Annotated in this window: 101 protein-coding genes; 49 read left to right on the top strand and 52 right to left on the bottom strand. The window is 74.8% G+C overall.

The window, feature by feature from the left end; translation table 11 throughout:
* Positions 1-72 precede the first annotated feature (72 nt).
* The 4 genes from ACFVS0_RS12780 to ACFVS0_RS12765 form a co-directional block, all read right to left on the bottom strand.
* A complete protein-coding gene (locus ACFVS0_RS12780) occupies positions 73-837 on the bottom strand; it encodes an ABC transporter permease (protein ID WP_430550949.1) in 765 nt (254 codons plus the stop codon).
* Positions 837-1,631: an ABC transporter ATP-binding protein gene (locus ACFVS0_RS12775; protein WP_430550948.1), complete on the bottom strand. Its 795-nt coding sequence runs from the start codon at positions 1,629-1,631 to the stop codon at positions 837-839. The genes ACFVS0_RS12780 and ACFVS0_RS12775 overlap by 1 nt, the downstream gene beginning before the upstream one ends.
* Positions 1,632-1,663: 32 nt before the next feature.
* Positions 1,664-2,503, bottom strand: coding sequence for a DUF4097 domain-containing protein (locus ACFVS0_RS12770; protein WP_430588179.1), 840 nt, complete (start codon positions 2,501-2,503; stop codon positions 1,664-1,666).
* A gap of 76 nt (positions 2,504-2,579) precedes the next feature.
* The gene (locus tag ACFVS0_RS12765; RefSeq protein WP_430585644.1) at positions 2,580-3,098 is read right to left on the bottom strand and encodes a histidine kinase; all 519 of its coding nucleotides are present in this window, start codon (positions 3,096-3,098) and stop codon (positions 2,580-2,582) included.
* Positions 3,099-3,248: 150 nt separating this feature from the next.
* On the opposite strand from ACFVS0_RS12765, the gene ACFVS0_RS12760 reads away from it, so the two are divergent.
* Positions 3,249-4,052 carry a class I SAM-dependent methyltransferase gene (locus tag ACFVS0_RS12760; RefSeq protein ID WP_430550945.1) on the top strand — a complete coding sequence of 268 codons (804 nt, stop codon included), beginning with the start codon at positions 3,249-3,251 and terminating at the stop codon, positions 4,050-4,052.
* A gap of 24 nt (positions 4,053-4,076) precedes the next feature.
* Here ACFVS0_RS12760 and ACFVS0_RS12755 read toward each other — a convergent pair whose 3' ends face one another.
* Both ACFVS0_RS12755 and ACFVS0_RS12750 read right to left on the bottom strand, forming a co-directional pair.
* Complete coding sequence (locus tag ACFVS0_RS12755; protein WP_430588178.1) at positions 4,077-4,952, bottom strand: VOC family protein; 876 nt, start codon at positions 4,950-4,952, stop codon at positions 4,077-4,079.
* A gap of 101 nt (positions 4,953-5,053) precedes the next feature.
* Positions 5,054-5,977 carry a ribokinase gene (locus tag ACFVS0_RS12750; protein ID WP_430564407.1) on the bottom strand — a complete coding sequence of 308 codons (924 nt, stop codon included), beginning with the start codon at positions 5,975-5,977 and terminating at the stop codon, positions 5,054-5,056.
* 134 nt (positions 5,978-6,111) lie between these two features.
* On the opposite strand from ACFVS0_RS12750, the gene ACFVS0_RS12745 reads away from it, so the two are divergent.
* Both ACFVS0_RS12745 and ACFVS0_RS12740 read left to right on the top strand, forming a co-directional pair.
* A complete protein-coding gene (locus ACFVS0_RS12745) occupies positions 6,112-7,395 on the top strand; it encodes an endonuclease/exonuclease/phosphatase family protein (protein ID WP_430564408.1) in 1,284 nt (427 codons plus the stop codon).
* Positions 7,396-7,522: 127 nt separating this feature from the next.
* Positions 7,523-8,677, top strand: coding sequence for a ScyD/ScyE family protein (locus tag ACFVS0_RS12740; protein WP_430550941.1), 1,155 nt, complete (start codon positions 7,523-7,525; stop codon positions 8,675-8,677).
* Between the two features lie 67 nt (positions 8,678-8,744).
* On the opposite strand, the gene ACFVS0_RS12735 is transcribed toward ACFVS0_RS12740, so the two are convergent.
* On the bottom strand, positions 8,745-9,833 hold the full coding sequence (locus ACFVS0_RS12735) for a Gfo/Idh/MocA family protein (RefSeq protein WP_430550940.1): 1,089 nt from the start codon (positions 9,831-9,833) through the stop codon (positions 8,745-8,747).
* Positions 9,830-10,987 (bottom strand): Gfo/Idh/MocA family protein, encoded by a 1,158-nt coding sequence (locus ACFVS0_RS12730; protein WP_430550939.1) that lies wholly within the window; start codon positions 10,985-10,987, stop codon positions 9,830-9,832. Before ACFVS0_RS12730 ends, ACFVS0_RS12735 begins: the two co-directional genes overlap by 4 nt.
* A 123-nt stretch (positions 10,988-11,110) precedes the next feature.
* Here ACFVS0_RS12730 and ACFVS0_RS12725 point away from each other — a divergent pair, with 123 nt between their 5' ends.
* Both ACFVS0_RS12725 and ACFVS0_RS12720 read left to right on the top strand, forming a co-directional pair.
* On the top strand, positions 11,111-12,163 hold the full coding sequence (locus tag ACFVS0_RS12725) for a LacI family DNA-binding transcriptional regulator (RefSeq protein ID WP_430550938.1): 1,053 nt from the start codon (positions 11,111-11,113) through the stop codon (positions 12,161-12,163).
* Positions 12,160-13,290, top strand: a complete 1,131-nt coding sequence (locus tag ACFVS0_RS12720; RefSeq protein ID WP_430564411.1) for a threonine aldolase family protein — start codon at positions 12,160-12,162, stop codon at positions 13,288-13,290. Before ACFVS0_RS12725 ends, ACFVS0_RS12720 begins: the two co-directional genes overlap by 4 nt.
* On the opposite strand, the gene ACFVS0_RS12715 is transcribed toward ACFVS0_RS12720, so the two are convergent.
* A complete protein-coding gene (locus ACFVS0_RS12715; RefSeq protein WP_430588177.1) occupies positions 13,291-14,541 on the bottom strand; it encodes an MFS transporter in 1,251 nt (416 codons plus the stop codon).
* Positions 14,542-14,673: 132 nt separating this feature from the next.
* Between ACFVS0_RS12715 and ACFVS0_RS12710 the strand changes: the two genes are divergently transcribed.
* The 5 genes from ACFVS0_RS12710 (at position 14,674) to ACFVS0_RS12690 (ending at position 19,254) form a co-directional block, all read left to right on the top strand.
* The gene (locus ACFVS0_RS12710; RefSeq protein WP_430588176.1) at positions 14,674-15,591 is read left to right on the top strand and encodes a winged helix-turn-helix transcriptional regulator; all 918 of its coding nucleotides are present in this window, start codon (positions 14,674-14,676) and stop codon (positions 15,589-15,591) included.
* Between the two features lie 39 nt (positions 15,592-15,630).
* Positions 15,631-16,095 carry an SRPBCC family protein gene (locus ACFVS0_RS12705; protein WP_430550934.1) on the top strand — a complete coding sequence of 155 codons (465 nt, stop codon included), beginning with the start codon at positions 15,631-15,633 and terminating at the stop codon, positions 16,093-16,095.
* Entirely contained in the window at positions 16,092-17,363 is a 1,272-nt protein-coding gene (locus ACFVS0_RS12700) for a glycoside hydrolase family 3 N-terminal domain-containing protein (RefSeq protein WP_430588175.1), read from the top strand. Before ACFVS0_RS12705 ends, ACFVS0_RS12700 begins: the two co-directional genes overlap by 4 nt.
* Positions 17,364-17,446: 83 nt before the next feature.
* Positions 17,447-18,262 carry a class I SAM-dependent methyltransferase gene (locus ACFVS0_RS12695; protein WP_430588174.1) on the top strand — a complete coding sequence of 272 codons (816 nt, stop codon included), beginning with the start codon at positions 17,447-17,449 and terminating at the stop codon, positions 18,260-18,262.
* A 41-nt stretch (positions 18,263-18,303) separates the two neighbouring features.
* Entirely contained in the window at positions 18,304-19,254 is a 951-nt protein-coding gene (locus ACFVS0_RS12690; protein WP_430588173.1) for a CHAD domain-containing protein, read from the top strand.
* 225 nt (positions 19,255-19,479) lie between these two features.
* On the opposite strand, the gene ACFVS0_RS12685 is transcribed toward ACFVS0_RS12690, so the two are convergent.
* Complete coding sequence (locus ACFVS0_RS12685; RefSeq protein WP_430588172.1) at positions 19,480-19,602, bottom strand: hypothetical protein; 123 nt, start codon at positions 19,600-19,602, stop codon at positions 19,480-19,482.
* A 55-nt stretch (positions 19,603-19,657) separates the two neighbouring features.
* Between ACFVS0_RS12685 and ACFVS0_RS12680 the strand changes: the two genes are divergently transcribed.
* Positions 19,658-19,996, top strand: a complete 339-nt coding sequence (locus ACFVS0_RS12680) for a DUF6221 family protein (RefSeq protein WP_430588171.1) — start codon at positions 19,658-19,660, stop codon at positions 19,994-19,996.
* 41 nt (positions 19,997-20,037) lie between these two features.
* On the opposite strand, the gene ACFVS0_RS12675 is transcribed toward ACFVS0_RS12680, so the two are convergent.
* The 6 genes from ACFVS0_RS12675 to ACFVS0_RS12650 all read right to left on the bottom strand — a co-directional run bounded on the left by ACFVS0_RS12675 (position 20,038) and on the right by ACFVS0_RS12650 (position 29,006).
* The gene (locus ACFVS0_RS12675; protein WP_430564417.1) at positions 20,038-20,349 is read right to left on the bottom strand and encodes a hypothetical protein; all 312 of its coding nucleotides are present in this window, start codon (positions 20,347-20,349) and stop codon (positions 20,038-20,040) included.
* Positions 20,346-21,617, bottom strand: coding sequence for an anion permease (locus ACFVS0_RS12670; RefSeq protein WP_430564418.1), 1,272 nt, complete (start codon positions 21,615-21,617; stop codon positions 20,346-20,348). The genes ACFVS0_RS12675 and ACFVS0_RS12670 overlap by 4 nt, the downstream gene beginning before the upstream one ends.
* Positions 21,618-21,756: 139 nt before the next feature.
* The gene (locus ACFVS0_RS12665; RefSeq protein WP_430550928.1) at positions 21,757-22,797 is read right to left on the bottom strand and encodes an NAD-dependent epimerase/dehydratase family protein; all 1,041 of its coding nucleotides are present in this window, start codon (positions 22,795-22,797) and stop codon (positions 21,757-21,759) included.
* Complete coding sequence (locus ACFVS0_RS12660) at positions 22,794-25,571, bottom strand: alpha/beta fold hydrolase (protein WP_430588170.1); 2,778 nt, start codon at positions 25,569-25,571, stop codon at positions 22,794-22,796. The genes ACFVS0_RS12665 and ACFVS0_RS12660 overlap by 4 nt, the downstream gene beginning before the upstream one ends.
* 2 nt (positions 25,572-25,573) lie before the next feature.
* Positions 25,574-26,596: a 3-oxoacyl-ACP synthase III gene (locus ACFVS0_RS12655; protein WP_430550926.1), complete on the bottom strand. Its 1,023-nt coding sequence runs from the start codon at positions 26,594-26,596 to the stop codon at positions 25,574-25,576.
* Positions 26,597-26,780: 184 nt separating this feature from the next.
* Complete coding sequence (locus tag ACFVS0_RS12650) at positions 26,781-29,006, bottom strand: S9 family peptidase (RefSeq protein ID WP_430588237.1); 2,226 nt, start codon at positions 29,004-29,006, stop codon at positions 26,781-26,783.
* Positions 29,007-29,246: 240 nt separating this feature from the next.
* On the opposite strand from ACFVS0_RS12650, the gene ACFVS0_RS12645 reads away from it, so the two are divergent.
* The 4 genes from ACFVS0_RS12645 to ACFVS0_RS12630 are packed head-to-tail and all read left to right on the top strand — an operon-like array spanning position 29,247 to position 33,552.
* Positions 29,247-30,773 carry a branched-chain amino acid ABC transporter permease gene (locus tag ACFVS0_RS12645; protein WP_430550925.1) on the top strand — a complete coding sequence of 509 codons (1,527 nt, stop codon included), beginning with the start codon at positions 29,247-29,249 and terminating at the stop codon, positions 30,771-30,773.
* A 13-nt stretch (positions 30,774-30,786) separates the two neighbouring features.
* Positions 30,787-31,788 (top strand): branched-chain amino acid ABC transporter permease, encoded by a 1,002-nt coding sequence (locus tag ACFVS0_RS12640; RefSeq protein WP_430550924.1) that lies wholly within the window; start codon positions 30,787-30,789, stop codon positions 31,786-31,788.
* 1 nt (position 31,789) lies between these two features.
* Positions 31,790-32,770: an ABC transporter ATP-binding protein gene (locus ACFVS0_RS12635; protein ID WP_430550923.1), complete on the top strand. Its 981-nt coding sequence runs from the start codon at positions 31,790-31,792 to the stop codon at positions 32,768-32,770.
* Positions 32,767-33,552, top strand: coding sequence for an ABC transporter ATP-binding protein (locus ACFVS0_RS12630; protein ID WP_430550922.1), 786 nt, complete (start codon positions 32,767-32,769; stop codon positions 33,550-33,552). The genes ACFVS0_RS12635 and ACFVS0_RS12630 overlap by 4 nt, the downstream gene beginning before the upstream one ends.
* 172 nt (positions 33,553-33,724) lie before the next feature.
* Here the strand turns inward: ACFVS0_RS12630 and ACFVS0_RS12625 are convergent, their stop codons facing one another.
* The 3 genes from ACFVS0_RS12625 to ACFVS0_RS12615 all read right to left on the bottom strand — a co-directional run bounded on the left by ACFVS0_RS12625 (position 33,725) and on the right by ACFVS0_RS12615 (position 37,244).
* Positions 33,725-34,618, bottom strand: coding sequence for a hypothetical protein (locus ACFVS0_RS12625; RefSeq protein ID WP_430588169.1), 894 nt, complete (start codon positions 34,616-34,618; stop codon positions 33,725-33,727).
* A 320-nt stretch (positions 34,619-34,938) separates the two neighbouring features.
* Positions 34,939-36,228 (bottom strand): ABC transporter substrate-binding protein, encoded by a 1,290-nt coding sequence (locus ACFVS0_RS12620; protein WP_430550920.1) that lies wholly within the window; start codon positions 36,226-36,228, stop codon positions 34,939-34,941.
* A gap of 161 nt (positions 36,229-36,389) precedes the next feature.
* On the bottom strand, positions 36,390-37,244 hold the full coding sequence (locus ACFVS0_RS12615) for an aldo/keto reductase (protein WP_430588168.1): 855 nt from the start codon (positions 37,242-37,244) through the stop codon (positions 36,390-36,392).
* A 280-nt stretch (positions 37,245-37,524) separates the two neighbouring features.
* Here ACFVS0_RS12615 and ACFVS0_RS12610 point away from each other — a divergent pair, with 280 nt between their 5' ends.
* Together ACFVS0_RS12610 and ACFVS0_RS12605 are read left to right on the top strand one after the other, a co-directional pair.
* Positions 37,525-37,728, top strand: coding sequence for a transcription antiterminator/RNA stability regulator CspE (locus ACFVS0_RS12610; RefSeq protein ID WP_079576569.1), 204 nt, complete (start codon positions 37,525-37,527; stop codon positions 37,726-37,728).
* 119 nt (positions 37,729-37,847) lie between these two features.
* On the top strand, positions 37,848-38,618 hold the full coding sequence (locus ACFVS0_RS12605) for a hypothetical protein (protein ID WP_430588167.1): 771 nt from the start codon (positions 37,848-37,850) through the stop codon (positions 38,616-38,618).
* On the opposite strand, the gene ACFVS0_RS12600 is transcribed toward ACFVS0_RS12605, so the two are convergent.
* Positions 38,615-42,337 carry a TM0106 family RecB-like putative nuclease gene (locus ACFVS0_RS12600; protein WP_430588166.1) on the bottom strand — a complete coding sequence of 1,241 codons (3,723 nt, stop codon included), beginning with the start codon at positions 42,335-42,337 and terminating at the stop codon, positions 38,615-38,617. The two genes, ACFVS0_RS12605 and ACFVS0_RS12600, sit on opposite strands and share 4 nt — an antisense overlap.
* A gap of 44 nt (positions 42,338-42,381) precedes the next feature.
* Positions 42,382-43,608 (bottom strand): hypothetical protein, encoded by a 1,227-nt coding sequence (locus ACFVS0_RS12595; RefSeq protein WP_430588165.1) that lies wholly within the window; start codon positions 43,606-43,608, stop codon positions 42,382-42,384.
* 87 nt (positions 43,609-43,695) lie between these two features.
* Between ACFVS0_RS12595 and ACFVS0_RS12590 the strand changes: the two genes are divergently transcribed.
* From ACFVS0_RS12590 to ACFVS0_RS12580, 3 genes are all read left to right on the top strand, one after another.
* Entirely contained in the window at positions 43,696-44,352 is a 657-nt protein-coding gene (locus ACFVS0_RS12590; protein ID WP_430562536.1) for a GntR family transcriptional regulator, read from the top strand.
* On the top strand, positions 44,349-45,539 hold the full coding sequence (locus ACFVS0_RS12585; protein WP_430588164.1) for an MFS transporter: 1,191 nt from the start codon (positions 44,349-44,351) through the stop codon (positions 45,537-45,539). The genes ACFVS0_RS12590 and ACFVS0_RS12585 overlap by 4 nt, the downstream gene beginning before the upstream one ends.
* A gap of 105 nt (positions 45,540-45,644) precedes the next feature.
* Entirely contained in the window at positions 45,645-46,664 is a 1,020-nt protein-coding gene (locus tag ACFVS0_RS12580) for an excalibur calcium-binding domain-containing protein (RefSeq protein WP_430588163.1), read from the top strand.
* A 30-nt stretch (positions 46,665-46,694) separates the two neighbouring features.
* Here ACFVS0_RS12580 and ACFVS0_RS12575 read toward each other — a convergent pair whose 3' ends face one another.
* Both ACFVS0_RS12575 and ACFVS0_RS12570 read right to left on the bottom strand, forming a co-directional pair.
* The gene (locus tag ACFVS0_RS12575) at positions 46,695-47,474 is read right to left on the bottom strand and encodes a hypothetical protein (protein ID WP_430588162.1); all 780 of its coding nucleotides are present in this window, start codon (positions 47,472-47,474) and stop codon (positions 46,695-46,697) included.
* Positions 47,471-48,004, bottom strand: a complete 534-nt coding sequence (locus tag ACFVS0_RS12570) for an RNA polymerase sigma factor (protein ID WP_430562540.1) — start codon at positions 48,002-48,004, stop codon at positions 47,471-47,473. Before ACFVS0_RS12570 ends, ACFVS0_RS12575 begins: the two co-directional genes overlap by 4 nt.
* A 121-nt stretch (positions 48,005-48,125) precedes the next feature.
* Here ACFVS0_RS12570 and ACFVS0_RS12565 point away from each other — a divergent pair, with 121 nt between their 5' ends.
* Both ACFVS0_RS12565 and ACFVS0_RS12560 read left to right on the top strand, forming a co-directional pair.
* Positions 48,126-48,866 (top strand): hypothetical protein, encoded by a 741-nt coding sequence (locus ACFVS0_RS12565; RefSeq protein WP_430588161.1) that lies wholly within the window; start codon positions 48,126-48,128, stop codon positions 48,864-48,866.
* Positions 48,867-48,894: 28 nt separating this feature from the next.
* On the top strand, positions 48,895-49,323 hold the full coding sequence (locus ACFVS0_RS12560; RefSeq protein ID WP_430588160.1) for a hypothetical protein: 429 nt from the start codon (positions 48,895-48,897) through the stop codon (positions 49,321-49,323).
* A 50-nt stretch (positions 49,324-49,373) separates the two neighbouring features.
* Here ACFVS0_RS12560 and ACFVS0_RS12555 read toward each other — a convergent pair whose 3' ends face one another.
* Genes ACFVS0_RS12555 through ACFVS0_RS12545 form a run of 3 tightly spaced genes read right to left on the bottom strand, consistent with a single transcriptional unit; the run spans position 49,374 to position 52,095 of the window.
* Positions 49,374-50,183, bottom strand: coding sequence for an amino acid ABC transporter ATP-binding protein (locus ACFVS0_RS12555; protein ID WP_430562541.1), 810 nt, complete (start codon positions 50,181-50,183; stop codon positions 49,374-49,376).
* On the bottom strand, positions 50,180-51,160 hold the full coding sequence (locus ACFVS0_RS12550) for an amino acid ABC transporter permease (protein WP_430550908.1): 981 nt from the start codon (positions 51,158-51,160) through the stop codon (positions 50,180-50,182). Before ACFVS0_RS12550 ends, ACFVS0_RS12555 begins: the two co-directional genes overlap by 4 nt.
* Before the next feature lie 5 nt (positions 51,161-51,165).
* On the bottom strand, positions 51,166-52,095 hold the full coding sequence (locus tag ACFVS0_RS12545; RefSeq protein WP_430588159.1) for an ABC transporter substrate-binding protein: 930 nt from the start codon (positions 52,093-52,095) through the stop codon (positions 51,166-51,168).
* Between the two features lie 261 nt (positions 52,096-52,356).
* Between ACFVS0_RS12545 and ACFVS0_RS12540 the strand changes: the two genes are divergently transcribed.
* Genes ACFVS0_RS12540 through ACFVS0_RS12525 form a run of 4 tightly spaced genes read left to right on the top strand, consistent with a single transcriptional unit; the run spans position 52,357 to position 57,441 of the window.
* Positions 52,357-54,000 carry an ABC transporter substrate-binding protein gene (locus ACFVS0_RS12540; protein ID WP_430588158.1) on the top strand — a complete coding sequence of 548 codons (1,644 nt, stop codon included), beginning with the start codon at positions 52,357-52,359 and terminating at the stop codon, positions 53,998-54,000.
* 16 nt (positions 54,001-54,016) lie between these two features.
* Positions 54,017-55,015 carry an ABC transporter permease gene (locus ACFVS0_RS12535; RefSeq protein ID WP_430588157.1) on the top strand — a complete coding sequence of 333 codons (999 nt, stop codon included), beginning with the start codon at positions 54,017-54,019 and terminating at the stop codon, positions 55,013-55,015.
* A complete protein-coding gene (locus ACFVS0_RS12530; protein WP_430588156.1) occupies positions 55,008-56,789 on the top strand; it encodes a dipeptide/oligopeptide/nickel ABC transporter permease/ATP-binding protein in 1,782 nt (593 codons plus the stop codon). Before ACFVS0_RS12535 ends, ACFVS0_RS12530 begins: the two co-directional genes overlap by 8 nt.
* Complete coding sequence (locus ACFVS0_RS12525) at positions 56,773-57,441, top strand: ATP-binding cassette domain-containing protein (RefSeq protein ID WP_430588155.1); 669 nt, start codon at positions 56,773-56,775, stop codon at positions 57,439-57,441. The genes ACFVS0_RS12530 and ACFVS0_RS12525 overlap by 17 nt, the downstream gene beginning before the upstream one ends.
* 44 nt (positions 57,442-57,485) lie before the next feature.
* Here ACFVS0_RS12525 and ACFVS0_RS12520 read toward each other — a convergent pair whose 3' ends face one another.
* Positions 57,486-58,088 (bottom strand): TetR/AcrR family transcriptional regulator, encoded by a 603-nt coding sequence (locus ACFVS0_RS12520; RefSeq protein ID WP_430588154.1) that lies wholly within the window; start codon positions 58,086-58,088, stop codon positions 57,486-57,488.
* 61 nt (positions 58,089-58,149) lie between these two features.
* Between ACFVS0_RS12520 and ACFVS0_RS12515 the strand changes: the two genes are divergently transcribed.
* Positions 58,150-58,932, top strand: coding sequence for an alpha/beta fold hydrolase (locus ACFVS0_RS12515; protein WP_430588153.1), 783 nt, complete (start codon positions 58,150-58,152; stop codon positions 58,930-58,932).
* A gap of 29 nt (positions 58,933-58,961) precedes the next feature.
* Positions 58,962-59,831 (top strand): EamA family transporter, encoded by an 870-nt coding sequence (locus tag ACFVS0_RS12510; RefSeq protein ID WP_430588152.1) that lies wholly within the window; start codon positions 58,962-58,964, stop codon positions 59,829-59,831.
* A gap of 21 nt (positions 59,832-59,852) precedes the next feature.
* Here ACFVS0_RS12510 and ACFVS0_RS12505 read toward each other — a convergent pair whose 3' ends face one another.
* Genes ACFVS0_RS12505 through ACFVS0_RS12480 form a run of 6 tightly spaced genes read right to left on the bottom strand, consistent with a single transcriptional unit; the run spans position 59,853 to position 64,581 of the window.
* Positions 59,853-60,635 (bottom strand): urease accessory protein UreD, encoded by a 783-nt coding sequence (locus ACFVS0_RS12505; RefSeq protein WP_430588151.1) that lies wholly within the window; start codon positions 60,633-60,635, stop codon positions 59,853-59,855.
* Positions 60,632-61,357, bottom strand: coding sequence for an urease accessory protein UreG (gene ureG / locus ACFVS0_RS12500; RefSeq protein WP_430550898.1), 726 nt, complete (start codon positions 61,355-61,357; stop codon positions 60,632-60,634). Before ureG ends, ACFVS0_RS12505 begins: the two co-directional genes overlap by 4 nt.
* Positions 61,350-62,045: an urease accessory protein UreF gene (locus ACFVS0_RS12495; protein WP_430562549.1), complete on the bottom strand. Its 696-nt coding sequence runs from the start codon at positions 62,043-62,045 to the stop codon at positions 61,350-61,352. The genes ureG and ACFVS0_RS12495 overlap by 8 nt, the downstream gene beginning before the upstream one ends.
* Positions 62,046-63,755: an urease subunit alpha gene (locus ACFVS0_RS12490; protein WP_430562550.1), complete on the bottom strand. Its 1,710-nt coding sequence runs from the start codon at positions 63,753-63,755 to the stop codon at positions 62,046-62,048.
* Positions 63,752-64,282, bottom strand: coding sequence for an urease subunit beta (gene ureB, locus ACFVS0_RS12485; RefSeq protein WP_430550895.1), 531 nt, complete (start codon positions 64,280-64,282; stop codon positions 63,752-63,754). Before ureB ends, ACFVS0_RS12490 begins: the two co-directional genes overlap by 4 nt.
* Positions 64,279-64,581, bottom strand: a complete 303-nt coding sequence (locus tag ACFVS0_RS12480; RefSeq protein ID WP_430550894.1) for an urease subunit gamma — start codon at positions 64,579-64,581, stop codon at positions 64,279-64,281. Before ACFVS0_RS12480 ends, ureB begins: the two co-directional genes overlap by 4 nt.
* Before the next feature lie 100 nt (positions 64,582-64,681).
* On the opposite strand from ACFVS0_RS12480, the gene ACFVS0_RS12475 reads away from it, so the two are divergent.
* Positions 64,682-65,107, top strand: coding sequence for a hypothetical protein (locus ACFVS0_RS12475; RefSeq protein ID WP_430550893.1), 426 nt, complete (start codon positions 64,682-64,684; stop codon positions 65,105-65,107).
* A gap of 13 nt (positions 65,108-65,120) precedes the next feature.
* On the opposite strand, the gene ACFVS0_RS12470 is transcribed toward ACFVS0_RS12475, so the two are convergent.
* From ACFVS0_RS12470 to ACFVS0_RS12450, 5 genes are all read right to left on the bottom strand, one after another.
* Entirely contained in the window at positions 65,121-66,398 is a 1,278-nt protein-coding gene (locus ACFVS0_RS12470; RefSeq protein ID WP_430588150.1) for an FAD-binding protein, read from the bottom strand.
* Positions 66,399-66,446: 48 nt separating this feature from the next.
* Positions 66,447-67,643: a winged helix DNA-binding domain-containing protein gene (locus tag ACFVS0_RS12465; protein WP_430588149.1), complete on the bottom strand. Its 1,197-nt coding sequence runs from the start codon at positions 67,641-67,643 to the stop codon at positions 66,447-66,449.
* A gap of 4 nt (positions 67,644-67,647) precedes the next feature.
* Positions 67,648-68,016, bottom strand: a complete 369-nt coding sequence (locus tag ACFVS0_RS12460) for an STAS domain-containing protein (RefSeq protein WP_430588148.1) — start codon at positions 68,014-68,016, stop codon at positions 67,648-67,650.
* Between the two features lie 121 nt (positions 68,017-68,137).
* On the bottom strand, positions 68,138-68,707 hold the full coding sequence (locus ACFVS0_RS12455; RefSeq protein WP_430562553.1) for an aminoacyl-tRNA deacylase: 570 nt from the start codon (positions 68,705-68,707) through the stop codon (positions 68,138-68,140).
* Positions 68,704-70,902, bottom strand: coding sequence for a PASTA domain-containing protein (locus tag ACFVS0_RS12450; protein WP_430588147.1), 2,199 nt, complete (start codon positions 70,900-70,902; stop codon positions 68,704-68,706). The genes ACFVS0_RS12455 and ACFVS0_RS12450 overlap by 4 nt, the downstream gene beginning before the upstream one ends.
* A gap of 263 nt (positions 70,903-71,165) precedes the next feature.
* Between ACFVS0_RS12450 and ACFVS0_RS12445 the strand changes: the two genes are divergently transcribed.
* Entirely contained in the window at positions 71,166-71,942 is a 777-nt protein-coding gene (locus ACFVS0_RS12445; protein ID WP_430588146.1) for a LamB/YcsF family protein, read from the top strand.
* Positions 71,943-73,655, top strand: coding sequence for a carboxyltransferase domain-containing protein (locus ACFVS0_RS12440; protein WP_430588145.1), 1,713 nt, complete (start codon positions 71,943-71,945; stop codon positions 73,653-73,655). It begins immediately after the preceding gene.
* Between the two features lie 19 nt (positions 73,656-73,674).
* Here ACFVS0_RS12440 and ACFVS0_RS12435 read toward each other — a convergent pair whose 3' ends face one another.
* Complete coding sequence (locus tag ACFVS0_RS12435; RefSeq protein ID WP_430562557.1) at positions 73,675-74,409, bottom strand: hypothetical protein; 735 nt, start codon at positions 74,407-74,409, stop codon at positions 73,675-73,677.
* 171 nt (positions 74,410-74,580) lie between these two features.
* Between ACFVS0_RS12435 and ACFVS0_RS12430 the strand changes: the two genes are divergently transcribed.
* Positions 74,581-75,117 carry a DUF4822 domain-containing protein gene (locus tag ACFVS0_RS12430; RefSeq protein WP_430550884.1) on the top strand — a complete coding sequence of 179 codons (537 nt, stop codon included), beginning with the start codon at positions 74,581-74,583 and terminating at the stop codon, positions 75,115-75,117.
* 53 nt (positions 75,118-75,170) lie between these two features.
* Here ACFVS0_RS12430 and ACFVS0_RS12425 read toward each other — a convergent pair whose 3' ends face one another.
* Positions 75,171-75,914: a class I SAM-dependent methyltransferase gene (locus ACFVS0_RS12425; protein WP_430585683.1), complete on the bottom strand. Its 744-nt coding sequence runs from the start codon at positions 75,912-75,914 to the stop codon at positions 75,171-75,173.
* 305 nt (positions 75,915-76,219) lie between these two features.
* Between ACFVS0_RS12425 and ACFVS0_RS12420 the strand changes: the two genes are divergently transcribed.
* From ACFVS0_RS12420 to ACFVS0_RS12390, 7 genes are all read left to right on the top strand, one after another.
* The gene (locus tag ACFVS0_RS12420; RefSeq protein ID WP_430550882.1) at positions 76,220-76,309 is read left to right on the top strand and encodes a potassium-transporting ATPase subunit F; all 90 of its coding nucleotides are present in this window, start codon (positions 76,220-76,222) and stop codon (positions 76,307-76,309) included.
* Complete coding sequence (gene kdpA, locus ACFVS0_RS12415; protein WP_430588144.1) at positions 76,309-77,982, top strand: potassium-transporting ATPase subunit KdpA; 1,674 nt, start codon at positions 76,309-76,311, stop codon at positions 77,980-77,982. The genes ACFVS0_RS12420 and kdpA overlap by 1 nt, the downstream gene beginning before the upstream one ends.
* A 2-nt stretch (positions 77,983-77,984) precedes the next feature.
* Positions 77,985-80,183, top strand: a complete 2,199-nt coding sequence (kdpB, locus tag ACFVS0_RS12410; protein ID WP_430588143.1) for a potassium-transporting ATPase subunit KdpB — start codon at positions 77,985-77,987, stop codon at positions 80,181-80,183.
* 32 nt (positions 80,184-80,215) lie between these two features.
* Positions 80,216-80,842 (top strand): K(+)-transporting ATPase subunit C, encoded by a 627-nt coding sequence (kdpC, locus tag ACFVS0_RS12405; RefSeq protein WP_430585685.1) that lies wholly within the window; start codon positions 80,216-80,218, stop codon positions 80,840-80,842.
* 2 nt (positions 80,843-80,844) lie between these two features.
* Positions 80,845-83,385: an ATP-binding protein gene (locus tag ACFVS0_RS12400; RefSeq protein ID WP_430588142.1), complete on the top strand. Its 2,541-nt coding sequence runs from the start codon at positions 80,845-80,847 to the stop codon at positions 83,383-83,385.
* On the top strand, positions 83,382-84,080 hold the full coding sequence (locus ACFVS0_RS12395) for a response regulator (RefSeq protein WP_430550877.1): 699 nt from the start codon (positions 83,382-83,384) through the stop codon (positions 84,078-84,080). The genes ACFVS0_RS12400 and ACFVS0_RS12395 overlap by 4 nt, the downstream gene beginning before the upstream one ends.
* Positions 84,081-84,153: 73 nt before the next feature.
* Positions 84,154-84,645: a hypothetical protein gene (locus ACFVS0_RS12390; protein ID WP_430588141.1), complete on the top strand. Its 492-nt coding sequence runs from the start codon at positions 84,154-84,156 to the stop codon at positions 84,643-84,645.
* 69 nt (positions 84,646-84,714) lie between these two features.
* On the opposite strand, the gene ACFVS0_RS12385 is transcribed toward ACFVS0_RS12390, so the two are convergent.
* Positions 84,715-86,178 (bottom strand): dicarboxylate/amino acid:cation symporter, encoded by a 1,464-nt coding sequence (locus tag ACFVS0_RS12385; protein ID WP_430588140.1) that lies wholly within the window; start codon positions 86,176-86,178, stop codon positions 84,715-84,717.
* A gap of 451 nt (positions 86,179-86,629) precedes the next feature.
* Between ACFVS0_RS12385 and ACFVS0_RS12380 the strand changes: the two genes are divergently transcribed.
* The gene (locus ACFVS0_RS12380; RefSeq protein ID WP_430588139.1) at positions 86,630-87,565 is read left to right on the top strand and encodes an arginase family protein; all 936 of its coding nucleotides are present in this window, start codon (positions 86,630-86,632) and stop codon (positions 87,563-87,565) included.
* 185 nt (positions 87,566-87,750) lie between these two features.
* Here ACFVS0_RS12380 and hutI read toward each other — a convergent pair whose 3' ends face one another.
* Genes hutI through hutH form a run of 3 tightly spaced genes read right to left on the bottom strand, consistent with a single transcriptional unit; the run spans position 87,751 to position 92,329 of the window.
* A complete protein-coding gene (hutI, locus tag ACFVS0_RS12375) occupies positions 87,751-89,028 on the bottom strand; it encodes an imidazolonepropionase (protein ID WP_430588138.1) in 1,278 nt (425 codons plus the stop codon).
* Positions 89,029-89,030: 2 nt separating this feature from the next.
* Positions 89,031-90,710 carry a urocanate hydratase gene (gene hutU / locus ACFVS0_RS12370; protein WP_430588137.1) on the bottom strand — a complete coding sequence of 560 codons (1,680 nt, stop codon included), beginning with the start codon at positions 90,708-90,710 and terminating at the stop codon, positions 89,031-89,033.
* A 32-nt stretch (positions 90,711-90,742) separates the two neighbouring features.
* Positions 90,743-92,329: a histidine ammonia-lyase gene (gene hutH / locus ACFVS0_RS12365; protein WP_430588136.1), complete on the bottom strand. Its 1,587-nt coding sequence runs from the start codon at positions 92,327-92,329 to the stop codon at positions 90,743-90,745.
* Positions 92,330-92,456: 127 nt separating this feature from the next.
* Between hutH and ACFVS0_RS12360 the strand changes: the two genes are divergently transcribed.
* On the top strand, positions 92,457-93,215 hold the full coding sequence (locus ACFVS0_RS12360; protein ID WP_430550870.1) for an IclR family transcriptional regulator: 759 nt from the start codon (positions 92,457-92,459) through the stop codon (positions 93,213-93,215).
* Positions 93,216-93,239: 24 nt separating this feature from the next.
* Here the strand turns inward: ACFVS0_RS12360 and ACFVS0_RS12355 are convergent, their stop codons facing one another.
* Positions 93,240-94,505, bottom strand: a complete 1,266-nt coding sequence (locus ACFVS0_RS12355) for an amidohydrolase (RefSeq protein WP_430588135.1) — start codon at positions 94,503-94,505, stop codon at positions 93,240-93,242.
* A gap of 118 nt (positions 94,506-94,623) precedes the next feature.
* On the opposite strand from ACFVS0_RS12355, the gene ACFVS0_RS12350 reads away from it, so the two are divergent.
* Positions 94,624-95,100 (top strand): hypothetical protein, encoded by a 477-nt coding sequence (locus ACFVS0_RS12350; protein ID WP_430550868.1) that lies wholly within the window; start codon positions 94,624-94,626, stop codon positions 95,098-95,100.
* A 12-nt stretch (positions 95,101-95,112) separates the two neighbouring features.
* On the opposite strand, the gene ACFVS0_RS12345 is transcribed toward ACFVS0_RS12350, so the two are convergent.
* Together ACFVS0_RS12345 and ACFVS0_RS12340 are read right to left on the bottom strand one after the other, a co-directional pair.
* Positions 95,113-95,961, bottom strand: a complete 849-nt coding sequence (locus ACFVS0_RS12345; protein ID WP_430588134.1) for a siderophore-interacting protein — start codon at positions 95,959-95,961, stop codon at positions 95,113-95,115.
* Positions 95,962-96,065: 104 nt separating this feature from the next.
* On the bottom strand, positions 96,066-97,190 hold the full coding sequence (locus ACFVS0_RS12340) for an epoxide hydrolase family protein (protein WP_430562572.1): 1,125 nt from the start codon (positions 97,188-97,190) through the stop codon (positions 96,066-96,068).
* A 146-nt stretch (positions 97,191-97,336) separates the two neighbouring features.
* Between ACFVS0_RS12340 and ACFVS0_RS12335 the strand changes: the two genes are divergently transcribed.
* On the top strand, positions 97,337-98,287 hold the full coding sequence (locus ACFVS0_RS12335) for a helix-turn-helix transcriptional regulator (protein WP_430588133.1): 951 nt from the start codon (positions 97,337-97,339) through the stop codon (positions 98,285-98,287).
* Between the two features lie 43 nt (positions 98,288-98,330).
* Positions 98,331-98,804, top strand: coding sequence for a hypothetical protein (locus ACFVS0_RS12330; protein WP_430550864.1), 474 nt, complete (start codon positions 98,331-98,333; stop codon positions 98,802-98,804).
* Positions 98,805-98,807: 3 nt separating this feature from the next.
* Here the strand turns inward: ACFVS0_RS12330 and ACFVS0_RS12325 are convergent, their stop codons facing one another.
* On the bottom strand, positions 98,808-99,749 hold the full coding sequence (locus ACFVS0_RS12325) for a D-2-hydroxyacid dehydrogenase family protein (RefSeq protein ID WP_430588132.1): 942 nt from the start codon (positions 99,747-99,749) through the stop codon (positions 98,808-98,810).
* A gap of 94 nt (positions 99,750-99,843) precedes the next feature.
* Here ACFVS0_RS12325 and ACFVS0_RS12320 point away from each other — a divergent pair, with 94 nt between their 5' ends.
* Complete coding sequence (locus tag ACFVS0_RS12320) at positions 99,844-100,632, top strand: class I SAM-dependent methyltransferase (protein ID WP_430588131.1); 789 nt, start codon at positions 99,844-99,846, stop codon at positions 100,630-100,632.
* 18 nt (positions 100,633-100,650) lie between these two features.
* Here the strand turns inward: ACFVS0_RS12320 and ACFVS0_RS12315 are convergent, their stop codons facing one another.
* Entirely contained in the window at positions 100,651-101,547 is an 897-nt protein-coding gene (locus tag ACFVS0_RS12315) for a LysR family transcriptional regulator (protein WP_430562575.1), read from the bottom strand.
* 97 nt (positions 101,548-101,644) lie between these two features.
* Between ACFVS0_RS12315 and ACFVS0_RS12310 the strand changes: the two genes are divergently transcribed.
* On the top strand, positions 101,645-102,505 hold the full coding sequence (locus ACFVS0_RS12310; protein ID WP_430588130.1) for an aldo/keto reductase: 861 nt from the start codon (positions 101,645-101,647) through the stop codon (positions 102,503-102,505).
* A gap of 47 nt (positions 102,506-102,552) precedes the next feature.
* The gene (locus ACFVS0_RS12305) at positions 102,553-103,488 is read left to right on the top strand and encodes an aldo/keto reductase family oxidoreductase (RefSeq protein WP_430562577.1); all 936 of its coding nucleotides are present in this window, start codon (positions 102,553-102,555) and stop codon (positions 103,486-103,488) included.
* A 28-nt stretch (positions 103,489-103,516) separates the two neighbouring features.
* On the opposite strand, the gene ACFVS0_RS12300 is transcribed toward ACFVS0_RS12305, so the two are convergent.
* Positions 103,517-105,235: an acyltransferase gene (locus ACFVS0_RS12300; protein WP_430588129.1), complete on the bottom strand. Its 1,719-nt coding sequence runs from the start codon at positions 105,233-105,235 to the stop codon at positions 103,517-103,519.
* Positions 105,236-105,368: 133 nt separating this feature from the next.
* Here ACFVS0_RS12300 and ACFVS0_RS12295 point away from each other — a divergent pair, with 133 nt between their 5' ends.
* Entirely contained in the window at positions 105,369-106,478 is a 1,110-nt protein-coding gene (locus ACFVS0_RS12295; protein WP_430588128.1) for a substrate-binding domain-containing protein, read from the top strand.
* 58 nt (positions 106,479-106,536) lie between these two features.
* Positions 106,537-107,094, top strand: a complete 558-nt coding sequence (locus tag ACFVS0_RS12290) for a VanZ family protein (RefSeq protein ID WP_430588127.1) — start codon at positions 106,537-106,539, stop codon at positions 107,092-107,094.
* A gap of 7 nt (positions 107,095-107,101) precedes the next feature.
* On the opposite strand, the gene ACFVS0_RS12285 is transcribed toward ACFVS0_RS12290, so the two are convergent.
* Entirely contained in the window at positions 107,102-108,064 is a 963-nt protein-coding gene (locus tag ACFVS0_RS12285) for a DUF4436 family protein (RefSeq protein ID WP_430588126.1), read from the bottom strand.
* A partial coding sequence (locus ACFVS0_RS12280) for an Ig-like domain-containing protein (RefSeq protein WP_430588125.1) occupies positions 108,061-109,847 on the bottom strand: 1,787 nt, incomplete at its 5' end. The genes ACFVS0_RS12285 and ACFVS0_RS12280, both read right to left, overlap by 4 nt.

Below are 109,847 nucleotides of genomic sequence, written 5' to 3'. Positions count from 1 at the left end.
GGAGAGGCAAAAGGGGCAAAGGAGGACGATCCGCTCGCCCGGGCTCGCTCCGCCCCCTCGCTCCTTGTCGGGTCAGCCGATCCGGCGGCGGTAGATCGCGACCGCGAGGCCGTACGAGACGGCGAGGATGCCGACGAGCCAGGCGAGGGCGACCCAGATGTCGCTGCCGACGGGCTGCTCCGCGAACAGGGCCCGGACGGTGTCGACGACGGACGTCACGGGCTGGTTCTCCGCGAACCAGGCCACCGGGCCGGGCATCGTGTCGGTGGGCACGAACGCCGAGCTGATGAACGGCAGGAAGATCAGCGGGTAGCTGAAGGCGCTCGCGCCGTCCACCGTCTTCGCCGAGAGCCCCGCGATCACGGCCAGCCAGGTCAGGGCGAGGGTGAACAGGGCGAGGATGCCCGCCACCGCGAACCAGGCACCCACGGAGGCCCCCGTGCGGAAGCCCATGAGGAACGCGACCGCGATGACGATGGCGACCGAGACCATGTTCGCCACGACCGACGTGAGCACGTGCGCCCACAGGACGCTCGACCGGCCGATCGGCATGGACTGGAAGCGGTCGACGATGCCGCCCTGCAGGTCGAGGAACAGCCGGTACGACGTGTACGCGATGCCCGACGCGATGGTGATCAGCAGGATGCCGGGCAGCATGTAGTTGATGTACGACTCGTCGGACCCGGTGTTGATCGCGCCGCCGAAGACGTAGACGAAGAGCAGCATGATCGCGATCGGGGTCACCGCGGTGGTGATGATCGTGTCGGGGCTGCGCAGGATGTGCCGCAGGGAGCGCCCGGTGAGGGTGCGGGTGTCGGCGAGGGCGTGGGTGGTCATCAGGATTCCTTCTCGGTACCGGTCGCACCGACGAGCGAGAGGAAGACGTCCTCGAGGGACGGCTGCTTCTCGACGTACTCGACCTTGGCGGGCGGGAGGAGCTGCTTGAGCTCGGCGAGGGTGCCGTTCTGGATGATCGTTCCCTGGTGCAGGATCGCGATCCGGTCGGCGAGCTGTTCGGCCTCGTCGAGGTACTGCGTGGTGAGCAGCACGGTGGTGCCGTTGCTGGCGAGCTGCTTGACGGTCTGCCAGACGTCGATCCGCGCCTGCGGGTCGAGGCCCGTGGTGGGCTCGTCGAGGAACACGATCGGCGGGTTGCCGATGAGGCTCATCGCGATGTCGAGACGACGCCGCATGCCGCCGGAGTAGGTCCCCGCGCGGCGGCCGCCGGCCTCGGTGAGCGAGAACCGGGCGAGCAGGTCGTCGGCGATCTCCCCGGGGTGGGGCAGGTGCCGCAGCCGGGCCACGAGCACCAGGTTCTCGCGTCCGGTGAGGACCTCGTCGACGGCAGCGAACTGGCCGGTGAGGCTGATCGACTCGCGCACGTCGCCGGGCTTCGCCGCGACGTCGTGCCCGTGCACGGTGGCGGTGCCCGCGTCGGCCTTGAGCAGCGTCGACAGGATGCGCACCAGCGTGGTCTTGCCGGCGCCGTTGGACCCGAGCAGGGCGAAGATGCTCCCGGCGGCGACGTCGAAGTCGACCCCGCGCAGCACGTGCAGCTCGCCGAACGACTTCTCGATGCCTTGGACGTGGATCGCGGCGCGGGCCGCGCCGTCGGACTGGGCGGTGGTCATGTCCGGTTCTCCGATTCTGCGAGGTGAGTGGTTCACGGCCGGCGGACGACGACGTCGCCGAAGCCGGTGCTGGCGTGGATCTCTGCGGTGGCCTCGTCCTCGACCGGCCCGTCCGTGGGGGTCAGGAGGTTGCGGACGGAGCCGTTCTCGGACGAGACGTCGAGGTAGGCGGCGGTGCCCTCGGGCACCCCGACCTCGATCGACCCGAACGAGGACGTGAGGGTGACGTCGCCGGACTCCAGGTTGTTGACCCGGATGCTGGCGTGCGCAGACTTCGCGGTGAGGGTGCCGCGCACGCGGCTCACGGCGATGTCGCCGTGCGCCCCGAGCACCTCGAGGGTGCCGGTGACGGAGCCGACGGTCGTGGTGCCGTTGCTGGCGCGGATCGTGCCGTCCCCGAGGACCTCGTCCACGAAGACGGACCCGGCGCTCACCTTGACGTCGAGGGAGCCGGTGACGCGGCCCGCGGTCGCGGAGCCGGCGGAGAGCTTGAGGTCCAGCCGCTCGACGTCGTCCACGCGGGCGTTGCCGGCGGACAGCGTCATGTCGACGGCGGCGAGCGTGCCCTCGGCGTAGAGCGAGCCGACCTTGCCGCTCAGCGACGAGCCCTCGGGGAGCTCGACGGTGATGTCGGCGGTGCCGGACGCGAAGGGCAGCACGTACTGCTTCCACGAGCCGGGGTAGGTGATCGAGACGGCGTCGCCGTCCCGGTCCACGCGGACCGACTCGGCGGCGCGGGTGCTGCCGGACTTGGCGTTGGTGGGCAGCACGGTGACGACGACGTCGTCACGCTCCCCGGCGACGACGTGCACGTTGGCGAACGGCACGTCCACGAGGACGGGGACGGGCTGGGTGGCGGGGAAAGTGGGCATGACGGGGCTCCAACAGTGGTGTCGGTGTGGTGTCAGGGGGGACGGGGGCGGTGCGGTGCGGTGCCGTGCGAGGGGATCAGCGCACCCAGCCGGTGACGCGGCCGGAGCCGCGCTGCTGCGGACGGGCCTGCGCGGCCGGACGTCCGGTGGACTGCTCGAGCGCGGCGGCGACCGCGCGCACGAGCCACGTGTTGACGGAGACGCCGTCGCGGGCGGCGGCGGTCTCGGCCTGCGTCTTCAGGTGGTCCGGCAGGCGCAGGGTGGTGCGGGTGGTGGCGCCGCCCTCGGCCTCCGCGGCCGGCGCCGCCGGGGCGTGGTCCGCCTCGGGGGCGGCGGCGACGGCGGAGGGCCGGGCGGGTACCGCGACGACGAACTCGGGCGAGCCGCCGCGGAGCCGGATGTCGACCGAGCCGGGGGCCAGCTCGGCGGAGATCTCCCCCGCCGCGTCCGACAGCGCCTCGAGCAGCACGAGCCGGGCGGCCGCGTCGAGGGGGGCGGTCAGGCGGGAGGCCAGCTCCCGCGCCTCGTCCCCGCCGGCGGCGGCTGCGGTGCCGAGCTGCTGCTGCAGCTCGTCGACATATCTCGTGAGGTCCATGGCTCCACTATGACACCACCGTGGTGTCATGGCAAGACCTTTGACGTCATTTCTGATGTCACGCTGATGTCGACTGGTGTCAGAGGGGCGGGGTACCCGCGTCATCGCAGGTCAGGAGCACGTCACCGGTCGCGGGACTAGCGTGGCGTCGTGACCAGATCCCCGGAGGGCCCCGACACCACGGTGCGCGGCGTGCGCCTCTTCGACGACGTCCGCCCGGACGAGACGGACCGCGCCTACCTGCCCGGCATGAGCAGCGCCTGGAAGATGCCCTGGTACGACGTGCAGAGCTGGTGGCGGCGCGCCGGGCGGCTGCACCGCCGCACCGTCGAGCTCGCCGGGATCGCCGCCGGGCAGCGGGTCCTCGACGTCGGCTGCGGCACCGGCAACCTCTCCCTCGCCGTGCTGCGCGCGGTACCGGACGCCGCGGTGACCGGCCTCGACCCGGACGGCGCCGCCCTGCGCCGCGCGGCGCGCAAGGCCCGCCGCCGGCGGGTGGGACGTCGCGGCTCGCTCACGCTCGTGCGGGGCTTCGCCGACCGGCTGCCCGCGGCCGACGGCACCGTCGACCACGTGCTCTCCTCCCTCGCCCTGCACCACGTGCCGATGGACGAGAAGCGCCGGTTCGCCGCCGAGCTCGCTCGCGTGCTGCGCCCCGGCGGCACCGTCACCGTCGCGGACCTCGACGCGCCCGGGCACGGCGGCGGGCACGGGCACGACGGCGGGCACGGGCACGGCGGCGGCCACGGGCACGGCGAACCAGCGGACGGCGAGCACGGGCGCGGCGGCCACCGGCACCACCGCGGGATCGGTGCGAACCAGCACCGGGAGGACAACGCCGACGGCGGCATCCAGCGCCTGCTGACGGACGCCGGGCTCGCGGACGCGCGCGAGGTCGGCCGCGCGACGTTCATGGACACGCCCGTGATGTGGGTGCAGGCGCGCCGGCCCTGACGCGCCCCGGCGGTCCCTGTCGGCTCAGGACCTCCCGGCGTCGGCCTCGGCGGCGACGAACTCCGGCGGCGGGGCGAACTGGGAGAGCACGAGGTCGGCGCCGAACGGGTCGCGGATCGTCGCCTCCCGGGTCCACTCGGTGTCCTGGGTCGCGTGCACGACGGCGCCCGCCCGCTCGGCGGCCTCGGCGGCGGCGTCGCGGTCGGCCACCGCGAAGACGACCGACCAGCGGGCCGGACCGTCCGCGGGCAGCACCCCCGCGACGACGTCCGAGAACCCTGGCGGGACGAACTCCTGCCGCTCGTGGATCCCGGGGTCCACGGTGCGGGCCAGGTGGTCGCCGTACCCCCGCACGCGCGCCATCCCGGCGCCCAGGTCGTCGCTGCGCTCCCAGCCGAGCAGCGGCCCGTAGAACCGCAGCGCGGCGTCGACGTCGGGGGTGAGCAGGTTGCTGAAGTTCCAGGTGCCGGGCTCGTTGACGCGCTGGGCCCCGGCGCGGGTGCCGGCCCGCCAGAGCCGGCTGGGCGCGCCCTCCGGGTCGACGATGCGCGCCATCCATCCCGCGGCCTGCCCGGGCGGGCCCACCTGCTGCGGGGGCGAGCTCACCACCCCGCCCAGCTCGGCGACGCGGGCCGTCGCGGCCTCGATGTCGTCGACGGCGAGGTACGTGTGCCACGCCGGCTCCCCGTCGTACCCCGGGTCGGGCGTGGCGACGGCGGCGATCGCCGTCTCGTCGGTGCCGTCCCACGACGCCACGGCGTAGCGCCCGGGCGCCCCCGGCGGCAGCTTCTCGGTGAACCGCCAGCCGAACAGCGCGCCGTAGAACGCGAGCGCCGCGTCGACGTCGGCGACCTCCAGGTCGATCCAGCTCGGGACCCCGTGCGGGTAGGTGTGCACCATGGACCCACCCTGCACAGGCCCTCCGACATCTCGCCCGACGACGGCGACGGTCTCGTCGCCACCACGTCGCCACGACGTCGCCACGATGTCGCCACCGCACGTCACACCGCGGGCAGCTCGTCGTCCGCCGACGGGTAGGAGGCCTGCGCGCCGGGCGACCGCACGGCGTACGCGCCGACGCGGGCCGCCGTCCGGGCGGCGTCGACGAGCCCGTCGCCCCGCGCCAGCCCGTGGGCGAGCGCGCCGACGAACGCGTCGCCCGCCCCCGTGGTGTCGACGGCGCGCACCCGCGGTGCCGGGACCGCCGTCACGTCGCCGCCCTGCCCGACCAGCGCGCCGCGGGGCCCGAGCGTCAGCACGACCGACCGCACCCCGCGCGCGAGCAGCCCCCGCACCAGCTCCTCCTCGCCGTCACCCGGCGGGACGTCCAGCGCGGCGGCGACCAGCCGTGCCTCGTGCTCGTTGAGGACCAGCGGGTCGGCGCGCAGCAGCACGTCCGGGTCGACGTCGAGCACCGGGGCGAGGTTGACGACGAGCCGTCCGCGCGCGGTGCGGGCCGCCGCCTCGATGGCGGCCCGCGGGATCTCGCCCTGCAGCACGAGGGTCCCGGCGGCCGCGACCAGCCCGGCGTGCGCACCCACCACGGCCTCGTCGACGGCCGCGTTGGCGCCGGGGACGACGACGATGGAGTTCTCGCCGTCGTCGCTCACGGTGACGATCGCGATGCCGGTCCGGTGCCCGGGCACGACCGCCAGCGCCGCGAGGTCCACCCCGGCGGACCGGAGCCCCGCGAGCGCCGCGTCGGCGAACTCGTCGTCGCCCACCGCGCCCACGAACGCGACGTCCGCGCCGAGCCGGGCGGCCGCGACGGCCTGGTTGGCCCCCTTCCCGCCGGACATGACCCGCATGCCGTGCCCGAGGACCGTCTCGCCGGGTGCCGGGTGCGCCGCGACGCCGACCAGCAGGTCCGCGTTGGTGGACCCGACGACCACCACGCGAGCGGTCGATGGCGTCACCGAACGCATTCTCGTCACCTCGCCGTCGTGCGTGACCCTCACGCCCCGGACACGATGACACACGGGGCGCCCGCGCTCGCTCCGCGACCGACGTTCACGCACCGTTGAGGCGCGCGTCACCGGCCGGCGCTAGCGTCGACCGCGTGATCACGCCCACCAGGCCCACCCTGCGACGACGCACCCTCACCGCCGCCACGGCGCTGGCCGTGGCCCTCCCCACCGCCCTCCTCCCCCTCGCCGCGAGCGCCCACGGGGGCGGCGGCGGGCACGACGGCGGGCACGGCAGCGGGCACGGTCCCGACCGCTCGCTGCGCGTGGCGACGTACAACCTGTCGCTGAACCGCGCGACGGAGGGCGAGCTGCGGGCCGACCTGGCCACGGGCGACGACCCGCAGGCGCGCACGGTCGCGGAGGTGATCCAGCGCGCGGACCCGGACGTCGTCCTGCTCAACGAGTTCGACTTCGACGCCGACCACGCGAGCGTGGACGGGTTCCGCGAGCACTACCTCGAGGTGTCGCAGGGCGGCGCCGACCCGGTGCGCTACCGCTACGCGTACACCGCGCCGTCGAACACGGGGGTCCCCAGCGGCCTCGACCTGGACAACAGCGGCACGGTGGGCGGCGGCAACGACGCCTTCGGCTTCGGGGAGTTCGAGGGCCAGTACGGGATGGTCGTGCTGTCCAAGTACCCGATCGACACGTCGGGCGTGCGGACGTTCCAGCACTTCCTGTGGAAGGACATGCCGGGCGCGCTGCTGCCCGACGACCCTGCCACGCCCGAGCCCGCGGACTGGTACTCCCCCGAGGAGCTCGACGTCGTGCGGCTGTCCAGCAAGTCGCACTGGGACGTGCCGGTCCGCGTGGGCCGCCAGACCGTGCACGTGCTGGCCTCGCACCCGACGCCGCCCACGTTCGACGGGCCGGAGGACCGCAACGGCCGGCGCAACCACGACGAGATCCGCTTCTGGGCCGACTACGTGACGCCCGGCAGGGCGTCGCGCTACGTCTACGACGACGACGGCCGGCGCGGCGGGCTGCAGCCCGGCGCGCGGTTCGTGATCCTGGGCGACCAGAACGCCGACCCGTTCGACGGCGACTCCGTGGACGCGGCCGTCGACCAGCTCCTGGACCACCCTCGGATCACCGACCCGCGGCCGACGTCGGACGGCGCCGTCGAGGCGGCCGCCCTCCAGGGCGGCGCCAACGCGACCCACCGGGGCGACCCCGCCCTGGACACGGCCGACTTCGCCGACACCGCCCCGGGCAACCTGCGGGCCGACTACGTGCTGCCGTCGAAGGGCCTGAAGGTGCGCGACGCGGGCGTGTTCTGGCCGACCCGGGCCGACCCGCTGTCGCGGCTCACCGGCACCTACCCGTTCCCGTCCAGCGACCACCGGCTGGTGTGGGTGGACCTGCGCGCCGGCTGAGCCGTGGCCCGCCCGGAAGGTGCCCGGGGAATCACCCGGGCAGCGCCCCGGGGTCGCTGGCGAGCGCCCCGGGGCGGTCGCACGCTCGAAGGTGCTGTGTCCCTCACCGTCGAGCCCGGGAGATCCCATGAGACGCGCCCTCACCGCGGCCGCCGCAGCAGCGACGGCGCTGCTGCTCGCCGCCGGCCCCGCCGCCGCCCACGGCGGCAAGCCCGCACCGAAGCCCCCGACCGTCACCGACGTGGCCACCGGCCTCGTCAGTCCCCTCAGCGCCGCTGCCGGCGCCAAGGGCACGAACTACGTCACGCAGAACTTCGCCGGCCTGCTCACCGAGGTCGACCGGCGGGGCCGCACCTCGGTCCTCCACGCGTCCGCGAACGGCGAGGAGGTCGGTGGTGTCTCGTACCGCGACCGGCGCCTCGCCTTCACCGAGACGCTCATCGACGACCAGCAGGGCCCGGTGGCCTCGAGCATCAAGACCCTGCGCCTCGACCGGCACGGCAACCCGGTCGGACAGGCACGCACCCTCGCCGACATCCGCGCGTACGAGAACGCGAACAACCCGGACGGCGACGTCACCTACGGCTTCCGGGACGTCGACCAGTCCTGCCTGGACCAGGCGCCGCCGGACGGCATCCCCGTCTTGTACCAGGGCATCCAGGACTCGCACCCGTACGCGACGACGCAGGCCCGCGGTACGACCTTCGTCGCCGACGCGGGCATGAACGCGATCCTGTCCGTCAGCGACCGCGGCCGCGTGCGGACCGTCGCGGTGCTGCCCGCCCAGCCGGCCGTCGTCACCGCGGAGGCCGCGGCGATGTTCGGCCTGCCGGACTGCGTCGTCGGCGAGACGTACTGGTTCGAGCCGGTCCCCACGGACGTCGAGATCGGCCCGTGGGGCCGGCTCTACGTCTCGACGCTGCCCGGCGGGCCCGAGGACGAGAGCCTCGGCGCGCGGGGCTCGGTCTACCGGGTGAACCCGTGGACCGGGTCGGTGCGGAAGGTCGCGGGCGGCTTCCTCAGCGCCACGAACCTCGCCGTCTCGCCGAAGGGCGACGTGTACGTCGCCGAGATGTTCGGCAACCGGATCAGCACGGTGAAGCACGGCGGGCCGCGGTCCGTCGTCGCGATCGACGTGCCCGGTGCCGTCGAGTGGTCCGGCAAGGGCCTGCTCGCGACGGCGAACGCGTTCGACCCGACCGCGGGGCCGACCGACCCGCCGCAGGGCCGTCTCGTCAGCATCGACCTGCACGCGAAGCACCACCACCACGGGCATCGCTGACGCCGTGGCGACACGGGTCGGGCCGGTCGGGACCGAGGTCCCGACCGGCCCGATCAGCGCGGTCGGGTCAGGGCGTGAGCACCCGGGCCTGCTGCTGGGCGAGGACGCTCAGCTCGGCGGCCTTGAAGGCGTGCTCCTGCGTCATCGCGTTCTCGGTGCGCTCCAGGCAGTCGAGGATGAGCTGCCCGAAGTAGGGGAAACCGACCTGACCGTCCGCGACCAGGTGGTGCTCGCCCTCGCCGTCGACGAGGAACACGTGCCCGCCGCCCTCGCCGGTGCCGACGTTGACGTACTTGCGCAGCTCGATGTACCCCTCGGTGCCGAGGATGATCGTGCGGCCGTCGCCCCACGTGCTCAGGCCGTCCGGCGTGAACCAGTCGACGCGCACGTACCCGGTGGCGCCGTTGTCCATGACGATGCCGGCCTCGCCGAAGTCGTCGAGCTCCGGGTGGTCCGGGTGGTGGTAGTTCGCGACGGCGGCGTGGCTGATCTCCGCGTCCTTCGCGCCCGCGTAGTGCAGCATCTGGTCGAAGTTGTGGCTCCCGATGTCGCACAGGATGCCGCCGTACTTCTCCTTCTCGAAGAACCAGTCCGGGCGGCCGGTGCCGAGGCGGTGCGGGCCCAGGCCCATCACCTGCAGCACGCGGCCGATCGCCCCGCGGTCGACGAGCTGCTCGGCCAGCACGGCGGCCTCGACGTGGATGCGCTCGGAGTAGTAGACGGCGTACTTCTGGCCGGTGCGGGCCGTGGCCTCGCGGGCGGCGGCGAGCTGGTCGAGCGTCGTCAGCGGCGCCTTGTCCGTGAAGTAGTCCTTGCCCGCCTCGATGACCCGCAGCCCGAGCGGCGCGCGCTCGGAGGTCACCGCGGCGCCCGCGACGAGGCGCACCTCGGCGTCGTCGAGGATCTCGGCCTCGCTGCGCGCGACCCGCACGTCGGGGAACTTGCTGCGCATCACCTCGACCTTGGCCGGGTCGGGGTCGTACACCCACTTCAGCGTGCCGCCGGCGCCCGCGAGCCCCTCGCACATGCCGAAGACGTGGCCGTGGTCGAGGCTGGTCGCCGCGAAGACGAACTCGCCCGGCTCGACGACGGGCGCGGGCACGGGGTTCGGCGCGTAGGCGGCGCCGCTGGCGGTGCCCGTCGGGTTCGCGCTCATGCCTTCGCCCCCACGGTGATCGCGCCCGGCAGCTCGCCCACCGAGGCCGTCTTCTCGAAGAACCGCGGCGCCCGCTCCACGAGGGTGCCGGTGCGGTAGAACGGGTCGTCCGGCGACAGCGGCAGGTCCACGGTGCGGCGCTCGATGCCCGCCTCGTAGATCGCCGTGACCAGCTCGATGGCGCGGCGGCCGTCCTCGCCGTCGACGGCGGGACGACGGCGCTCGCGCACGGCGTCGAGCATGTCGGCGATCTGCCCGGCGTGGCCGGTGTGCTCCAGCGGCCGGTGCGCCGCCGCGACGGCCTCGATCTGCGCGACGCGTTCCACGTCGTCCTCGTCGGCGGGGAAGCCGTTCGGGTTGGCCAGGTTCGCCTCGACCTTCCACGGCTGCGAGACGCGGGCGTCGCGGCCCTGCACGACGATGGCCTGCTCCTCGCCGTGGCTCACCACGGAGGCGGTGACCTCGGCGAGCGCGCGGTCGTACTGCAGCACGCTCACGGACAGGTCCTCGACCTCGGCGTTCTCGTGCGCCGCGTTGGTGAGCACGGACGTCACGGCCTTCGGGGAACCGAGCATCCACAGGGTCATGTCGAGGTGGTGGATGGCGTGGTTGAGCGTGCAGCCGCCGCCCTCGCGCTCCCAGGTGCCGCGCCACCACAGGTCGTAGTACTCGGTGCCGCGCCACCAGGCGGAGCTGACCTGGGCGTGCGTGACCGGGCCGGCGAGGCCGGAGTCGAGCACCTCCTTGAGCGTCGCGATGTCGTCGCGGAAGCGGTTCTGCGCGACGACGGACAGCAGGCGCCCGTTGTCCTTCGCGGCCGCGATCATCGCGTCGCACTCCTCGAGCGACGGCGCCATCGGCTTCTCGACGAGCACGTCGACGCCCGCCTCCAGGGCCTGGATCGACAGGGCGGCGTGGGTGGACGGCGGCGTCGCGACGCTGACGAGGTCGAGGCGCTGCTCGGCGGCGAGCATCTCGGCGGCGTCGGTGTAGACGCGGGCGCCGTCGAGCCCGAGCTCCGCGCGCAGGGCTTCGGCGCGCCCCGGGGCGGGGTCGCACAGCGCGACGATCTCGCACTCCTCCCCGAAGCGCTGGTAGCCGTCGATGTGCGCCCGGGCGATCCCGCCCGTGCCGACGATCCCGATGGTGAGCATGGTTCCTCCGATGGAACAGCGAGCTGGCGGTCCGGCATGATACGTATCATGCGACGGTGATCAGGGTGGCCGGAGGGCCGTCGACCTGTCAAGGCGAGAGGTGAGGGAGGTCATACTGTGGCGATGTCCCACCCGCCCACCAGCCGCGACGTCGCGCGCCTCGCCGGGGTGTCGCAGGCGACCGTGTCCTACGCGCTCACCGGGCGCGGCACCATCTCGGCGGCCACCCGCGAGCGGGTGCTCCAGGTGGCCGAGTCGGTCGGCTACCGGCCCAACCTCGCCGCGCGGTCCATGCGCACGCGGCGGTCCGGCCGGCTCGCCGTGGTGACCGGAGCGACCCTGGACCACCAGCTCCGGGTGCTCACCGGCGCCGGCGAGGTGGCCGAGGCCGAGGGCTACGTCATGGAGACGCACACGATCGACGGCACGGTGGAGCAGCGCACCACGCGCGTGCACGAGCTCGCCGCGAGCCGCCAGTACGAGGGCGTCCTGGCCCTGGTGCCCGTGCTGCCGGAGGTGCTCTCCGACCCGTCCGCGCCGGCGGACGACGCCACCCCCGTCGTCGCCGAGGCGGCGTTCGACGAGCAGATGCGCAGCCTGGGCGAGCTCGCCGACGCCGGCACGGTCGAGGTCTTCGTCGCAGCCCTCGTCGCCGCGGGGTTCCGGCGCTTCGTGCACGTCGGCGGCCCCGACCACTACGCCTCCGCCCGGGCACGGCGCGACGTCTACCTCGCCTCGGTCGCGCGCGCGGCCGCCGACCCCGCCACGAGCGACGTCGTGTCCCTCGGCGTCCTCGGCGGCTCCTGGTCGGGCGACGACGCACGCCGCGCGGTCGCCGGGCTCCCCGCCGACGCGCCGCCCCTGGCCGTGATCGCCGCGAACGACCATCTCGCCGCCGGCGTGGTCCGCGGCGCCGCCGAGCGCGGCTGGTCGGTACCCGGGGACCTCGTCGTCACCGGCTGGGACGACGTCGAGATGGGGTCGCTGATGATGCCGTCCCTCACCACCGTCGCCGTCGACTTCCCCGAGGCCGGCCGCACCGCGATGCGCCGGCTGGTCGCGACCGTGCGGGGCGAGCCCCGCCCGGGGCCCGGCGCGCCGATCCACCGCATCGTGTGGCGCGAGTCCACCGGCGGCGTCGCCGGCCCGGCCGACCCGCCTACCCTGGGCGCGTGACCGAGCCCCGCACCCTCCCGCCGTTCGCCTCCGACAACTACGCGCCCGCGCACCCGGACGTCCTGGCCGCGGTCGCCGCGGCGAACGACGGGTACGCCGTCGCGTACGGGGACGACCCGTGGACGGCCCGGCTCGACGTCCGCATCCGTGAGGTCTTCGGCACCGGGGCGCTCGCGTTCCCGGTGCTCAACGGCACGGGCGCCAACGTCGTGTCGCTCACCGCGCTCTCGCCGCGCTGGGGCGGCGTCGTCGTGTCCGACGTCGCGCACGTGAACACCGACGAGAACGGCGCACCCGAGCGGGTCGGCGGCCTCAAGCTGCTCGCCTGCCCGTCGACGGACGGCCGGATCACGCCCGACGACGTCGCGCGCTGGGCCGGGCAGCGCGACGACGTGCACCGCGCGCACCCCGCCGTCCTGTCGCTGACGCAGTCCACCGAGCTCGGCACGGTGTACCCGCTCGACGACCTGCGCGCGCTCACCCGCGTCGCGCACGACCTGGGGATGGCCGTGCACGTGGACGGCTCCCGGCTCGCGAACGCCGCCGCGTCGCTCGGCTGCTCGCTGCGGGCGCTCACCACCGATGCCGGCGTCGACGTCGTGTCGCTGGGGGCCGCGAAGAACGGCGGCATGCTCGGCGAGGCCGTGCTCGTGCTCGGGCCCGACGACGCCCCGGACGCCGCGTCCGCCCGCGCGCGGCAGGCGGCGTCGGCCGCCGTGCCGTTCCTGCGCAAGGCGACGATGCAGCTGGCGTCCAAGACGCGGTTCGTCTCCGCGCAGCTCCTCGCCCTGCTCGGCGAGCCCGGCGACCCGGCCGACGACGAGCCGCTGTGGCACCGCAACGCCGCGCAGTCGAACGCGATGGCGGCCCGGCTGCGCGCCGGGCTCGAGGCCCTCCCCGGCTCGGACGAGGACGGCGTGCGCGTCACCCGCCCCACGGAGGCGAACGCCGTCTTCGCCACGCTCCCCCGCGCCGCCGCCGACCGGCTGCGCGCCGTCGCGCGCTTCTACGACTGGGCCGACGGCGAGACGCCCGGCCGCGTCGAGGTGCGGCTCATGTGTGCCTGGGACACGGCGCCGGGGACGGTCGACGCGTTCGTCGCGGCGGCCGCCGACGCCCTCGCCTGATCACCGCGACAGCTCGAGGGTGGCGGCGTCGTAGTCCTCGAGGTTCCGCAGCCGCCGCACGGGGCTGAGGCCCACGATGACGGGCCCGAGCAGCAGCACGAACGCGGACCCGAGCAGCACGGCCCGGTTCCCCACGTGCGCGGCGAGCACGCCGGCCGCGAGCGACCCGAGGGGGATCATGCTCCAGGAGACGAACCGCACGGTCGCCATCACCCGTGACAGGAGCTCGGGCGGGCTGGCCACCTGCCGGTAGGTGCGCGTCACGACGCTCCCCGGCACCACGGACGCCCCGAACACCATCGTGCCGACGGCGAAGCAGAGCCACCCGGCGGCACCGGCGCCGAGCGGGATCAGCAGCGCACCGGCGAACCCGAACAGCCCGTCGAACAGCAGCACCCTCGCGGACCCGAAACGCCGCACGAGCCACGGCGTGGCGGCGGCCGCGAGCAGGGAGCCCACGCCGTCGGCGGCGAGCAGCACGCCGACCATCGCGGGCGGCGCGTGGAGGTCGCGCACCAGGTAGAGCGCGAACAGCCCGGCCTGCACGCCGCACACGAGGTTCACGACGCAGGCCCACCACGTCGCCGGCGCGATCACCGGGTGCCGCACCACGAACCGCCAGCCCTCCGCGATCATCTGCCGCATCCCGGGCCGCGTCTCCCCGTCGCCGAGGGCGGGCTCGCGCCGCTCGGGCAGCCGTCGCAGCAGCAGGGCCGACACGACGTACGTCACGGCGTCCACCAGCAGCGCGGGCACGGCGCCGACCGCCTGCACCAGCAGGCCCGCGACCGACGGCCCGCCGAGCTGCGTGGCGGCCTGCGTGCCCGAGACGAGGCTGTTGCGGCTGGTCAGCTCGTGCTTCGGCACCACCGTCGGCAGGAAGGTCGTGTTGGCGGTGAAGAAGAACACCTCGGCCACGTTCACCGCGAGCGCCGCCAGCACCAGGTGGGCCAACGACAGCTCCCCGAGCCACCACACGAGCGGGACGGCGAGGATCGCGGCGGCACGCACCAGGTCGGCCACCACCTGCGTGGCGCGCAGCGGCAGCCGGTGCACGATCGCGCCGGCGGGCAGGCCGAGCACCACCCAGGCGAGGTACGACGACGCGGCCAGCAGGCCCGTCTCGACCGGGCCGGCGTCGAGCACGGTCACCGCGGCGAGCGGCAGCGCGACGGTCGTGACGGCGGTGCCGACGCCGCTGGTGGTGCTCGCGGCCCAGTAGGTCCAGAACGGCCGTGCACTCGTGGCCATCGGCCACCTCCTCGCTGTGGACGGCCGCCCCGGGAACAGGTGGGGCGTGACCGTCGTTGTAAGTTCCAGATTGGAACGTACCCTACGGCGCGGGATGGACGCGCACCCCGGCCCGGCGAGAGGATGACCCCCATGCGCCGCGAGGACCTTGCCGACAGCTCGTGCGGCATCGCCCAGTCCCTCGGCGTCGTCGGCGACTGGCAGAGCCTGCTGATCGTGCGCGAGGCCGCCGCCGGCGTCACCCGGTTCGAGGGCTTCGACCGCGAGCTGGGGCTGTCGCGCCGAGCCCTCACCGAGCGGCTCGGCGGCCTCGTCGAGCACGGCGTCCTGGAGAAGGTGCCGTACTCCGAGCGCCCGCCGCGCCACGACTACCGGCTCACCGCCCGCGGCGAGGGCCTGCTGCCCGTGCTGCTCGCCCTGCAGGAGTGGGGCACGCGGTTCGTCCTGGGCGACGGCGAGGTCAGCGGAGCGCTGGGCGACGGCGACCTCGCGCGGGCCCGCGCGCTCGAGGGCACGCGGGTGCCCGACGTCCCCCTCACGGCGCACGACGGCTCCACCGTGCGGCTCGTGGACCCCGACCGGTGGACCGCCCTGTTCTTCTTCCCCGGCGCGTACGCTCCCGGCACCCACGGCTACCCGCCGCGCTGGGGCGACGTGCCCGGCACGGCCGGCTGCACGCTCGAGTGCGTCACCTACGGGCGTCGGCACGCCGACCTCGAGGCGGCGGGGGCGCGGGTGCTCGGCGTGAGCACGCAGCACCCCGAGCAGCAGGCCGCGTTCGCCACCCACGCCGCGCTCCCCTACCTGCTCGCGTCGGACCAGGACGGGCTCGCGGCGTCCGCGCTGCGCCTGCCCGTGTTCCGCGCCGGCGGGTCCGACCGGCTCAAGCGCGTCACGCTCCTGGTGGACCCGTCCGGCGTCGTGCGGCACGTGCAGGCGCCGGTCACCGACCCCGCCCAGTCGGTCGACGACGTGCTCGACCTCGTGCGCCGGCTGGCGGCCACCCCGTCGGCGGGGACGGGGACGGCGGCGGCGAGGGCCCGGCGTTAGGGTCGGAACGAACCGGAGCCGGCGGAAGGAACCCCCACCATGACCAGCCCCTACATCCCGTCCGACCACCGCTACCCGCACGTCGCCGAGGCGTCGGTGCACGTGACCCAGCCGCCGGAGCGGGTGTGGGCCGAGCTCATGCATCCCGGCGCTCGTTGGATGCTGGGCGCGAACATCGAGACGGACTTCCGGCCGGGCAGCCCGATCACGTTCGAGGGCCACTTCTTCGGCCGCCAGTTCGCCGACAAGGGCGTGGTGATCGCCGTCGACCGCCCCCGCCTGCTGCACTTCACCCACTTCTCGCCGCTGGCGGAGCTCGCGGACGTCGAGGACAACTACCACGAGATTCGCATTACTCTCGAACCGGACGAGACGGGTACGGTCGTGTCCGTGAGGCAGGAGAACATCGACACGGCCCAGCACGCGACGAACTCGCAGGCGCACTGGCAGGACGCGCTCGCGACCCTCGCCCACCGCGACGGTGCGCCTGCCCGGCACGCGTGACCCCCCGCCGGCCGGCGCCGGCCGTCACCCTCGCGCTCCTCACCGCCGTCCTGCTCGCCGCGTGCTCCGGCGCGGGCACCGAGCCGTCGCCCGGACCGGCGTCGTCCGCCCCCCAGGGATCGCCGTCGCCGGGCCCCTCGACCGTGTCGCCGAGCGCCTCACCGAGCGCCTCACCGAGCGCCTCACCGAGCTCGACCCCGACCCCCACCCCGGAGCCCACCGGCAGCCAGCACCCCGATGACGTGCTGGCGGGCTGGAGCCTGGAGCAGAAGGTCGGCCAGCTGCTCATGGTCGGGGTGTCCGTGAGCGACCCGGCCGCCGTCAGCGCCGAGTCGGTCCGCGACAAGCACGTGGGCAACGTGTTCCTGCACGGCCGCAGCACGGCGGGCGTGGACGCGACCCGCGAGCTGGTCGACGAGTACACCTCTCTCGTGTCCCGCCGCTCGACGCACGGCACGCCGCTGCTCGTCGCGACCGACCAGGAGGGCGGCCTGGTCCAGGTGCTGCGGGGCCAGGGGTTCTCCGAGATCCCGAAGGCCACCGAGCAGGCCACGTGGAAGCCGGCCACGCTGGAGAAGCGCGCACGGGGCTGGGGCGACGAGCTCGCCGCCGCCGGCGTGAACCTCAACCTGGCGCCCGTGATGGACCTCGTCGACGAGGACGCCGCCGCGGACAACCCGCCCATCGGCTACTTCGGCCGGAACTACGGCTACACGCCGCGGTCCGTGGTGCGCTCCGCGAACGCGTTCGGCGCCGGGCAGCGGGCCGCCGGCGTCGAGCCCGTGATCAAGCACTTCCCGGGACTCGGCCGCGTCACGCAGAACACCGACACCGACGCCCAGGTGACCGACGACGTCACCACCCGCGACGACGAGTCCGTGCGCGTCTTCGCCCGCGGGATCGAGGCGGGCGCGCGCTACGTGATGATGTCGAGCGCGGTGTACGACCGCATCGACCCCGACGCTCCCGCCGTGTTCTCCCCCGTCGTCGTGGGGGACGTCCTGCGCGGCGACCTGGGGTTCGACGGCGTCGTCATGACGGACGACGTGTCGGCCGCCGCCCAGGTGCAGGACCGGTCCCCCGGCGAGCGTGCCGTGGACGCCGTCGACGCCGGGGTGGACCTGGTGCTCGCGTCCGCGGACCCGTCCGTCGCGCCCGCGATGGCGGACGCCCTGGTCGCGAAGGCCCGCACCGACCCGGCGTTCGCGAAGAAGGTCGACGCCTCCGCGCGCCGGGTGCTGGCCGCCAAGGACGCGTCGGCCGGCTGACGCCCACCCCCGCATCGAGGCCCGTGGTCCGCCCTCGGCGAACCTCGTTGACCCGGGCAGCGGCGCGGGTCTTGGCTGACCGCATGAGCGCCACTCCCTCGCTGGACCCGGAAGAGCTCCGCCAGGTCGCGTCGTCGTTCGGCGTCGACGCCGCCGCCTACGACCGGGCCCGTCCGCGCTACCCCGACGCGCTGATCGCGGCGGTCGCGGACGCCGCGCGCGACGCCGCCGCGAGCCCGGTGCCGCGCGTGCTCGACGTCGGCGTGGGCACCGGGATCGTGGCGCGGCAGCTGCGCGCGGCCGGCTGCGACGTGCTCGGGGTGGACGTCGACGAGCGCATGGCGGAGGTCGCGCGGCGCGACGGTTTCGAGGTCGAGGTGGCACGGTTCGAGGAGTGGGCGCCGGCGGGCCGGTCGTTCGACGCCGTGACCGCCGGCCAGACCTGGCACTGGGTGGACCCCGTCGCCGGGGCGGCCCGAGCCGCGGACGTCCTGCGTCCCGGCGGCGCGCTCACGGTGTTCTGGAACGCGGGCGACCCGCCGCACGACCTGGCCGTCGCGTTCGCCGAGGTGTACCGGGAGGTGCTCCCGGGCTCCCCGCTCGCGGCCACCGGGACGGCGTCGGCGGAGACCGCCTACCGGCAGATGGTGGAGGCCGCGGCCGACGGTCTGCGCCGCACCGGCCGGTTCTCCGCGCCGAGCGAGCGGCGCGACACCTGGGAGCGGACCTACACGCGCGACGAGTGGCTGGCCCTGGTGCCCACGACCGGCGTCGCCACCCGGCTCCCGGCCGCGCGGCTCGAGTCCCTGCTCGCGGGGCTCGGCGCCGCGATCGACGCCGCCGGCGGCAGCTTCGTGCAGCAGGGGTTCACGCTCTCGGTCGGCGCCGTGCGCGTCTGACCTCGCGCGGCGGGAGCCCGGGCGGCGGGCGAGGATCGAGCATGGCCCGCACCGCCGGCGACGTCCTCGCCGCCGCGATCCGCACCCACGCGGAGGCGGTCCTGCGCGGGCACGACGACGTCCGGGCGGCCGCGGTGCGGGCGTCGGGTGCGCCGGAGGCCGCGCCCGACGCGGTGCACGACGCCCGCGTGGCGGTGCGGCGCCTGCGTGCCACGCTGCGCGTCTTCCGGGGTTGCACGGCGCCCGAGCCGGGCACGGTCGAGGCCCTCACCTGGTGGGTGCGCACCCTCGGCGCGGCGCGCGACGCCGAGGTGCGGCGCGCCGGCCTGGCGGCGCTCGCCGCGGACCTCGAGCGACCGTCGCCGGACGTGCTCGCGGGGCTGGCGACGCTCGACGGCGGGCTGGTCGCGGCCGACGCCGCCGCCCGGGCGGAGGTCGCGACGGCGCTCGCCTCGGCCCGGTGCCGGGACCTCACGGCGCGGCTCGACGTGCTCGCCGCCGCGCCCCCGCTGGCCGACCGGCCCGGGACGCCGGCCGCGACGGCCCTGCGACCCGGCGTCGAGCGCGAGCTCGCCCGGGTCGGGCGCCGCGCGGGGCCGGTGGCCGCGTGGCGTGACCCCGGATCGGGCGACCGGCCGGCGCCCGGCGTCGTGCACCGGCTCCGCAAGGCGGCCCGGCGGGCGCGCTATGCCGCCGAGGTGCTCGCCGGCTCCGGGGACCGCGCCACGGACCGGTGGGCGGACGACGTCGTCGCGCACCATCGCGAGCTGCAGGACCTGCTGGGCACCGTGCACGACGCGGACGTGCTGCGCGCGACCCTGACGGGGCTGCGCGAGCCGCGCACCGCCGCCGCGGTCGACGCGTGCGTGCGGCTGGGCGACGAACGCGCACGGCGGGCGCTGGCCGATGCGGCTCACCGTGCCTCGTCGCAGGGCCACGAGCGCCGCACGCACCTCGACAGCCTGCTGCGCACCGGGAACCCGTGGAGGTAGACGTCAGTCCGCACGAGCCGCAGGTCGACGTGACGGCGGACCGCCACTCGGGGGCTCCGGTGCGCTGCGAGCGAGCTCCTTCCGCACCCGGGGCGTCCCCGACCGCCACCGGGACTCGACGATCTGTCTCGTCGGCTGCGGAGCCGGAACAGGCCCAGCTCTTCTCGCCTGTCGCCGCCATGCCCACGTCGTCCCCGCATCTCGCCCCTCCGGCCCTGGTGGCTCCTACCGCCCGAGCTGCGCCGCCAGGGGGCACTCGAACGGGTCGCGCGCTCGATGCTCGACGTCGTTGAGGTAGCCGACGACGATCCGGGAGGAGGTGAAGAACCCGACCTCGAGGTAGGTCACGCCGACCCAGCTCTGCCCAGGCCGCAGTAGCGATCCGCAGCCGTATGCTCGCCCTGTGACCCTGACCGAGTTCCTGATCGCCCGACTGGACGAGGATGAGGCGAGGGCGGCGGCCGCGGAGCTCCGCAACCGCCACGACCCCGGCGACGCGCCACAGACGAACGGGCTCGGGCAGGTGTCCTCGCCGGCCCGCCTGCTGGCCGAGGTCGAGTCGAAGCATCTGCTCATCCGCCTTGCCTACGAGGCGACGGGCCTCGACATGGACAAGGACCTCGACCGGGCGATCGACGCACGGCAGGACAGCGGCATCGAGTTCGTGGGCGAACGCATGCTCCGAGCACTCGCGCTCCCGTACGCCGAGCACGTCGACTACCGCGAGGAGTGGCGTCGCTAGGGCGCCGTCCGGAAGCTCTCGACGGTCCGCGGACGAACGGGTCAGTGCCCGCCGGAGACCAGGAAGACCAGACCGAAGGCGATGGCGCCGACCACGACGCCCATGCAGGCGATGGCGCCGGCGAGGCGGGCCGCCGACGGGCGCGGGATGGCGACCACGCGCGACGTCGGAGCGTCGTTCGCGTCGCCACCGCGCGGAGCGGACGACGGCGCGGCCTGCGCCGCCACCGGGTCGGCCGACGTCGTGCCGGCCAGCAGCCGCAGCCCGAGCGCGAAGAGCGCGGGGATACCGGCGCCGACGATCAGCCCGGCCACGAGGACCTGGCCGAGGGCGCCCCACTCGATGAAGTTCATGCTCCCACCTTCGGGTTGGACGGGGCGCTGACGGTGCCCACGGCGCCGACGGCCGGCGCGACGGACGAGGCGGTGGCCACGGCGGGCACGGGCCCGACGCGCTCGCCGCCGGCCTCGCCGGTGGTGGCGGCGACGGGCTCGACGGACGCGCCCTTCTCCTCGTCCCACGCCTCGTTGACGTTGGTGTGGTCGACGGGCTTGCGGCGCGACGCGACCCAGATGGCCGCCGAGGTGACGACCAGCAGCAGGAAGACGGCGATCGTGCCGGCGGCGCCGCCGATGGACGACTCGAGCCAGTGGCACAGCGCGCCGACCAGGCCGGCGGCGGGGAGGGTGACCATCCAGGCCACGAACATGCGGCCCGCGACGCTCCACCGGACCTTCGCGCCCGGCATGCCGACGCCGGACCCGAGCACGGAACCGGTGGCGACGTGCGTCGTCGAGAGCGAGAAGCCGAAGTGGCTGGACAGCAGGATGACGGCGGCGGACGACGTCTCGGCGGCCATGCCCTGGCGGGTGTCGATCTCGACGAGCCCCTTGCCGAGCGTGCGGATGACGCGCCAGCCGCCCAGGTAGGTGCCGACCGCCATCGCGACGGCGCAGGACACGATGACCCAGAACGGCACGCCGGAGTCGGCCGGCACGGCGCCGCCCGCGATGAGCGCGAGCAGGATGATGCCCATCGACTTCTGCGCGTCGTTGGTGCCGTGCGCCAGGGAGACGAGCGACGCGGAGCCGATCTGGCCCCAGCGGAAGCCGCGGTTCGTCACGTCCTGCGGCACGCCGCGCGTCAGGCGGGCCACGAGCCAGGTGCCCACGCCGGCCACCGCGATGGCGACCACGGGGGCGATGAGGGCGGGCACGAGCACCTTGGCGATCACGCCCTCCCACAGCACGCCCGACGTGCCGACGGCGGCGAGCACGGCGCCCACCATGCCGCCCACGAGGGCGTGCGAGGAGCTGGAGGGGATGCCGAACAGCCAGGTGATGAGGTTCCACACGATGCCGCCGACCAGGCCGGCGAGCACGACGGGCAGGGTGATCACCCCGGCGTCGACGATGCCCTTGGCGATCGTGGCGGCGACGGCGAGGGAGAGGAAGGCGCCGACGAGGTTGAGGACGGCGGACAGCGCGACGGCGGTCCGGGGCTTGAGGGCTCGGGTGGCGATGGAGGTGGCCATCGCGTTGCCCGTGTCGTGGAACCCGTTCGTGAAGTCGAAGGCGAGTGCGGTCACGACGACGAGCGCGAGCAGAAGCGTCTCGGTCACGGCACCCATCGTGGGGGGTGAACCCGAGCGTTTTCGACCGCCGGTGGGCCGTTCGGTGAACTGTTCCGGGACTGTTCACCTGTTGTTCATCTGGCAGCGGCGTGTCGTGCTCGCGCGTGGCGGACGGCGTCCGCGAGAGCTACCGCGGGGGTGGCGCGGAGCCTCCGTAGTGCGCCGCCAGACGGCGCAGCCCCTCGTCGACGCTCACCCCGGGAACCCAGCGCAGGTCGCGGTGCGTGGCGCGCTGGTCGAACCAGTGCGCGGTGGACAGCTGCTCGGCCAGGAAGCGCGTCATGGGCGGCTCGTCGGCACCGGGGCGCACCCGCCAGACGGCCTCGACGAGGCCGCCGGCCGACCGCGCCAGGCCCGCGGGCACGCGCCACGCGGGGGGCCGCACGCCCGCGGCACGGCAGATGCCGGACAGCAGGTCGGCCACGGTGCGTGGCTCGCCGTTCGTCAGCACGTACGCCCGGCCGCCGACGACGTCGGGCGTGTCGGCGAGGCGGTCGAGGGCCGCGAGCATCCCGTCGGCGGCGTTGTCCACGTAGAGCGTGTCGATGAGCGCCGCGCCGCGCCCCAGCAGCGGCAGGCGGCCGCGGGCCGCGCGGTCGACGACGCGCTCCACGAGCTGGGTGTCCCCCGGACCCCAGACGATGTGCGGCCGGACGGCGACCACGCGCAACCCTCCGCGACCGGGTCCGGCGCCGGCGGCGTCCCGACCCAGGGCGAGCACCTCCGCGCCGGCCTTGGTGCGCGCGTACTCGCCGCGCGCCCCCTCCGGGTCGGCCGGGGTGGCCGGCGCCCCGACCAGGGAGGTCCCCAGGTGCGCGACCGACGGCGAGGACACCTGCACGAACCGGCGCACGCCCGCGCGCTCGGCGGCGTCCAGCAGGGACCGCGTGCCGCCGACGTTCACCTCGTGGAACTCCGCCGGCGAGCCCGCCAGCGACACCTTGGCCGCCAGGTGCACGACCGCGTCGGCCCCGTCGACGGCCCGCGCGACGACGTCCGCGTCGGTGACGGAGCCGAGCACGTCGGCCGCGCCGTCGACGCCGGACGGTCGCCGCTGGAGCGTGCGCACGGCGTCGCCCCTGGCCACCAGGGCGCGGGCCACCGCGCCGCCCAGCAGCCCGGACGCGCCGGTCACCAGGACGGTCCCACGGGGCGCGGGGGCGGTCACGGGTGACCCACCCGCCCGCCGGTGAGCACCCGGTCGGCCCAGGACGCGAGCCGGGTGCGGTCGATCTTGGAGTTGTGCCGCACGTCGGTGGGCATGCGCGGCACGACCAGCACCGCCGCGAGCGGCACCGGCGACGCGGCGCGGACGTCGGCCGCGAGCTCGTCGGGCGCCAGGCCGGGACGGCGCGCCCGCCCTGTACCGTCGTCGACCGTCTCGACCACGGCCACCGCCTGGTGCACCCCCGCGGGCCCGACGCCGACGACGGCGGCGCGCCGGACCTCGGGCACCCGCTCCACGTGCTGCTCGGTGCCCACCGGCGCCAGGGGCCCGTCGGCCGTGCGCAGCACGTGCGCGAGGCGCCCCTCGATCCACAGGCGGCCCCGGTCGTCCAGGTGCCCGACGTCGCCCGTGCGGTGCCACCGGCCCGGCGGGGTGTCGCGCTCGGCCTCGACGTCGGTGAGCCACAGGCGGTCGTAGCGCTCCTTGAGGTGCCCGGCACGCACCAGGACCTCGCCCAGCACGCCCGGGGCCCCGGACGGCGCGCCCGTCGCCGCGCCGTCGTCGTCGAGCGCGCTGACCAGCACCTCGCCGCCGCCGACGGGCCGGCCCACGCAGACGCCGGCGTCGGGCGCCCCGGCGGCCTCCCGGATCCCGTCGAGCGTGATGTCGGTGACGAGGAGGCACTCCGTCATCCCGTACGGCGTGTGCGGGGTCGCGGACGGCATGAGCTCGGCCGCCGAGCCCAGCAGCTCGGCCGAGATCGGGGCGCCCGTCGAGAGGAACGTCTGCACCCGCGCGAGGGCCTCGCGGTCCCCGGCGTCCAGGACGTCGGCGGTCGCGACGACGTTGAGGATCGCCGCCGGGGACAGGAAGACGATGCGCGCGTCCGAGGCCCGCACCGCGTCGGCGACGGCCCGCGCGGTGAGCGTGGCCGGCGACGACACGTCCATCACGGGCGTGACGGACCGCGTGCCGAGGGCGGGCCCCAGCAACGCGAACGGGGCGAAGCCGGTGACCAGGCCCGTCTCCGGGCGGACGTCGAAGTGCGCGGCGAGCGCGTCCCGCAGCGCGGACAGCTCGGCGTGCCGGTAGACGACGCCCTTCGCCGGCCCGGTCGAGCCCGACGTGAACAGCACGGCGGCCTCGTCCTGGGGTCCGGGCTCCGGCGGCAGCGGGCGTCCCTCGCCGGCCCGGGCGACGTCGACCAGCTCGTGCGTCACCCCGAGCGCGCGGCGCACGGAGGGCGCCAGCGGCTCGGCCGAGATCCGCACCCCGGGCCAGCCCAGCGCCCGTGCCGCGGCCAGGCCCTTGCGCTGCGCGACGACGAACCGCGGCCACGCGCCCCGCTGCGCGCGCGTCAGCCCGCGCACGCCCAGCCCGGCGTCGGCCACCACGACGACCGCGCCGATCCGCAGGCACGCGTACACCAGCGCCGTCAGCGTCGGCCCCGGCTCCACCAGCAGCGACACCCGGTCGCCCCGGCGCACCCCGATCTCGTGCAGCCCGGCGGCAATACGCCGCACCTGCCGGGCAAGCGCCCGCCAGCTCGCGGTGAACGGCCGCCCGTCCGCACCGTCCGCCGTCGTGGAGGTCGTCATGTCCAGCACCGCCGGCGCGTCGTCGTCGGCCCGAGCGTCCAGCGCCGCCCACAGCGGCACGAACGGTGTCGCGGAGTCGTCCGGCGAAGCGGACGGCGAGGTGATGCTCGAGGCGGAGGGGTCGGGAACCTCGGGCACGGATGGACGAATTCCCGAAGTGGAGGGCCCCCTGGGGCCCGTGAACGCATCCGTGCCCGGGGTTGCCGACCCCTCCGCCGACAGCACCTCAGGCAGGAACCGGAAGAGAGCAGGAGTCCAGTCCACGTCCTCGGCGATCAGGTGCCCGGCGTCCGCGAACCGGTGCACGTGCGCGTGCGGCAGGCGGCGGACGAGGTCGTCGAGGTACCGGTCGGAGAAGATCGGGTCGTGCGGCCCCCACAGCAGGACGGCGGGCACGGTGAGCCGGGCGACGCCGGCGGCGATGCGGTCCAGCTCGGGCGCGCTGGGGTGGGCGCCGTCCACAGGGATGTCGGCGACGAAGCCCTCGATGCCGTCACGCTCGTCGGCGGAGAGGTAGGGCAGGCGGTACGCGGCGGCGACGTCGGCGGCCAGCCGGGGGCGGGCCAGCGACAGCGTCGTCTCCAGGAAGGCGCGGGTGGTGCGCGTGCCGAGGCGGTGCACGGGCCCGGCGAGGGCGAGGCGCAGGGGCGCCGGGACGGGCGCGTCGTCGGGCTGGTGCACGGCCGTGTTGAGCAGCGCGACGCCGGCGAGCAGGTCGGGGTGGTCGACCGCCCAGCCGAGCGAGACGACGCCGCCCCAGTCGTGGCCGAGCGTCACGACCGGCCCCGCCAGGCCGAGCGCGTCGGTGAACGCGCCGAGGTCTGCGACCCGGCGCGCGAGCGGCCGGTGCTCCCCGGTGCGCTGCGACAGGCCCATCTCGAGCTGGTCGACGGCGACGACGCGCCACGCGGGCGCGCCGGCTCCGGCGGCGTCCAGCGCGTCGGCGACCAGCCGCCGCCACAGGTACGACCAGGTGGGGTTGCCGTGCACGGCGAGCACGGTGCCGACGGGCTCGTGACCGCCCGCCGCGAGCTCGGGCCCGTTGTCGAGGTAGTGCCACGACGCGCCGCGCGCGTCGGTGAGCACGTGGCTGTGGCGCGCGTCGAGGCCGGGCAGGCCCGGCGGCACGGTGTCGGCGGGGCGGGGGGTCGTGGAGGGCACGGTGCGGGTCGCCACCGTCACCACGCGAGCTCCAGCATCGCCGTGTTGATACCGGAGCCGACGCCCATGAGCAGCACGCGGTCCCCGGCGCTCAGCGAGTCCTGCTGCTCCACCAGCGTGATAGGCACGGACGCCGGGCCGACGTTCCCGAGGCGCTCGTACGTGGTGGGCACCTTGGCGCGGTCGAGACCGACGGCCTCGACGATGGCGTCGGTGTGCACGCGCGAGACCTGGTGGGTGACGTAGCGGTCCATCGTCGCCCAGTCCCAGTCCGCGACGGCGTCCTTCCAGGCGTCGACGACGAGCTCGAGGCCGCCGTCGAGCAGCGCCTTCGCGTCCGTGAACATGCCCTCGGTGCTGCCCACGCACAGGTCGTGGAACCTCGTGGCGGCGCGCGTGACGCCGCCGAGGACGCGGTGGCCCTCGGGGTGCTCGTCCGTGCGGCCCAGGACGGCCGCGGCGGAGCCCGAGCCGAGGGTGAGGGACGCGAACTCCTGCATGAAGTCGTCGCGGCTGCGGTCCTCGCGCAGCAGCCGCTCGATGGTGCGGTCGTGGATGATGTCGGCGTCCTCGCCGTCGACGACGACGGCGTACCGGACCTGCCCCGACTCGATCATCCCGGCGGCGAGGCTCATGCCGTTGATGAAGCCGAGGCAGGCGTTGGCGACGTCGAAGTTCACGGCCGACGACGGCAGGCCGAGCCCGTGGTGCAGCCGCACCGCGACGGACGGCTCGAGGTGCCGGCGCGTCACGGAGGTGTTGATCAGCAGGCCGACGTCGGCGGCCTCGACACCGGCGACGGCGAGCGCCTCGCGCCCGGCGGCGACGGTCGCGTCGTCCACGTCCTCGTCGGCGGCCCAGGCGCGCCGTTCCCGCACGCCGGCGACGCGCTCGAGCAGCGAGGTGGGGAGCCGCAGGCGCCGCAGCGCGGGGGCGAGCCGCTGCTGCACGGCGGCCGAGGTCCGCACCCCGGCCGGGATCCTGCTGGTCACGGCCAGCAGGGAGACACCTGCGAACCTGGTGGTGGCGTTTCCTGACACACGAGCTCCAGACGACCGGTCGTGCGTGCCGCACGGAGCCGGCTCAGCGACGAGTTGGCGGGGCCGCACGACCCCGGCCCCGCGACGTTACGACGTCCGAGGCCCGCCCGCCGTTCCAACCCCGCGATGTGGGATCGGCCACGCAGGGTTCACCCGGGACGCACACCGGACGCCCGGACGTCCCTCACGCCGCGCCGAGGATGTCGAGCGTCCACGCGTGCTCGAACGCGATCTCCTCCCAGCGCGCGTAGCGCCCGGAGACGCCGCCGTGCCCGGCGGACATCTCGATCTTCAGCAGCGCCGGGGCGCCGGCGGCCCGCAGCCGCGCGACCCACTTGGCGGGCTCGACGTACAGCACGCGCGTGTCGTGCAGGGACGTCGTGGCCAGGACCCGCGGGTAGGCCGACGCGTCGTCGGGCACGTTCTCGTACGGCGCGTACCCCTTCATGCGGGCGTACACCTCCGGGTCGTGCAGGGGGTCGCCCCACTCGTCCCACTCGACGACGGTGAGCGGCAGCGTCGGGTCGAGCATCGAGGTGAGCGCGTCGACGAACGGCACGCCGGCGAGCACGCCCGCGAACAGGTCGGGCGCCAGGTTGAGCGCCGCGCCCACGGTGAGCCCGCCCGCGCTGGCGCCGTCGGCCACCATCCGCTCCGGCGACGTCCACCCCGTCTCCACGAGGTGCCGCCCGCACGCGACGAGGTCGCTGAAGGTGTGCTCCTTGGCCGCGAGCTTGCCCTCGTCGTACCAGTGCCGGCCCAGCTCGCCGCCGCCGCGCACGTGCGCGACGGCGAGGACGACGCCACGGTCGAGCAGGCTGAGGCGCGGGACGGAGAAGTACGGGTCGATGCTCGTCTCGTACGCGCCGTACGAGTACAGCAGCAGCGGCGCGGGCTCGGCGCGCGTCCCGGACCCGTCGAGCGTCACCGCGTCGCGCCGCCACACCAGGCTGATCGGCACGCGCGTGCCGTCCTCGGCCGTCGCCCACTCGCGGTGCTGGGCGTAGTCGGCCGGGTCGTAGCCGCCGAGCACGGGCTGCCGCTTGCGCACGTGCCGCTCACCGGTGGCGAGGTCGACGTCCACCACGGTGGCGGGCGTGACGAACGACGTGTGCTGCACCCGCAGCAGCGGCTGCTCCCACGCGGGGTTCGCGTCGAGGGCCACGGAGAACAGCGGCTCGTCGACGTCGATCTCCCGCGCCGTCCACGGCTGGTCCGCGGTGGTGCGCGCGGTGTCGGCAAGGTCCACGACGGCGACGCGCGGCAGCGCCTCGCGCCGCAGGCTCAGCACCACGTGGTGGGCGAAGGCGTCCACGCCCTCGAGCCGCACGTCCGGGTCGTGGGGCACGACGACGCGCGCCTGCGCCGGGTCCAGCGGGGTCGCCGTCGCGCCGTCGCCCGTCGCGGGGACGTCCGTCACGACCAGCTCGAAGTTCTCCGCCCCGTCGTTGTGCAGCACGAGGAGCGCGTCGCGCCCCTCGCCGTCCCCCATCACGGCGTGCTCCACCGTGTACTCGACGTCGTCCCGCCGCTCCCACACGACGCGGAACTCGCCCGTCGGGTCGTCGGCCTCCAGGACGCGCGCCTCGCTGGTCGTCTTGGACCCGGCCTCGATCACCAGGTAGCGGTGCGAGCGCGTGAGCCCGACGCCGATCCAGAACCGCTCGTCGGGCTCCTCCAGCACCAGCACGTCGTCGGACGACGGCGTGCCGACCTCGTGCCGCCAGATCCGGTACGGCCGCCACGCGTCGTCGACCGTGGGGTAGAAGACGTACCGGCCGTCGGGCGTGAGGACGGCGCCCGGGAACGTGTCCTCCACGACGTCGGGCAGGTCCGTGCCCGTGGTCAGGTCGCGCACGCGCAGCGTGAACCGCTCGTCGCCCTGGGTGTCGACGGCGTAGGCCAGCCGCGCCCCGTCCTCGGACACGTCGAACGAGCCGAGGGAGAAGAAGTCGTGGCCCGCGGCCGCGGCGTTCTGGTCGAGCAGCACCTGCTCGCCCGCCGGCACCGTGCCCGCCTCGATGCGCGGGGGCGCCCACTCCCCCGCGGCGGGCACGCGCGCGTGGATCGGGTACTGCCGGCCCTCCTCGGTGCGCGTGTAGTACCAGGCCCCGCCCATCCGCACGGGCACCGACAGGTCGGACTCGAGCGTGCGCGCCTTGATCTCGTCGAAGACCGCCTGCCGCAGCGGCGCCAGGTGCGCCAGCTGCGCCTGCGTCCACGCGTTCTCCGCCTCCAGGTGCGCCAGCACCTCGGGCGAGGACTTGTCGCGCAGCCACTCGTAGTCGTCGACGACCTCGTCGCCGTGGTGACGGCGGACCGTGGGGCGGCGCTCCGCGACGGGAGCGCGGTCGGGGACGGCTCCAGGGGAGGCGTCGTCGGAGGCTTCGAGGTCTGTGGGAGCGGTCAGGTCGTCAGGCACCCGGCCAGCCTAGGTCCGCGGCGGCGAGGCGCGGATTCCGCCCGCGTGATGCCGGACTGTGACCTGGATCTGTCATTTGGGTCACATTTTCGTGGCTACACTCGCGGCACGCTCGCGAAACGCCGGGGATACATGGGGCCTTTAGTGTCCCTGCATCGACGGGGTGAGCGGGCGGAACCCCGGGCTCGCCCCCGGGGGAACGACATCGACACACGGAGGACCCGGCCGATGACGACGGACCGACCGACCAGGGCGATCGCACTGCGCCGCACGGTGGCAGCACTCGCGATCGCCCTCGCACCCGCTGTGCTCGCCTCGCCACCAGCGCAGGCGACGCCGGGGGCAGACGTGGCGCACACCAGCAGCGCCGTCACCAGCACCAGCACAGGAAGTACCACCGGCACGAGGGTCGCGACCACCGTCGCGACCGACTGCAGACCCGACGACTCGACCGCCTGCGTCGCCGTCGTCGTCATGAACGACGCGGGCGACCGAATCGCCGACGCCGAGGTGACCATCACCGGGCCCGGCGGCTTCGACGAGACCGTCACCACCACGGCCGACGCTCCCGTGTCGGTGGCGGTGCCCGAGGTCGGCCGCTACATCCTCACCCTCGACCCCGCGTCCCTGCCTGCGGGCGAGCAGCTGCCGGAAGGCGCGTCGACCGAGCTCCAGGTCACCGCCCAGACCGGCGGCACCGGACGGGCCGCCTTCCGGGTCGGCGGCGAGGCGGTGGCCTCCGAGAGCCCCAGCGCCGAGGCCACCACGGCGGCACCGGGCGGCGACGACGGCACCGACGCGGGCACCGACACCACCACCGAGGGTGACGGCGTCGCGACGGCGCCGGAGGGCGACGCCTCCGAGCGGGCGTTCTCCTGGGGCCAGGTGTGGCAGCAGTTCGGCTCCGGCATCCGCTTCGGCCTGCTGCTCGCGCTCGCGTCCATCGGGCTCAACCTCGTCTTCGGCACCACCGGGATGTCGAACTTCGCCCACGGCGAGCAGTTCGCCCTCGGCGCCGCGCTCGGCTTCATCGCCATCAACCAGATGGGGATGTCGATCTGGGTCGGTGGCCTGCTGACCATCGCCGTCTGCGCCCTCACCGGCGTCGCGCAGGATGCGGCCATCTGGCGCCCGCTACGCCGCAGAGGCACTCCCGTGATGCAGCTGATGATCGTCTCGATCGGGTTGTCGATCACGCTGCAGTACGTGATCCAGCTGCTCATCGGCGGCGGGTCGGAGCGCATCCTGTCGGCCAACCCGCGGCCCCTGACGCTGCTCGGGATCACCCTCAGCACGACGTCGTGGATCTCGATGGCGGTCGCGCTGGTGTGCCTGATCGGCTTCGCGCTCTTCCTCACCCGCACCCGGCTGGGCCGGGCCACCCGCGCCGTGTCCGACAACCCGGCCCTGGCCTCGGCCACCGGCATCGACCCCGACAAGGTGGTCCGCGTCGTGTGGATCCTCGCCACCGCGTTCGCCGCGCTGGCCGGGCTCATGTGGGGCATCTCGTTCGGGTCGTTCAACTGGCAGCTCGGCGTGCAGCTGCTGCTGCTCATGTTCGCGGCCGTGACCCTCGGCGGGCTCGGCACCGCCTTCGGCGCCCTCGTCGGGTCGATCCTCATCGGCCTGGTCGTCGAGCTGTCCAACCTCGTGATCCAGAGCGACCTGCGGTACGCGTCGGCGCTCGTGATCCTCATCCTCGTGCTCCTGATCAGGCCGCAGGGCATCCTGGGCCGCCGCGAGCGGATCGGCTGAAGGGAGACCGACCATGGACGAGTTCCTCAGAATCCTCACCCAGTCGCTCGCCGAGCTCATCGCCCCGACGACGGCGGCCTACGCCGTCGCGGCGATCGGCCTCAACCTGCACTTCGGGTACACGGGCCTGCTCAACATGGGCCAGGCGGGCTTCATGCTGCTCGGCGCGTACGGCTTCGGCATCGCGACGATCGCCGGTGCCCCGTTCTTCGTCGCGCTGCTCGTCGCCCTGGTCGCGGGGCTGTTGTTCGCTCTGGTCCTCGGCATCCCGACGCTGCAGCTGCGCGGCGACTACCTGGCGATCGTCACCATCTCCGCCGCGGAGATCATCCGGTGGATCGGGCGGTCCACCTGGCTGCAGGAGTGGACCGGCGGGGCCTCCGGGCTCCAGGGCCGCAACTACAAGGGCACCTTCCAGGACCTGTCGCCCCTGCCCGACGGTCGCACGGTGATCGGGCCGCTCGAGTACATCAACACCGGCTCCGACTCCTGGTGGACGCGCCTCTTCGCGTGGGGCGTCGTCGCCCTGGCCCTGCTGTTCGTCTGGCTCATCACCCGCAGCCCGTGGGGCCGCGTCCTCAAGGGCATCCGCGAGGACGAGGACGCCGTGCGGGCGCTCGGCAAGAACGTGTACTCGTACAAGCTGCAGTCGCTGGTGCTGGGCGGCATGCTCGGCGCGCTCGGTGGCGTCCTCTACGTGCTGCCGATCACCATCGCCCCGGACGCGATGGGCCGCACCATGACGTTCTTCGTGTGGACGGTGCTGCTGCTCGGCGGGGCCGCGACCGTCTTCGGCCCGGTGCTCGGCGCGATGATCTTCTTCGGCGCCTACATGTTCATGCGCACCGGGATGCGCGCCCTGTCCGAGAACACCGGGGTGGGAGAGATCATCAGCACCACCAACGTGGAGCAGATCGGCGGCATGCTGGTGGGTATCACCCTCATGCTCCTCGTGATCTTCAGGCCGCAGGGCATCCTCGGTAACAAGAAGGAGCTGGCCTTCAATGTCCGCTGACATGTCCGAAGAGACCACAGCCGGCGACCAGCCCGAGTCCGTCGTCGACGCGGCGGCCGCGGCCGCCGTCGCCCCCACCTCCGCCGTCGCCACCGAGGCGCGCGACGACCTCGCGCAGGTCGAGCCCGTCGTCGGGGCGCCCAAGCCGGACGCCATCCTCGTGGCCGACGACGTCGTGCGCCGCTTCGGCGGCATGACGGCGGTCGACGTCGCACACCTCGAGGTGCAGCGTGGCGCCATCACGGCGCTCATCGGCCCCAACGGCGCCGGCAAGACGACGTTCTTCAACCTGCTCACCGGCTTCGACACCCCCGAGAGCGGGCGCTGGAGCTTCGAGGGGAAGTCGCTCGCCGGCAAGAGCGGGGCTCGCGTCGCCCAGCAGGGGATGGTGCGCACGTTCCAGCTCACCAAGGCGCTGTCGCGGCTCACGGTGCTGCAGAACATGCTGCTCGCGTCCCCGAAGAACCCCGGCGAGCGCTTCTGGCTCTCCTGGCTGCCGTTCACCTGGCAGGGGCACGAGAAGGCCGCCACCGAGAAGGCGATGGAGATCCTCGCCCGGTTCAAGCTCGACGCGAAGGCCGACGACTTCGCCGGGTCGCTGTCCGGCGGGCAGCGCAAGCTGCTCGAGATGGCGCGCGCCCTCATGACCGACCCGACGATGATCATGCTCGACGAGCCGATGGCGGGCGTGAACCCCGCCCTCGTGCAGTCCCTCCTGGGGCACGTGCAGGCGCTGCGGGACGAGGGCATGACGGTCCTGTTCGTCGAGCACGACATGCATGCCGTGCGGCACATCTCCGACTGGGTGGTGGTGATGGCGGAGGGCCGGATCGTGGCCGAGGGCCCGCCGGCGACCGTCATGCAGGACCAGGCCGTGGTCGACGCGTACCTCGGCGCCCACCACGACACCGACCTGGGCGACGACTCCCTGCTCGACCCCGAGATCCTGGCCCGCCTCGAGGCCGAGGAGGAGAAGCGATGAGCGACACCTCGACACTCACGACCCCCGCGCACCCCGGCGGCGTCCCCGAGGGGAAGGAGCTCCTGCTGCGGGCCGACAACCTCGTCGCGGGCTACCTGCCCGGGGTGCACATCCTCGACGGCTGTTCGATCGAGGTGGGCAAGGGCGAGCTGGTCGGCATCATCGGCCCCAACGGTGCCGGCAAGTCCACGCTGCTCAAGGCGTTGTTCGGGCTGGTCAAAATCCACTCCGGCACCGTGACCCTCGGCGGTGAGGACATCACCGGGATGAAGGCGAACACCCTCGTGGCGCGCGGCGTCGGGTTCGTGCCGCAGACCAACAACGTCTTCCCGTCGTTGTCGGTCGAGGAGAACATGCGGATGGGGGTGTACCTGCGCCCGAGGGTCTTCGACGAGCGCTGGTCGTTCATCCGCGACCTGTTCCCCGTGCTGCACGAGCGCCGCACCCAGCGGGCGGGCGCCATGTCCGGAGGCGAGCGGCAGATGGTGGCCATGGCCCGGGCGCTCATGATGAACCCGTCGGTGCTGCTGCTCGACGAGCCCTCGGCAGGCCTGTCCCCGGTGCGTCAGGACGAGACGTTCCTGCGCACCCGGATGATCAACAAGGCCGGCGTGTCGATCATCATGGTGGAGCAGAACGCCCGCCGCTGCCTGCAGATCTGCGACCGCGGCTACGTGCTCGACCAGGGCAAGGACGCGTACACCGGCACGGGGCGCGAGCTCCAGTCCGACCCGAAGGTCATCTCCCTGTACCTCGGCTCCCTCGCCGAGGACACGAAGTAGCCCCACCCCCGCCGAGGTAGTTCGCATCGCGCCGAGGTAGTTCGCATCGCGCCGAGGTAGTTCGATTCGGGCCGAGGTAGTTCGGGCCCGGCCAGGGAGGCACCTCGCGAGTACGGCGGCGGCCGCTCAACAGAGCAGCCGCCGCCGTTGCCGCGGGAGGATAGGTCGTCGTTCAGGCGGTCAGCCCGAGCAAGGCACGACGCCGAGCGACGAGGTACGCGCGGCGCAGGCGCTGCTCCAGCGCCGCCAGGTCGTCCAGCTCCTCCCACCGGACCCGGACGACCATCCACCCGGCGGCCTCGAGCGCACTCTGCCGAGCCTCTTCGTCGCGGAGCACGCGCTCGACGTCGACGTCGTCGTACTTGACCAGTCCGTCGAACTCCACGACGAGGCGAACGTCCGCCCAGCCCAGATCGACGTAGAACGTCCCCCGCGCGGTCGGCACCTCGAGCTGGCACTCGGGTCGCGGTAGCCCGACGTCCGAGGCAGCGAGCCTCGTCACCGTCTCTCCTGGCGACCCCGAGCGCGGGTCGCACAGGTCGAGGACCTCTCGTGCCTGGACGACGCCCCGCTTGCCCCGGGACGCGGACACGATGCGGGAGACCTCCGCCGGGTCGGCACCGCGGCGGAACAGCGAGTCGCACGCGACCAGCGCGCCGTCGCGCGGGAGGGCACGGATGCAGTCGACCAGCGTGCGCGCGAGCGACGTCACCGGGATGCCGCGGACGTCGGCCCGGTCCTGCTGCGGCATCGGCGTGTGGTGACGACGCACCGACGGTTCGCCCTCCCCGTCCACGTGGGGGTTCCCTTCGCGCGTGAGGTGCACGAGCTGCGGCGTGCGATACGTCCACGCCCCGTGAAGCATCGCCGCGGTCTCGTGGCTGAACCACAGCGGCGCCGCGGTGCCGTCTGCCACCTCGCGCACCAGGGCGAGGATCGCCTCCTCGTGAGAGGGCGGCACGACGACGTCGTCGGCCGGGACGAGCTCCAGCGCGTCCGGCACGAGGGGCGGGTGCGTGGCGTCTGCCGAGAGCATCGTGGGCAACGGCGAGCCGGGAGCGTTCATGCTCTCGAGGATCCCGGTGATGCGCCTGATCGCAGGAAGGTGTTCGGCCTCTCTCATGGATGAACCGTCGCGCGACGACCCTGCCGAATCCGGCGTTCCTCCCTCGCGGATCGGCTGTTCGTGGACAAGCCCTGCCTGTGGGCAGCGTCTGAGGCGCAGAGATCTGGCACAACGTCCTCGGACTACCTCGCGGAGGTTTGAACTACCTCGGCACGACACGTGCTACCTCGGCACGATCTGGACTACCTCGGCACGACGACGGCCCGGCCGCTCTGTGCGAGCGTCCGGGCCGTCGTCGTGCCGAGGTCAGCGAGCGAGGATCACTCCTCGATCTTGCCCTCGATCTGCCGCTGGTAGGTGTAGGTGTTGTCGGCGCCGTACTTGTAGATGCCGATGAACGCGGACGTCGGGTCGTTCGAGTCGTTGAGCGGCCCGATGCCGGACTTGCCGACGTAGTTGATGTCGTCGCCGGCCTCGAGCGCCTTGACGCCCTCCTCGAACGACGTGACCTCGGTGCCGCCGTCGGCACCCGACACCGCACGGATGTTCTTCGAGATCGTGGCGCCGTCGGTGCCGTCGCCCTTGACCGCCGCGAGCGCGGCGAGGACGACAGCGTCGTACGACTCGGCGGAGTAGGAGAAGTCGTTGAGCTCGCCGCTCTCGTTCTCCGAATACCACGTCTGCAGCTGCTCGCGGAAGGCGTCGTCGGCCTGCGCGCCGGGCAGCGTGCCCTGGACGCCCTCGAGGGTGCCCGGGTCGAAGTCGTCGCCGTAGTTGGAGAGGTTGCCGTCGACGAAGTACGTGGTGCCGTCGAAGTCCCAGCCCTGCGCCACGAGCTCGTTGACGATGGCGGTGGTCTCCTCGAACGCGACGATCGAGATGGCGTCGGGCTTCTGCGCGAGCAGGTCGGTCACCTGGGCGCCGAAGTTCGTCTCGCCCGGCGCGAACTCGTGGCCCTCGCCGTTGCCGCCGTAGACCGCCTCGCACCCACCGGCCTCGAGCGCCTCCTGGATGTAGTCGCGCAGGCCGTTGCCGTAGGCCTCGTTCTGCACGAGGAAGCCGACCTTGCAGTGGCCGTCACCCATGATGAGGTCGGCGTGCGCCGGCCCCTGGACGGTGTCCGGCGGGGCGGTGCGTGCGAAGAACTCGCCGTACCCCGACAGGTCCGCCGCCGTGTTCGCGGGCGAGATCTGCATGACGCTGGCCTCGGCGAACTGGTCGACCACGCCGAGGGACACCGCGGAGGACGCCGCGCCGATGGCGACGGAGACGCCCTTGCCGATGAGGTCGGTCGCCGTGCTGGTCGCCACCGAGAGGTCGGTGCTGTCGCCGGAGTCGCCCCACTCGACGCTGACGTCGTTGCCGAGGACGCCGCCGGCGGCGTTGATGTCGTCGATCGCCAGACCGACGCCGGCGATCTCCGGCGGCCCGAGGAAGGCGAGGGTGCCCGTGACCGGCAGGATCGTGCCGATCTTCAACGGCTCGGCCGAGCCGCCGCCGCCCTCGCTGCTGTCGCCGCTCCCGCCGTCGGACGAGGCGCAGGCTGCGAGGCCGAGGCTGAGGACTGCCGCGAGGGCCAAGCCCTTGGCGGCCGTGGTGCGTCGGATCATGCTGTTCCCCTTTTGGAGGTAGGACATTCGCGGCTCAACACCGCATTCAGTGCCGCTGAACGTAGCGAGACTGTATGTCGCCGACGTGTCGCGCGGGTCACTCCCTGCAGATCGTGACGAACCTGTTATCTAGGTCACACTCGGCCTCCCGCGGCCCCGCATCAGGCGCGGAACTGCGTGAACGACGCGGTGGCCGGGTCCGCCCCCGTGCGCCCCTCGACACCGGACTCCAGGGCGTCGATCGACGCCACCTGCGCGGCCGACAGCTCGAACGAGAAGACGTCCAGGTTCGTGGCCTGCCGCTCGGCGGACAGCGACTTGGGGATGACGATCCGCCCCTGCTGCACCGCCCACCGCAGCACGACCTGCGCGGGCGTGACGCCGAGCTCCGTCGCGGCGGCGACGACGGCCGGCGCGTCGAGGTCGGCCCCGCGACCGAGCGGCGAGTACGCCTCGACGGCGACGCCGAGCTCGCGGCAGCGCTGCTGCACCGCGGCCTGCTGGAAGGTGGGGTGCACCTCGACCTGGTTCACCGCGGGCACGACGTCGGTCTCCGCGACGAGACGGTCGAGGTGCTCGACCAGGAAGTTGGACACCCCGATCGCGCGCACGGCGCCCTCGGCGAGCAGCTTCTCGAACGCGCGCCACGTCTCGACGTACAGGTCCTTGCTCGGCACCGGCCAGTGGATCAGGTACAGGTCGACCTGGTCGACGCCGAGCGCGCGGCGGGAGTCCTCGAACGCGCGCAGCGCCTGCTCGTACCCCTGGTCCCCGTTGCGGAGCTTGGTGGTGACGAAGACGTCCTCGCGGGGGAGGCCCGACGCGCGCAGCGCCGCGCCGACGCCCGCCTCGTTGTAGTAGCCGGCGGCGGTGTCGACGTGCCGGTAGCCGAGCTCGAGCGCCTGCTCGACGTTGGCCTGGGTACCGTCGTCGGGCACCTGGAAGACACCGAGACCGACCTGGGGGATCTCGACGTCGCCGGACAGGGGCAGGGAGGGCACGGGGGAAGTGGTCATGACACCTTTGTATCGGCCGCCCCCGACCTCGCGTCCACCGGGGTGACCACCCTGTGGACAGCCCGTGCGGCAACACTGGTGCCCGTGCTCGCGCTCGCGTACCGTTGTCCCCGTTGCAGTGCCTCGCTCGATCCGGACGGTTCCCGTCCGCGCCACGGCGATCGCATCGGAAGGACTGGTGCGGTCACCCGGCGGACCTTGGTCTCAAGAGTTGACGACGATTCACCGTGATGCGCGATCTCGACGGTCGAGGTCGTCGACACCTCTTGAAGGAGTAAGCATGGCCACCGGAACCGTGAAGTGGTTCAACAGCGAGAAGGGCTACGGCTTCATCGCCCCCGAGGACGGCTCGGCCGACGTGTTCGTCCACTTCTCCGCCATCCAGTCCCAGGGCTACCGGTCCCTGGACGAGGAGCAGCGCGTGGAGTTCGACGTCACGCAGGGCCCGAAGGGCCCGCAGGCGGAGAACGTCCGCCCGCTCTGATCTCGCTCCCGGCCGGCTGACGCCGGCCGCGTGAGTCGCACGGCCCGCACCTCGCTCGTCGGGGTGCGGGCCGTCGTCGTTGGCGGGAACGCCCGCCCCGACGCGATCGTTGGACCGTCATGGGATTCCTCGACCGACTCCTCGGCAGAACTCACGACGAGCGCACGTACCACGGCGTGCCAGGCCGGCCCGACGACGCCCGGCCGCACACGGGTGAGGCGCCGGGGAAGCACGGCTACGCGCCGTACCCCGGCCAGCAGCCCGCCGGCCGGCCCGGCGCCGGCGGCCCCGCCGCACACCGCGACCCCGACGAGGTGGCCGTCGAGCGCTACCGCTACCTGCTGCGCACCGCGCCGCCGGACGCCGTCGAGCAGGCGCACGCCGAGGCGTTCGCCCGCCTGACGCCGGAGCAGCGGCGCCGCGTGCTCGAGGACGTCGGCTCCGGCCTCCCCGCGAACGAGCGGGCCACCTCCGACGACCCGCAGTCCCTCGCCCGCATGGCCACCCGGGCCGAGATGCGCCGGCCCGGCACGCTGGAGCAGTCGTTCCGCGGCCAGGGCGGCTCCGGCGCGCGTGGTCCGGGCTTCGGCTCGATGGTCGGCTCCAGCCTGCTCGGCACCGTCGCGGGCGTGGTCATCGGCTCGGCCGTGGCGAACGCCCTCTTCGGCCCGGCCTTCGGCGACCCGTCGCAGGACTTCGCCGGCGACGCCGGCTCCGAGGCGGGAGCCGAGGGCGGCGAGGCCGGGGGCGACGCAGGGGCGGACGCCGGCGGCGACGCCGGGTACTCGGAGGCCTCGGGCGCGGACCCCGGGTACGACGGCGGCGGCGACGCGGGCGGCTTCGGCGACTTCGGCGGGGACTTCGGCGGAGGCGACTTCGGCGGGTTCTAGACCGTCCGCTCGCACAGCCCGAGGAAGGCGCCGAGGCGGCCGAGCCCCTCGGGGGTGTGCGGCAGGTAGTCCGTGAGCTCGGGCGACCGCACGACGATCGCGCACCACTGCCCGCGGGAGACGGCCACGTTGACCCGGTGCCGGGACAGCAGGAACCCGGTGCCGCGCGGGACGTCGTGCGGGGAGGACGCCGCGAGCGTGACGATCGCGACGGGCGCCTCGGTGCCCTGGAACCGGTCGACCGTGCCCACCCGCACGCCGTCGAGCCCGGCGTCGTCGAGCGCGCGCCGCACGGCCCACACCTGGGCGTTGTAGGCGGCGAGCACGACGACGTCACGCGGCTCCAGCGGGCGTGCGGGCTGCCCGGCACCCGGGGTCCAGGCACGCCCGACGACGCCTGCCGCCTGCCGCACCACCTCCTGCGCCTCCTCGGGCGACGCGACGCCGCGGCCCACGTGCCGGACGGGCACGTGGTGCACTCCGGGGGCCACGCCGTCGAGCCGGCGCCGGGCCACGGTCTCGTGGGCCCCCAGCCGCCCCTCGTACGCGAGCTGGGACACCGCCTCGCAGAGGGCGGGGTGCATCCGCCACGACCGCGCCAGGAAGTAGCCGAGCCCGGGCGGCAGCACGTCGCGGCCGTCCGCGAGCCAGCCGAGCGCCGACCGGTCGACGGGCTCGGGGTGACGCCCGCGGCTGACCTGCGGCAGCTGCTGCGGGTCCCCCAGGAGCAGCAGGCGACGTGCGGACCGGGATACCGCGATCGTGGACGCGAGGGAGAACTGGCCGGCCTCGTCCACGACCAGCAGGTCGAGGTCGTCGTCCGGCCAGCGGCCGGGGTGCGCGAAGTCCCAGGCCGTGCCGCCGACGACGCCCGGGCCGCGGCGGGAGAACTCGGCCAGGTCGTCGCCCGGCAGCTCCGCGCACACCGCGGCGTCCGACGGGGCGTGCGGGGCCCCGTCGGACGGCCGCTTCCTGGCCACCCGCTCGGCGGGGACGCCGGCCTTCTCGACGACGGCGCGCAGCATGTTCTCCACCGCCGCGTGCGACTGCGCGACGACGCCCACCCGCCAGCCCTCGGCGACCAGCGCTGCGACGACGTGCGAGCCGACGTGCGTCTTGCCGGTGCCGGGCGGTCCCTGCACCGCGAGGTAGGAGCGGTCGAGGTCGCGCGTCGCGCCGAGCACCGCGGCGGTGAAGTCTCCGTCGACGACGTCGGGCAGCGCCCCTCCCCCGGTCAGGCGCGGGGGCCGGCGGCGCAGCAGGTCCGCGGCCGGGCCGTCGGGCATCGCGCGATCGGCGTCCCACGCCGTGAGCGCGCGCCTCGCCACGTCCTCGAGCGCCTGCTCCTGCGGGTCGGCGCGCGGCCCGCTCGACGGCGTGAGCGCCATCGGCAGCGCGTCGAACGTCTCCGCGCCGACGCGGACCTGCTCGCGCAGCAGCAGGACGTCCCGCTCCCCCGCCTCGGTCTGCCGCCGGACGGCGTCGACGATCGTCGCGCCGCCGTGGAACCCGCGCACGGCGTTCGCCGGCACGGTCACCGCGTCGGGCGCGGGGTCGTCGTAGAGGACGAACGGCACCGCGCCGGCGCCCAGCTCGGAGCCCTCCGACAGCCGACCGACCAGCTCCAGCACCCGCGCCGGCGCGCGCCGGCCGTCCTCGACGAGCCAGTCCTGGACGACGGTCGCGCGTTCCACGTGAAACGTGTTCCGGCGGCCCTGCCACTCGTCCGGCGGCAGCTCGAGCCGCGAGTAGTGCTCGTGCCAGAACGGCTTGCTCTCCCGGCGCCAGTAGCCCAGCGACGCGCCGATCATCGCGAGCGCCTGCGCCTCGTCGTCGCGGGCGCCGCGGTCCTCGCCGACCCGCTCGCGCACCTCGGCCTCCAGGCCCAGCCGTCGCTCGCGCGACTCGCGCGTCGCCGCCTGCCGCGGCGTCTCCGGGGCGGGCTCGACCGGCTCGGTGGGCTCGACCGGCGACGGGACCGCAGCCTCGGCCGAGGGGGTGCCCTCGGCGGCCCGGGCGTCGACCACGTCGGCCGCCCCGCGCAGCCAGTCGAACAGCCGCAGGGTGGAGACGCAGTCGTACCGGTTGTAGTCGGCGATGTCGCGCAGCAGGGCGTCGGCCTCGCCGCCGCGGCCGGCGTCGCGCAGGGCCGTGTACTCGGCGTAGGCGACGATGGACGCCGCCGCGGTGGTGACGTCGCCCGACCGCAGCTCGTCGCCCATGTACAGCGGCTCGAGCTTCTTGATCGACTTGGAGCGGTCGGAGATCCGCAGCGACGACCGCACGACGGCGTAGAGGTCCACCAGCACGCCGTCGCGCAGCAGCTGGTCCACCTCCTCCTCGTAGACGCCGTGCCGGGCGGCGATGGACAGCAGGTGGACCCGCTCGTACGACGCGTAGTGGTAGACGTGCAGGTCCGGGTACCGTCGCCGCCGCTCGGCGAGGTAGTCCACGAAGTCGACCAGGGCCTGCCGTTCCTGTCCCAGGTCGTGGGCCCAGAACGCGCGGAACGGCGGGGCCTCCCCCGCGGCGTCGGGCCGCTCGACCAGGCCGAACAGGTAGTCGAGCCCGGTCTGCTGCCCCCACTGCTCGCCCTGCGGGTCGGACCACAGGGGGTCGCCCTCGAAGTCGAAGAAGACGTCGCCAGGGCTGGGCGGCGGCAGCCGGCGCACCGCGGACGTGTCGGGCAGCTGCCAGCGGATCGTGGCGGGCTCGCCGTGGTCGTCGTAGGCCACCTCGCCGTCCCACTCCCCCGTGCCGAGCTGCAGCCGTGCCTGGTCGCGCACGCGCTCGAAGCCGCGGGCCGGCATCCCGGCGGGCGGGTCCTCGGCCTTCGCGAGCTCGTCGATGGTGGTGATGCCGCCCGCGAGGAGGCGTGCACGCTGCTGCTCGTAGACACCCCCGACGAGCAGGACGTCGCGGTGCGCGGCAGCCTCCTCGGCACAGGCGGGGCACCGGCCGCAGGCGGTGAACCGCTCGTCGCCCCAGGCCAGGGGGCCGTCGTCGGCACGGTGCGCGGCGACGACCTCCCGCAGCCGGGCCCGCCGCTGCTGGAGCACGGGCAACAGCTCGGCGAGCCGGTGGGAGCTGGTGACGCGGGTGCCGAGCACCAGGTGGACGGTGTCCGTCGGGTCGACGTGCGCGGCGGCGAGCTGGTCGGCGTACGCCGCGAGCTGCAGCAGCGCGGTCACCTTGGCCCGCCGCGCCAGCTTGGTCTCGAGGACGGCGTAGCGCGGCAGCGCGGCGGCGGCATGCTCCCCCGGACGCCCCGGACCGACGTCGAGGTCGCCCAGCGGGTCGCGGACCAGGAAGTCGGCCCGGCCGTGGAACTCGCCGTCGAAGAACGTCGCCTGCGCGACGACGTCCGCACCCGCCTCGATCGCCGCGAGGGTCGCGCCGTGCGCCGCCTCCAGCCCGTCCCGCGTGAGCCGGGCCGGCGGCCCGACCTCGACGACGCCGCCCGGCCCGCCGTCCGAGCGCCCGAACCGGGCCACGTACTCGTCCAGCACCCGGCGCTCGTGCGCGTCGCCCAGGGCCGCGGTCCGCTCGAGCATCACGTCGGCCTCGCGCTCGCGCCGCGGCACCCGGCCGAGCAGCTCGTCGAGGCGGCGCAGCAGCCGGAACTCGCACTCGGCGGCCACGACCAGGTCGCTCGCGGAGTGCACGACGGCGGGTTCGCCGCCGCCGTCGGTGGTGCGGTCCGCGTCCAGGAGGAACATGCCCCCGGTCTACCAGCGGCGACCGACACGGCGGCCAGGGTCGGCTACGGCGCTCCCTGACGACCGCGGCGGTAGCGCCCGACCACGACCACGGCCAACCCGACATAGAGGGCGAGCAGCACGACGCTGATCCCAGCGAAGGCCCAGTCGCTCGCGGAGACACCGTCCTGGTCCACGAAGGCGCCGCCGGTGGCCAGCACGCCCACCGAGAGGACTGTCAGGGCCAGCATGATGAGCATGACCGCGAGGACGGCGGCGACCGCGGTGCGGGGCCACCGGGACATGAACGGGAGGGCAAGGTCCCAGGAATCCGACGCTCTGCCGGCCTCGACCGCGGCCTGCCGCCACGACGCCGGCTCCATCCGTTCGAGCGCGGGCGCCTCGGGTCGTTCGTCGAGGACGGCCAATGCCTCGCCCGGCAGTCCCAGGACGCCGACCAGCCTGGCGAGCGGTTCATGGTCGTGATCGGCGGCGACCAGTGCGCGGAGCCCTTCGGGGTCGACGCCGACGCCGACCTCCGCGGCAAGGCCCCGGACACCCTCCTCGCGCTCCTCGACGTCGCGGTCACCGGGAGACCACCAGCCGGTGCCCCAGGTCGCCTCGGTCCGCGCGTACTTGCTCACAGTCCATGCCCCGCGCGCGTCACCCGCCCCGCGCCACAGCACGAGCGTCGCCGACCGGCGCGACGCCCCCTCGGCCACCGCTACCGCCAGGTGGTCGGCGTCGAGCGGGTCCTCCGTGACCAGCACCGTCCAGGCGTCGCCCAGGTCGGCGGCGCAGACGGGTCCCGTGGCTCGCGCGACGATCCGTGCCGCGAGTCGCGCACCCGCGGGGTCACCGCGGTGCAGGACGACGGCCCGACGCGGCTCCGACTCGTCGAGGTCGGGGAGCTCGAACTCGTCGGCGAGGACATCGACCAGCTCCTCGTCGGCGATGGCAGCCGCCAGCCGATGCTCCAGGCCGTCGGATTCCCTGGGCGGGCCGAGAGCGCGACACAGCGCCTGCGTGGCGGCGAGCACCTGGGCGTCGGTTGCCGGGTTCTCCGACCAGTCCCACGCGGCCGAAGCGCCATCGACGTCGACGTGCAGCGACAGTCGACCCAAGCCCTCGTCCACCGCGACGACGGTGCTCAGGGGTTCCAGCGGGGCGAGCGTCTCGCACCACACCGCGGTCCACCCCGACGTCGACGTCGGGCCCACCGACTCCAGCCGGAACCGGTCAGGGAGGCGGACGATGTCGGCCTGGGGTGCACGCACGATCGCCAGCAGCATGCGGGAAGCGTAGGCGGCTTCCGGCTACGGTCGACATCACCTCCGTCATCTTGCATGCAAGTTGGATGCAAGCGTAGGTTGCCTCGGGTGACAGAACCCTCCGCGACCCCCGCGCCGCCGCTCAGCGCCGCCGAGCGCGCGTACCAGCACACCAAGGCGAAGATCCTCTCGGGGGAGGCGGCCGGCGGCGTGCTGCTGTCCGAGGGCGACGTCGCGGCGGAGCTCGGCATCAGCCGCACCCCCGTGCACGAGGCGTTCCTGCGGCTCGACGCCGAGCGGCTGCTCGCCGTCGCGCCGCGGCGGGGGGCCGCCGTCGTGCCGATGGCTCCCGACGAGGCGCGCGACGTGCTCGAGATGCGCGAGGCCGTCGAGCGTTCGACCGCCCGCCGCGCGCTGGCTCACGGGCGCCCTGCGGCCGCCGTCGTCGGCGAGCTGCGCACGCACCTCGACACGCAGCGACGCGCGGCCGCCGCGGACGACGTCCAGGCGTTCGTCGTGGCCGACTCGGCGTTCCACGGCGTGCTCGTCCGGGCGTCGCGCAACCAGACGGCGATCCAGTTCATGGGGCTGCTGCGCGACCGGCAGCTGCGGCTCATGTTCCAGCACCTGCACGTCGGGGCGGACGAGGTCGCGGCCGCGCTCGCCGAGCACGAGGCGATGCTCGCCGCCGTCGAGCAGGGCGACGCCGACACGTACTGCGACCTGCTGCACGACCACGTCCGCCGGCACCGGGGCATCCTGTGAGGCGCCCGTGGCTCGGCGCGTTCGCCGCGCTGTTCGTCTCCTCGTGGGCCGGCAACCAGTTCACGCCCGTGCTGCTCATGTACGAGGAGGTGCAGGGGTACGGCGACGCCACCGTCAACGCGTTCCTCGGCGTGTACGTGCTCGGCCTCGCGCCCGCGCTGCTCGTCGCCGGGACGCTCTCCGACCGGTTCGGCCGCCGCCCCGTGATGCTCGTGGGGACCGTCTGCGGCATGGTCGCGAGCGCCGTGCTCGCGCTCGGCGTCCTCGGCCCCGTCCCGATCTACGTGGGGCGGCTGCTCGCCGGCATCACGGTCGGGACGGCGACATCGGTCGGCACGAGCTGGATCAAGGAGCTCTCGCAGGTGCCCTACGACCGGGGGGCGGACGCCGGCTCGGGCGCGCGCCGCGCGTCCCTCGCGTTCACGCTCGGGTCCGCCCTGGGCGCGCTCGTCGCGGGCGCGCTGGCGCAGTGGGGCCCGTGGCCCGAGGTGCTGCCGTTCGTGGTGCACCTGGTCGTCACGGCACCGTTCCTGCTGGTCGTGCTCCGCACGCCGGAGTCGAACGCGTTCGGCGGCGAGGCCGGGCCGTGGTGGCGCGGGCTGCGGGTGCCCCCGGCGGGCCACCTCCGGTTCACGCGGGTGGTCGCGGTCGTCGCGCCGTGGATCTTCGTCGTCGCGGCGCTCACCTACGGGTACGCGCCGGTCCTGCTGCGCGACCAGACGCAGGGTTTCGGCGTGGCGTACGCCACGTTGCTCACCGTGGTGGCGCTCGGCGTGGCTGCCGTGGTGCAGCCCGCCGCCAAGCGGCTCGACGCCGTCGACTCCGCGCGCGGGCTGGCCGTCGCCGCGGGGGCCCTCACGCTCGCGGTGGCGTGCGTCGGCGCGGTGGTCGTGTCCGGCTCCCCGTGGTGGGGCGTCGGGGCCGCCGTCGTGGGTGGCGCGGGCATGGGGATCGGCCTGTCGTCAGGGCTCCTGGAGGTGCAGCGCATCGCCGGGCCGCGCCACCTCGCCGGCCTCACGGGCGTGTTCTACGCCGTCGCGTACGCCGGCTTCCTCACGCCCGCGATCATGGCCGCCATCACCCCGCCGTTCACGACGACGCAGCTCTTCGTCGTCCTCGTGGCGCTCGGCGCGGTGTCCACGGGCGTCGTGGTCGCGCACTACCGCAAGCACCTCCCGGGGGCCTGACCGGCCGTCGTCGACCCCGTCCCGGTCCCTGACGCATCGCGGGCGCATGGACCGGGGAGGGCGGTTTCCGACATAGTGGGTGCCGCTCGACGACCAAGGAGTGTCATGGCAGTGCGATTCAACCCGCCCCCGGGATGGCGGGTACCCCCGGGGTTCCGGCCCGACGCGGGGTGGGTCCCCGACCCCGCGTGGCCGCCCGCACCCCAGGGCTGGGAGTACTGGGTGGACGACGCCGCGCGTCCGGCCCGCCCCGAGACCCCGGCCGAGGCGACCACCGTCATGGCCCCTGTGCCCGCCTCCGTCACGTACGCACCGGCCGCCGTGACCACCGTCGCAGCCATGCCCCCGCAGCCCCCGTCGCCCCCGGCGCCCACGGCGACGTACGGCGCCCCTGTCGCGACCGTCTCGGCCCCGCCGCCCGCGCCGCCCGCGGCGATCCCGGCCGCCGCTCCCCCGTACGGCCACCCCGGCGCCGAGGAGGACCGCGGAGCCGTCGCGACCGTCTCCGCCGCGCTCCGCACCGTCGGTGACCGGATCCGCACCAGCAGCGGTCGGCGTGCGGCGCGCCAGGCCGCGGACGAGGCCGAGGCCGAGCTCTCGGCCGGTCGCACGCGCGCCGGTTCCCGCGGGCGCGGCAAGCGGGGTGGCCCGCTGATCGCCGGCGTCGCCGTCGCGTGCCTGGCCCTCGGCTGCATCCTCGGCGTCTCCATCTCGATGGTGCGCAGCTCCGACGCCGCGCAGGCGCTCGTGGACGCCGACCGCATGGAGGCCGCGGCCGAGCAGGCCCAGGCCGAGGTGGACCAGCAGCGCCAGGACCTCAGCGCCCAGAAGGACGACCTCCAGAAGCGCGAGGAGTCGCTGAAGGAGCGCGAGCAGGCTGCCGAGGCCGCGGAGACCGAGCTCGCGAGCCAGAAGAAGGCGTTCGAGGACCAGCAGACCCAGAACCAGCAGCAGGCCGAGCAGCAGAAGCAGCAGGAGCAGCAGCAGCAGGACTCCGCGTGGTTCTACTGGGACTGCAACGCCGCCCGCCAGGCCGGCGCCGCACCCATCCAGAACGGCCAGCCCGCCTACCGTGGCGCGCTCGACCCCAACGGCAACGGCATCGCCTGCGAGGACGGCGAGTAGGCGCGACGGGCCGGACGGACCCGCGAGGGCTCATCGGCCGACGGCGACCTCCGCGCGGGCGCCGTCGGTGAACGTGAGCTCCGCGGTGGGGCGCAGCGACGCCTCCCCGGGCGCCCAGACCGCCCACCAGCCGTCCTGGACGGTGGCCTCGACGCGCTCGCCCGAGGTGGTGGTGAGCGCGAACGACGCGACGTCGGACCCGGCGCGCCCGTAGGCGGAGGTGAGCGCGCCGTCGCCGGTGTCGCCCTCGGACCAGGACGCGGTGCCGGTCTGGACGGTCGTGACGTCGCGCGGCCCGGGCTCGCCGGGCACGGACCTCAGCACGGCATCCCCCGCGACGACGTCGGTCGCGCCGGAGGCCTGCGTGGTGACCAGGCACTCGCCGATGGCGCTGTCGCCCGTGAGCAGCACGTACGTGTAGTCGCCGCGCTGCTCGGCCAGGACCGGGCTGATCGGCACGCTCTCGACCTGCGGGCCGTCGTCGCCCTCGGTGATCCGGTGCGCCACCGTGCCGCACGCCTGCGCGTCGGCCTCCATCGCGTCCGGAGCCACGGTGGCGGGGACGGAGGTCCACGACGCGTACGCGGCCTGCGACCCCGGCCACCACACCGTGGCGACGCCGGCCACCGCCACCACGGCGGCGGCCGCGGCACCCGCCAGGACGGCGGGGCGCGCGGAGCGACGGATCGGGGTGGCTCGCCGCGCCGTGCCGAGGATCGCCTGGAGCGCCTCGTCGTCGGGGCGGCCGGGCGCGCGGAGGTCGCGCGCCGGGTCGAGGTCGGCGAGGTCGTCCATCATGGGGGACTTCATCGCGCCTCCTGGAGGTTGCGCAGGACGTCGGCGGTGTCGGGCTTCAGGCCCGAGTAGGCCAGCAGCCGCTTCCGGGCCCGGGTCAACCGGACGGAGAACGTGGACGGCCGGATCCCGAGGACCTTGGCGCCCTCGACGGCGGTGAGCCCGTCCCACGCGACCAGCGCGATGACCTCCCGGTCCGCGTCGGAGAGCATCTCCCAGGCCCGGCGCAGGTCGGTCCGGTCGGCGGCGAGGTCGTCGGTGCCCTCCTTGCCCGCCTCCGGCTCCCGCTCGAGCCGGACGCCCAGGGCCCGCCAGCGGCCGTGCGTGCGCAGGTGGGTCGCGAGCACGTTGCGGGCGACGCCGAGCAGCCACGGCTTCGGGTCGTCGGGCACGTCGCCGAGACGGCGCCAGGCGACCAGGAACGTCTCCGACACGACGTCGTCCACCAGCCCCGCCTCCACCCGACGCGCCACGAATCGTGTGACCACCTCGTGCTGCTCCACCCAGATCTGCGTCAGCAGCTCACGGGCGCGGGCGTCGTCCACGATGAAACCTTTCCGTCCTACCAGTGGAGTTGCCGCCAACCCCCCGAGTGCTACACCGTAGTCACCGCGGGGGTCGACGACGACGCCGCACCAGCGCGCCGGAGCCCAACCGAGGAGCGACATGAGCCGAGGCAGGACCGTCAGGAAGAACATCGCCGCAGGTCTGGGCGTCGCCGCTCTCGCGCTGGGGGTGACGCTCACGGCGGTCGCCCCGTCGCAGGCCGCGCCCACGGAGGAGAACCTGCCCGGCGTGCCCGCACCCGGCAGCCCCGCGGACGAGTGGGAGGCGTGGGCCGCGCAGGAGCGCGCCGCCGCCGAGGCCACCGACTGGGAGGCCGACTCGGAGGCTCGCGGGTGCACCCTGCAGGACGTCACGATCTCCGACGAGGTCGACCGCGACTACAACGTCGCGATGGGCGCGCCCGCCGACCTCGCGACGCACCGCGTCGACCTGCTCGAGGACTGCGGCGACGCCGCGACCGCCGTCGCCGGCGACACGGCCTCGCGGTCCGCGGCGTCCGGGGCGAGCACCCTGGCGCTGCCGTCCGGCAACCGGTGCGCGTCCACGTCCGGCCCGGGCACCATGTGCCTGTCGAAGAGCGGCAGCCGCATCTACGCGTCGTGGCAGTACCGCGGGTCGGGCTCCGTGACCGGGTTCCTGCGCATCTACCGCGTCTCGTCCGGCGCGAGCGGCTGCCCCACCGGTACCACCTGGCTGACCGGCGGCACCAGCACGTGGAGCAACGGCGACACCCGCACCATCTCCAAGACGCGCACCTCGGCCGGCGGCTACTCCGCGCACATCTGGAAGAAGGTCACCATCGGCCACACCGACTGGGGCGGCGTCTGCTCGGTGCTCTGACGCCCCGACCGACGACGGAAGGTGCCCGATGACGAGCGACCGGCTGGGCGTGGCGGTCTTCGTCGTGTGGACGGTGCTGCTGGTCGCCGTCCCCGTCGTCACGATCGTCGTCGCCGTGCGCCGACGCCGGCACGTCGGCGGCGGGCTCGTCGCCGTCACGGTGCTGGCGTTCGCCGTGCTCGGCGTCGGCTGGTGGCTGGTGCTGTCCCCCGTCCTGATCGACGGGGTCACCTGCATGTCGGGGTCGGCGGCTGCGGGACTCCTCGACGACAGCCTCGACATGACGGACGAGGGTCTCGCGCTCGCCGACCGCCTGGCGTGCCGCGACCTCTCGCGCCAGGTCGTCGGCGGGTGGGCCCTCGCCGCGGCGGCCGCTCTGGCCCTGTGGGTCGTCGCCGTGGTGCGCGCCCCGCGCCTGGCCCGGCCGGGCCCGCCCCCGTGGACGCCGGCCGTCTGACGGCGCGACCGTCCCGCCGGTGCCCCGTCAGGGTCCCGCCAGAGCCCCCGTCAGAGCACGTGGGCGAGGAAGTCCCGCAGGCGCGGCTCGGAAGGGTTGTCCAGCACGTCGGCGGGCGCACCCTCCTCGACGATGACGCCGTCGTCCATGAAGACGACATGGTCGGCGACCTCGCGGGCGAACCCGATCTCGTGCGTCACGACGATCATCGTCATGCCGGAGCGCGCCAGGTCCTGCATGACGGCGAGCACCTCGCCCACGAGCTCGGGATCGAGCGCGGAGGTGGGCTCGTCGAAGAGCATGAGCTCGGGATCCATGGCGAGCGCCCGCGCGATCGCGACGCGCTGCTGCTGGCCGCCCGACAGCTGCGCCGGGTAGAACTGCGCCCGCTCACCGAGGCCCACCCGGTCGAGGAGCTCCAGACCCTGGCGGCGGGCCTCCGCCCTGGACAACCCGCGCACCTGGACGGGCGCCTCCATGACGTTCTCCAGCGCCGTCTTGTGCGGGAACAGATGGAAGCGCTGGAACACCATCCCGATGCGGGAGCGCTGCTTCGCGATCACCTTGGGGTGCAGGCGGTGCAGCACGCCCTTGTCGTCGCGGCGGTAGCCCATGAGGTCGCCGCCCACGTGGATGGACCCGGCGGTGATCTCCTCGAGCTCGTTCACGCAGCGCAGCAGCGTGGACTTGCCGGAGCCGGACGGCCCCAGCACCACGGTCACCGAGCCCCGCGGGACGTCGAGGGAGACGCCCTTGAGCACGTGCACGCCGTCGTGGCCGCGGCCGAACACCTTGTGCACGTCGCGGACCTCGACCATCACGGTGCCGGTCGCGCCCGCGCTCTCGCTCGTCGCGGTCATGGGGTCACCTCCAGGAAGGGGTCGTCCTTGGTGGTGCCGGACGCGCCGATGAGGTCCTGCTTGCGCGGCTTGCGGCCGGCCCGGGGGCCACGCCCGCCGGGCCCACCACGACCGGTGCGGCCGCCGTCGAACCCGCGGCCGTAGTACCGCTCGAGGTAGTGCTGGCCGATCATGAGCACCGACGTGATGAGCAGGTACCAGAGCGCGGCGACGATGAGCAGCGGGATCGGCTGGAAGATGCGGCTGCCGATCTGGTTGGTGGCGTACGTGAGCTCGAGCGTGAACGGGATCGCCAGCACCAGCGACGTCGTCTTGAGCATGGAGATGGTCTCGTTGCCCGTGGGCGGCACGATGACGCGCATCGCCTGCGGCAGCACGATGCGGCGCAGGATCTTGGCGTCCTTCATGCCGAGCGCCTTCGCGGCCTCCGTCTGGCCGGGGTCCACCGACGACAGGCCGGCGCGGACGATCTCCGCCAGGTACGCGGACTCGTTGAACGCGAGGCCGATCAGCGCCGCCCAGAACGCCGTGATGACGTCCTGGGTGGTGAAGGTCCAGAACTCCGGACCGAACGGGATGCCGAGGGACAGCCGCGGGTACAGCACCGACAGCAGGCCCCAGAACACGAGCTGCGTGTAGATCGGGGTGCCGCGGAAGAACCAGATCCAGAACCACGACACCGACCGCATCACGGGGTTGTCGCTGCGCCGCATCACCGCCAGCAGCACGGCCAGCACGATGGCGATCGCCATCGAGCCGAACGTGAGGACGAGCGTCCAGCCCACGCCCCGCACGACGACGACGTCGCGCAGGTAGAGCCAGACCGTGTCCCAGCGGAAGTTGGGGTTGGTGACGAGCGCGTTGACGGCCATCGCCACGAGGACGAGGACGACCACGGCCGACACCCACCTGCCCGGCCGGGGCACCGGCCGGGCGTGCAGGGGCTCCGGCAGCTGGCCGGACGGTCGGTCTTCCATGCGGTTCAGCCTGCCGGGTTCAGCTCGGCCGTGTCGAGCACGGCCGCGCCGGAGCCCCAGGTGTCGGCGACCTGGGCGAGCACGCCGTCGTCCATGAGCTTCTGGAGCCCGGCCTGGACGGCCTTCGCGAGCTCCTCGTCGTCCTTGGCGACGACGACGCCGTACGGCGCGGCGTCCGTGATCTCGCCCAGCGCCTCGACGGAGCCGCCGGTCTGCTCGACGGCGTAGGCGATGATCGGCGAGTCCGCGTACATGGCCTGGAGCTTGCCGCCGGCGAGGTTGGTCGTGACGTCGGACTGCGAGTCGTAGGGCAGCACGTCGACGGCCTCCTTGCCCTCGTCCGTGCAGGCCTTGCTGAGCTCGGCCAGCTCGTCCTGCTGGATGGTGCCGGTCTGCACGCCGACGCTCACGCCGCACAGGTCGTCGGGCGAGACGCCCTCCGGGTTGCCCTTCGCCACGGCGTACTGCGAGCCCGCGGTGAAGTAGCTGACCATGTTGACCGTCTCGAGGCGCTCGGGCGTGACCGAGAACGCCGACATGCCCGCCTCGTACTTGCTGCCGATGGCGGGGATGATCGAGTCGAAGCCCGCGTTCTCGACCTGCAGCTCCAGGCCCATCGTCCTGGCGAGCGCCGTCGCGATGTCGATGTCGATGCCCACCGGCGTCGTGCCGTCCGCGTCGAGGAACTCGACCGGCGCGTACTGGAGGTTCGAGCCGAGCGTGAGCTTGCCGTCCTCGGCCACGGCGTCCGGGACCAGCGTGGCGACGGCGTCGTCCTTCTGGATCGCGTCGAGGTCGACGGCGGCGGAGGTGCTGTCCTCGGACGCGCCCGGCGTCTGGCCGAGGTCCTGCGAGGCCGTGGTGCAGCCGGTGAGGGCGAGGACGGCGACGGCCGAGGTGACGACGGTCGCCGCGAGGGTGTGGCGGGTGCGCATGGTGGGCTCCGAGGATCGTGCGGGGGGTCGATGCATGAGTATGCAGCCCGAGGAATTATTCTCCAAACCGCCTGGTGACGAACCCGACTCGCGGGGCCCGTTCCGGGGCATGCCTCCACCCTTACACTCGGACCGCACCCCGGCTCCCGCCTCCTGCGCGGTCCGGACCGGCGACGTCGCCGGTCGAGCGGGTGCCCCCCCTTGTCGGCCGCGCTGCCGCGGCCCCGTCTCGCCTGCCCGATCTCGTCCCAGGAGTGATGCATGCCGCGCACCCGTCCGTCATCCCTCGCCACGCCCGCCTCGAGGCTCGCCCTCGGCGGCCTCGCCGTCGCCGTCGGTCTGTCGGGCTGCGCGACGTCGGCCGGCGGCGGGGGCGACGACGGCGGCGACGGCGCGCGTGTGGTGCTCGCCGACGCGCAGCCGCTGGGCGGCTACAACCCGGTCAACGGGTACGGCGAGCTGGGCGTCTCCCCGCTCTACGACGGGCTGCTGCGCCCCGCGTCGTCGGGCGACGACCGCCTGCCCGAGCTGGAGCCTGCGCTGGCCGCCGAGGCGCCGGCCGTGAGCGACGACAGCACGGTGTGGGACGTGACGCTGCGCGAGGGCGTGACCTTCTCCGACGGCACGACCCTCGACGCCGCCGACGTGGTCGCGACGTACGAGGCGGTGCTCGACCCGGAATCGGCGTCCGAGGTGGCGGGCGCGTACCGGATGATCGGGTCGGTCGCGGCGACCGACGACCGGCACGTCCGGTTCACGCTCACGCACCCGTACTCGGCGTTCGCGTCGCGGCTGACGCTGGGGATCGCGCCGTCGGAGCGGCTCGACGGCGGCCCGGCCCGCGACTCCACGCTCAACACCGAGCCGGTGGGCACCGGCCCGTACCTGCTCACGCGCCTCGACGCCGACCAGGCGGTGTTCGCCGCCAACCCCGGCTACTGGGGCGGAGCGCCCCAGGTCACGGAGCTCGTCACGCTGTACCTGCCGGACGACAACGCGCGCGCCCAGCGGGTCCGGGCGGGCGACGTCGACGGCACGGTGCTGCCGCCCGTGCTGGCCGCGTCGTTCGAGGACGAGTCCGGGCTGCGGGTGCAGCCGGTGCGGACGGCGGACTGGCGCGGCGTCTCGCTGCCGGTCGAGAACGCGTTCGCGAGCGACCCCGCCGCGCGCCGGGCGATGAACCTCGCCGTCGACCGGGCCACGATCGTGGACGGCGTGCTCGCCGGCCACGGCAGCCCCGCCGCGACGCCCGTCAGCGCCGTCTACGGTGACGCGTTCGCCGCCGACGCCACGTTCCCCTTCGACCGGGCCCGCGCGGAGCGGCTGCTCGACGACGCGGGCTGGCGGCCCGCCGCCGACGGCGTCCGCGCCCGGGCCGGCGAGCGGGCGGAGTTCGACCTCTACTACCTGGCGTCCGACAGCCTGCGCCGCGACATGGCGGCCGCCTTCGCCGCCGACATGGCGACGATCGGGGTCGACGTCACGCTGCGCGGCGGCGACTGGCCCGAGCTGGACCGGCACCTCACGGACGCCGCGATCCTGCTGGGCGGCGGCGAGCGCCCGTACGACCTCGACACCCAGCTGTTCGACGTGCTGCACACGCGCGCCGACGACACGTCCCCCTACGACAACCCCGGGGACGTCGAGATCCCCGGCGTCGACGCGCAGCTCGACCGCGCCCGCGCCAGCCTCGACCCCGACGAGCGCACCGCCGCGTACCGGGCCGTCCAGGAGGCGTACGTGCAGCACCCGACGCACGTGTTCCTCGCGTTCGTCGAGCACACGTACGTGACGCGGGACGACGGCGCCGGGGCCGGCTGGGACCGCGGACCGCTGGTGCTGGAGCCGCACGCGCACGGCGTCTCGTGGGGGCCGTGGTGGCACGTCGCGGGCTGGCGGCGGTGAGCGGCCGGAGCCCGCGATGAGGGCCGCGGCCCTCGCGCGCCGGTCGGGCGACCTGCGCCGCGTCACGCTGCGCGCCGCCGCGTTCGGGGTGCCCGTGCTGCTCGCCGTCTCCGCGCTGGTGTTCGTGCTGGCCGAGCACTCGCCGCTCGACCCGCTCGCCGCGTACCTCGGCGCGCGCTACCAGGAGACGTCGGCGGCCGACCGGGCGGCGCTGAGCAGCACGCTCGGCCTCGGCCTCCCGTGGTGGCAGGGCTGGCTCGCCTGGGCGGGCGACCTGCTGCACGGCGACCTGGGCTGGTCGCGCGTGTTCACGATGCCGGTCGCGGACATGTTCGCGCAGCGGGTCGGGTGGACGCTGCTCCTGTCCGGGACGGCGCTGGCGATCGCCCTCGTGCTGGGCGTCGTGCTGGGGCTGGTCGCGGGCACGCGACCCGGCGGGCGGCTCGACGCCGCGCTCAGCGGGCTCGCCGTGCTGCTGCAGTCCGTGCCGCCGTTCGTCGTGGCGCTCGGCGCGGTGCTGGTCTTCGCGGTCACCCTCCGGGCGGCACCCGTGGCAGGCGTCGCCGAGCCCGGCGCCCTGCCGACCGTCGCGGGCGTGGCGGCGCACCTCGCCCTCCCGGCCGCGGTGCTCGCCGCGACCATGCTGCCCTGGATGCTGCTCGGCGTCCGCACCGCCGCCGCCCGCGCCGCGGCGTCCGACGCCGTGCGCGGCGCGCGTGCCCGGGGCCTGCCCCCGCGCACGGTGCTGACCCGGCACGTGCTGCCGGTCTCGCTCGGCCCGCTCGTCATGGTGGTGGGCGCGCGCGTGCCGGAGCTCGTCGTCGGGGCCGTGCTGGTGGAGGAGGTCTTCGGCTGGCCCGGCATCGCCGGCGCCGTCGTGTCGTCCGCGCAGGCGCTCGACCTGGCGCTCCTCGCGGCGCTGACGGTCGTGACGACGGCGGCCGTGCTGATCGGCTCCTACCTCGCCGACGTCGCGCAGCTGCTGCTCGACCCGCGGGTGGTCGTCGATGCGTGACGCCCGCCGGTTCCTGCCGCCCGCGATCCTCCTCGCGCTCCTGGTCGCGTACGCCGTCCTGGTGCCCCTGCTCGCGGGCCCGACGTCGGTCGACTTCGGCGCCGCGCTGCGACCGCCGAGCCTCGCGCACCCGTTCGGCACCGACCACTCCGGCCACGACCTGTTCGTGCGCGTGGCGCAGGGGCTGCGCGTGTCGCTGGTCGTCGCGCTCGGGTGCGCCGCCGTCGCCGTCGCGGTGGGCGTGACCGTCGGGGCCGTCGCCGCGGCGCGCGGCGGCCTGGTCGACGCCGCCGTGATGCGGGCGACGGACGGCGTGAACGCGCTGCCGCACCTGCTGCTCGGCATCGTGGTCGTCGCGTTCTTCCCGGGCTCGCTCGTCGCGATCATGGCGTCGATCGCGGTGACGCACTGGCCCCAGGTCGCGCGCGTGGTGCGGGCCGAGATGCTGGCGGTGCGGTCGTCGGCGTACGTCGACGCCGCGTACCTGGCGGGCGCCACCCGCAGGCAGGTGGCCCGCGAGCACCTGGTCCCCGCCGCGTCCCCGCAGGCGCTCGTCGCGCTGGTCATGCTGGTGCCCCACGCCGTCTGGCACGAGGCCACGCTGAGCTTCCTCGGCCTGGGCCTGCCGCCCGACCGTGCGAGCCTCGGCACCCTGCTCGAGATCGCCCGCGGCGACGTGCTCACCGGCGCCTGGTGGACGCTCGCCTTCCCCGCCGGCGTGCTCGTGCTGACCACGCTGGCCGTGTCCGGCGTCGCGCGCGCGGCCCGGCAGCCGGTCGAGCGCCGCGAGCGGGCGTCCGGCCCCCTGTCCGGGCCTGGAGGGCGCCGGACGCCCGCTCACCGCCCCACGGCGACGGCGGACGACGCGCCCGTCGTGCGGGTGCGCGGCCTCACGCTGCGGCTGCCCGCGGGCGGGCGATGGGTGCACGCCGCCACCGACGTCGACCTGACGCTGCGCGCCGGCGAGATCACCGCGCTGGTCGGCGAGGCGGGCTGCGGCAAGTCCGTGCTCGCGTCGGCGCTGTGCGGGCTGCTGCCGCCCGGCACCCGCGCCACGGGGTCGGTCCGGGTGGCGGGCGACGAGCTGCTCGGCGCGCCCGAGCGCCGCTGGCGGGACCTGCGGGGTCGGGTGGTGGGGCTGTCGATGCAGTCCGCCGCCGCCTCGTTCACCCCCGTGCGCACCGTCGGCGCGCAGCTCGCCGAGACGCTCGCGGCGCTCGGGGCGGCGTCCGAGGACCCGGAGTCGACCGTGCCCGACCTGCTGGCCCGCGTCGGGCTCCGTCCGGACGACGGCGACCGGTACCCGCACGAGCTCTCCGGCGGGATGGCGCAGCGCGCCGCCCTCGCCGCGGCGCTGGCCGGCGACCCGGCCGTACTCCTGGCCGACGAGCCCACCGCGGGCCTCGACCCCGAACTCGCCGCGCAGGTGCTGGGCCTGCTGCGCGAGGTCGCCGACGCCGGCGCCGCCGTGCTGCTCGTCACCCACGACCTGCAGGCGCTGGAGACGTCGGGCGTCGCGGACCGGCTCGCCGTCATGTACGCGGGCCGGGTGGTCGAGGAGGGCGGCGCCGACGGCGTGCTGCGCGCGCCGCGCCACGACTACACGGCCGCGCTGCTCGGTGCGTTGCCGTCGCGCGGGCTCGTGCCGGTCCCCGGCACCCCGCCCGAGCTGACGGACCTCGACCCGGCGACGTCGTTCGCCGACCGGCTCGGGGCCGCCGGTCAGGCCGCGCACGTCGTCGAGGAGGGGGTGCCTGATGGCGCTCGTCGCTGACGGCGTGAGCTGCTGGTACCCCGCCGGCGCCCCGCGCCCGGCCGGCGCCCTCGTGCTGGACCGCGTGAGCCTCGCCGTCGAGCCGGGGCGGATCGTCGGGCTGACCGGCCCCTCGGGGGCGGGGAAGTCCTCGCTCGGGCGCATCCTGTGCGGGCTGCAGCCGGCGCAGGAGGGCGCCGTCCTCGTGGACGGCGAGCCCGTGCCGACGCGGCGGGGCCGCATGACCGGCATCGTCGGGCTGCTGCACCAGTCGCCGCGGGCGGCGACGAGCCCGCGGCTGACGCTCGGCGCGATCGTCGCGGAGCCGCTGCCGCGCCGCGAGCGCGGTGCCTCGGCCGGGCGGGCGCGGGTGGCGGGCGCCGCGCGCCGGGTCGGCCTGACGCCGGACCTGCTGGGCCGCCTCCCGGCGCAGGTCTCCGACGGCCAGCTCCAGCGCGCCTGCCTCGCCCGCGCGCTGCTGGCCGCGCCGCGCTACCTCGTCGCCGACGAGCCCACCGCCATGCTCGACGCCGCCACCACCGCCGCCGTCGCGCAGGTGCTGCGGGAGCTCGCCGCCGCCGGCGCCGGCGTGCTGCTGGTCTCCCACGACCACCCGCTGGTCGACGCGCTCGCCGACGAGCGGGTGCTGCTGCCAGGTGACGTAGCCAGGTGACGTAGCGAATCGTCGTCGTCCTGCGCGCTGACGGCGACGAATCGCTACGTCGGCGGCGCGAGCCGCGCCGCGGCGAGGCGGGCGGCAGCGCGGAGCTCCTCGCGGCCGGCACCCAGCTCGGCGCGGACCGCGAGGCCGTGCCAGAGCGTCTGGACCAGCCCGGTCAGGGTCCCCGCGTCCGTGCCCGCCGGCGCGTCGCCGTCCACGACCGCCCGCTCGACCCGGGCGCGGAGCAGCGCCTCGTCGGCCCCCTGCGCCTCGACGACGAAGGCCCGGACGTCCAGCGTCGCCGACGTGTCCGCCATCGCGGCGCTCGTCGTGAGGCACCCGGGCTGGTCGTCCGGCCGGGTGAACTCGTCGACGGAGCCGACGAGGACCCGCTCGATCACCCCGGCCAGGTCCGGTTCCTGGACGGCGCGCGCGTAGACCTCCCCGTACCGGCCCGTGTGGGCGCGCACGGCCTCGTCGAACAGCCGCTCCTTGGAGCCGAAGGCGGCGTAGAGGCTCGAGCTGGAGATCCCGAGGGCCGTGGTGAGCATGCGCGTCGACGTGCCGGAGTAGCCGTGCCGCCAGAAGAGACGCGCCGCGTCCCGCAGCGCGAGGTCGCGGTCGAAGGTACGGGGGCGTCCGGCGGCTCGGGTGGGCACCTTGTGATTCTAGAGCGATCGATGCAGAATCCCGGTTATGGAGCGAACGCTACAGAAATGGGTGACCGTGCGGGACGGCGGCCGGGTCGCCGTCGACGTCTACGGGGAGCCCGACGACGACGCGATCGTGCTGGTCCCGGGGGTCCTGAGCGACGCCGCCGCCTGGGGCCCGGTCGCGCGGGCCCTGGAGAGCTGGGCGACGGTCGCCGTCGTGAACCGCCGGGGCCGGCACCCGTCGAGCCCCCTCCCGACCGGCTACTCGCTGCGGACCGAGCTCGACGACCTCGCCGCCGTGCTCCGCGGGTTCACGCGCGTCCGCACGCTGTTCGGCTGGAGCTACGGGGGCCTGATCGCGCTGCACCTCGCGGGCAACGAGCCGGTGCCGCACGTCGTCGCCTACGACCCGGTCGCCCGGCCGTTCGGGGCCGACGCGCTCGCCGCGCTCGGGCAGGCCGCGGCGGACGAGGACGACGACGCCACCGTCGAGATCGTCCTCGGCCGGATCTCCCGCCTGGAGGCCCGGGACGTCGCGGCCCTGCGGGCCGACCCGACCGCCTGGGCGACGATGACGCGGCTCGCCGCACCGGTGCACGCCGAGACCGCCGCCCTGAACGCCACGGCCGTGCCGGAGGGGCTGGCGGGCCGGGCGGGCCGCGTCGACCTCGTCGTCGGCGGGGCCCACCGGGGCCGACCGCCGTACGGGACGACGTTCGACGACGTCCGACGGGTCGTTCCCCACGCGACGACGCACGTGCTCCCCGGGCAGGGTCACCTGGCACACCTCGACGCGCCGCGGCAGCTCGCCGCGTGGATCACCGGCACGGCGACGGTCACGACGACGTAGCGAGCAGGGTCGGCGGGTACGGTCACCCGGTGACCCCGGCCTCCATCGCGCTCGTGCTGACGGCGGCGGTGCTGCACGCGATCTGGAACGTCGCCGCCAAGAGCGTCACCGGCGACTCGCGCGTCTTCGTCTGGCTCTACGCCACCGCGTCGGCGGTGCTGTGGGTGCCGGTGGGCCTGGTGATCCTGGCCCGCGACGGCTGGCCCGACCTCGGCGCCCTCCTGCTCGCCGGTGCCGTCTCCGGCGTGCTGCACAACCTCTACGGCGTGGCCCTCAACACCGGCTACGCCCGCGCCGACCTGGGCATCGTCTACCCCACGGCGCGCGGCACGGGCCCGCTGCTGACGATGTTCGTGGCGCTGGTGGTGCTCGGCGAGCACGTCGACGCCGTCAACGTGGTGGGCGGCCTCGTCGTGATCGCGGGCGTGGCGATGGTCGCGAGCTCCGGCGCGTCGGGCGTGGACGCGTCGCGAGGCCTCGCGGGGGTCCGCTGGGGTCTCGCGACCGGCGCCGCCATCGCCGCGTACACGCTCTGGGACGGGCACGCCGTCACGACGCTCGCCCTCGACCCGGTGGCCTACTTCGCGTGCAACGCCGTGTGGCAGTCGCTCACGCTGGCGCCGGTGCTGCGCGACCGCGGCCGCCGCGCGGAGGCGGTCCGCATGAGCCGGCGGCACGTGCGGGCGATCGCGCTGGTCGCGGTGCTGTCGCCGCTGGGGTACATCCTCGTGCTGGTCGCGATGCAGACGTCGCCGATCGCCCTGGTGGCGCCGGCCCGCGAGTCGAGCATCGTCGTGGGCACGCTGCTCGCGTGGTGGCTGTTCAAGGAGCCGCGGCCGGCCGTGAAGATCGTCGGGTCGCTCGTCGTCGTGGCCGGCATCGCGCTGCTCGCGCTCTGAGAGGTCGCGTCGTACCCGGTGTCAGGCCGCGACGAGCGGGCGCCACCGCGCCCACGTCGCGTCGACGACGGCGTCCGCCTCGTGCGCGTGCGGCGCCAGCACGCGCCCCAGCGCGCCCGGGCCGGCGAGGAGCGTCTCGCCCTCCCCGTCGGCGGCGTCCGGCCGCGTGCCGAGCAGCATGACGGAGGCGACGACGCGGTGCGCGCCGACGACGCCGGGCGAGGCGGCGAGCCACGGGTCGCGCAGGTCGAGGTCTTCGACCAGCAGCGGTCGGCCGTCCAGCCGCGCCCGGAACCGGGACCGCAGCGGCCCTCCACCGGGCTCGTCCGCGCGGCCGAGCACCAGCGTCTCGCTGATCAGCGCCCGGGCGCCGGCGGCGAGCTCGACGGCGGTGCCGCGCTCGACGTCGGCCCCCTCCGTCACGACGAACGGCGCGCCCTTCCACACGAGCGCGCCGCCCTCGCCGACCGTCGCGTGCACGGCCCAGGACGCGCCGTCGCCGCCGCGCACGTCGTACGCGACGACGCCGGACGGCTCGATGAGCTCGAGCACGACGCCCGCGCCCACGCGCAGCTCGACCCGCACGTCGTCGCCCGCGAGCAGCAGGGCGAACGTGCCGACCAGCGCCACGCGCGCGAGCGGGCCGTCGACCAGCACCGGCCGCGGGCGCAGGTGCACGCTGCCGACGAGCTCGACGAGGCGGGCGCGCCCGTCCACGAGCTCGACGGTGACCCGCGCCGTGCCCGTCGAGCCTTCCGCCGCATCACGCGCCGTGCCGCGGTCGGTGCCGGTCGACGCGGTCACGCGTGCGCGTGCGTGGTGCCGTCGGCGTGGGTGTGGGGCGCCATCGGGCCCGGGTCCTGCGCCACGTGCCGGCCCGCGCGGAAGCTGCGCAGCACCTCGCGGGCCCAGTCGCCCAGGCGCGTCACGGACTCCGGGTCGCGCTGGCTCAGCGCGAGCACCGGGCGGCCGTCGCGGGCCGACGTCGCGTCCGCGACCATCTGCTCCGCGTCCACGCCGACGTACGGGGCGAGGTCGGTCTTGTTGACGACCAGCAGGTCCGCACGCTCGATGCCGGGGCCGCCCTTGCGGGCCACGTCGCCGCCGCCCGCGACGTCGAGCACGAAGATCTGCGCGTCCACCAGCGCCGGGCTGAAGGTCGCGGTGAGGTTGTCGCCGCCGCTCTCCACGACGACGAGGTCGAGCGGCGCGAACCGCTCCTCGAGGTCCTCGACCGCCAGCAGGTTGGGCGTGACGTCGTCGCGGATGGCGGTGTGCGGGCACGCGCCGGTCTCGACGGCGTGGATCCGCTCGACCGGCAGCACGCCGGCGGACCGCAGGTAGCGCGCGTCCTCGTCCGTGTAGATGTCGTTGGTGACGACGGCCATGCTCAGCTCGTCCGCGAGCTCGCGGCACAGCGTGGCGAGGATCGTGGACTTGCCGACGCCGACCGGGCCGGCGACGCCGAGGCGCAGCGCCCGGGCGGGTGCGGCGTGGTCGTGGGTGGGGGTGTGGTTCTCAGGCAACGAAGATTCTCCTGGTTCTGTGCTGATGGGTGAGCGACCAGCCCTCCGCCTGGGGGGCGGTGGTCGCGGGAAGGTCGTCGGGGTGCGGGACGGCGACGGCGGCGCGCACCAGGGCGGCGACGTCCGGCTCGGCGGCGAGCACCCAGCCCGCCGCGTCCGCCGGGTCGCCGGGCTCGAGCTTGAGCGCCGCGGACGCCACGGCCTGCGCGTCGTCGTAGAGGCTCGCCCGTGCGGTCGCCTCCGCGTCGACGCCGAGTGCGGCGGCCACGCACCCGAGCGCGACGGGCCGCAGCGGCGCCCGGCCCAGCGCGCGCAGCGCGACGGTGGCCGGGTGGTCCGGACGGAGCCGCTCGCCGAGGCGCGCCAGGCCGCGGCCGAGCACGCCCTGCACGTCGCGCAGGGGCGCGCTCGGCGTGCGGGCCGCGAGCGCCTCCTGGACGTCGTCGAGCCCGAACCCGGCGTCCGACGTCGCGGCACGGTGCGCGAGCACCGCCGCGGCGGCGTCCACGAGCCCGACGGTGCGCAGCCGGGCGCGCAGGTACCGGGGCACGTCGGCCTGCGTCATGCCGTCCGCGAGGCCGGGCTCGAGGCCCGCCGAGTACACGAGACCGCCCACCGGGAGCCGGCCGTCGGCGAGCAGCAGCGCGCCGAGGCCGGCCGCCCCGGCGGGGGCAGCGGCGGTCGCCATCTAGAACATCGAGTACCGCTGGGCCAGCGGCACCACGTCCACGGGCTGGGCCCGCACGGGCTCCCCGTCGATGCTGATGGCGAACGTCTCCGGGTCGACGTCGATGCGCGGCAGCGCCGTGTTGTTCGGCATGTCGAGCTTGGTGACGTCGCGGGTGGGCCGGATCGCCTCCAGCCGGCGCCGCAGCCCCAGCCGCTCCTCCAGCCCGTCGTCCAGCGCCGCCTGCGCCACGAACGTCACCGCCAGGCCCGGCGCCGACGACGCCTGGGCGGCGAGCGCCGGGCGCATGAACACCGGCTGCGGGGCGGGCACCGCCCCGTTCGGGTCGCCGAGAGGGGCCGCCACGATCGCGCCGCCCTTGATGACCGCGGCCGGGCGGATGCCGAAGAACGCCGGGTCCCACAGCACCAGGTCGGCCAGCTTGCCCGCCTCGACGGAGCCGACCTCGTGGTCGATGCCGTGCGCCACGGCCGGGCAGATCGTGTACTTCGCGACGTACCGGCGGGCTCGCTCGTTGTCCGCCGGCAGGCTGGAGCCGAGCGTGCCGAACCGGTTCTTCATCACGTGCGCCACCTGCCAGGTGCGGCAGATCAGCTCGCCGATGCGGCCCATGGCCTGCGCGTCCGTCGACGTGATCGACAGGGCGCCCATGTCCTGCAGGACGTCCTCGGCCGCCATCGTCGACGCGCGGATCCGCGACTCGGCGAAGGCGAGGTCCTCCGGCACGCGCGGGTTGAGGTGGTGCACCACCAGCAGCATGTCGAGGTGCTCGTCCACCGTGTTCACGGTGAACGGGAGCGTCGGGTTGGTCGACGCCGGCAGGATGTTGCGCTCCCCCGCCGTGACGATGATGTCGGGCGCGTGCCCGCCGCCCGCGCCCTCGGCGTGGAAGACGTGGATCCCGCGCCCGCCGATCGCCTCCAGCGTGTGCTGCACGTACCCGGTCTCGTTGAGGCTGTCGGCGTGCAGGGCCACCTGGAGGCCGAACTCGTCCGCCGCGCGCAGCGCCGCGTCGATCGCCGCCGGGGTGGCTCCCCAGTCCTCGTGCACCTTGTAGCCGCCGGCGCCCGCGAGGGCCTCCTCGGCCAGCGCGTCCTGCGAGACGGTGCTGCCCTTGCCGAACAGCAGCACGTTGAGCGGCAGGTCGTCCAGGGCGCGGTGCATCATCGTCAGCGACCGGGCGCCCGGCGTCACCGTGGTGGCCTTGGACCCCTCGGTCGGGCCGGTGCCGCCGCCCACCACCGTCGTCGTGCCGGTGACGAGCGCCTCGCGCATCTCGATCTCGCTGAGGAAGTGCACGTGCGTGTCGACGGCGCCGGCGGTGAGGATCTTGCCCTCGCCCGCGATCACGTCCGTGCTCGGCCCGATCCGCAGGTCGGGGTGCACGCCGTCCATGACGTCGGGGTTGCCGGCCTTCCCGATCGCCACGATGCGGCCGTCGCGCACGCCGACGTCGGCCCGCACGATGCCCCAGTGGTCGAGGATCAGGACGTTGGTGATCACCAGGTCCGGCGCGCCCTCGGAGCGCAGCGTGACGCCCTGGCCCATGGACTCGCGGATGGTCTTGCCGCCGCCGAACGTCGCCTCGTCGCCGCCCGCGGTGAGGTCCTGCTCGACCTCGATCCACAGGTCCGTGTCCGCGAGGCGCACCTGGTCGCCCGTCGTCGGGCCGTACAGCTGCGCGTACGCGCGCCGGTCGATCTGGGTCACCGGTCCTCCTCCGTGGTCGTCGGGCCGTTCGTCGGGCCGTTCGTCGGGTGGGTGGGCGGGCTGGACTCAGGATCGGTCGGCTCGACGTCGGCCGGGTCACCGTCGTGCGCCTCGACCTCGCCCACGCGCATCGGCGTGGCCGACGCGTTCTGCGGCTCCGGGACGTCCACGCCGGGCGTGCCGAACGGCACCACCGGTCGCGGCTCGCGCTCGACGGACTCCGGCTCGCGCGACAGGTCGCGGATCTGCAGGCCGGGCACGAAGCGCCGGCCACCGAGGGCGACGAGGTGCACCGTGCGGCTCACGCCCGGCTCCAGCCGGACCGACGTGCCCGCGGGCACGTCGAGGCGGAACCCGCGGGTGGCCTCACGGTCGAAGCGCAGCGCCGGGTTCGCGTCGGGCAGGTGCAGGTGGGAGCCGATCTGGACGGGGCGGTCGCCGCCGTTGAGGATCACGACGCTCTGGCGCTCGCGGCCCGCGTTCAGCTCGAGCGGCTCGGGGCGGGTGCGGATCTCGCCGGGGATCACTGGATCGGCTCCGTGATCGTCACGAGCTTGCGCCCGTCGGGGAAGGTGGCCTCGACCTGGAGGTTGGGGATCATCTCCGGGATCCCGTCCATCACCTCGTGGCGGCCGAGCACGGTGCGGCCGTCGTTCATCAGGTCGGCGACCCGTGCGCCCTCCCGCGCGCGCTCGATCACCCAGCAGGACAACAACGACACGGCCTCCGGATGGTTGAGGAGGACCCCTCGCTCTCGGCGGTCACGGGCCACCATGCCCGCGACGCTCAGCAGGAGCTTTTCCGTGTCGGACGGCAACAGCTGCATCAATCACCTCTCTGGAGTTCTCTCCTCTCTTACACGTTCGGTATACCCCCCGGCAAACCCCCGAGGTGCCGTGTGGCCAGCGTCTCCATATGCTCCGAAGATGATCAGGTTCCTGCTCCGCACGGCCGTGTTTCTGCTGGCGGCGACGGTAGGGGTGCTCGTCGCCGCAGGGATCTTCGCCGCCTTCGACCTGCAGACGTTCTCCATCAACTGGTCGGAGCCGCTCGGCTTCATCCTCGCCATCGTCATCTTCGCCGTGGCGCAGGCGATCATCTCCCCGTTCCTCACCAAGGCAGCCCGGAACAACGCCCCCGCGCTCGTCGGCGGCGTCGGCCTGCTCTCGACCTTCGTCGCCCTCATCGTGGCGGTGGTCTTCACCGACGGGCTCGACGTCGGCGGCGTCGCCGGCTGGATCATCGGCCCGGTCATCGTGTGGCTGGCGGGCATGCTCGCGGCCTTCGTCCTGCCGCTCTTCCTCCTCAAGGAGGGCGTGGAGAAGGTCCGCGAGAACCGCGACGACGACTGACCTGCCGGGCAGGTCAGGACGCGAGCAGGCGGCCCACCAGCCCGCCGTGCAGGCGGCCCTCGGGGTCGAACCGCGCGGCGAGGCGCCGGAAGTCGTCGAACCGGGGGAACATCGCCGTCGTCGTCGGCGCGTCGAGCGTGCTGACCTTGCCCCAGTGCGGCCGGGCCCCCAGCGGCACCAGCGCCTGCTCGACGGCGGGCAGCACGGCCCGCACCTCGTCCTCGCGCGGCAGCCACGTGAAGTGGAAGCCCACCGAGGGCTCGTCGAACGGGCTGAGCCACAGGTCGTCGGCGGCGACGGTGCGGATCTCGCTGGTCTGCAGCAGCGGCGCCACCGTCGGGCCGAGGCGGCGCATCGCCTCGATCGCGGCGGCCGCGTTGCGGCGCGGCAGCAGGTACTCCGACTGCACCTCGTCGCCGGCCGACGGCGTGAACTCCAGGCGGAAGTGGCTCAGCCGCTCGTGCCACGGCCCGTCCACGCCGAGCTGCTCCGTGCACGCCGACGGGTCCACGCCCGGCAGCGGGTGCACCGGCACGTCCGACCAGCGCAGGAAGTCGGGGGCGAGCCCGCGCACCTCGGGCCGGTCGGCGCGGGCCACGGACTTGAACCACACGTGCCGCACGGCCGGCTCGTCCCAGCTGGTGAAGGCGCTCACCGAGTACGCGGCGGACGTGATCGCGTCGAAGCTCGCGACGAACGTGTCCCACGGGACCTCCGCCGCGACGTCCTGCCGCACCAGGTACGCCGGGACCGTCCGCAGCTCGACGCGCGTCACGACGCCCAGCGCCCCGAGCGACACGACCGTGCCGGGGAAGACGTCGGGGTCGCTCGCGCGCGTGATGCGCCGCAGCTCGCCGGCCGGCGTCATGATCTCCAGGCCCTCGACCGCGCTCGCGAGGCTCTGGTTCGTGTCGCCGGAGCCGTGCGTGGCCGTGGCGACCGCGCCCGCCACGGAGATGTGCGGCAGGGACGCCAGGTTGCCCAGCGCGCGCCCGGTGGCGTGCAGGGCGCGGGACACCTCGCCGTAGCGCAGGCCCGCGTTCACGGACACGACGTCGCCCTCGGCCCCGTCGTCGGGCGTCAGCGGCTCCACCGCGGGGCGGCCGTCGTCGAGCCCGTCCACCTGGACGTGCACGCCGTCCGTGTCGGCGACGTCGTTGAACGAGTGGCGCGACCCCAGCGCGCGCACCGGTCCGCCGGCGGTGAGCACGTCGGCGAGCTCCTCCAGCGACGCGGGGCGCACGACGGAGCGTGCGGAGTACGTGAGGTTGCCGGCCCAGTTGAGATGCACGGCACCACCCTGCCATCCGGACGGCGCGCGCGGCGGCCCGGTCCAGGTTCAGTCCAGGTACGCGTCGAGGTCCGCGACGGCGGAGTCCAGCGCGGCCCGCTCGGCCGGGGCCGGGTCGCGCAGCCACTGCACGTCGACGCGCTGCCCGACGCCCGCCGGCCAGCGCCAGCGCCCGGCGACGACGCCGTCCACCGCCGCCGAGTGCACGTACGCCCCGGCGCGGTCCTGCGGCGGCAGGGCCGGGTCGAGCACGACGTGCCGGGTCTCGCGGTACGACATCAACAGCTCGTCGTAGGCCTGCAGCAGGTCGGCGACCGGACCGTCCTCGGCCGCCCGGTCGGCCCCCGGGTCGGCCCCCTGGTCGGCCCCCTGGTCGCCCGGGGGCGCCCCGCCGGCCCACCGGGCGGCGGTGGCGGCCGTCGCGACGAGGGTCAGGCCGTCGAGGTCGCCCGTGCCCGCCACCTGGACCACCTCCCCCGCGTCCGTCAGCGCCGCGAGCGCCGGCGCGAGGTCGCGGACGGTGACGTCGGCCCACAGCCGCAGGTCGTTGAGGGTCGCGAAGCCGCGGCCGGGCAGGTAGCGGCGCCACAGCTCGACGACGGCCGCCTCGGCGTCGAACCGCTCGCCCAGCGGGCCGTAGCCGGCGGGCACGCGGTCGTCGAAGGTCGCGTACGACTGGTGCTGCAGCTCCTTGCCGACGGGCGGCGGCCCGCTGATCACGAGGCGCTGCAGCTCCGCGTGCATGAGCATCTGGGTGAACGCGAGGCCGGGCGCGTCGGGGTCGAGCACGCCACGGGCGACCAGCTCGGCCTTGATCTGCGCGCGCGTGCGCGGCCCGTCCGCGACCGCGGCGGCGACCGCGTCCGTACCAGGGCCCAGGTCGCCGAGGTCCCACGACCGCTCGGTCGACGCCATCAGCCTCTCGACGCGCGGCGCGCTGAGCTCGAGCAGCCACCGCGCGTCGCGCGGCCGCACCAGGTGCCAGGTGGGGCGCAGCAGGTGGGTGCGCAGCAGCTCGCCGTCGGCGAGCGCCGCGTTGAGGGCGGCGCGGCCGGGGCGCGCGGACGGCGTCACCCGCCGCGAGAGGCCCCACAGCGCGGGCTGCAGCTCCTGCCCCTGCACCGCGAGGAGCGCGTCCACGACGGCGGGCGCGTCGGGCAGGCGCTGCTCGCGCAGACCGGTGGCGGCGAGGCGCGCGGCCCGGACGGTGCTCTCGTCGACGCCGCTGTCGACCTGGGCGGCCACCCGCTCAGCCGGCCCGGCCGGCGGGCGCCGCCTCCACGAGGGGGATGCGGCCGCCCATGCCGACCATGTCCAGCACCTCCGCGACCGCCTCGGACGGTTGGTACAGGCTCACGGACGTGCCGGTCTCCTGGCCCAGCATGTACACCTGCAGGATGAACGCGACCCCGGACGAGTCGATGAACGTGACGTCCCGGGTGTCCAGCACGATGGGGTGCGCGCTGCCCCGCGCCGCCAGCGCCGCCATGGCGTCGCTCGCCGCCTCGCGCAGCGCCGCGTCGACCTCGCCCCACAGGGTGAGGACCGTCGCCTGGTCGGTGGTACGGGACGCGATCCCCGAGCTCGGGCCCGGATCGCTGCTGCTGTCGATGTCCATGTGGTCGTGATGCTCCCGTGCGTGGGGCCGTGCGGCCTGGGGACGCCGTCTGCGTCCTCTCTGTACAGCGAACGGCCCGCGTCGAGTGTTCCCCCGTCAGGCGGATTCGTCCAGCATCCTTTCAATCCTGGCGGGTCGACGCCGGTCCGGCCGGCGCCGCGCGGGCGGGGCCCGCCGGTCCAGGGTCGTCCAGGTCGGTGACGTCCGCGACCCGGGCGTCGAGGACGTGCACCAGCTCACCGCCGTCGACCGTCGCGGAGACCCCGTGCCCACCGCCCCCGACCGACACCGGCCCCGCCTCCGGGATGCGCGAGTCCGCGACCACCGGCCAGGCCGTGAGCGAGCCGAACGGCGTGATGGTGCCGCGCTCGTACCCGGTGACGTCGCGCGCCACCTCCTTGTCCGGCATCGACAGCCGCGACACCCCGAGCAGCGACCGCAGCCGCGGCCACGCGATGGTGCGGTCGCCCGGCACCAGCACGAACAGGAAGTCGCCGTCCCCGCGGCGCACGACGATCGTCTTCACCACCTGCGCCGGCGTGACGCCGCGCGCGGCCGCGGCCTCCGCGAGCGAGCGCACCGGGCCGTGCCGGACGATGTCGAACGCGATCCCCGACGCCTCCAGCGCCTCGCGCGTCCGCCGCTCTCCGGGGGTCTCGGTGGGCGGCTCGGCGGGCTCCCCGACCGTCACCCGGCGTCCGTCGCGTCCGCGGACTCCTCGGTGTCCTCGGCGTCCGGGTCCTTCGAGGAGCCGTCGACGGTGACCACGAGCGTGACGGTCGAGCCCGTCAGCGCCACCGTCCCCGCGCCCACGGTCTTCGCGACCACGTCGTCGTCCCCGACACCCTCCACGGGGTCGGTGCTCACGTCGAACCCGAGCGCCTCGAGCTCCGCCCGCGCGTCGGCGACCGACTTCCCGGCGACGTCCGGGACGGACTCCGCGTCGCCCCAGGACAGGACGACGGTCGAGCCCTTCGGCACCGCGCTGCCCGCTCCCTTCGTGGCGACCACCAGGTCGCCGTCCTCGACGCCGTCCGCCGGGTCCAGGGCCACCACGAACCCGAGGCCCTTGAGCTTCGCCCGCGCGTCGGCGACGGTCCACCCGGTGACGTTCGGGACCTTCACCGTGGCCGGTGCCGGCGGGCCGCTCGAGACCACGAGAGTGACGGTCGAGCCCTTCGACACCTTCGTGCCCGCGCCCCGCGTCTCGACGACCGTGCCCTCGGGCGCCTTCGGGTCCGGCTTCTCCTTCGTCGTCACCTTGAGCCCGAGCGCCTTGAGCTTCTTCTCGGCCGTGGCGAGCGTCTCGCCGGCGAGGTTCGGCACGCTCACCTTCGCGGGCGTCTCCGACCCGGAGCCCGACCCGCCGTCGCCCTTGCCGGAGCCCTCACCGTCGTCGGACCCCTTGCCCTTGCCCGAGCCCTTCGGGTCGGTGCCGGACGACTTCCCTGGCTCGTCGGCAGCGTTGTCCTTGTCCTTGGACCTGTCCTTGGACGTGTCCTTCGCGTCCTTCGAGCCGCCCGTGGACCCTGCCTTCGAGCCCTTGCCGGACGCGGCGCCCTTGTCCGCGCGCTCGGCGGGGGACGGGCCGCCGCCGGTCGCGACGTCGTCGGACTCCCACGCCCGGTCGGGCACGGGGCCGGCGGCGAAGAACTCGAAGTGCCACGGCTCGGGCTTCGAGCCCGTGAGGCGCGCCCACGACGGGTTGTCCCAGCCGTAGTCCGGGGCGTGCACGCGCATCCACGCGTGCTCGGCGGACGTGAAGGTGGAGATCGGGTAGCCCAGGTCGACGGCGAGGCCCCAGCCGTGGTTCGACGTGCCCGGCGTCGCCGCGAGCCAGCCCTTGGTGGCCTTGACGCGGATCTGGAGCTCCAGCGAGCGGTACGAGTCGGTCATCGGGATGGGCACCCCGAACTCCTTCTCGTACTCCTTGCTGAGCGCGGAGAGCTGCTCGGCGGCGTCGCAGCGCAGCATGTGTCCGGGAGCGAAGTCGAGCGGGCACAGCGCCGACGTCGGGATGCGCCCGTTGGCGTAGCCCGCCGTGCTCCGGCCGTAGCGGTCGACGACCTCGAGCAGGCTCGCCGTCAGCGTGGCGCGCGCGGCGACCGTGCCGTCCGCCCCCGCCGGCAGGATGCCCGCCTCGAGCGTCGTGGTCGCCGGGTCCAGCAGCGTCGCCAGGCGGGTGGCGGCGACGACGAGGTCGTCGAACGTCACCTCGTCGCCGTCGTGCGCGCTCTCGTCGGCCGGCTTCCCGTCCGGCTGCTCGGCGTCCGACTGCTCGGCGTCCGGCTGCTCGGCGTCCGACTGCTCGGCGTCCGGCTGCTCGGCGTCCGGCTGCTCCCCCGTGGCCAGGGGGGAGGGCTCGTCGGCGGGGTCGATCGCGACCTGGCGTGCGACGGCCACCGCCTCCGGCTCGGTCGCGTCCGGCTCGGTCGCGTCCGGCTCGGTCGCGTCCGGCTCGGTGGCTGGGGCCGGGAGCACCGGCGAGGGCGCCTCGACGTCCGCGGCCGCGAACGGGCGGTCGGACGACCTGGCGGCCTGCTGCGCGAGGTACGTGCTGAGCAGCATGCCGAGCTCGGCGGCGGCCTGGTCCACGGCGGGCGTCACCTTCCGGCCCGCGTCCTGGCTGGCGAGCTCCGCACGCTCGAGGACGCCCAGCACCTCCTGGAGCGTCGTCGGGCCGGTCGACGTCGGCGTCCCGACCACACCCACGGAGACGCCCTCGCCCACCGGGCTGCCGGCCCCGACGTCGGGGGTGTGCTGGTCGGCGGCGAGGGTCTGGAGGCGGCCGTCGTTCCACGGGAGGCCGGCCACGGGGGCCGCGAGGAACCCCGTCGCGAGCACGCACGTCGCCGTCGCCGTCGCGAGCAACCTGCCGACACGCACGCCCCGTCCGGTGTCCCTCGGAGACCTCACGACGACGAACCTCCCCCATCGGCACTGCTCAGCGCTCGGATCCTGTCACACCCCGGGGTCGTCGTGTGACACGGGCGACAGGACCGTCCCTTTACTGTGCGTCACGCTCCACGCTCCTGCCACCCCTGCGACAAGAGTTCACGCACCGCTCATCCGCACACCATGACCGGAGCAACCGTCCGGCGCGGTGATACGGCCCCGCCCTAGGAGGTGCCGCGCGGCAGACTGGACGCATGACCACCGTCGATCTCAACAGCGACCTCGGCGAGGGCTTCGGCCGCTGGACCCTGGGCGACGACGAGGCGATGCTCGACGTCGTGTCGTCGGCCAACGTGGCGTGCGGCTTCCACGCCGGCGACCCGGCCACGATCCGGCGCACGGTCGCCCTGGCCGCCGTCCGCGGCGTGGCCGTCGGGGCGCACGTCGGGTACCGCGACCTCGCGGGCTTCGGCCGCCGCGACATCGACGTCCCGTCGGCCGAGCTGCGGGCCGACGTCGTCTACCAGATCGGCGCGCTGCAGGCCCTGGCCGCCGCCGAGGGCACCCGCGTCACCTACGTGAAGCCGCACGGCGCGCTGTACCACCGAGCGGCCGTGGACCGGCGCGTGGCGGACGACGTCGCCGCCGCCGTCGCCGCCGTCGACCCGGCCCTCGTGCTGCTCGGGCTGCCGGGCACGCTCTCCCTCGCCGCGGCCGAGGCCGCGGGCCTGCCCACCGCCGCGGAGGCGTTCGCCGACCGCGCCTACACGCCCGCCGGCACGCTGGTGCCCCGCGGCGAGCCGGGCGCCGTCCTGCACGACCCGGACGTCGTGGCCCGGCGGATGCTGCGGCTCGTCACCGAGGGCGTGGTCGAGGCCGTCGACGGCAGCGTGGTGCGGGTGCCCGCAGACTCCGTGTGCGTGCACGGCGACACCCCGGGCGCGGTCGCGATGGCGCGGCGGGTCCGCGCGGTGTTCGACGACGCGGGCATCACCCTCGCCCCGTTCGCCCCGGCGACGACGGGAGCCTGAGTGGGCGGGCCGGCGCGCGTCCTGCCCGTGCGTGTCCTGCCCGTGCGCGACGACGCCCTGCTCGTCGAGGTGGACGACCTCGCGCACGCGCTCGCGCTGGACGCGTCGCTGCGCGACGACCCCGTCGCCGGCGTCGGGCAGCCCGTGCCCGGCGCGCGCACGCTGCTGGTCCCGTTCGACCCGTGGCGGCTGCCCGCGGCACGCCTCGCGGACGAGCTGCGCGCGCGGGCGTCCGCGGGCGGTCGCACGGCCGGGGACGGGGCCGGGTCGACGGCCGGCGGGCGGCTCGTCGAGATCCCCACGGTGTACGACGGCGAGGACCTGGCCGACGTCGCACGGCTGCTCGGGTGCGCCCCGGAGGAGGTGGTGCGGCGGCACACGGGGGCGTCGTGGGTCGTGGGGTTCGTCGGCTTCGCCCCGGGGTTCGCCTACCTGACCGGTGACGACGCCGGGCTCGTCGTGCCGCGGCGCGAGTCGCCGCGCACCCGGGTGCCCGCCGGCTCCGTGGCGCTCGCCGGCCCGTACTCGGGCGTCTACCCGCGCGCGAGCCCGGGCGGGTGGCAGCTCGTCGGGCGCACGGACATCGTCACCTGGGACCCCGACCGCGACCCGCCCACCCCGTGGGCTCCCGGCGACCGCGTCCGGTTCGTCGCCGTGCGCGAGTCGGTCCGGGGCGCCGGGCCGGTCCAGGGGGGCAGCTCCGGCCCGGCGCGGCGGCCCGGACCGCCGACGCGACCCGGGGCCGCCGCGCCGACGTCGGCCACGGCGCTGGAGGTCGTGACGCCGGGGCTGCTGGCGCTGGTGCAGGACCTCGGCCGCCCGGGGCTGGCGCACCTCGGCGTGTCCGCGTCGGGCGCGGCCGACCCCCGCAGCCTGCGCGCCGCTAACCGCGCGGTGGGCAACCCGGCCGGGGCGTCCGCCGTCGAGGCCGTGGGCGGCGGGCTGCGGCTGCGTGCCCGCGCCGACGTCGTCGTCGCGCTCGCCGGGGCGGACGCGGGCGCCGTCGTGCACCGCGGCGACCACCCGGACGACGCCCGCCGCGCACCCCTGGCGCGGGCGTTCCGCCTGCGCGACGGCGACGAGCTCGCGCTGGGCACCCCCGCCCGCGGTCACCGCACGTACGTCGCCGTCCGCGGCGGGATCGACGCGTGGCCCGTGCTCGGCTCGCGCGCCACCGACACCCTCGCCCACCTGGGCCCCGTCCCCCTCGCCCCGGGCAGCCCTCTGCGCGGTGGGCGCGCCTCCGGCCCGGGTGTCGGTGTCGGGCGGGGCCGGACGCCCGCGCACGGGATCCCGGCGGTGGCGGTGGACGACGTCGGGGCGCCGGAACCGGCGACGCTGCCCGCGCCGGGCGAGGTCACGACGCTCCCCGTCGTGCGGGGCCCGCACGACGACTGGTTCGCGGACCACGCCACGCTGCTCGACCAGGAGTGGCGGGTGACCGACCGCTCGGACCGGGTGGGCCTCCGGCTGGACGGCGCGCCCCTGACCCGGACGGCCGACGCGCGGGCCCGCGAGCTGCCCAGCGAGGGCTGCGTGACGGGCGCGCTGCAGGTGCCGCCGGACGGCCTGCCGGTGCTGTTCGGCGTCGACCACCCGCTCACGGGCGGCTACCCCGTGATCGCGGCCGTGGCGTCGACCCACCTGTGGCTGCTGGGCCAGCTGCCGCCGGGCGCGCTGCTGCGGTTCGTGCCTGCGCGCCCGCGCCGGTGAGGTCCCGCGGCTGCGGGCCTCAGAGCCGCAGGAGGTCCCGGGCGAGCGTCTCGCGGAGCCCGGCGGGCGGGTCGACGTAGCCCTCGTCGCGCAGCTCCTCCGGGAAGCCGCCGGCGGCGAAGGCGGTGTTGAGGTCGTCCACGAACCAGAGGGCCGGCCCCACGCGGCCGTCGACGCCCTCGCCGGGCAGCAGGATCCCGTAGGGGCCGTCACCGCTGATGTTCGCCTTGTGGAGCGCGTCGGGGGCGAAGTCGACCTGGAAGGCCTGCACCGGGTCGGGGTCGGCGCGCCACCGGCTCCACTCCTGCGCGTAGTACCCGCGCGCGCCACCGCCATGGGTGGAGTGCTCCAGCTCGACGACGAGCGGGTCGGCCAGCACGCTCTCGGGCCACCGCGGGTGGTCCCCGACGAGCCACACGTCGCCGACGTGCCGCACCCAGGCCGCGACCGTCATCGGGAACGGCGCGAGCTCCTCCTCCATCCAGGCCGCCAGGGCCTCCGCGTCGGGCCCCGGGGGCACGTGCGCAGGGCGGGGCGTCGCGTCGTCGTCGTTGCAGGCGGCGGCGAACCCGTCCGCCTCCAGCCGCTCCACCAGCACCTCGACGTTGCGTCGCGCGCGCAGCGCCATCTCGCGCGCCACGGCGAGCGCGTCCTCGCGGTGCGGCTCGTCGAAGACCCGGAGGCCCAGGGCCCGCAGGTCGCGCCACACGTCGTCCTGCTCCCCGGCCCGGTACCGCGCCACATGGCTCACCACGGGCGACATCCTGGCAGACCGGCGGAGCGCTCCCGCCTCATCCGTTCGGCTGATCTCCGTCGAGCCCGCCAGGCGATGTGGGCGGCCGGCGGCCGGAACCACGATGGATCCGACGCACCGACCTCCCGGGACGCGCACCACGGCCCCGGCCACGAGAGAAGGACAGCCCCCATGAAGCTCACGAAGTCGACGAAGCCCGCCACGATCGCCCTCTCGGCGCTGATCGCGCTGGGTGCCCTCACCGCCTGCAGCACCGGCGAGGCCGACGCGGCGGGCTCCGGCACCGTCGCGGCGGACGAGGCCGCGACGGCGGACGAGGCGCAGACGCCGTCGGACGTGCTCGCGTCGACCGCGTGGGAGACCACCGGCGCGACCGACGCCGACGGCGAGGACGTCGCCCTCGACGACGAGAACGTCAGCACCTTCGTGGGCTGGGCCTACTTCGACGCCGACGGCACGTTCACGATGTACAACCTGGACGACAGCCCGAAGATGCAGGGCGACTGGACCGTCGACGAGGAGGGCACGACCCGCCACATCGTCGCGAAGGACGACGCCGGCGAGGTGCAGTTCGAGCGCGACTCCGACATCGTCACCCTGACCGACGAGGAGTTCACCTACCGGGTGTTCCCCGAGGAGGGGAACGCGGACGTCTACTACGACATCGTCCACACCCCGACCGACCACGAGGAGCCGGCGGCCTCCTGAACCGCCCCCCGCCGCGCCCGCTGCCCACCAGGGGGGCGGGCGCGGCGTCGTGCTCACGGCCTCCGCGCGAGCAGGCTGAACGCGTTCGGGACGCGGCCGTCCCAGGCGGCGGCGTCGATGCCGTCGGGGCGCCAGAAGGGCTCGGGGTGCTCCTCGAGGTGCTCGATCTCGAACCCCGCGCGGAGGCAGTCCATGACGGTCTCGGCGAGCGTGCGCTGCCGCTCCACCGCGCCGTGGCCGGGGAACGTGTCGTTGACGTGCGACGCCTCGAAGTACCCCCGGTCCGGGCGCACCCGGGCCTCGTCCTCGTCCCATGCCCACAGCGGCACCAGCGGGTGGGCCTCGTACACGAAGAACCACCCGCCCGGCCGCAGCAGCCGGCGCACCTCGGCGAGGAACGCCGGCAGGTCCGCGACCCAGATGAGCGCGCCCTTGCCGGTGTAGACGAGGTCCGCGCACCCGTCGTCGAGCCCGCTGTCGGGGAGCGTCGCGCGCGTGTAGCGGCAGGGCAGGCCCAGCTCGTCGGCCCGGCGCTGCGCGCTCGCCACCGGCGCCGGGCTGTAGTCCAGCCCGTGCACCGACCGCGCCCCGAGGCGCGCGAGGGCCACGTCGTCCAGGCCGTTGCCGCTCATCGGGTGCACGACGTCGGCCCCGGGGACGATCTCCCCCAGCACGGCGACCTCCACGGGCAGCAGCTCGACCGTGCGCGCCAGCTCGAGGTGGTCGTCGTACTCGTCGGTGTACTTGCGCGAGGCGATGGCCCACGCGGCCCGGGTGTCGTCGTCGACGGAGTCCATGCGCGCACCCTGCCACGGCCGACCGGCGCTCGGCCCCGTTTTTCCGCGGCGGCGCCCTCGCCCGTAGGGCTTCCGTCAGGGTGCGCCCGGGCGCCGTATGGATCCCGTGAGGACGGGCCTCAGGCGCCTCCGGCAGGTGTTGCATCGACGTCGGCACCCGGGACGGGCGCCCGGTCCGACCCCCTTCCGGAGGCCGGCCGTCGAACTCGAAGTGGGGACGTGCTGGTGCTTGACGTCGTCTACGTGCTGGGCGTGATCGCCCTGTTCGCGCTGGTGGCCGGGATCGCGAAGGCGGTGGAGAAGCTGTGATCGTCGTCGAGCTCCTCGCCGCGGCGCTCGGCGTGGCCGCGCTGGTCTACCTCGTGGTGGCCCTCGTGAAGCCGGAGAGGTTCTGATGGGCTGGGTCGGGGCGGTCCTCGCGCTCGGGACCGTCGCCCTCGTCCTGGCCGCCGTCCACCGGTCCTTCGGGGACTACATGGCGACCGTGTACACCACCCCCCGCGACTGGCGCGTCGAGCGGGGCCTCTACAGAGTCCTGGGCGTCGACCCGCGGTCCGGCCAGACCTGGCAGGCGTACGCGCGCAGCGTGCTGCCGTTCTCCGTCGTCGGGCTGCTGATCGTCTACGCGCTCCAGCGCACGCAGCAGTGGCTGCCGTACTCGCTGGGGCTGCCGGCGCCGTCCCCGGACCTCTCGTTCAACACGGCCGCGTCGTTCGTGGGGAACACGAACTGGCAGTCGTACTCCCCCGAGCAGACGCTGGGGTACACCGTGCAGCTCGCCGGGCTGGCGGTGCAGAACTTCGTCTCCGCGGCGGTCGGCATGGCCGTGGCCGTGGCGCTGGTGCGCGGGTTCGCCCACCGCCGCACGGGCACGATCGGCAACTTCTGGGTGGACCTGGTCCGAGGCTGCCTGCGCATCCTGCTGCCGATCTCGGTGGTGGGCGCGGTGGTGCTGATCGTCGGCGGCGTCGTGCAGAACTTCGCCGGCTTCACCGACGTGACGACCGTCGCCGGCGGGGCCCAGAGCATCCCGGGCGGCCCGGTCGCCTCCCAGGAGGCCATCAAGCTGCTCGGCACCAACGGCGGCGGGTTCTTCAACGCGAACTCGGCGCACCCGTTCGAGAACCCGACGGCGTGGACGAACCTCGTCGAGGTCCTCCTCATGCTGGCGATCCCGTTCTCGCTGCCCCGCACGTTCGGGCGGATGGTGGGCGACCTCCGGCAGGGGTACGCGATCCTCGCGGCGATGGGCGTGATCTTCGTGGCCTCGTTCGCCGCGCTGACGGCGCTCGAGTCGGCCGGGAACGGCACCGCCCCGCAGCTCGCCGGCGGCGCGATGGAGGGCAAGGAGGCGCGGTTCGGCATCGTCGGGACCACGCTCTTCGCGACGACCAGCACGACGACGTCGACCGGCGCCGTCAACGCGATGCACGACTCGTTCACCGCGCTGGGCGGCATGGTCCCGATGCTCAACATGATGCTCGGCGAGGTCGCGCCCGGCGGCGTCGGGTCGGGGCTCTACGGCATGCTCGTGCTGGCCGTCATCGCGGTCTTCGTGGCGGGGCTGCTGGTGGGCCGCACGCCCGAGTACCTGGGCAAGAAGATCGGGCCCCGCGAGATCAAGCTCGCGAGCCTCTACATCCTCGTCACGCCCACGCTCGTGCTGGCGGGGACCGCGCTGAGCTTCGCGATCCCGCCGCTGCGCGAGAGCGTCACCTCGACGTCGATCTGGAACCCGGGCGTGCACGGCATGTCCGAGGTCCTGTACGCGTTCACCTCGGCCGCCAACAACAACGGCTCGGCCTTCGCCGGCCTGACGGCGAACACGCCGTGGCTGAACACGGCGCTCGGCGTCGCGATCCTGCTCGGGCGCTTCGTGCCGATCGTGCTCGTGCTCGCCCTTGCCGGGTCGCTGGCCCGGCAGGACAAGGTGCCCGCCACCGCGGGGACGCTGCCCACGCACCGCCCGCTGTTCGTCGGGCTGCTCGTCGGGGTCGTCGTCGTCCTCACCGCGCTCACCTACTTCCCCGTTCTCGCGCTGGGTCCCCTGGCGGAAGGGCTCGTCTGACCATGTCCACCCCACTGACCACTCCCCTCACCACCGCGACCGGCTCCCCGTCGTCATCCGATCCCTCGTCCTCGACGACCTCCCGCACGCCGGGCGGGGCCTTCTCCTGGGCCCAGGTGCGGACCGCCCTGCCGGGCGCGTTCCGCAAGCTCGACCCGCGCCAGATGTGGCGCAACCCCGTGATGTTCGTCGTGTGGGTCGGCGCCGCGCTGACCACCGTGCTCGCCGTCGTCGAGCCGTTCCTCGGCGGGCCCGTGGCCTCGGGCGGCACCGTCGTCCCCGGCTCCTTCACCGCGGTGATCGCGCTGTTCCTCTGGCTCACCGTGGTGTTCGCGAACCTCGCCGAGTCGGTCGCGGAGGGCCGCGGCAAGGCCCAGGCGGACACGCTCCGCCAGACCCGGACGGCGACCGTCGCGCACCGCGTCGCCGGGTACGACACCGCCGCCGACCCGGGTGCCCTGCGCGCCGCGCTCGACGACGTGTCGTCGGCCGACCTGGACCTCGGCGACGTCGTCGTGGTCTCCGCGGGCGACCTGGTGCCGGGCGACGGCGAGATCGTGCACGGCATCGCGTCCGTGGACGAGTCCGCCATCACCGGCGAGTCCGCGCCCGTGATCCGCGAGTCCGGCGGCGACCGGTCCGCCGTCACCGGCGGCACGCGGGTGCTGTCCGACCGGATCGTCGTGCGCATCACCTCGAAGCCCGGCGAGACGTTCGTCGACCGGATGATCGCGCTCGTCGAGGGCGCCAGCCGACAGAAGACGCCGAACGAGGTCGCGCTGAGCATCCTGCTCGCGTCGCTGTCGATCGTGTTCGTCGTCGTGGCGCTCACCCTGAACCCCATCGCGTCGTACGCGGCGAGCCCCGTGAGCGTGGCGGTGCTCGTGGCGCTGCTGGTGTGCCTCATCCCGACGACGATCGGCGCGCTGCTGTCCGCCATCGGCATCGCCGGGATGGACCGCCTGGTGCAGCGCAACGTGCTCGCGATGTCCGGCCGCGCCGTCGAGGCCGCCGGCGACGTCACGACCCTGCTCCTCGACAAGACCGGCACCATCACCTACGGCAACCGGCAGGCGAGCGAGTTCCTGCCGCTGGCCGGCGTCGACGCCCGCGACCTGGTGCGCGCCGCCGCCCTCTCGTCCCTCGCGGACCCCACCCCGGAGGGCGCGTCGATCGTCGCGCTCGCCGTCAAGGCCGGGGTGGACGTGGGCAGCGGCCACGAGAGCACCGCGGTGCCCGGCGAGGTCGTGCCGTTCACCGCGCAGACCCGGATGTCCGGCCTCGACGAGCCCGACGGCACGCAGATCCGCAAGGGCGCCGGCAGCGCGGTCATGGCGTGGCTGGCCGACGGCGGCGCTCCCTCCGCGCCGGTCGTCGCGGAGGTGGAGGACGCGGTGGAGCGGGTCGCGCGGTCCGGCGGCACGCCGCTGGTCGTCGCGGTCCGGGCGCCGGGCGGGGCCGGGCGCGTGCTCGGCGTCGTGCACCTCAAGGACGTCGTCAAGGAGGGCATCGCCGACCGCTTCGCCGAGCTGCGCGCGATGGGCATCCGCACCGTGATGGTCACCGGCGACAACCCGCTGACCGCCGCGGCCATCGCGGCCGAGGCCGGCGTGGACGACTACCTCGCCGAGGCGACGCCCGAGGACAAGCTGGAGCTCATCCGGCGCGAGCAGGAGGGCGGCAGCCTCGTCGCGATGACGGGGGACGGCACCAACGACGCCCCCGCGCTCGCGCAGGCCGACGTGGGCGTCGCGATGAACTCGGGCACGTCGGCCGCGAAGGAGGCCGGCAACATGGTCGACCTCGACTCCGACCCCACCAAGCTCATCGACGTGGTCCGGATCGGCAAGCAGCTGCTCATCACCCGCGGCGCGCTGACGACCTTCTCCATCGCGAACGACATCGCCAAGTACTTCGCGATCATCCCCGCGATGTTCATGGGCGTGTTCCCCGGGCTCGAGGCGCTCAACGTCATGGGCCTCAGCTCGCCGTCGTCCGCCGTCGTGTCGGCCATCGTGTTCAACGCGCTCGTCATCGTGCTGCTCATCCCGCTGTCGCTGCGGGGCGTGCGGTACCGGCCCATGGACGCGTCGAAGACCCTCGGGCGCAACCTCCTGGTCTTCGGGCTCGGCGGCATCGTCGCGCCGTTCGTCGGCATCTGGCTCATCGACCTCGTCGTGCGCCTCGTCCCGGGATTCTGAGCAGGACCGAGCAGGAAGAAGAAGAGGCACCCATGAACGCCACCACCCGCAGCACCGGCCGCACCCTCGGGGTCGCGGTCCGGGCGATGATCGCCCTCACGCTGCTGCTCGGCGTCGGCTACACGGCGGCGATCACCGGCGTCGGGCAGCTCGTGCTGCCGGCGCAGGCCGACGGCTCGCTCGTGCGCGACGGCGACGGCACCGTCGTCGGGTCCGCGCTGATCGGCCAGGGCTTCGCCGACGCCGACGGCGAGCCCCTGCCGCAGTACTTCCAGCCACGGCCCTCGGCCGCGGGCGACGGCTGGGACGGCGCCGCGTCGTCCGGGTCGAACCTCGGCCCCGAGAACCCCGACCTGGTCGCCGCGATCGAGGAACGGCGCTCGGCCGTGGCCGCGCTCGAGGGCGTGGACCCGGCCGACGTCCCGGCCGACGCCGTCACCGCGTCCGGGTCCGGGCTGGACCCGCACATCAGCCCGGAGTACGCCGACCTCCAGGTCGCGCGGGTCGCCGCCGCCCGCGACCTGCCGGAAAAGGAGGTCACGGCCCTCGTGGCGAGGCACACTGAGGGTCGCGCCCTGGGATACCTCGGGGAGCCCGTGGTCGACGTGCTGGAGCTCAACGTGGCCCTCGACGAGCGCACGGCCGAGCTCGGGAGGTGAGCATGGCTCGCGGACGGTTGCGCGTCCTCCTCGGCGCGGCGCCGGGCGTGGGCAAGACCTACGCCATGCTCGAGGAGGGCAAGCGGCTGCGCGACGACGGCAGGGACGTCGTGGTCGCGCTCGTGGAGACGCACGGGCGCGCCGCGACGGCCGCGATGGCGCGGGGGCTGGACGTCGTGCCGCGCGCGACGGTCACCCACCGCGGCGTCGAGCTCACCGACCTGGACCTCGACGCCGTCCTCGCGCGGCGGCCGGAGGTCGCGCTGGTCGACGAGCTGGCGCACACCAACGCCCCCGGCCTGCGGCACGCGAAGCGGTGGGAGGACGTCGACGCCCTGCTCGACGCCGGCATCGACGTCCTCTCGACCGTCAACATCCAGCACATCGAGTCGCTCAACGACGTCGTCCAGAAGATCACCGGGGTGGCGCAGCAGGAGACCATCCCCGACGCCGTGCTGCGCGCCGCCGACCAGATCGAGGTCGTGGACCTCGCCCCGCAGGCGCTGCGCGACCGGCTCTCGTCCGGCGTCGTCTACCCGGCCGAGCGGGTGGACGCGGCGCTGTCGAACTACTTCCGCCTCGGCAACCTCACCGCGCTGCGCGAGCTCGCGCTGCTGTGGCTGGCCGACGAGGTCGACGCGGCGCTGCAGCACTACCGCACCGAGCACGGGATCGACTCCACCTGGGAGGCCCGGGAGCGCGTCGTCGTGACGCTCACCGGCGGCCCCGAGGGCGAGACGCTGCTGCGGCGCGGGGCGCGGATCGCGGCGCGGTCGGCCGGCGGCGACCTGCTCGCCGTCCACGTCACGAGCCAGGACGGGCTGCGCGGCGCGACCCCCGGCGCGCTCGCGCGGCAGCGGATGCTGGTCGAGGAGCTCGGTGGCACCTACCACCAGGTGGTGGGCGACGACGTCCCGACGGCGCTCGTGGAGTTCGCGCGCGGCGTCAACGCGACCCAGCTCGTCATCGGCGTCTCCCGCCGCGGCCGGGTCGCCGCGGCGCTGAGCGGGCCCGGCATCGGCGCGACCGTGACGCGCGAGGCCGGCAACATCGACGTCCACATCGTCAACCACGCCGCCGCCGGAGGGCGCGCCCGCCTGCCCCGGATGGGCGGCGCGCTGTCGGCGAAGCGTCGCCTGGCGGGCTTCCTGCTCGCGATCCTCGGCGGGCCGCTGCTGACGTGGGGCCTGGTGACGCTCCGCAGCGCGGAGTCCATCGTCTCGGACGTCCTCGCCTACCAGCTGCTCGTCGTCGTGGTGGCGCTGGTCGGCGGCGCGGGGCCCGCGGTGTACGCCGCGATCCTGTCCGGCATCACGCTCGACTACTTCTTCGTGGAGCCGATCCACACCATCACCGTGGGCGAGCCGCTGCACGTGGTCGCGCTCGTCCTGTACGTCGTCACGGCCGTGCTGGTGAGCGTCGTCGTGGACCGCGCCGCCCGCACGACGCGCGCCGCCCACCGGGCCGCGGCCGAGTCGGAGGTGCTGGCGACGGTCGCCGGCAGCGTGCTGCGCGGGCAGGACGCCGTCCAGGCGCTGGTGAGCCGGGCGCGGGAGGCGTTCGGCCTCGCCGGGGCGCGGCTCGTCGCCGGCGGCACGGTGCTGGCCGCGGACGGCGAGGACGACCCGGCGGGCCCGCGCACCACCATCGACGTCGGCGACCGCGCCGTCCTCGAGCTGTCGGGCGGCGACCTCGCGGCCTCCGAGCGCCGCCTGCTGCACGTCATCGCGGTCCAGCTCCAGGCCGCGCTGGAGCGCAGCGACCTGGCCGAGGTGGCGAGCGAGGTGGACCAGCTCGCCGAGTCCGACCGCGTGCGCAGCGCCCTGCTGTCCGCGCTGAGCCACGACCTGCGCCGCCCGCTCAGCTCCGCGGCCGCCGCCGTGAGCGGGCTGCGCTCCGCCCGCGGCGCCCTGAGCGAGGCGGACCGGGTCGAGCTGCTGGAGACGGCCGACGAGAGCCTGACGGCCCTGGCCACCCTCATCACCGACCTGCTCGACGTGAGCCGCCTGGAGGCGGGCGTCCTCGCCGTCTCGACGGCGCCCGTCGAGACCGCCGACGTGGTGCTGCCCGCGCTCGACGAGCTCGGCGTCGGCCCCGGCGAGGTGGAGCTGGACCTCGACCTCACCGCGCCGAGCGTCGCCGCCGACCCCGTGCTGCTCCAGCGCGTGCTGGTGAACCTGCTGGCCAACGCGCTGCGGCACTCGCCTGCCGGGCGGCGCGTGCGCGTCTCCACCAGCACGTTCGCCGGCACCGTCGAGATCCGGGTGGTCGACCACGGCCCCGGCATCCCCGCCGACCGGCGCGAGGACGTGTTCGTGCCCTTCCAACGGCTCGGCGACACGGACAACACGACCGGCCTGGGGCTCGGCCTCGCGCTGTCCAAGGGGTTCGTCGAGGGCATGGGCGGCACGCTCACCCCGGAGGACACCCCCGGCGGCGGCCTCACCATGGTCGTCGCGCTCCCCGCCGCGGGGACGACGCACCACCCCGAGGACCCCGACCAGCCCGACCAGCCCGACCAGCCGGAGGCGAGCGCCCCGTGAAGATCCTCATCGCCGACGACGACCCCCAGATCCTGCGCGCCCTGCGGATCACGCTCACCGCGCAGGGGTACGAGATCGTCACGGCGACCACCGGGACGCAGGCCATCGCCCGCGCCATCGACCACCGGCCGGACGTCTTCATGATCGACCTGGGCATGCCGGAGCTGGAGGGCATCGACGTCATCCACGCCGTCCGCGGCTGGTCGGACGCCCCGATCCTCGTGGTGTCCGGGCGCACGGGCGCGGCGGACAAGGTCGAGGCGCTCGACGCCGGCGCGGACGACTACGTGACGAAGCCGTTCTCCATCGAGGAGCTCCTGGCCCGGATCCGCGCCCTCACCCGGCGCGTGGCGCACGAGGACTCCGACCCCGTGGTGCGGTTCGGCGACGTCACCGTGGACCTCTCCGCGCACAGCGTCACGCGCGACCGCGAGGGGCGGTCGGAGCACGTGCGCCTCACGCCCACCGAGTGGCAGATGCTCGAGCGCCTGGTGCGCAACCCCGGCAAGCTGGTCACCCGCCAGACCCTCCTCACCGAGATCTGGGGGTCCGAGCACGTGACCGACACCGGCTACCTCCGCCTGTACGTCGCGCAGCTGCGCAAGAAGCTCGAGCCCGACCCCGCCGCGCCGCGCTACCTCGTCACCGAGGCGGGCATGGGGTACCGCTTCGACCCGGACGGCGGACGGTCGTGAGGATCGGCCCCGTCCCCGTATGCGTTCCGTGAGGTCCGGGTCCCGCGGGCCCGAGCCGCAGTAGACCGGAGGCATGAGCCTCACGACGCTGTTCACCACCCTGGTCCACCCCCGGCACGCAGCGCTCGAGGGGTGGCCCGACGGCACCGAGCTCACCGGCGACGACGTGCTCGTCGACCGCACCAGCCTGGCCCGGCTCGCCGAGCACTACCCCACCCCGCGCGTCTACGTCCCGGTGGGCGCGGACGTCACGCGGGTCGACCGCTACTGGGGCGACGCCGCGCCGCGGACGGTCGTGCTGGCGCACGTGGTGGACGCCGTCCCCAGGCTCGGGGACGACGCGCGGCAGGCCTGGCTCGACGCCGACCTCGGCGGGTGCGCCGTCCTGCTCGACCGCGCGCGGCTCGTCGGCCGGTCGTCGCCGGAGCCGCTGCGCCCGTTCACCGTGCACCCGGCCCCGGGCCGCGGCGGGCCGATCGTCCGCCTGCCCCGCGACCTGCGGCGCGGTGACGTGCTCGCGATCCCGTGCGCAGGGCTGGTCGAGGCGGCCGACCTCCTGCGGTAGCCCGTCCCGGGACACGACGGAGGCCCGGCAGGTGTCCCCTGCCGGGCCTCCGTCACGTGCTGCGGGGCGTCAGGCCTTCGCGCCGGCGCCGACCGGCTCGCGGGCGCCGTCCTGCCCGCCGTCCTGCACGCCGTCCTGCACCCCGTCCTGCTCAGCCTCGTCCTCGTCGAACAGGTGCTCCGACGACGCGGCGCGGTACTGCTCGAGGTCGAGGATGCCCTCGCGCTTGGCGACGATGGTCGGGACCAGCGTCTGCCCCGCGACGTTCACCGCGGTGCGGCCCATGTCGAGGATCGGGTCGACGGCCAGCAGCAGGCCCACGCCGGCCAGCGGCAGGCCCAGGGTGGACAGCGTGAGGGTCAGCATGACCATCGCGCCGGTGAGGCCGGCGGTCGCGGCGGAGCCCACCACGGACACGAACGCGATGAGCAGGTAGTCGGTCACCGACAGGTCGATGCCGAAGATCTGCGCCACGAAGATCGCGGAGATCGCCGGGTAGATCGAGGCGCAACCGTCCATCTTCGTCGTCGAGCCCAGCGGCACGGCGAACGACGCGTACTCGCTCGGCACGCCGAGGTTGCGCTCGGTGACGCGCTGCGTCACGGGCATCGTGCCCACCGACGAGCGGGAGACGAACGCGAGCTGGATCGCGGGCCACGCGCCCTTGAACCAGGCGACGACGCCGAGGCCGTTGGCCTTGAGCAGCACCGGGTAGACGACGAACAGCACGAGGGCGAGCCCCACGTAGATCGCCACGGAGAACGAGGCGAGCGAGCGCAGCGACTCCCAGCCGTAGGTGGCGACGGCGTTGCCGATGAGGCCCATCGTGCCCAGCGGCGCCAGGCGGATGATCCACCACAGGACCTTCTGCACGATGGAGAGCGCGGACCTGTTGAACGCGAGGAACGGGTCGGCCTTGGCGCCCGACTTCAGCGCGGCGATGCCGATGACCAGCGCGACGACGAGGATCTGCAGCACGTTGAAGCTGATGCCGGTCTCGGCGCTCAGCGCGCCGTCGGCGCCGGCCTCGACCGACGTCGAGGCACCCAGGCCGAGCACGTTGGTCGGGATGAGGCCGTTGAGGAAGTCCATCCAGGTGCCGGTGCTGGACGGCTCCGCGCCGTCGGCCACCGACAGCGTGGTGTTGTGGCCGGGCTGGAACACGAGGCCCAGGCCGATGCCGATCGCCACGGAGATCGCGGCGGTGATGGCGAACCAGAGCAGCGTCTGACCGGCCAGGCGGGCCGCGTTCGTGACGGTGCGCAGGTTGGCGATCGACGCGACGATCGCCGTGAAGATCAGCGGCGGCACGATCGCCTTGAGCAGGGTGACGAACGACGAGCCGATGGTGTCGAGCGTCGTGGTCAGGCCGTTGGGCGTCTCGCCGTCGGCCTGCGGGCCGAGGGACAGCGCCAGCCAGCCGAGCAGCACGCCGAGCGCGAGGCCCAGCAGGATCTGGACCGAGAACGACGGGAAGCGCAGCCCCTTGCGTTCGCGCGGCTGCGCGCCGGGGACCTTGGTTGCGGAGGACACGGGAGGAACCTTTCGCCTCGGGCGCCGGAGGGCGCCGGGGTGTGGACGGCGGCAGCACGCTGCCGTCCGGGTGATCGGGGGGATGCACGGAGGTGCGGTGACACGCCACGGGCCCGTGACTCTCGGGCGGGTGCGTGTCGCGGGGCGTCGTCGGCGGCGACGACGGTCAGCGCGCGGTCAGCGACGCGGAGGGTTCACCGACACAGCGCACTGGCGACGCGACGGAAGTCGACGTCGAGACGCGCGGTGAGGTCGGTCCTCTCGGGGACGCTGACGGTCACGGGAGCTCCATGCACGATCGAGGAAGGGGAGGATCAGGCGATCGAATGATCGACATGATCGAACGAAGGTATCGAACCTACGAATATCGCACCCTAGCAGCGACCCACCACGAATCACAGGAGATGCCCTGGGTATGTGAGGCACCTCATCGTGGTCGTACGGTCGGCAGGTGACCTCCGTTCCCCTGCCCCACGACCCGCTCTGGCCCCGCGCGGGCGGCTGGCCCGCACCGACGGGCTCGCGCACCGATCTGGCCCTGGTCGGCGTCCCCACCTGGCGCACCTCGGTGTCGACGACGGGCGCGCACGCGACGCCCGCCGCGGTGCGCGACGCGCTGCGCCGCTACAGCCCCGCGCTGATCACCGGGCCGGACGGCATGCCGGTCGACCTCGGCGAGCTCGACGTCGTCGACCACGGCGACGTCGACGAGCCCGACGGCCCGGAGGGCGAGGCCCGCGCGCGGGCCGCGGTGGGGGCAGCGCTGGCGGGCGCCCGCGCCGTCGTCGCGCTGGGCGGGGACAACGCGCTCACCGTGCCGGTGGCCCTCGGCGCGTGGGGCGACGACCTCCCGACGGCCGGGCTGGTCACGTTCGACGCCCACTACGACCTGCGCGACGGCGTCTCCAACGGCTCGCCGGTGCGGCGGCTGGTCGAGGCCGGGCTGGACCCGGCGCGCGTCGTCCAGGTCGGCATCGCGGACTTCGCCAACAGCGCCGCCTACGCGCGCCGGGCGCGCGACCTGGGGATCACGGTCGTGACGCTCGACGACCTGCGCGCCCGCGGCAACGGCGCCGCCGGGCTGGCCGACGTCGTCCGCGAGGCCCTGGACGTCGCCGGCGCCGCGGGCGGGCCGGTGCACCTGGACGTCGACGTGGACGTCTGCGACCGCTCCGTCGCCCCCGGCTGCCCCGCGTCCGTGCCGGGCGGGCTCGCCGCCTGGGAGCTGCGTGCCCTCGTCCGCGCCGCGGCCGCCGACCCGCGCGTCCGCTCCGTCGACCTCGCCGAGGTGGACGCCACCGCCGACGCCCCCGACGGCCGCACCGTCCGCCTCGCCGCCCTCTGCGTGCTGGAGGTCCTCGCCGGCGTCGCCCTCCGCCCGAGGTAGCCCCCTTCCCGCCGAGGTAGTCCAGATCCTCGCGAGGTAGTCAGGTTCTCGCCGAGGTAGTTCGATCCGTGCCGAGGTAGTTCGGACTCAAGGGACAAAACATCCCTTATCCCCCACGAACGGGGCTACCTCGGCGGAAAGGGAGCTACCTCGCGAGGATCTGGACTACCTCGGCACGGAGGGAGCTACCTCGGCGGGTGCACGACCTCCCGGCCGGCGTGCCACACCCCGTGCACCAGCGGGACGCCGGGGCGGTAGGCGAGGTGCGTGCGGCTGGGGGCGTCGAGGACGACGACGTCGGCGCGGGCGCCGGGCGCGAGGTGCCCCACGTCGTCGCGGCGCAGGGCGCGGGCACCGCCGGACGTGGCGGCCCAGACGGCCTCGGCGACGGTCATGCCCATCTCCCGCACCGCGAGCGCCACCATGAGCGGCATCGAGCTCGTGTACGACGAGCCGGGGTTGCAGTCGCTGGCCAGCGCGACGACGGCGCCGGCGTCGAGGAGGCGGCGCGCGTCGGGGTACGGCTGGCGGGTGGAGAACTCGACGCCCGGCAGCAGCGTCGCGACGGTCCCCTGCGCGTCACCGGACCCCGACCACGAGCCCGCGAGCGCCGCGACGTCGTCGTCGGACAGGTACGTGCAGTGGTCGACGGCGGCGGCGCCCAGGTCGACGGCGAGCCGCACGCCCTCCCCCGGGCCGAGCTGGTTCGCGTGCACGCGCACGCCGAGGCCCGCGGCGGCGCCGGCCTCCAGCACGCGACGCGACTGCTCGGGCGTGAAGGCGCCCGTCTCGCAGAACACGTCCACCCAGCGCGCGTGCGGGGCGCAGGCGGCGAGCATGTCCCCGACGACGAGGTCGACGTAGGCGTCGGCCCCTCCGGCGTCGCCGGCGAACTCGGGCGGCACCACGTGCGCGCCGAGGAACGTCACCTCGTCGGTGATCTCCCGCGCGAGGCGCACGCCACGCTCCTCGTCGGCGACGCTCAGCCCGTAGCCGCTCTTGGTCTCGAGGGTCGTGGTGCCCTGCGTCAGCGCCTGGTCGACGTGCCGGCGGAGCCCGGCCCGCAGCGCGTCGTCCGACGCCGCCCGCGTCGCCGCGACCGTGGTGCGGATACCGCCGGCCGCGTACGGGCGGCCGGCCATCCGCGCCTCGAACTCCGCGGACCGGTCGCCGGCGAACACCAGGTGGCTGTGCGAGTCCACGAAGCCGGGGACCACCGCGCGCCCGTCCACCCCGACGACGCGGTCCGGCGCGCGGCCGAGCGCCTGCTCCACGCCGTCGGCGCACGCGCTCTCCGGGCCCGCCCAGGCCACGCGGCCGCCGTCGAGCAGCAGCGCGGCGTCGCGGAGGAGGCCGGTCGGGTCGCCGGCGTCGCCGAGCGACGGGTCGTTGGTCGTCAGCTCGCCGATCCCCAGGATCAGCGTGGCCGGGTGCGACCCGCCCGGGTGCTCCACCTCGCGCATGCCTACGACTCTCGCATCGGCACGCGCAGCCCGCCCCGCGACGCGGCGGCCGCGGCGTCCTCGTACCCGGCATCGACGTGCCGCAGCACGCCCAGCCCCGGGTCGTTGGAGAGCACCCGCGCGAGCTTCTGCGCCGCGAGGTCGGTGCCGTCCGCGACCGACACCTGCCCGGCATGGATCGACCGCCCCATCCCGACGCCTCCGCCGTGGTGCAGCGACACCCACGTGGCCCCCGACGACGCGGCGGTGAGCGCGTTGAGCAGCGGCCAGTCGGCGATGGCGTCGGAGCCGTCGGCCATCCCCTCCGTCTCCCGGTACGGGGAGGCGACGGAGCCGGAGTCGAGGTGGTCGCGCCCGATGACGACGGGCGCGCTCACCTGGCCGGACGCGACGAGGTCGTTGAACGCCAGCCCCGCGCGGTCGCGCTCGCCGTGCCCGAGCCAGCAGATGCGGGCGGGCAGACCCTGGAACGCGACGCGCTCCTGGGCGGCGCGGATCCAGCGGTGCAGGTGGTCGTCGTCCGGGAAGAGGTCGAGCACGGCCCGGTCGGTGGCGGCGATGTCGCGCGGGTCGCCGGACAACGCGGCCCAGCGGAACGGACCCTTGCCCTGCGCGAACAGCGGCCGGATGTAGGCGGGGACGAAGCCCGGGAAGTCGAAGGCCCGGTCGAAGCCGCCGCGGCGCGCCTCGTCGCGGATCGAGTTGCCGTAGTCGAACACCTCCGCGCCCGCGTCGAGGAAGCCGACCATGCCCTCCACGTGCCGCGCCATCGACTCGCGCGCCCGGTCGGTGAACTCCTCCGGCTTGGCGGCCGCGTAGTCGTGCCACTCGTCGACGGGGACGCCGACGGGCAGGTACGACAGCGGGTCGTGCGCCGATGTCTGGTCCGTGACCACGTCCACCGCGACGCCCCGGCGCAGCAGCTCCGGCACGACCTCGGCGCTGTTGCCCTCGACGCCGACGGACAGCGCCCGGCGCTCCGCCTTCGCGGCCTCGACGCGCCGGACGGCGTCGTCCAGGTCGTCCGCGACCTCGTCGAGGTAGCGCTCGCGCACCCGCCGGTCCAGGCGCGACCGGTCGACGTCGACCACCAGGCACACGCCGCCGTTGAGCGTGACGGCCAGCGGCTGCGCGCCGCCCATGCCGCCGCAGCCGCCGGTGAGCGTGAGGGTCCCGGCGAGCGTGCCGCCGAACCGCTTCGCGGCCACCGCGGCGAGCGTCTCGTACGTGCCCTGGAGGATGCCCTGCGCGCCGATGTAGATCCACGACCCGGCCGTCATCTGGCCGTACATCGTCAGGCCCTGCGCCTCGAGCTTCCGGAACTCCGGCCACGTGGCCCAGTCGCCCACGAGGTTGCTGTTCGCGATGAGCACGCGCGGCGCCCACTCGTGCGTGCGCAGCACGCCCACCGGCTTGCCGGACTGCACCAGCAGCGTCTCGTCCTCGCCCAGCGTCGTGAGCGTGCGCACGATGGCGTGGAAGCTCGGCCAGTCGCGCGCCGCGCGACCGGTGCCGCCGTAGACGACCAGGTCGTCGGGGCGCTCCGCCACCTCCGGGTCGAGGTTGTTCATGAGCATCCGCAGCGGCGCCTCGGTCTGCCAGCTGCGGGCGGTGAGCGTCGTGCCGCGCGGCGCACGGACGGGGACGGGGGTCCCCCGGTCGTAGGACATGGCGTGGGACATCGTCGTCTCCTTCGGGAGGTCGTTCGGGGCGGTCAGCGGAGCGGGCCGACGGCGGCGCTCGCGGCGGCGGTGACCTCGCCGTCGGCGACGAGCCGCGTCACGGCGTCGATCTCGGGGGCGAGGAACCGGTCCGGCCCGGGCCCGGGGACGGCGGTGCGCAGCAGCGCGTGCACGGCGCCGGTGCCCGCGGCGGGCGCCAGGCCCGTCTCGGGGGTGCAGCGCAGGTCGAGGGCGCGGGCGGTGGTCATGAGCTCGACGGCGAGCACGCGGCCCAGGCCGTCGACGGCGCGGCGCAGCTTGCGCGCCCCGGCCCAGCCCATGGACACGTGGTCCTCCTGCATCGCCGACGAGGGGATGGAGTCGACGCTCGCCGGCGCGGCCAACCGCTTGAGCTCCGAGACGATCCCGGCGGCCGTGTACTGGGCGATCATCAGGCCCGAGTCGACGCCCGGGTCGTCCGCGAGGAACGCGGGCAGTCCCTCGTTGCGCGCGACGTCGAGGAACCGGTCGGTGCGGCGCTCGCTCATGCTCGCGACGTCGGCCACGGCGATCGCGAGGAAGTCCAGCACGTAGGCGACGGGCGCGCCGTGGAAGTTGCCGTTGGACTCGACCCGGCCGTCCACGGTGACGACGGGGTTGTCGATGGCCGACGCGAGCTCGCGCCCCGCGACCGACGCCGCGTGCTCGACGGTGTCCCGCGCGGCGCCGTGCACCTGCGGCGCGCAGCGCAGCGAGTACGCGTCCTGCACGCGGGTGCACTCGGGGCGGCCGTCGGCGTCGAAGGTGCGGTGGCTCGCGACGACGGGCGACCCGGCGAGCAGCGCCCGCAGGTTCGCGGCCGACGCCGCCTGCCCCGGGTGCGGCCGCATGCCCACCAGGTCCTCGGCGAACGGCGCGTCCGAGCCGAGCAGCGCCTCCACGCTCGACGCCGCGGCGACGTCCGCCGTCGTGAGCAGGCGGTGCAGGTCGTCGAGCGCGAGGCACAGCATGCCGAGCATGCCGTCGGTGCCGTTGATGAGGGCCAGGCCCTCCTTCTCGCGCAGCTCCAGCGGCGCGATCCCCGCCGCCGCGAGCGCCTCGGCGGCGTCGACGCGCTCGCCGTCCGCTCCTCGCACCGGCCCCTCCCCGAGCGCAGCGAGGGCCACGTGCGCCAGCGGCGCGAGGTCGCCGGAGCAGCCGAGCGACCCGTACTCGTGCACGACGGGCGTGATGCCGGCGTTGAGCATCGCCGCGTACGTCTCCGCGACCACCGGGCGGGCTCCCGTCCGGCCGGTCGCGAGGGTGGCCAGCCGCAGCAGCTGCAGCGCACGCACCACCTCGCGCTCCACCTCGGGCCCGCTGCCCGCGGCGTGCGAGCGCACCAGCCCGAGCTGCAGCTGCGCCCGCTTGTCGGTGGGGATGTGGCGGCGCGCGAGGGCGCCGAAGCCGGTGGAGACGCCGTAGTGCGGGCGCGCGTCGTCGGCGAGGTCCTCGACGACGGCGCGGCTCGCGGCCATCCCCGCCAGCGCGCGGTCGGTGAGGTGGACCTGCGCGCCGTGGCGGGCGACCGCGACGACGGCGTCGACGGTCAGGGGGTCGCCGCTCAGCTCGACGACGGCACGGGTGGTGGTGACGGTCATGCGGCCAGCACACACCGTCGATGCCTCGTTGGACACGGGTTCCGGCGAGGTTCAGTCTGAGATCCCAGACGCCTACCGCACCGAGGTAGTTCCGTTCTCGCCGAGGTAGTTCGAGGAGGGGCGCACGATGGCGGACGTCCCCGCGGCGCGCAGCACGCTCCGGGTGCTGACGTACCTGGCCGCACAGGCGGGCCCCGTCCCCGCGGCGGCGGTCGCGCAGCACCTGGCCCTGCCGCGGTCCACCGTCTACCACCTGCTGTCGGTACTGGTGGACGAGGGTTTCGTGACCCACCTGCCGGAGGAGCACCGGTACGGCCTCGGGACGGCGTCGCTGTCGCTCGGCTCGGCGTACGCGCGGCAGGCGCCCCTGGCCCGGCTGGCGCGCCCCGTCGTCGCGCGGCTGGTCGAGACGACGGGCGAGAGCGCGCACCTCGCCGTCCTGCACGGGCGGGAGGTGCTGTACCTCGTGGAGCAGCGCGCCCCGCACCGGCCCAGCCTCGTGACCGACGTCGACGTGCGCCTCCCCAGCCACCTCACGGCCAGCGGGCGCGCGGTGCTGGCGCTGCTGCCCGCCCCGCAGGTGCGGGCGCTGTTCCCGTCGGCCGCGGCGCTCGCCGACCGCACCGGCGTCGGGCCGCGCACCTTGCGCGACCTGCGCGAGGTGCTGCGCGACACCCGCCGCCGCGGCCACGCCACCGAGGACGGCGAGGTCACGACCGGCCTCGCGTCCGTCGCCCACGCGGCGCTCGACCACACCGGCCACCCCGTGGCGGGGGTCGCGCTGACGTTCTGGTCCGACGACGTCGACGCCGCCCGGCGCGACGAGCTCGCCGCCGCGGCCGGCCGTGCCGCCGCCGAGATCAGCCGCCGCCTGGGCGCGCGCTGACCCACCCGAGGAGCATCGAGCGGTTCAGTCCAGCCACTCCTGGGCGGCGGCGACGAGGGTCGCGACGCCGAGGTCGAGGGTCGGCTCGGGCGTGGGGGCGAAGAACGGCGAGTGGTTGGACGCGACGCCCTCGGGGAGCCGGCCGGCCGCCAGGTCGACGCCCGCGAACCGGGCCGGGTCGAAGCCACCCAGGAACCAGTACACGAGGGGCGCCCCGGCGTCGGTGGCCAGCTCGCCGACGTCCTCCGACGCCGCCATCGGCGGCAGGGTGAGGACGACGGGCCGGCCGCCGACGGCCTCGATCAGCGCCCGCTGCCCCTCGAGCGCGGCGGCCAGCACCGGCCGGGTGCGCTCGGCCGCCTCGGGGTCGTTGACCATGGCCGCGAAGGTGGTGATCGTCTCGACGTCGGGCTCCTCCGTGGCGCCCGAGGCGGCGGCCTCGGCCGCCACGATGCGACGGATCGCGCCGAGCACACGCTCGCGCACCGGCTCCGTGAAGGTCCGCACGTTGACCAGCAGCTCGGCCCGGTCCGGGATGATGTTCGGCTGGGTCCCGGCGCGGATCGCGCCGACCGTCACGACCGCCGAGTCGCCCGCCGCGACCTCCCGGGACACGACGCCCTGCAGCCGCTGCACCGTGGCCGCGGCCATGAGCACCGGGTCCACGGTGGTCTCCGGCATCGACCCGTGCCCGCCGCGGCCGTGCAGCGTGATCCGCAGGGAGTCCGTGGCCGACATCGCGACGCCCGGGGTCACGCTCACCACGCCGGCGGGCGTGGGCATGACGTGCTGGCCGAGCACGACGTCGGGTGCGCCGCCGACGGTCGCGTACAGGCCGTCGTCGAGCATGGCCCGCGCGCCGTTGCCCAGCTCCTCCGCCGGCTGGAAGACGAGCAGGAGCGTGCCCGACCACTCGCCCCGGCGCGCGGCGAGCTCGGCCGCGGCACCGAGCAGGCAGGTGACGTGCACGTCGTGGCCGCAGGCGTGCATGACGCCGGTCTCCTGGCCGTCGGCGGCCGTCGTGACCTCGGTCGACGCGTACGGCAGGCCGGTCCTCTCGGTGACCGGCAGCCCGTCCATGTCCGCGCGCAGCAGCACGCGCGGCCCGGCGCCGTTCACCAGGACCCCGGCGACGCCGGTCCCGCCGATGCCCTCGTGCACGTCGTAGCCCCAGCCGCGCAGCCGGTCGGCCACGATCCCGGCCGTGCGGTGCTCGGCGAACCCGAGCTCCGGGTGGGCGTGCAGGTCGGTGTAGAGGTCCGTCAGCTCGGGCGTCGTCAGCGCGGTCATGGCGTCATCCTGCCGCCGCGCGGCGCTGCCGTCCTGGTCAGCCGGGAGGGCCACCTGTGTGCAAGATCTCCACGGCCCTTTAAGGGAATGTTCAGGTTGGCAGGGCAGAATCGTGGCCATGACGTCAGCGACGACGAGCACCACGAAGGGCAAGACGACGACCCGTCTCGCCGCGGCGAGCCTCCTCGCCCTCGCGATGATGCTCGGCGCGTGTTCCGCGCCCGCCGACGTCGAACAGTTCATCGCCGACGCGCAGAGCCAGGCGGAGGCCATCGACTCCGACCTGCAGCGCATCGAGGAGCAGGTGACCGGTATCCCCGACGAGCTCCGCACCGACGTCACGAACGCGATGGCCTCCGCCCAGGCCGCGACCGACGAGGCGCGCGACGCGCTCGCGCGGGCCGAGCAGTCCCAGGACGGCGCCGTGGTCGCGCTCGAGGACGCGCAGGTGGCGCTCGAGGCGGCGTCCGCCGAGGTGAAGCACGTGACCGACGAGGCGCGGGAGAGCGGCTCCGAGAAGGTCGCCGACCTGCTGTCCACGCTGCAGGAGCAGATCGACGCCCTGCGCGGCGAGACGGAGAGCGCCGCAGCCTGACTCCTCGCCGGCTCAGTCCGGGTCGCTCGGGTCGAGGGGCAGGTGGTGGTCGAGGTTGACCGTGCCGCGCCGCCAGTAGCCGGAGACGTGCACCTGCTCGGCGGGCAGCCCCAGCTCGCGCCGGAGGTGGCGGCGCACGGGCACGAGGTCGTCCGCCTCGCCGAGCCCGACGAACAGCTCGTCGGGCTCCAGCCCGCCGAGCGAGCGCACGGCCTCCGCGAGCTGGCCGGGGCCGTCGGCGCGGTAGAGGATCTCGACGTCCGCGCGCCCCAGCTCCCCCTCGACGACGTCCTCCTCGACGTCGTCGCCGATCTCGACGATCGCGGTCACCGGCACGTCGGCCCCGACGGCGGCCACCCAGCGCGCGAGGGCCGGCAGGCCGGTCTCGTCGCCGGCCAGGGTCAGCCGGCCGATCCCGTCCGGCACGCCCACGCTGCCGCGCGGCCCGACGAGCACGACCTCGTCGCCCGCCGCCGCCCGCGCCGCCCAGGCGGACGCCGGCCCCTCGTCGCCGTGCAGCACCCAGTCGACGTCGACCTCGGCCGCGCCGTCGACCGTCCGCACGGCACGCACGGTGAGGTCCCGCGAGATGGAGACGACGCCGGTCGGGCGCTGCAACCCGCCGTCCGCGGCCAGGACCGGCGCGTGCAGCTCCCCGGTGGCGGGGTCGGGCAGGAAGACCTTGACGTGGTCCTCCGGTCCGGGCGCCCGGAGCGCCGCGAGCGACGTCGGCGCGCCGGGGTCCGCGCCGTGGACGTCGCGGAACGTCGTGCGGCGCAGCGTGCCGGTCAGCTCGGTGACGGCGTGCACGCGCACGCGCCGGGGGACCAGGTCGAGCGGGGTGCGGGGTCGCGTGGACACCCGTCGATTCCACCACGACGATCTGCTCGGCAAGGAGTGGATCTGTTCGGCACGTCGCCCTGCCGAACAGATCCATTGCCTGCCGAAGTGACGGTCCGGCCGGCTCAGCCGAAGAACACCCGCAGGTCGGCGACGACGTCGTCGGGCACCTCCAGGGCGGCGTAGTGGCCGCCGCGGGGGAACTCCGACCAGTGCTCGATCCGCGCGTTGTCGCGCTCGGCGAGGGCCCGGATCGTCTGGAAGTCGTCCTTGAAGACGGCGACGCCGATCCGCCCGGTGCTCACGACCGGCTCGGCGCCGGAGCGCTGCTCCGCGTAGTGGTACCGCGCGGCCGTCGCATAGGTGTTGGTCAGCCAGTACAGCGTGGCCTGGGCCAGCACCTGCTCCGGGCGCACGAGCGACGTCCCGTTGCCGAAGCTCTCGAAGAGCTCGTGGTACGCCAGCGTCGCGACCGGCGAGTCGGCCAGGCCGGCCGCCATCGTCTGGGGGCGCGACGCGTTCATGACGTTGTACCCGCCGACCGACTGGAACCACTGGAGGTGGCCGAGGGCCGCGAACTCCTTCTCGCCGAACCCGTCCATCTCCCCCTCCGCGCCGGACGGGAACGAGAAGAGCTGCAGCACGTGCGCCCCGAGGAAGCCCTCGGGGTCGAGGACCGCCAGCTCGCGCGAGACCATCGCCCCGCCGTCGCTGCCGTGGATGCCGTACGCGTCGTAGCCGAGCCCCCGCATGAGCGCGTCGTAGGTGCGCGCGACGCGCGCCATCGTCCAGCCCTCGCCCACCAGCGGCGTCGAGAACCCGAAGCCGGGCATGGACGGCACGACGACGTCGAACGCGTCCTCGGCGCGCCCGCCGTGGGCGACCGGGTCGACGAGCGGGTCGATCATGTCGAGGTGGTCGAGCACCGAGCCGGGGTAGGTGTGGGCGAGCAGCAGCGGCGTGGCGTCCGGGTGCGGCGAGCGCACGTGCAGGAAGTGCAGCGGCTGGCCGTCGATCTCGGTGGTGAACTGCGGGAAGGCGTTGAGCCGGCGCTCGACGGCGCGCCAGTCGAAGGCCTTCCAGCGCTCGACCATGTCGCGCAGGTACGACTCGGGGGTGCCGTACTCCCACGAGTCGCCGGGGGCGGCCGGCGCGAAGCGGGTGCGCTCGAGGCGCTGCTGCAGGTCGTCCAGGTCGGCCTGCGGGACGGCGACGGTGAAGGGGCTGGTCTCGAGGCGGATGGCGTTCATGGCGTTCTCCCGAGGTCGTGAGCGGGGCCCGTGCCCCTGCTCCTGAACCCCACGATAGGAACGGTTCAGGAAGGGTTCTTTCCTCTACTCTGGACGAGTTCCGACGTGTTCTCGGCACGTCCCCGGCGACCCTCCCGGAGGTCACGATGGGCTCCACGTCCGCACGGCTGCTCGCCCTGCTCGGGCTGCTCCAGTCGCGTCCCGACTGGTCGGGCGCCGAGCTCGCCGAGCGCCTCGACGTCACCGGCCGCACGGTGCGCAACGACGTCGCCCGGCTGCGGGAGCTGGGCTACCCCGTCCACGCCGTGCGCGGCCCGGGCGGGCGCTACCGGCTGGGCGCGGGCGCGCGGCTGCCCCCGCTCCTGCTCGACGACGGCGAGGCGGTCGCCGTCGCCGTCGGGCTGCGCGCCGCGACCGGCACCGCGGGCTTCGAGGAGTCCGGGCAGTCCGCGCTCACCAAGCTGGAGCAGGTGCTGCCGGACCGGCTGCGGCGGCAGGTCTCGGCGCTCCGGACGGCGTCGACGGCCGGCCCGGCGAACACCGGCCCGTACACCGACGAGCCCGAGGTCGACCCGGAGGAGCTGACCGCGCTGGCCGCGGCGATCCGCGACCACCAGGGCGTGCGCTGCGACTACCAGGGCGAGCCGCTGGACCTCGAGCCCCACCACCTGGTCGCGTGGCAGCAGCGGTGGTTCCTCGTCGCCCGCGACCCGGCCACCGGTGCCTGGGCGCCCTACCGCGTCGACTGGCTGCGGCTGCGCACCCCCGGCGGGCGACGGTTCGCCCCGGCGCCCTTCCCCGGCGACCTCACCACGTTCGTCGTGCAGGAGGTCGCGCGCACGGGGTGGGCGTTCCACGCGCGCGTCGTGGTCGACGCGCCGGCGCAGGATGTGCTGGCGCGGATCAACCCCGCCGTCGGCACGGTGCAGCCCCTGCCCGACGGGCGGTCCGTGCTCGTCACCGGCGGCGACAGCGCCGAGGTCGTCGCCGTCTGGATCGGCCTGCTCGGCCTCGACTTCCACGTCACCGGACCGCCCGAGCTGGTCGAGCACCTGCGCGTGCTGGCGGCGCGCTACGCCCGCGCCGTCCCGGGCTGACGGCGCCCTCGACCTGCACCCCGCGCTGCGTCAGACTGTGCCGGTGAGCGATCCGTACCAGCCCGGCCAGCCGTACCAGGAGCCGAGCCAGCAGCAGCCCCAGCCCGGCTACGCCGAGCAGCCCTACCCGCAGCAGGCGTACGGGCAGCAGGGCTACCCGGCCGCACCAGGCCAGCACCCCCAGGGCCAGTACCAGGGCCAGTACCCCCAGGCGCCATACCCGGCGTACCCGGCCTACGCCCCGGAGCCTCCGGGCCGCACGATGGGCATCGTCGGCTTCATCCTCGCCTTCGTCATCTCCCCCGCGGGCATCGTCGTGTCCGCGATGGCGCTGTCGGAGTCGAAGAAGGCCGGCGTCGACAACCCGCTCGGCAAGTGGGGCCTGTGGCTGTCGATCATCTTCACGTCGCTCGCGGTGCTCTACGTCGTGTTCGCGATGCTGTTCGTGTTCGGCGGGCTGCTCACCGTCTTCTCCACGGGCACCGCGACCCTCGACAGCGCGGGCATGTCGGTCTGACGCCTACGTCAGCACCCGTACCGGCGCGCCCGCCGCCCAGGCGGCGACGTCCTCCACGGCCTGGCCGTAGAAGGTGCGGTACGTCGCCTCGGTGACGTACCCGAGGTGCGGCGTGAGCACGGTGCGCGGAGCGGAGCGCAGCGGGTGGTCGGCGGGCAGCGGCTCGACGTCGTACACGTCGAGCCCGGCCCCGCCGAGGCGGCCGTCGTGCAGCGCGGCGAGCAGGGCGTCCGTGTCCACGAGCGGGCCTCGCGAGGTGTTGACGAGCACGGCGGTCGGCTTCATCCGGGCCAGGTCGTCGGCGCCCACGATGCCGCGGCTGCGGTCGCTCAGCTTGTAGTGCACGGTGACGACGTCCGACGTCGCGAACAGCTCGTCCTTCGCGACGGCGCGCACCCCCGCCTCCTCGGCCTTCGCCGGGTCGAGGCGTTGGCTCCAGGCGACGACGTCCATCCCGAACGCCCGCCCGACCCGCGCCACGCGCGCGCCGATGCGCCCGAGCCCGACGATGCCCAGCCGTCGACCCTCCAGGTCGCCGCCGACGGTGTGCTGCCACCCGCCCTCGCGCATCGCGCGGTCCTCGGCCGGCACGTGTCGCAGGACGGCGAGGACCAGCGCCCAGGTGAGCTCGGGCGTCGCGTTCGCCGGCGACTCCGTGCCGCACACGACCACGCCGCGCTCGCGTGCCGCGTCGAGGTCGATCGCCGCGTTCTGCCGCCCGGTGGTCACGAGGAGCCGCAGGTCGGGCAGGCGCGCCAGCCGGGCGGCGGTGAACGGCGTCCGCTCCCGCTGGGCGACGACGACGTCGTACCCCGCGAGCGCCGCGGCCAGTGCGTCGTCGTCGGGCAGCGGGCGGTCGAGGAAGTCGACCTCGGCCCCCAGGCTCGCCCAGTCGGCGAAGCGGTGGGCGACCCGCTGGTAGTCGTCCAGGACGGCGACGCGCACGGTGACCTCCTCGTTCGGCCCGGCTCTCGGGCGGTGCCGACGCTACCGGGGAAATGGCGGCGCGCTCGCGGGCGTGCGTGGCTAGCCTCGCCGGATGACCGACGACCGTGCCGACGCCCGTGCCGACGACCTGGTGACCAGGCTGGTCGACCTGTACCGCCGCACGACCATGGTCGGCTGGGACTTCGCCGCCCTCGCGGGCGCGACGACCTCCGACGACCCGCCGTGGGACTTCGAGGCCGACTGCCTCGCCTCGATGCAGCACGCGGGGCGAGGCACCGTCGTGGACCTGGGGACGGGCGGCGGCGAGCGCCTGTCCGTGCTGCTGGACCGGCTGCCGACCGGGTCCGGGGCAACGGTCGTCGCGACGGAGGGCTGGGCGCCGAACGAGCCGGTCGCCCGGGAGCGGCTCGCGCCCTACGGCGTGCCGGTGCTGGCGTACGACGCCGAGGCGGACCCGCGGATGCCGTTCGCCGACGGCTCCGTCGACGTCCTCATGGCGCGGCACGAGGCGTACGACGCCGCCGAGGTGGCGCGCGTCCTGGCCCCGGGCGGCGCGTTCCTCACCCAGCAGGTGGACGGGCGCGACGCGTTCGAGCTGCGCGACGCGTTCGGTGCGGAGCCCCTCTACCCGCACGTCCGCCTCGACCGTGCGCGCCCTGACCTGGAGCGGGCGGGGCTGACCGTCGACGCCGCCGACGAGTGGCGGGGGCGGCTCCGCTTCGCCGACGTCGAGGCGGTGGTCGCCTTTCTCGCCCTCACCCCGTGGACCGTGCCGGGGTTCGACGTCGCGACGCAGGTCGAGCGGCTCGTGGAGCTGCACGGCTCCGGCCCGGTCGACGTCACGCAGGTCCGCTTCCGCTGCACCGCCCGCAAGCCCTGACCTGTGGGCACCGCCGGCTCAGGCCGGCTGCGCCACCGCCAGGTTCGCCTCCCCGACGAGCTCCAGCAGGCGGGCGGCGGTCGGTTCGGCCGTCGGCGCCGCGATCGCGGCGACCACCCACTCGGGCGTCCCGCGCTCGGGCAGCTCCAGCACCGCGAGGCCCGCGGCCTGCGGCTTGGTCGCGACGTGCTGCGGGACGACGGCGATGCCGAGGCCGCGCTGCACGAAGTCGAGCAGCGTGTGCACGTCGTCGACGCTCATCCGCACCCGGCGCTCGAGGTGCCGGGCGCCGAACGCGTCGTCGGCGAGCCGCCGGATGGCCCACTGCTCCCGGAAGTCGACGAAGTCGCGGTCGACGAGGTCCTCCCACGCGACCTCGGGGGCCGAGGCGAGCGGATCGGTCGCGTGCGTGAGCAGCACGATCGGGCGGCGGCCGAGCTCGAGCCGGCGCAGGGAGCCGAGGTGCTCGGTGGCCGCGACGAACGCGACGTCGAGGTCGCCCGCCCGCACCTGCGCGGTGAGCTCGCGCGATCCGGCCTGGGTGAACTGGACGTCCACGAGCGGGTAGCGCAGGCGGAACCGCTCGAGCAGCGGCGCGACGTCGACCACGCCGAGGCACTGCTCGGCGCCGAGCCGCAGCCGGCCCGAGAGCTGGTGGCTCGCCCGCACGACGGCGTCGCGGCCCGCGGCGGCCTGGGCGAGCATCCGCCGCGCGAACGGCAGCAGCGCCCGCCCGGCGTCCGTGAGCGCGACCTGCCGCGTGGTGCGCGCGAACAGGTCGGCCCCGAGCTCGCGCTCGAGGTTGCGGATCGCGGCGGACAGGCCGGACTGCGTGACGCCGCAGAGCGCCGCGGCGTGCGTGAAGTGGCCCTCCTCCGCCACCGCGACGAGGTACTCCATCTGCCGCAGCTCCATTGATCGCTCCCGGTGCTGAAACCCATGACGTCCAGTTGTTGGACTCATCAACAGCCCTCTTCCTATCGTCGGAGGCACCGACGACACAAGGAGAGCCGTGGAAGCTCGCACGATCGGAACCCAGACCGTCAGCGCGATCGGGCTCGGCGGCATGCCGATGTCCATCGAGGGCCGCCCCGACGAGGCACGCTCGGTCGCCACGATCCATGCGGCGCTCGACGCGGGCGTCACCCTGATCGACACCGCCGACGCCTACCACCTGCACGCCGACGAGGTCGGCCACAACGAGGAGCTCATCGCCCGCGCGCTGCGCTCCTGGGGCGGCGACGCGTCCGCCGTCCTGGTCGCCACCAAGGGCGGCCACCTGCGCCCCGGCGACGGGTCGTGGAGCCAGGACGGACGCCCCGAGCACCTCAAGAAGGCCGCCCGGGAGTCCGCGCGACGCCTCGGCGTCGACGCGATCGGGCTCTACCAGCTCCACCGCCCCGACCCCGCCGTGCCCTACGCCGAGTCGATCGGCGCGCTGGTCGAGCTGCTCGACGACGGCGTCATCGTCCAGGCCGGCATCTCGAACGCGAACGTCGCGCAGATCGACGAGGCGAACGAGGTGCTCGGCGGACGGCTCGCGTCCGTGCAGAACCAGTTCTCGCCCGCGTTCCGCTCCAGCCTGGTCGAGCTCGAGCACTGCGCGTCCCTCGGCATCGCCTTCCTGCCCTGGTCGCCGCTCGGCGGGATCCGCCGGGCGGGCGACGTCGGCACCGCACACGCCGCGTTCGGCCGCGTCGCGGAGACCCACGGCGTCAGCCCGCAGCAGGTCACCCTCGCGTGGGAGCTCGCGCTCGCGCCCGTCGTCGTCCCCATCCCGGGGGCGTCACGACCGGCGAGCATCGAGGACTCCGCCCGGGCCGTCGACCTGGTCCTCACCGCCGACGAGCTCGCCGAGCTCTCCGGCTCCTGACCCCACCGCACCCACCGACCCACCTCTCCCCCGATCGAGGAGGATCCATGCGAACCGTCCCCCTGGGCCCCACCGGCCGCCAGGTCCCGAACGTCGTGCTCGGCCTCATGCGCATCCAGCAGCTGGACGACGACGCCGTCCGCGAGCTGGTCCGCACCGGCCGCGACGCCGGCATCGACTTCGTCGACCACGCCGACGTCTACGGCGACGACCTGCACGGCTGCGAGCGCCGCTTCGCCGAGGCCATGCAGCTGACGCCGTCCGAGCGCGAGCAGCTCACCATCCAGTCCAAGGCCGGCATCGTGCGCGAGGGGCCGTACTTCGACTTCTCGTACGAGCACCTCGTCGAGTCCGTCGAGGGCTCCCTCACGGCGCTCGGCACCGACTACCTCGACGTGCTCCTGCTGCACCGCCCCGACGCGCTCGTCGAGCCGGACGAGGTGGCCCGCGCGTTCGACGAGCTGGAGTCGTCCGGCAAGGTGCGCTCCTTCGGCGTCTCCAACCACACGCCCGGCCAGATCGAGCTGCTCAAGCGCTCGGTGCGGCAGCCGATCGTCGCCAACCAGCTCCAGCTCTCGATCACGCACGCGCCGATCGTGGCGCAGGGCGTGGCGGCCAACATGGCCGGCGAGGACCAGTCGCTCACCCTCGACGGCGGCGGCATCCTCGACTACTGCCGCCTGCACGACATCACCGTGCAGGCCTGGTCGCCGTTCCAGGCCGGGTTCTTCACCGGCGTGTTCCTCGGCTCGGACGACTACCCCGAGCTCAACGCGGTGATCGACCGCCTCGCGGCGAAGTACGACGTGCCGCCCATCGCGATCGCGGTCGCGTGGATCACGCGCCACCCGGCGGGGATGCAGGTCGTGCTCGGCACGACGACGCCGGAGCGCGTCGCGGGCGCGGCGCAGGGCTCGGACCTCCCGCTCACGCGGGCCGAGTGGTACGAGCTGTTCCGGGCCGCCGGGTACCGCGTGCCCTGAGCCGCGACCGGCCGGGACCCGTCACCGATCACCGATCGACGGGTTCCGGCCGGTGCACCCCGCGGGGCCGGTAGCCGAGCTCGTCGGACAGACCCGCGAGGTCGGCGAGCAGCCACACGATCGCGAGCCACATCTCCGTGCCCTGGAGGCCGGGCGCCGTCGCGGGGGCGCCGGCGGTGGACGGGTGGGCGGCCTGGAAGGCGAACCCCTCGCCGGCCGACCAGCGCCGCAGCGCGTGCCCGAGGAGCCCTCTCGCCAGCTCGACGACCTCGTCGCCGCGATGGCCGGTGCCCCGGGTGAGCCACAGCGGGTGCGCGACGTCGAGCACGTTGCACGCGTTGTGGCGCTCCGGCCGGAAGAACCGGGGGTCGCGGGCGTGCTCCAGCACCGTGTCGATCACGCGCTCCGGCGAGGGGACGGGCAGCCCGAGCTGCGCGAACGTGCCCCGCGACGCGCGGTAGTAGCCGTTGACGACCTGGAGCAGCCCGTCGGCCCCGCCCGGCTGGCCCCACATGCCCGTGCGCGGGTCCGCCCGGCTGAGCAGCCACCCGAGGAGGGCCTCCTGCGCCCCCGGGGAGCCGGCGACGCCGGCGCGGCGGTTCCAGTGCATCGCGGTGCCGAGGATGTCGACCCAGTGGCCGGCCGACCACGCGCCGGTGCGCCAGTCCTGCCGCTCCAGGCCGGCGATCACCTCGCCCGGGGTCGCGTCCGCCACGACGGCGACCGGGTGCGGGAACGCGCTGCCGAGCAGGTCGAGCGCGTACCCGACGGACAGGACGTGGTAGCCGGCGGCGGGGTCGAACAGGCCCGGCCGCGGGGTCGCGGGCGCGAGGTCGTCACCGTGCTCGCCCACCAGCCCGCCCACCAGCTCGCCCACGAGCCCGGTGACCGGGTCCTGCCAGGACCGCAGCCGCGCGACCTGCTCCTCGGCCGGCAGCTGCGGCGGAGGGCCGCCGAGCAGCAGGTCGGCGATCTCCACGGCGTCGCACTGGGCCCGGACCGTTGGTGTCCTGCCGGGCGCGTCGACGAACAGGCCGGCCGCGGGGTCCCAGCACCGGTCGAGCAGCGCGCGCGCCTCCTCGCGGGCCGTGGCGCCGAGGTCGCGCACCGCCTGCGCGAGGCCGCCGCCGGGCCGCGCCGCGGGTGCCGGCGGCACCCGCCAGCGGATCAGCCGCGCCGGGTTGCCGCCCACGACCGCCCCCGCGGGCACGTCCTTGGTGACGACCGCCCCGGCCGCCAACACCGCCTTGTCCCCCACGGTGACGCCGTCGAGCACGACGACGTGCGAGCCGATCCACACGTCGTCCCCGACGGTGATCCCCGCGGAGGTCAGCGGCTGGCGGTGCACCTCCGGCTCCGGCTCCATCGAGTGGTTGAAGCCGAGCACGGACGTGTGCGAGCCGATGCGGACGGCGTCGCCGAGCCGCACGTCGCCCCGCACCACCGTGTAGGGGTTGAGGCTGCAGTCGCGGCCGGCCCGCAGCGTGCCGCTGACGTAGGCGCCGGCGGCGACGTAGGTGCGGTCGCCCAGCTCGAGGACCTCGTTCGTCACGGACGCCTGCTCCGACACGAAGCACCGCTCGCCGAGGACGTACCCGCGCCCGCGGCCCAGCTCCGCCTGCAGGGCGAGCTGACGCTCCCGCTGCCCGTCGTCGGCGTCGGCCCAGAAACGCCAGGGCGTGAAGTCGAGCGCGCCCCGGTCGAGCTCGGCCGTCACCGGTTCCTGCGTGTGCGTTCGCACGGTCATCTCGACTCCTGTTCGTCGGCCTCCGTCGGCACGGACGTGCCCGAGTCTCGGACAGCGACGAACGGAGAGCTCGCACATCGGCTAGAAATGAACACACTCGAACAGGCAGTTCCGCCGCGCCGAGGAGGCACCCTTGCCACCCACCACGGGGCCCGCGTCCGGCACCGCGCGGCGCGAGCACATCATGCGCGAGCTGCGCACCCGCGGGACCGTCGCGGTCGGCGCGCTCGCCGCCCAGCTCGGCGTGTCCGCGATGACGGTGCGGCGCGACGTGAACGCGCTCGCCGCGAAGGGGCTCCTGGTCCGCGTGCACGGCGGCGCCGCGCTGCCCGAGCCGTCCGCGGGCGTCGCCCCCTCCCCCACGCCCGAGCCCACCGCCCGCGGGTCACGACTGACCGTGGGGCTCGTCGTCCCGCAGCTCGACTACTACTTCCCCCGGGTGGTGGCGGGGGCCCGGGCCGCCGCCGCGCGCGCCGGGGTCAGGCTCGTCATCCGCACCACGGCCTACGACCCCGACGAGGACCGCCTCCAGTGCCGGCGGCTCGCGGAGGCGGGGGTGGACGGGCTCGTCGTGACCCCCACGCTGGACGGGCCGCGGGGTGGCGAGCTCCTCGGCTGGCTCGACCGGCTGCGCACGCCGGTGCTGCTCGCCGACCGCCGGCCACCGGAGATCAGCCCGTTCCGGCGCCTGGAGTGGGTGGTGTCCGACCACGCGTCCGGCGCCGCGACCGCGGTGTGGCACCTGCACGCCCAGGGGCACCGCCGCATCGGGCTGCTGTCGATCGCGGGGACGACGACGTCGCGCGCCGTGGGCCGCGGGTGGCGCGACGCGCTGCGCTCCCTGGGGATCGACCCGGAGGAGCAGGTCGTGGGGCACAGCGACGGCTTCGACCGTCCGGGCCGCGCGGAGCGCCTCGCGTCGACCCTCGACGACCTCCGCCGCACGGGGACCACCGCCCTGCTGCTGCACTCCGACCCGTTCGCGCTGACCTTCGCGCAGTACTGCCAGGACCACGGGGTCCGGGTGCCCGACGACCTCGCGATCGTCGCCTACGACGACGAGGTCGCCGAGCTGGGCGACCCGCCCCTCACCGCCGTCCGCCCCCCGACGTACGACGTCGGCCGGCTCGCCGTGGAGACCATGGTCGCCCGGCTCACGGAGGGCGACCGCCGCCCGACGCACCGCCTGCTGCTCGACCCGACGCTCACGGTCCGCGCGTCGAGCGTGCGCTCCCGGCCGTGACCGGCGGGCTCGCGTTCTGCATACGCTCTCGCAACATGGCGTCGTGTGGGCTGGGGCGATGACCGCCCCCGTGCCGCGCCCGCGGCTCCTGCTGCCCCTGCTGTTCGCGGCGTACCTCGCCCTGGTCGCCTGGACCGTCCTGTGGAAGCTCGACGTGCCGTTCACCGGCGAGGCGGGACAGCGCGTCGTCAAGCTCGTGCCGTTCGCGGCCACCGCCCACGCGGGCGCCAGCGAACCCGTCGAGCTCGTCCTGAACCTCGTGATCTTCCTGCCGTTCGGCGTCTACCTCGGGCTCCTCGCGCCGTCGTGGCCGTGGTGGCGTGCGGCGGCCACGCTCGCGGGAGCGAGCGCGCTCCTCGAGGTCGCGCAGTACGTGCTGGCCGTCGGGAGCTCGGACGTCACCGACGTCGTCGTCAACACCGCGGGCGGCCTCGCCGGGCTCGGCGTCGTCGTCCTCGCGCGCCGCACGCTCCGGGCCCGGACGTCCACGGTCGTGACCCGGTGGTGCGTCGCCGGGACCGTGCTCGCACTGCTCGCGGCGGCGCTCTTCGTCGCCTCGCCCGTACGCCTCACCGGGCCGTCGCCGGGCGACGTCGCGGTCGCCCCGGTGCCCTGACGGTCGCCTACCCGTCCTCGACCTCGTCCCCGTCGTCGAGTTCGCGTGCGCGCAGCACCCTGGACTCGCGCCACAGCAGGTGTGCGCCCGTCCACACGAGCATGGCGGCCACGATGCAGATGCACGGGAACAGCACCACGAAGTCGAGCGCGGTGCCGATCGGCGGCGCGCCGGGCATCGCGGAGCGCAGCGCCGGGAAGGACAGCATCGTGGCGGAGAGCCAGATGACGTTGGCGAACTCGAGCTGCCTCTTGAGGATCGCGCTGCCGATCGTCACGACGGCCATGAGCGTCGTGAGCAGGATCGCCAGGAGGTAGAAGACGACCAGCGTGACGCTGAGGGCGTCCCGGTTGCCGTCGAGCGTCACCGGCAGCACGGAGACCCCGTCCTGCACCTCCGGCTCGCCGACGGTCGCGGCGAGCACCCACGGCCGCGCGGAGTTCTCGATGGTCAGCTCGAACGGCACGTCGGCGCCGGTCTCGTCGTTCTGCACGCTCACCTGGAAGTTCGAGAACGGCCGATCCCACGGGTAGAACGTGTCGCCGCGGTCGAGGGCCAGCGTCACGGTGGTCGGGTCGAGGATCGACTCGCCAGGATAGGTGACGACGGACGTCGTCTGGCCTCCCGACACGATCTCGATGCGCAGGTTCTGCGACATCTCCCCCGCCCGGTCGCCCACGTACTCGCCGTGCGGGACGGGCAGCACGGTGGCCTCGATGTAACGGTTGGTGAGGCTGACGTCCTGCGTCCTCATCTGCAGCGTCAGGTAGTCCTCGCCCGCCATCTCCTGCTGCCCGGTGATCTCCACCCCCGTCGTGCTGTGGAGCGTGCCCGACAGCGCGATCACGACGTAGTAGACGACCAGGAGCCCGATGACCACCGCGAGGATCCGCGGGGCGGGGTTGCGGCGCCTGCGCGGCGGCGGCCGGGTGTCGTCCTCGGCCAGCAGCTCCTCGACCTGATGGGTCATGGTTCCTCCGTGGGTCGGCCGGGTCGCCGCTGGGCGACGGTGGCGGCGAGCGCGTACAGCAGCAGCGTGAGCAGGATCAGGAACGAGCCCGGCTGGTCGGTGATCGCGGCCGCCAGCGCCTGCGTGTCGGTGGGTTCGTCGTCGGCGACGCGCGTCGTGACGGTGGTGCTGGTGGCCAGGGCGGCGGTCGTCGCGGAGACGGCCCCGCCGGGACCCGACCCCGCGCCGGCGGCGTCCCCGACGGCGACGGCGAGCTGCTGGCGCGCCAGCTCGGGCGCCGTGAGCGAGTCGGCGAGCAGCCGGATGGTCACCTGCGCGGAGGCCCCCGGCTCGAACGCGATCGTGCAGGAGAACGTGGAGCGCGCGACGTCGCACGGGGCCTCCGGGTCCACCTGCACCGAGCGGTAGACGAACCCCGGGCCCACCCGCCCGGTGAGGGTCAGCGTGACGGTCTCGTCCGTGGGGTTGGGGCCGAGCGTGGCATCGAAGCGGCCGACCTCGCCGCGGCGGATCTCGCCGGCACGCATCTGGACGTCGAACCCCACGGGCTCGTCCGCCGTCACGGGCGCCGGCGCTTCCGGCGCGGTGACCGGCGGGTCCTCGACGCGCTCGTCCTCCTCGGCGTCGTCGTCCGGCCGCTCGGGCGGGGCCTGCACGTCCGGCTCGTCGGGCGTCGTGCCGGACGGCGGAGCCTGCACGGGGCGCGGGGGGACCGGTGGCGCCGCACCGGGCGGCGCCGGGGCGACCGGATCGGGGCCGGGCGGGGCCGCGGAGGTCGGTGCGGAGGTCGGTACAGGGGCCGGTGGCGACGTCGGCTTGGGTGTCGGCGTCGGGGTGGGCGTCGGCGGCTCCTCGACCGTCACGACGTACTCCGCGCCCGTCGCGGTGTTGCCCAGGTCGTCGGCCGCCGACGGCACGAGCGGGTTGTCGCCGACCACCAGCTCCGGGTCGGGCGTGCAGCTCCAGGCTCCCCCGGCGGGCACCGTCAGCGGCCCGCACACGACGTCGCCCGACGCCGTCCGGACGGTGAGCAGGCTGCCCACCCCGCCGCGCCCGGTCACGGCGGCACCGGGGTCCGTGGTGGTCGCGGGGCCGGTGATGCGCGGTGTCGCGGGCGGCGTCGTGTCGACCGTGTAGGTGGCGGCCCGGCTCGCCGGGTAGTCGTCCCCGGCGACGCCGCTGGACTGGCTCGCAACGAGGTCGTGCGCGCCGTCGGCGAGCGTGGACGCCGTGCAGGTCCAGGTGCCGTCCGCCGCGGCGGTGGTCGTGCAGACGGTCGTGCCGCCGGGGCCGTCGGCCACCGTGACGGTGTTGCCGCCGCCCGCGGTCCCGGTGATGGTGGGGGCCGCCTCGGCCGCGCGGGTGCCGTCCGCGGGCGCGGTGATCACCGGGGCGGGCAGCTCCCACTGCAGCACCAGCATCCCGGCGCCGCCGGCCTGCGGGTCGGCGTGCGTCATCCCGCCGATCCCCACGTTCGCCGCGAACCCGTACGCCGGGTCACCGGTGCCGCCCGGCATCGCGTTGGCCCCGGCGGGCGCGCCGCTCGCGCCCGCCTCGCTCCGCCGGTCCGTGACCTGCGAGGCGATGTACGACGAGCCGCCGGCGCCCGACCCGTTCTGGCCGGTTCCCCCCACCGGCTGGCACGGCCCGCCACCACCGCCGAACCAGCCGCCGCCACCACCACCGCCAGCCTCGAAGCCCGACCCGCCGGCACCGCCGGCGAACTGCGCGCCCGCGGCCGCCTGCGCGGAGCACCCGGGGACCTGGGCCCCCTGCCCGCCAC

The organism is Isoptericola sp. NPDC058082 (assembly GCF_042885055.1).
Lineage (GTDB): Bacteria > Actinomycetota > Actinomycetes > Actinomycetales > Cellulomonadaceae > Isoptericola.
This window is presented reverse-complemented; position numbering and strand designations above follow the sequence as displayed.

What these genes read in the sequence shown, in the direction of transcription:
- ACFVS0_RS12780 (WP_430550949.1), bottom strand. Translation starts at nt 837, where the DNA reads ATGACCACCCACGCCCTCGCCGACACCCGCACCCTCACCGGGCGCTCC.
- ACFVS0_RS12775 (WP_430550948.1), bottom strand. Translation starts at nt 1,631, where the DNA reads ATGACCACCGCCCAGTCCGACGGCGCGGCCCGCGCCGCGATCCACGTC.
- ACFVS0_RS12770 (WP_430588179.1), bottom strand. Translation starts at nt 2,503, where the DNA reads ATGCCCACTTTCCCCGCCACCCAGCCCGTCCCCGTCCTCGTGGACGTG.
- ACFVS0_RS12765 (WP_430585644.1), bottom strand. Translation starts at nt 3,098, where the DNA reads ATGGACCTCACGAGATATGTCGACGAGCTGCAGCAGCAGCTCGGCACC.
- ACFVS0_RS12755 (WP_430588178.1), bottom strand. Translation starts at nt 4,952, where the DNA reads ATGGTGCACACCTACCCGCACGGGGTCCCGAGCTGGATCGACCTGGAG.
- ACFVS0_RS12750 (WP_430564407.1), bottom strand. Translation starts at nt 5,977, where the DNA reads ATGCGTTCGGTGACGCCATCGACCGCTCGCGTGGTGGTCGTCGGGTCC.
- ACFVS0_RS12740 (WP_430550941.1), top strand. Translation starts at nt 7,523, where the DNA reads ATGAGACGCGCCCTCACCGCGGCCGCCGCAGCAGCGACGGCGCTGCTG.
- ACFVS0_RS12735 (WP_430550940.1), bottom strand. Translation starts at nt 9,833, where the DNA reads ATGAGCGCGAACCCGACGGGCACCGCCAGCGGCGCCGCCTACGCGCCG.
- ACFVS0_RS12730 (WP_430550939.1), bottom strand. Translation starts at nt 10,987, where the DNA reads ATGCTCACCATCGGGATCGTCGGCACGGGCGGGATCGCCCGGGCGCAC.
- ACFVS0_RS12725 (WP_430550938.1), top strand. Translation starts at nt 11,111, where the DNA reads ATGTCCCACCCGCCCACCAGCCGCGACGTCGCGCGCCTCGCCGGGGTG.
- ACFVS0_RS12715 (WP_430588177.1), bottom strand. Translation starts at nt 14,541, where the DNA reads ATGGCCACGAGTGCACGGCCGTTCTGGACCTACTGGGCCGCGAGCACC.
- ACFVS0_RS12710 (WP_430588176.1), top strand. Translation starts at nt 14,674, where the DNA reads ATGCGCCGCGAGGACCTTGCCGACAGCTCGTGCGGCATCGCCCAGTCC.
- ACFVS0_RS12705 (WP_430550934.1), top strand. Translation starts at nt 15,631, where the DNA reads ATGACCAGCCCCTACATCCCGTCCGACCACCGCTACCCGCACGTCGCC.
- ACFVS0_RS12695 (WP_430588174.1), top strand. Translation starts at nt 17,447, where the DNA reads ATGAGCGCCACTCCCTCGCTGGACCCGGAAGAGCTCCGCCAGGTCGCG.
- ACFVS0_RS12690 (WP_430588173.1), top strand. Translation starts at nt 18,304, where the DNA reads ATGGCCCGCACCGCCGGCGACGTCCTCGCCGCCGCGATCCGCACCCAC.
- ACFVS0_RS12675 (WP_430564417.1), bottom strand. Translation starts at nt 20,349, where the DNA reads ATGAACTTCATCGAGTGGGGCGCCCTCGGCCAGGTCCTCGTGGCCGGG.
- ACFVS0_RS12645 (WP_430550925.1), top strand. Translation starts at nt 29,247, where the DNA reads ATGACGACGGACCGACCGACCAGGGCGATCGCACTGCGCCGCACGGTG.
- ACFVS0_RS12640 (WP_430550924.1), top strand. Translation starts at nt 30,787, where the DNA reads ATGGACGAGTTCCTCAGAATCCTCACCCAGTCGCTCGCCGAGCTCATC.
- ACFVS0_RS12635 (WP_430550923.1), top strand. Translation starts at nt 31,790, where the DNA reads ATGTCCGAAGAGACCACAGCCGGCGACCAGCCCGAGTCCGTCGTCGAC.
- ACFVS0_RS12630 (WP_430550922.1), top strand. Translation starts at nt 32,767, where the DNA reads ATGAGCGACACCTCGACACTCACGACCCCCGCGCACCCCGGCGGCGTC.
- ACFVS0_RS12625 (WP_430588169.1), bottom strand. Translation starts at nt 34,618, where the DNA reads ATGAACGCTCCCGGCTCGCCGTTGCCCACGATGCTCTCGGCAGACGCC.
- ACFVS0_RS12620 (WP_430550920.1), bottom strand. Translation starts at nt 36,228, where the DNA reads ATGATCCGACGCACCACGGCCGCCAAGGGCTTGGCCCTCGCGGCAGTC.
- ACFVS0_RS12615 (WP_430588168.1), bottom strand. Translation starts at nt 37,244, where the DNA reads ATGACCACTTCCCCCGTGCCCTCCCTGCCCCTGTCCGGCGACGTCGAG.
- ACFVS0_RS12610 (WP_079576569.1), top strand. Translation starts at nt 37,525, where the DNA reads ATGGCCACCGGAACCGTGAAGTGGTTCAACAGCGAGAAGGGCTACGGC.
- ACFVS0_RS12605 (WP_430588167.1), top strand. Translation starts at nt 37,848, where the DNA reads ATGGGATTCCTCGACCGACTCCTCGGCAGAACTCACGACGAGCGCACG.
- ACFVS0_RS12600 (WP_430588166.1), bottom strand. Translation starts at nt 42,337, where the DNA reads ATGTTCCTCCTGGACGCGGACCGCACCACCGACGGCGGCGGCGAACCC.
- ACFVS0_RS12595 (WP_430588165.1), bottom strand. Translation starts at nt 43,608, where the DNA reads ATGCTGCTGGCGATCGTGCGTGCACCCCAGGCCGACATCGTCCGCCTC.
- ACFVS0_RS12580 (WP_430588163.1), top strand. Translation starts at nt 45,645, where the DNA reads ATGGCAGTGCGATTCAACCCGCCCCCGGGATGGCGGGTACCCCCGGGG.
- ACFVS0_RS12575 (WP_430588162.1), bottom strand. Translation starts at nt 47,474, where the DNA reads ATGAAGTCCCCCATGATGGACGACCTCGCCGACCTCGACCCGGCGCGC.
- ACFVS0_RS12565 (WP_430588161.1), top strand. Translation starts at nt 48,126, where the DNA reads ATGAGCCGAGGCAGGACCGTCAGGAAGAACATCGCCGCAGGTCTGGGC.
- ACFVS0_RS12560 (WP_430588160.1), top strand. Translation starts at nt 48,895, where the DNA reads ATGACGAGCGACCGGCTGGGCGTGGCGGTCTTCGTCGTGTGGACGGTG.
- ACFVS0_RS12555 (WP_430562541.1), bottom strand. Translation starts at nt 50,183, where the DNA reads ATGACCGCGACGAGCGAGAGCGCGGGCGCGACCGGCACCGTGATGGTC.
- ACFVS0_RS12550 (WP_430550908.1), bottom strand. Translation starts at nt 51,160, where the DNA reads ATGGAAGACCGACCGTCCGGCCAGCTGCCGGAGCCCCTGCACGCCCGG.
- ACFVS0_RS12545 (WP_430588159.1), bottom strand. Translation starts at nt 52,095, where the DNA reads ATGCGCACCCGCCACACCCTCGCGGCGACCGTCGTCACCTCGGCCGTC.
- ACFVS0_RS12540 (WP_430588158.1), top strand. Translation starts at nt 52,357, where the DNA reads ATGCCGCGCACCCGTCCGTCATCCCTCGCCACGCCCGCCTCGAGGCTC.
- ACFVS0_RS12535 (WP_430588157.1), top strand. Translation starts at nt 54,017, where the DNA reads ATGAGGGCCGCGGCCCTCGCGCGCCGGTCGGGCGACCTGCGCCGCGTC.
- ACFVS0_RS12530 (WP_430588156.1), top strand. Translation starts at nt 55,008, where the DNA reads ATGCGTGACGCCCGCCGGTTCCTGCCGCCCGCGATCCTCCTCGCGCTC.
- ACFVS0_RS12525 (WP_430588155.1), top strand. Translation starts at nt 56,773, where the DNA reads ATGGCGCTCGTCGCTGACGGCGTGAGCTGCTGGTACCCCGCCGGCGCC.
- ACFVS0_RS12495 (WP_430562549.1), bottom strand. Translation starts at nt 62,045, where the DNA reads ATGGCGACCGCCGCTGCCCCCGCCGGGGCGGCCGGCCTCGGCGCGCTG.
- ACFVS0_RS12480 (WP_430550894.1), bottom strand. Translation starts at nt 64,581, where the DNA reads ATGCAGCTGTTGCCGTCCGACACGGAAAAGCTCCTGCTGAGCGTCGCG.
- ACFVS0_RS12475 (WP_430550893.1), top strand. Translation starts at nt 64,682, where the DNA reads ATGATCAGGTTCCTGCTCCGCACGGCCGTGTTTCTGCTGGCGGCGACG.
- ACFVS0_RS12460 (WP_430588148.1), bottom strand. Translation starts at nt 68,016, where the DNA reads ATGGACATCGACAGCAGCAGCGATCCGGGCCCGAGCTCGGGGATCGCG.
- ACFVS0_RS12445 (WP_430588146.1), top strand. Translation starts at nt 71,166, where the DNA reads ATGACCACCGTCGATCTCAACAGCGACCTCGGCGAGGGCTTCGGCCGC.
- ACFVS0_RS12430 (WP_430550884.1), top strand. Translation starts at nt 74,581, where the DNA reads ATGAAGCTCACGAAGTCGACGAAGCCCGCCACGATCGCCCTCTCGGCG.
- ACFVS0_RS12425 (WP_430585683.1), bottom strand. Translation starts at nt 75,914, where the DNA reads ATGGACTCCGTCGACGACGACACCCGGGCCGCGTGGGCCATCGCCTCG.
- kdpA (WP_430588144.1), top strand. Translation starts at nt 76,309, where the DNA reads ATGGGCTGGGTCGGGGCGGTCCTCGCGCTCGGGACCGTCGCCCTCGTC.
- kdpB (WP_430588143.1), top strand. Translation starts at nt 77,985, where the DNA reads ATGTCCACCCCACTGACCACTCCCCTCACCACCGCGACCGGCTCCCCG.
- kdpC (WP_430585685.1), top strand. Translation starts at nt 80,216, where the DNA reads ATGAACGCCACCACCCGCAGCACCGGCCGCACCCTCGGGGTCGCGGTC.
- ACFVS0_RS12400 (WP_430588142.1), top strand. Translation starts at nt 80,845, where the DNA reads ATGGCTCGCGGACGGTTGCGCGTCCTCCTCGGCGCGGCGCCGGGCGTG.
- ACFVS0_RS12390 (WP_430588141.1), top strand. Translation starts at nt 84,154, where the DNA reads ATGAGCCTCACGACGCTGTTCACCACCCTGGTCCACCCCCGGCACGCA.
- hutI (WP_430588138.1), bottom strand. Translation starts at nt 89,028, where the DNA reads ATGCGCGAGGTGGAGCACCCGGGCGGGTCGCACCCGGCCACGCTGATC.
- hutU (WP_430588137.1), bottom strand. Translation starts at nt 90,710, where the DNA reads ATGTCCCACGCCATGTCCTACGACCGGGGGACCCCCGTCCCCGTCCGT.
- hutH (WP_430588136.1), bottom strand. Translation starts at nt 92,329, where the DNA reads ATGACCGTCACCACCACCCGTGCCGTCGTCGAGCTGAGCGGCGACCCC.
- ACFVS0_RS12360 (WP_430550870.1), top strand. Translation starts at nt 92,457, where the DNA reads ATGGCGGACGTCCCCGCGGCGCGCAGCACGCTCCGGGTGCTGACGTAC.
- ACFVS0_RS12355 (WP_430588135.1), bottom strand. Translation starts at nt 94,505, where the DNA reads ATGACCGCGCTGACGACGCCCGAGCTGACGGACCTCTACACCGACCTG.
- ACFVS0_RS12350 (WP_430550868.1), top strand. Translation starts at nt 94,624, where the DNA reads ATGACGTCAGCGACGACGAGCACCACGAAGGGCAAGACGACGACCCGT.
- ACFVS0_RS12340 (WP_430562572.1), bottom strand. Translation starts at nt 97,190, where the DNA reads ATGAACGCCATCCGCCTCGAGACCAGCCCCTTCACCGTCGCCGTCCCG.
- ACFVS0_RS12335 (WP_430588133.1), top strand. Translation starts at nt 97,337, where the DNA reads ATGGGCTCCACGTCCGCACGGCTGCTCGCCCTGCTCGGGCTGCTCCAG.
- ACFVS0_RS12320 (WP_430588131.1), top strand. Translation starts at nt 99,844, where the DNA reads ATGACCGACGACCGTGCCGACGCCCGTGCCGACGACCTGGTGACCAGG.
- ACFVS0_RS12315 (WP_430562575.1), bottom strand. Translation starts at nt 101,547, where the DNA reads ATGGAGCTGCGGCAGATGGAGTACCTCGTCGCGGTGGCGGAGGAGGGC.
- ACFVS0_RS12305 (WP_430562577.1), top strand. Translation starts at nt 102,553, where the DNA reads ATGCGAACCGTCCCCCTGGGCCCCACCGGCCGCCAGGTCCCGAACGTC.
- ACFVS0_RS12300 (WP_430588129.1), bottom strand. Translation starts at nt 105,235, where the DNA reads ATGACCGTGCGAACGCACACGCAGGAACCGGTGACGGCCGAGCTCGAC.
- ACFVS0_RS12290 (WP_430588127.1), top strand. Translation starts at nt 106,537, where the DNA reads ATGACCGCCCCCGTGCCGCGCCCGCGGCTCCTGCTGCCCCTGCTGTTC.
- ACFVS0_RS12285 (WP_430588126.1), bottom strand. Translation starts at nt 108,064, where the DNA reads ATGACCCATCAGGTCGAGGAGCTGCTGGCCGAGGACGACACCCGGCCG.